Origin of the sequence: Arthrobacter sp. PAMC 25486, from assembly GCF_000785535.1 — a bacterium.
Classification (GTDB): Bacteria; Actinomycetota; Actinomycetes; order Actinomycetales; family Micrococcaceae; genus Specibacter.
The window spans coordinates 2989758-3105100 of sequence record NZ_CP007595.1 but is presented as its reverse complement, the minus strand read 5'-3'; the positions used below and the strand labels follow the sequence as shown (position 1 = coordinate 3105100).

Here is a 115343-nt window from a genome sequence, read left to right as displayed (position 1 = left end):
GTTCGGCTCCTCCGCCAAGGGCAACGAGTACTTCCTGCGGAACCTGCTGGGCACCCACAACAACGTCATGGGCCAGGACAGCCACGAATCGTTGAAACCGCAGGACGTGACATGGCATGAGGAAGGACCGGAGGGAAAGCTTGACTTCCTGATGTCGGCCGACTTCCGCATGACCAGCACCACCCTGCTCTCCGACGTCGTGTTCCCGGCCGCCACCTGGTATGAGAAGCACGACCTCTCCTCCACCGACATGCATCCCTTTGTGCACGCCTTCACCCCGGCCATCGACCCGCCGTGGGAGACCAAGACCGACTTTGAGCTATTCACCCTGCTGGCCGAGGAATTCTCCCGCCAGTCCGTGAAACACCTGGGCACCCGCAAGGACCTGGTCAGCGTCCCGCTCATCCACGACACCGTGGGCCAGATCGCCCAGCCCGGCGGCGTGGTCCGCGACTGGCGCAAGGAGGGAATCGAAGGCGTCCCCGGCCAAAACATGCCGAACTTCACCATTGTGGAGCGGGACTACACGGCCATCGCGAACAAGCTCACCGCCGTCGGACCTCTGGCGGACAAGCTGGGCTTCACCGTCAAGGACATCACCTACAAACTGGATGCTGCACTGGACCACCTGGCCAAGGCCAACGGCGTCATGATGGGCGGCGCGGCCCATGGCCGGCCGGCCATCGACACCGATGCGAAGATGGCGGAGGCCATCCTGACGTTCTCCGGCACCACCAACGGCCAGCTCGCCGTCGCCGGCTTCAAGGAACTTGAACGCAAGACCGGTGTGAAGCTCGTTGACCTGGCCGAGGGCAGCGAAGAGAAGCACATCTCCTTCGCCATGACCCAGGCCGGCCCGCAGCCGGTCATCACCTCCCCGGAATGGTCGGGATCGGAGACGGGCGGGCGGCGCTACTCACCGTTCACGCAGAACATTGAGCGGCTCAAGCCGTTCCACACGCTGACCGGGCGCATGCACTTCTTCCTTGACCACGACTGGATGATCGACATTGGCGAGGCCCTGCCGATCTACCGTCCCCCGTTGGACATGCACCGGCTGTTTGGCGAGCCGAAGCTTGGCCCCAATGGGGACAAGGAAATTGTGGTGCGCTACCTGACGCCGCACTCCAAGTGGTCCATCCATTCCGAATACCAGGACAACCTGCTGATGCTCTCCCTCTCCCGCGGCGGCCCCACCGTGTGGATGAGCCCGCAGGATGCCGGCTCGATCAATGTTAAGGACAACGAATGGGTTGAGTGTGTCAATGCCAACGGCGTGTTCGTGGGCAGGGCGGTGGTCAGCCACCGCATGCCCGAAGGAGTCGCCTACATTTACCACGCCCAGGAACGCACCATTGATGTGCCCAAGTCCGAGGCCACCGGCCGCCGCGGCGGCATCCACAACTCGGTCACCCGTCTGCTGGTGAAACCCTCGCACTTGATCGGCGGGTACGCGCAGCTGACGTACGCGTTCAACTACCTTGGCCCCACCGGAAACCAGCGAGACAACGTTTCCACCATCCGTCGCCGTTCCCAGGAGGTGCAGTACTAATGCGTGTTATGGCTCAAATGGGCATGGTCATGAACTTGGACAAATGCATTGGTTGCCACACGTGCTCCGTCACGTGCAAGCAGGCTTGGACCAACCGGGCAGGGGTTGAATACGTCTGGTTTAACAACGTGGAAACCCGCCCCGGGCAGGGTTATCCGCGCCGCTACGAGGACCAGGAGAAGTGGAAGGGCGGCTGGGAGCTGAACAAGCGCGGACGCCTGAAGCTCAAGGCCGGAGGGCGTGTGAAAAAGCTGTTCGGCCTCTTCGCCAGCCCCCTCCAGCCGGAGCTCAAGGACTACTACGAGCCTTGGACCTACGACTACAAAACCCTTGTTGATGCCCCGCTGGGCGACGACTTCCCGGTGGCTCGGCCCAAGTCCCTGATCACGGGCAAGGACACGAAGATCACGTGGAGCGCAAATTGGGACGATAACCTGGGCGGCACCTCCGAGCTGGGCCATCTTGACCCGATCGTGGAGAAGTTGCGCCGCGAGTCCGAGGACAAGATCAAGTTTGAGTTTGAGCAGACGTTCATGTTCTACCTGCCGCGCATTTGCGAGCACTGCCTGAACCCGTCCTGCATGGCCTCCTGCCCGTCCGGCGCCATTTACAAGCGCGTCGAGGACGGCATTGTGCTGGTTGACCAGGACCAGTGCCGCGGCTGGCGCCAGTGCATGACCGGCTGCCCGTACAAGAAGATCTACTTCAACCACAAGACCGGCAAGGCCGAGAAGTGCACGTTCTGCTACCCCCGCATCGAAGTGGGCCTGCCCACCGTATGCTCGGAAACCTGTGTGGGCCGCCTGCGGTACCTGGGGCTTTTCCTGTACGACGCCGATGCCGTCACCGCTGCTGCCTCGGTCACGGATCCGCAGGACCTGTACCAGTCGCAGATGGACGTGCTGCTGGACCCCAACGACCCAGCCGTCATCAAGGCCGCCCGCGAACAAGGCATCCAGGACGACTGGATCGAGGCTGCGCAGAAGTCACCCGTGTACGCGCTGACCAAGGTGTACAAGGTGGCCCTGCCGCTGCACCCGGAATACCGCACCATGCCCATGGTTTGGTACATCCCGCCACTGTCCCCCGTGGTTGACCTGCTGCGCGACCAGGGCCACGACGCCGAGGACAAGGACGTCTTGTTTGGCGCCATTGACGCGCTGCGCATCCCCGTTGAGTACCTGGCCGAGCTGTTCACCGCCGGGGACGCGGACCTGGTCACCGGTGTGCTGCAAAAGCTGGCCGCCATGCGCGCCTACATGCGCGGCATCTCGCTGGGCAATGAGCCCGACGAGTCCATCCCCGCCGCCGTGGGCATGGACGGGGCCACCATGTATGAGATGTACCGGCTCATGGCCATCGCCAAGTACGAGGAACGGTACGTGATTCCCAAGGCGCACGCCGAGCAGGCGCACGACCTGGAGGAAATGGGCTGTTCCCTGGATTTCGACGGCGGACCCGGCATGGGTGCCATGGGCGACTCCCCGTTCGGTGAGGCCAGCGGACGCCCCACCCCGGTGGCCGTCGAGACCTTCAACGCCCTCCGGGACAGGCAGACCTCCGACTCGGTCGCCGGAGCCGACACGCTGCGCGGCCGGGTGAACCTGCTGAACTGGGACGGCAACGGTGCACCGGCCGGAATGTTCCCGCAACGGCACCCGGCCGAGCCTCCCGCGGGGAACCGCGAGGAAGCGCTGGAAGGCGGTGGCGGCTCATGACCGGGCCCGGCAACCACCAGGACGTGAGCAAGAAGGACCAGATAACGTTTCTGGCTGCGGCCTGGTGCCTGTCCTACCCCGATGAGCTCCTCGTCAGCCGGGTGCCCATGATGCGTGCCGCCCTCGGTGAGTTTGCCGGCGCCAGCGAGCCATTCGCCGTCGTGCTTTCCAGGCTGGAGAACACGGATTTGATGGCGCTGCAGGGACAATATGTGCAGGAATTCGACCTCGGCAAGCGGCACGCGCTGCACCTTTCCTACTGGACCGACGGCGATACCCGCCGGCGCGGGGAGGTGCTGGGCGCGTTCAAGAAGGTGTACCGCGGCCAGGACACGCTCGTGGACACGCGCGGGGAACTGCCCGATTTCCTGCCCATGGTGCTCGAATATGCGGCCACCGTGGACATGGTGACGGGCAAGGAACTGCTGGCGCAATACCGGCCCAGCCTTGAACTGATCAAGTTTGGCCTGCAGCGCGACAACTTGCCGCACAGCGAGATCATGCAGGCCCTGTGCCACACGCTGCCGGGTGCCTCCCCGGCGGACGAACAAGCCGTCATGCGGATGGCAGGCTTCGGCCCGCCCACCGAATCCGTGGGACTTGACCCGTACGACCCGCGGCTGCTGCCCATGAGAGGGGCCTAACACAATGGACATCTTCCTCTGGGGCGTGCTGCCCTACGTCATGGTTGTCATCCTGGTGGGCGGCTCCATCTGGCGCTACAAATACGACCAATTCGGCTGGACCACGCGCTCCTCGCAGCTATATGAATCGAAGCTGCTGCGCATCGGCTCGCCCGTGTTCCACTTTGGCCTGCTCGCCGTCATTGCCGGGCACGTCTTTGGCCTGGTGATCCCAAAATCCTGGACCGAAGCCGTCGGCATGACGGAAAACATCTACCACTTCAACGCCTTGTTTGTCGGCACGATTGCCGGTGTCGGCACGCTCGGCGGCATTGTGCTGCTGATCTACCGCCGCCGCAAGACCGGGCCCGTGTTCATGGCGACCACCAAGAACGACAAACTCATGTACGTGGTCCTCGTGGCGGCCATCGTGTTTGGTTTGTGGATCACCCTGGCCAGCGTGTTCTGGCCCGACCACGACCTGACGTACCGGGACACCGTTTCGCCGTGGTTCCGCTCGCTGTTCATCTTCCAGCCGGACATTGCCGCCATGGCTGCGGCGCCGTTCGCCTTCCACCTCCACACACTGGTGGGCATGGCGCTGTTCATCGTGTGGCCGTTCACCCGTCTTGTCCACGCCTTCACGGCACCGCTGCACTACCTGTTCCGCCCGTACATTGTGTACCGCTCGCGGGACAAGGGCGCCAGCGTTGCGCCCCGTGACGGCTGGTCCGAGGTGGGCACGCACGACCGCGACACCAGCAAGCGATAACCGGCAACATCAAAGTTCTTTGTTCGACTGCTCGAGCCGACCCTCCCAGGAGCAACCATGGCAACTGCACCAACCAAGGCAAAGCCCCCCGCAATACCAGGGCAAGTCCGCAACCTGGTCTTGGCCACAGCGGCCTCGGTAGTCGGCTTCTGGGCTTGGAACATCATCGCCACCTTGAGCACCCACTACGCCAAAAACATGGAACTCTCGGCCGGGACCATGGGCATCCTGGTGGCCATGCCGATCTTTGTCGGCTCACTGGGCCGCATTGTTGTGGGCACCATGACAGACAGGTTTGGCGGCCGGGCCCTGTTCACATTCGTACTCGTCGCCACGATTCCCACAGTGCTGCTGGTTGCGTTGGGAGGGGCACTGAACTCATTCGTCCTAGTGCTTGCGGCCGGCTTCCTGTTGGGTGTTGCCGGCACGGTGTTTGCCGTCGGCATCCCGTTTGTCAGCGCCTGGTACCCGCCGGCACGGCGCGGTTTTGCCACGGGCGTGTTTGGCGCCGGCATGGGCGGCACCGCCCTGGCCGCGTTCCTGAACCCACGCCTGGTCGCATCGATCGGGTATGTGCCCACGCACCTGCTGATTGCCGGAATCCTGGCCGTCATGGCCGTCCTGGTGTGGGTGTTCATGAAGGACGCGCCCGATTGGAAGCCCAACAAGTCCCCGGTCATGCCGAAGCTGATCGACGCCTCAAAGCTGGCGGTGACGTGGAAAATGTGCTTCCTGTACGCCGTGGTCTTTGGCGGCTTTGTCTCCTTCGCCACGTACCTGCCCACATATCTGCGCGATGTGTACGCCTTTGACCCGAGCGCTGCGGGTGCCCGAACGGCAGGTTTTGCTCTGGCCGCCGTGATCGCCCGACCCATTGGCGGCGTGCTCGCTGACAAGATCGGGTCCAAGCCTGTTGTGCTGGCCTCCCTGGCAGGCGTGGCCATCCTTGGCTTCTTCGTGGCGCTGGAACCGGCCGCCGACGTTCAGGCCGGACCCATCTTCCTGGCCCTGGCCGCAGCACTTGGCCTGGGCACGGGCGGCGTCTTCGCCTGGGTTGGCACGTTGTCCCCGGACGGCAAGGTCGGCACCATCAGCGGCATTGTCAGTGCCGCCGGCGGCCTGGGCGGCTACTTCCCGCCGCTGATCATGGGTATGACCTACAACCCTTCGGCGGAGAATTATAAGTACGCCATCGGCCTCTCGCTGCTGGTGGTCACGGCCATCGTGGCCCTGATCTTCACCTTGTTCTTTGTGAAGACACCGGCGAAGAAACCGCTGGAGCCGGCACGGAAGTAGGTCTGTCTGAAGCACGACAGCGGTGGGCCGGGCGCGTTCCCCAACCCACCGCCGTCGTGCTTCCGCTTTTCAGACCACTTTTCAGACCCGGGGGGTAGTTATTGCCATTTGCGGCCGGTGCACCGGGGGCGGATGGTAATAACTACCCCGGCGACAGTCAGATCTGTCCGCACCGGGGGCGGATGGTAATAACTACCCCGGCACGCGGCCCAAGCATGACGGCGTGAGCCCACCGTTGCGAGGAAGGGGCCGACCTCCGGCGTCACGCTTTGGCGAAACCCCCTCAGCAACCCTTTTTCGCCGGAGGGATGCTTGGGGTAAACGTGGGCGCCAATACTGCGTAGGATTGATAGATGTGGTTCGCTCTCTTGAACCACCCCCAATTGACAGGTGGAAAAGTTCTGTGACGTCCTCCTCCGCTGGTCCTCGTCTGATGACGCGGATCGCCGAGTTCACCGCGAATTCCATTGCCGCGGGCCGAGCCTACGCCGATCAGGACCGGGTCAGTGACATTACGCTGGAGCCGGACACCGGGCTGCTGTCCGGCAGGGTGGCCGGCACCACGATGGAGTACCGGTCCACGGCGAAGCTGGTCCGCGAGCACGACGGTGTCATCGCCTGTCGCGTGGGCATCTGCAACTGCCCGGTGCGCCAAAATTGCAAGCACGTTGTTGCCTTGATCGCCGCGGCCGAGAGCGATATTTCCTTCACCGATTTCTTCCTGCCCGAGGATGCGCCCCAGGAGCCAACGTTTCTGGAGACCCTCCTGGCCAAGGCCAAGGACGGCAAGAAGGCCGCCGCCCCGTCCCAGGCAAGCAGTGAGCCAGCCGTTGAATCATGGGAAGCGGCCCTCTCGGCCCTGCTTCCCCCGGCAGCCGCGACCCCCAGCCAGGACACCCCGGCACTGGGCCTGCAATTTGAGTTGCACGTTCCGCCGCCACGCTTTTCCTACCGCGGCCGGGGCGCCAGCGTACCCTCCGAACCGGTCCTGAACGTCCGCCCCGTGGTCATGGGCACGCGCGGGAAGTGGGTCAAGTCCGGCGTCAGCTGGGCCACCCTTGGTTATCTGTCCTACGGTGGCGCGCACGACCGCACCCAGCTGGACTGGCTCAGCGAATTCCTGTCCTCGCACAGCCCACGGCAGTACAACAACGGTGCCGCCGGCGCCTGGCTGTCGTTGAACGACTTTGCCGGGCGCAATCTGTGGCAGATGCTTTACTCCGCCAACAAGAACGGCGTCGCACTCATCCAGTCCGGCAGCGGCGACCCCGTGCGCATCATGTCCCATGAGGCCGCCCTGGCGCTTGATGTCAGCCAGGGCACGGACGGCCTGGACGTGGGGCCGCTCATTGAGGTGGATGGCGCACCCATCGAGGCCGAGATCATCGGCCGCGTCGGAAACCCTGTCAGCGGACTTTTTTTCAGCGACCTGGCAGACCCCGCCGCAACGGCGGGCGGTGCCGCCCCAGGCCGCACCGCCGTCGTGCGTGGCAATGTCACGCTGGCACCGCTGCCCGCGGATGTCTCCCCCCAGATGCTTGATTTTGCGCTGCGCAAGGAGACGGTTCACGTACCGGAGCAGGCGCGGGAGAAGTTCCTGACCCAGTTTTATCCGCAGCTGAAGCAGGCCGCCCCCGTGGTGTCGGCGGACCATTCGGTGGAGCTGCCGGCGTATGTGGAGCCCACGCTGTCGCTCTTGGCGGCGTTTGGCGGCGACCACACCGTGCGGCTGCACTGGGAATGGCACTACCCTGTGGGCACCCGGATTACCTCGCTGCCGCTGTGGCCGGAGCTGGGCGAACATGCTGTGCGAGACAGCGGTGCCGAGGCCCGGTTGTTGGAGGCGGTGGGCCGGCCGTGGGAGGACATCACGGCCATGGGCGTCGCAGCCAACAACGCCTGGGGCGAGCCGACGCTGGCCGCTTCCGCGACTCTGACCGGGCTGGACACGCTCACCTTCACCGAAACCGTCCTGCCGCGGCTGCAGGAGTGCACGGGCGTTGAGGTTGAGACGTCGGGCGACATTGCCAGCTACCGGGAGGTCACCGAGGCGCCGATCGTCACAATTTCCACCAAGGCCACCGACGAGCGCGACTGGTTCGACCTGGGCATCGTCATCACCCTGGAGGGACAGTACGTGTCCTTCGCCGCCGTGTTCTCCGCACTGGCGGCTGGGCAGACGCGCATGCTGCTGCCCAGCGGCGCCTACTTCTCCCTTGACCGCCCCGAACTGCACCAGCTGCGGGCACTGATCGATGAAGCGCGCAGCCTCAACGACGTCAAGGACGGGCAGCTGCGGATCAGCCGTTTCCAGGCCGGGCTGTGGGATGAACTGGCCCAGCTGGGCATTGTGGACGAGCAGGCGCAGGCGTGGCGCAAGGCTATTTCTGGATTGCTCGACGGCGGCCCTGCCGTTCCGCTGCCGGCCCCTGCCGGGCTGAACGCAACCTTGCGCCCGTACCAGCTCGATGGCTTCAACTGGCTGCACTTCCTGTACAGCAATGGGCTGGGCGGGGTGCTTGCCGATGACATGGGTTTGGGCAAGACGGTGCAGACGCTGGCGCTGATGTGCCAGGTCAAGGCGGAAATGGCCGGGGCCATGCCCCCATTCTTGGTGGTTGCCCCGACGTCCGTGGTGGGCAACTGGGCCAGTGAAAGTGTGAAGTTTGCGCCCGGGCTCAAGGTTGTCACGGTCTCGGAAACGTTTGCCAAGAGCGGGATGGATTCCGCCGACTTCTTTGCCGGCGCCGACATTGTCATCACGTCCTACGCACTGTTCCGCATCGATTTTGCCGAATACGCAATGCAGGACTTTTCCGGGCTGATCCTGGACGAGGCCCAGTTTGTGAAGAACCACCAGTCCAAGGCGTACCAGTGCGCGCGGAAGCTCAAGGCCCCGTTCAAGCTGGCCGTCACGGGTACACCCATGGAAAACAACCTCATGGAGTTGTGGGCGCTGCTGTCCATTGTGGCTCCGGGCCTGTTCCCCAGCCCCAAGCGCTTTGCCGAGTTCTACCAGCGGCCCATTGAGAAGAACACCAACGCCACGCTGCTGGCCAAGCTCCGTTCACGGGTGAAGCCGCTCATGCTGCGGCGCACCAAGGAAGCTGTCATTGCCGACCTGCCGGCGAAGCAGGAACAGATCCTTGAGGTGGAGCTGAACCCGCGCCACCAAAAGATCTACCAGACGCACCTGCAGCGCGAACGGGCGAAGATTCTGGGCCTGCTGAAGGATGTGAACAAGAACCGTTTCACGATCTTCCAGTCGTTGACGCTGCTGCGCCAGCTCAGCCTGGATGTCACGTTGGTGGACGAGAGCCAGGCCGGGGTCCGTTCCTCCAAACTGGATGTGCTGTTTGAACAGCTGGAGGACGTGGTGAAGGAGGGGCACCGTGCCCTGATTTTCAGCCAGTTCACGGGCTTCCTGGGCAAGGTTCGGGAAAGGCTCATCGCCGAGGGCATCGACTTCACCTACCTGGACGGAGGCACCCGCAACAGGGCCGCCGTCGTCGATGAATTCAAAAATGGTGATGCGCCGCTGTTCCTGATCAGCCTCAAGGCCGGTGGATTTGGTTTGAACCTGACCGAGGCCGACTACGTCTTCATCCTGGACCCCTGGTGGAATCCGGCGTCCGAGGCGCAGGCCGTGGACCGCACGCACCGCATTGGGCAGAAGAAGAACGTGATGGTGTACCGGCTGGTTGCCAAGGACACCATCGAGGAAAAGGTCATGGCGCTGAAGGCGAAAAAGTCGCAGCTGTTCTCGGATGTCATGAGCGGTGACTCCCTGTCCGGCGGCGCATTGACAGGCACCGACCTGGCGGGTCTGTTCAGCGACTGACCCCTCCCTGATCTCCCCCGATCGATGCTGCACTTGTTGGACCGATTTCGCCATTTTTCCGTGATTTCGGTCTAACAAGTGCAGCATCGATTTTTTGTGGGGGACGGCCCCTACCGCTGGGGGCGCCAGATCACCACGGCCTGGCTGCGCGGGCGCGGGCGCTGGCCGCGGGCCAGGGCCACAATGTCGCCGCCGGTCAGGCCGGCAGCAAACACGCGGCTGTTCTGCCGGAGCGGGCGCGACTGGTTTTCAGCAGCCATCGCTGCCAGTTCGCCGCTCAGCTCAACAACCTTGGCGCGCAACGTCTCGACCTGGTTTTCCAACTCCATGATGCGCCGGATACCTTCAAGGGAAACCCCCGCCTGTGAAAGGCGCTGGACTTCCCGGAGCATCTCCACATCGTGTTGCGAGTAGCGCCTGGCCCGGCCGGGTGCCCGGCTGGGCTTGACGATGCCCAGCCGGTCATACTGGCGCAGCGTCTGCGGATGCATCTCTGCCAGTTCGGCCGCAACGGAAATCACAAAGATGGGCGCGTACGGGTCAACAATCATTGTGATCTCCTTCCTTACGGTTTTGCTGGGCAAGCCGGATCAGGGCCCCGGTGCGGGGCCCCTGCGGGTTTGCGAGTCCCCGGTGCGGGTGGCTGGGCCACCAGCCCCGAGGGCCCCGCTGCGAGCCTGCGAGCAGCGGGAGGGGCTGGGGATTAGAGCTTGGCTTTCGCCGCCAGTGCTGCGCGGGGATCGCCATCGGCAGTGGCTTCCGCAAAGGCGCGCACCGCGTCCTCGGCTTCCTTGCTGAGCTTTTGCGGAACTGCCACGTCGATCGTGACGAGGAGGTCGCCGTCGCCCTTCTTGGTCTTGACACCGGCACCCTTGACCCGCAAGCTGCGGCCCGACGGCGTACCGGCAGGCACGCGGACACGGACAGTGTCGCCGGCGAGGGTTGGGACGCTGATATCGGCTCCCAGCACGGCCTCCGGGAAGGTGACCGGGACATGGATGCGGATGTTGTTGCCGTCACGGACGAAGAAATCGTGCGGCTTGACGTTCACGGTGACCATCAAGTCTCCGGGACCTGCCGCCCCTGGCTGGCCCTTGCCCTTGACGCGGACCTTCTGGCCGTCCTTGATGCCCGCGGGGATGCGCACATCGATGACCTCGCCATTGGGTTCGCGCAGGCCGATCTTGGTTCCGTTGATGGAACCGGCAAAAGAAATCGTAGTGCTGGCCGTGCGGTCTGCGCCCTTGGTGGGTGGTGGCTGGAAACCGCCCCCGCCAAAGCCTCCGCCGCCGCCACCGAACAGGTCAGCGAATTCCGGTGGCAGGCCCGAGCCGCCAAAGCCCTGGTTGCCAAAGCCCTGGTTGCCACGGGGTGCGCCGCGGCCGCCGCCAAAGAGGTCTCCGAAGACGTCTTCAAAGCCGCCGCCGCCACCGTTGTGGCCGGTGCCGCCTGCACTGAAGCGGGCGCCGCCGCCCATGGCCCGGATGGCGTCATACTGTTCGCGGTCTTCCTTGCTGGAGAGCACTGAATACGCTTCGGAGACGTCCTTGAAAGTCTTTTCCGCCTGGGGATCACCGGAGTTTGTATCCGGGTGATACTTGCGGGCCAGCTTTCGGTAGGCCTTCTTGATGTCGGCATCCGATGCATCTTTGGACACACCTAGGATTTTGTAAAAGTCTTTCTCGACCCAATCCTGACTTGCCAAGACGCCTCCTTTCTAAAAGTTTGTGGGGTGTAGCTGCACCGTTGGTGGGGCCGCCCGGGACATTGAGTCTCGGGCAGCCCCACCATTGGTTTGAATCAGTTGTTACTCGGGTACTGCCACGATCACCTGTGCGGCGCGCAGAATACGCTCACCGGACTTGTAGCCGTTGCGCAGCACCTGGCTGACGGTGTCAACCTCAATGTCAGCGGCGGGCTGCTGGATGAGCGCCTCGTGCACGGTCGGGTCGAAGGGAACGCCGATGGCGTCGATTCGCTCCAGGCCGTACGTGGTCAGCGTGGTTTCCAGCTTCGTGGCGATGGCCGCAAACGGGCCATCTTCCAAGTCGCCGTGGGCACGGGCCGCGTCGATGTCATCCATGACGGGCAGGATGGCGTTCAGCACGCCGATGACCGCCATCTGCCCGGCAACTGCCCGGTCGCGCTCGACGCGCTTGCGGTAGTTGACGTACTCGGCCTGCAAGCGAAGAAGGTCGTTCTTCAGCTCTGCAGCCTCGTCAGCGGCTGCACCCTGTGCCACAGAATCCTCGGCAGGAACCTCAACACCGTTGAGGATCTCCTCGGCCTGTGACAGCGCGTCACCATCGGGGGTCTGCGCAGGCTCGCCGGCCGGATTGGCAGGCTCGTTCTCCGGGACCTCTTCGGGGTTTACAGATTCAGACATGCTTACTTCTTCTCGTCTGCGTCTTCGTCGATGATCTCGGCGTCAACGATGTCCTCGTCCGCGCCGGCCTCGGAAGAAGCGGCGCCGTCGGAAGAGGAAGCACCGGCGTCGGCCGTTGCACCCTCAGCCTGGGCTGCGGCGTAGATGGCCTCGCCCAGTGAGGACTGTGAAGCCTGCAGCTTCTCAAACGCGGTCTTCACGGCTGCGTCGTCATCGCCGGCAAGGGCGGTTTTGAGGGCGGTGACATCTTCCTTGACGGGGTTCTTGACCTCATCGGAAAGCTTGTCGTCGTTGTCGGCCAGAACCTTGTCCACCGAGTAGTGCAGCTGCTCTGCGGAGTTGCGCAGATCGGCTGCCTCGCGGCGTTCCTTGTCCTCAGCTGCGTGCTCTTCGGCTTCGCGAACCATGCGCTCAATGTCATCCTTGGACAGCGAGGAGCCGCCCGTGATGGTCATTGACTGCTCAACGCCGGTGCCCTTGTCCTTGGCGGACACGTGCACGATGCCGTTGGCGTCGATGTCGAAGGTGACCTCAACCTGCGGGACGCCGCGCGGAGCCGGCGCGATGCCGGTCAGCTCGAACGTGCCCAGCGGCTTGTTGTCGCGGGTGAACTGGCGCTCGCCCTGGAAGACCTGGATGGCCACTGACGGCTGGTTGTCATCAGCGGTGGTGAAGGTCTCGGAACGCTTGGTGGGGATGGCCGTATTGCGCTCGATCAGGTTGGTCATCACTCCACCCTTGGTTTCGATACCGAGGGACAGCGGGGTGACGTCGATGAGCAGAACGTCCTTGCGCTCGCCCTTCAGGACACCGGCCTGCAGTGCGGCACCAACGGCCACAACCTCATCCGGGTTGACGCCCTTGTTGGGCTCCTTGCCGCCGGCCAGTTCCTTGACCAGTTCGACGACGGCGGGCATGCGGGTGGAGCCGCCGACGAGCACGATGTGGTCGATGTCAGAAACCTTGATGCCGGCTTCCTTGATGACGTCGTTGAACGGCTTCTTGGTGCGCTCAAGCAGGTCCTTGGTCAGTTCCTGGAGCTTGGCGCGGGTCAGCTGCTCGTCCAGGTGGACCGGGCCGTCAGCGGTAACGGAGAGGTACTGCAGGGAAACGCTGGTGCTGGACGAGGAGGAGAGTTCCTTCTTGGCCTGCTCGGCTGCTTCCTTCAAACGCTGCAGGGCGATCTTGTCCTTGGACAGGTCGATGCCCTTGACCTTGAGCTGGTTCAGCAGGTAGTCAACGATGCGCTGGTCCCAGTCGTCGCCGCCGAGGCGGTTGTCGCCATAGGTCGCGCGAACCTGGATGGTGGAGAAGTCATCTTCGTCCTTGCCAACTTCCAGCAGGGACACGTCGAACGTTCCGCCACCGAGGTCGAATACGAGGATGAGCTCGTCTTCCTTGCCCTTTTCCAGGCCGTATGCCAAGGCTGCGGCGGTGGGCTCGTTGACAATGCGCAGCACGTTCAGACCAGCGATTTCGCCGGCTTCCTTCGTGGCCTGGCGCTCGGCGTCGTTGAAGTAGGCCGGGACGGTGACCACAGCGTCGGTGACCTTTTCGCCCAGGTACGCTTCGGCGTCGTTCTTGAGCTTCATCAGGATGCGCGCGGAGACTTCCTGCGCCGTGTACTTCTTGTCATCGATGTCCACGCTCCAGTCGGTGCCCATGTGGCGCTTGACTGAGGAGATGGTGCGGTCGATGTTGTTGACTGCCTGGCGCTTGGCGATTTCGCCGACCAGGACTTCGCCGGTCTTGGAGAAGGCCACGACGGACGGCGTGGTGCGGCCGCCTTCGGCGTTGGCGATGACGGTGGGCTCGCCACCTTCCAGGACGGATACAACAGAGTTGGTGGTTCCGAGGTCAATACCTACGGCACGTGACATAAGTGGTTCCTTTCATGAGCCGCTGCGAACAAGGCCGCCGAGGTGGCGGGGTCGCTCAACCAGCGGTATTGAGCGTTCTGCACTCAACTCTACTCACACTCACTTCCATGTCAAATGAAGTTGAGCGTAGTAGGCTCAACTTTCACTTTAGGCGAACAAGCACGACGCCGGATGGCCGGATTTTGTGCCCAGCGCCACCTTGTGCGGGGGTGCTTTGGGGACGGGCGGCCTGTGTCGCGGCCTGCACGGAAAAGGACACCGATCCCGCTTTCTGAGCCCGGGATGGCGAGTTCAAGGGATCGTTGAGCGGGATCGGGATCATTTTTGGACGGCGCTGGCCGCATCCGGGAGAACGGGCGTACTCTGCCACATATGAGTGAGCAATCCAGCCACGGCCAGCAGTCCGAGCCCAGCCCCAGCCAACAACACGACCCCATTCAAGCGAACAATGAGCAGCCGGACCGCGGCGACGTCTATACGCACGGCCACCACGAGAGTGTGTTGCGGTCCCACACCTCCAGGACGGCGGGAAACTCCGCGGCGTACCTGATCCCGCACCTCACCCACGGGCTCAGCGTGCTCGATGTGGGCTCGGGCCCCGGCACCATCACGGCCGACTTCGCCCGGCTCGTGGCTCCCGGCCAGGTGTTGGGACTGGATCGCGCACCGGAAGTCGTGGCAGCCGCAACGGCGCTGGCCACAGACCAGCACCTGGCCAATCTCAGCTTTGACACCGGCGACGTCTACCAACTGGACTTCCCCGATGAGAGCTTCGACGTGGTGCATGCCCACCAAGTCCTGCAGCACCTGACGGACCCCGTAGCGGCGCTGCAGGAAATGCGGCGCGTGGCAAAACTCGGCGGCATCGTGGCCGTGCGGGACGCCGACTTCCACGGCATGTCCTGGTATCCGCAACTGCCCGAACTGGATGAATGGATGGCGCTGTACCAACAGGTGGCGAGGCACAACCAGGCGGAACCCGACGCCGGGCGACGGTTGCTGCACTGGGCCCAAGCCGCAGGATTTACTGAGCTCACGCCGTCGTCCGCCAACTGGCTGTACGCAACACCGGAGCAGCGGGCCTGGCTCTCGGGAGTCTGGGCGGACAGGGTGACGGGCTCCGCATTTGCCGAACAGGCCGTCGGCTACGGCTTCGCCGACGCAGCGACTCTGGCGCGGATCTCGGCGGGCTGGCGGGCCTGGGGCGCCAGCGAAGACGGCTGGTTCATCATGCCCAACGGAGAAATTATCGCCCGGGCCTAACAGCCAAGCGAAAAGACAGCCACACAGGGGCGTCATGGAAAAGAACAGGCTCGAGGCACTCAGTGACGGTGTGCTGGCCATCATCATCACCATCATGGTGCTGGAATTCAGGACTCCGGAGACGGCGGACTGGGCAGGCCTGGCGAGCATCTACCCGTCGCTGCTGAGCTATCTGCTGAGCTTCATTTACGTCGGAATCTACTGGAACAACCACCATCACATGATCAAGCTGGCCAATGATGTCACCGGCGGAATCCTGTGGGCCAACCTGCATCTGCTGTTCTGGCTGTCGCTGGTGCCGTTCATGACTCGCTGGATGGACGAATCCGGCTTCGCCACCGTCCCGGTTTTCATTTACGGTGTGAACTTGCTGCTGGCTGCGATCGCTTATGCCATCCTGCAGTCCCTGTTTATCCGGCAGCAGGGTCCCGACGGGCCGCTGAACGCCGCGCTTGGCAGGAACATCAAGGCCCGCATCTCCCCTGTCATTTACGTGGCCGGCTGCGCACTGACCTTTGCATCCCCCGCATTTGGGCTGGCGGCCTATGCGATCGTCGCCGGCATTTGGCTGGTCCCGGACCGCGGGATGGAGCGGGCCCTGCGCAATGACGGTGCCGCAAAGAAGGCCCGCTGATCCGGACGGCCATACAAATCCTGTGATCCGTGCCGCTCAGGCGTCCACCACCAGGAACTGGCCCATCATGCCCATGTCCTCGTGCCACAGCAGATGGCAATGGTACATGTAGGGGACCACGGGGTCGGCGAGTTTCCCGAACTGCATGAGCAGCCGGACGGTCACGCCCGGTGGCACGTAGACGGTGTCCTTCCAACCGGCGAGTTCCGGCGGGGGCGGCTTGTTATCCACCGTGAGAATTTGAAACTGGACGTCATGGATGTGGAAGTTGTGCGGCTGGTTGTGGGCGTTGAACACGGCCCAGGCCTGCGTTGACCCGGCCTTGACCTCCAGGTCGATCCGGTCCATGTCCATGTGTTTGCTGTTGATGACGTTGTCGCCGAGCTGGAACATCTGCATGTCCCCGGCCAGGGCGGGATCCGGATATGCCGCTGATCCAAGCTTCGCAGGGATCGGGGCGGCAGGCATCAGCACGGATGCAGCCTGCAACTCAATGATGTCCAGGGTGTCGAGCGAGCCGGATTCGGCGGCCCGGGCGTTGGAAACGCCAAGGTCCTGCGAGTAAGAACGCAGCGTCACGGTTTCGCCGGGGACCGCCGTGACGATAATTTCGGCGCGTTCGCCCGGTGTGAGCATGATCCGGCTCAACGGCGCGGGCGCCGTGAGGAGGCCGCCGTCGCTGGCGATCATGGTGAAGGTGCGGTCGTCGGAGAAGCCAAAGTTGTAGCTGCGGGCGCTCGACGCATTCAGCAGGCGCAGCCGCGTGTGCTCGGCGACCACGTCCAGCACGGGGGCTGCCGTGCCGTTGACCAGCACCGTGCCGCCCAGCATGCCGACGCCAATCCGCCCAGTCTCAACGAGCTGTCCGTTCCCGGAGAACGTCTTGTCCTGGACAATGAGCGGAATGTCGTCCACACCGTAATCCCGGGGCAGGTTCAGGGCGGTCTCTTCATCGTCGTCGATGAGGAACATCCCGCCGAGCCCTTTGTAGACGTGCCGTTCCGTCTGTCCGTGCGGATGCGGGTGGTACCAGAGGGTCGCCGCGGGCTGGTCGATGGTCCATGAGGGGGACCAGGTCGCACCGGGTTCAACCATTTGGTGGGGACCACCGTCCGCCGCCGCGGGCAGCCGCATGCCGTGCCAGTGCAGGGTGGTGGGCTCGTCGAGTGCGTTGCTCACGTTGATGCGAATTTCCTCGCCCCGGCGCACCCGCAGCGTGGGCCCCAGGAACGCCCCGTTGACGCCCCAGGTGTCGGCTTTCCCGCCGGAGACAATCTCCGTTTGACCAGCCTCGGTTACGAGGTCAAAGACGCGCTGGCCGTCCTTTTCAACGGCGGGAGCCAGCGGCGGGACGTGCAGTGGGTTGCGGAAATCAACCTGCCCCACGGTGTCCAGGGGCTCCCTCCCGTCCGAGCCGGCGCACCCTGCCAGTGTGGCCATGGCACCGATGCCAAGGCCCAAAGTGGACAGCTGGAGAAAATGGCGGCGATTGAGGCCGAATCGTTGGGTTGGTGCGCTCATTTGCTTCATCTTAGTTGCCGCATCTGGGAGGAACCTCTACAGCTCAACACGTGCCCTGCCCCTGCCGCGCCCAACGCCGGCATCGCCTCCACCGGGGCGTAAACTTGCCGAGTGCAATTCTCCCTTTGGCTGGCCCTTGCCGGCGCCGGCGCCATGATCAGCCTGACGCCGGGCGCGGGCGCCATCAACACCATGTCCAACGCGCTAACCTCCGGCTTCCGCCGCTCACTCTGGGGCATCCTGGGGCAGCAGCTGGCGCTGGTCATCCATGTGATCATCGTTGCGGCCGGCGTGGGCATCCTCGTCTCCAGTTCCCCGTTCCTATTCCTGATGATCCGCTACGTGGGTGCCGCCTACCTCGTGTACCTGGGCATCATGAAGCTGTTGGCCAAGGCGGAGAAGGACGACGGCGGGGACTCGCCTGCCGCTGTCGAGTCCGGCTTCTCGATGTTCCGCCGCGGCCTGTGGGTGAACCTCTTGAATCCCAAGGCGATTGTGTTCTTTTTGGCGTTCATGCCCCAGTTCATCCGGCCTGCCGAACCGCTCCTGCCGCAGTACGTGATCCTGACGGCAACCGTGGTGGTTATCGACATCATCGTCATGTGGTTCATCTTTGCTGCCGGCGCCAAGCAGCTCAAACACCTGACCACCAGCGAACGCGGACAGCTGATCCTGAACCGGATCTTCGGTGCCCTGTTTATCGCCGTGGGTGTCCTGCTGGCGCTGGTTTAGCGCACCTCCCCGCCCGGAACCACCCCACGATCCCCCGCGCCGATAGACTGGTTCAATGACCAATCCCTACCGGATCGTTACCGTTTGCACCGGCAATATCTGCCGCTCCCCCATGGCCGAGTTCATGCTGGCCACCGCCGCTGCGGACGCGGCCCTGGATATCGTGGTGGACTCCGCCGGGACGAGCGCCTGGGAAATTGGCAACCCGATTGATCCCCGGGCCAAGGAGGAGCTGGCCCGCCACGGCGTCACCGCCACCGGCCACACGGCACGCACGTTCAACCCGTCCTGGTTTGCCGAACGTGACCTCATCTTGGCCCTCGACACCGACCACTACGAAGCCCTGCGCGCATTGGCCCCGTCCCCGGAGGCGGCCGCGAAGGTACGCATGCTGCGCTCCTTCGACCCCGCTGTGGCCGCAGAAAACCCCGAAAATCAGGGCATTTACGACCCCTGGTACGGCGACGCCAAGGACTTCCAGGCCAGCTGGGACATGATCGCCGGCGCCATTCCCGGCATCCTGGCGCACGCCACTGCAGCCGGCCGCGCCCGTGGCTGATCCCCAACCGCTCCCCCCGCAACGTCCGGTGATCATCGCTGTCGACGGCCGTTCCGGCGCCGGGAAAACCACCGTTGCCGTCGAGCTGGCCGCCCTGCTGCGCCGCCACCGCAGCGTTTCGCTGTTCCACCTCGAGGACATCTACCCCGGCTGGGATGGCCTGGCCGGCGGCGTGGAACGCTACATTGAGACGGTCCTGGCGCCCCTGAGCGCAGGCCTTCCTGCCACCTGGACGGCGTGGGATTGGGTGGCCAAGCACGACGGCGCCTCCCGGACCACCGAGCTGGCCCCGGTGGTCCTCGTGGAGGGGGTGGGGTCCTCCCACGGCCGGGCCGCGGACTTCCTTGATGCCGTGATTTGGGTTGATGCACCAAGCCAGGCACGCAAGAAGCGCGCGCTCGACCGCGACGGCGACACGTATGCGCCATTTTGGGACATCTGGGCTGAACAGGAAGACCGGCTCATCGCCGGCAACTCCGTCCCGGCCGGCGCCGACATTGTTGTGGACGGCACCCACGGCGTAGCCCACGCACCCGAGTTTGTCCTTGATGCCCTCACCCAACTGCCCGCCATGGAAAACGTGCTTGCCCCGGAGCTTGCCCGGCGCCGGGGACTGGAATTTTCTGCTGTCCGCATTGACGGGCTCCCAGCGGCCGAGATGTTGTTTCACGCCCTCTACGGCGGCAGCAACAACGCCGTCTGGCTGGACAGTTCCATCGCCGAAAATGCCGAACCGGCCGGAACAGCCAGCTCCGAATTGGCCGCAACCCCCACCGGAAACGTGCAGGCCTCCCGCTCAAGGTTCTCCATCATGGCCGACGATTCGGGCTGCTTTGGCCAGCTCGCCAGCCACGCGGGCGGCGTGACAACAGTGACGGCTGGACAGGTCACCACGCACATCCGTGGCCCCTTCTTCCGTTGGCTGGATTCGGTGTGGGGCCGCAAGGCCGTGCGCGCGCCCGAGCATTACCCGGGCGATTTCACACTCGGCTGGTTGGGCTACCTCGGGTACGAACTCAAAGGGGAAACCGGCGGCTTGAACAAAGTTGCAAGCGCAACGCCCCCGGCGGGCAGCCCTGCACCGATGCCAGACGCCGCACTGCTCTTTGCCGGCCGTGCCATCGTGCTGGACCACCGGGAGAACTGCCTCCATGTTCTGACCCTGGCGGGCGTCCACCTCCAGGGCTCGAGTCAGGAGGCGGAGAACTTTCTGGCGGCCGTTCGCGCAGCCCACGCCGCAGCATTGGCCGGCACGGCATTAGTGGGCGCAACCCCTGCCGCCGCAGCAGCGATACCCGGCCAATCGGCGTCGAACTTACCTACCGCAACCACCCAGACAGCGCCGATTTTCACGGCCCGGGACGGCGAGCGCCGGTACAAGGACATGATCGCGGCGGCGCAGGCCCAGATCCACGACGGCAACTCCTACGAGATCTGCCTGACCACCGCCCTCGAAGCACGGACCGCCACCCGGATGGACCCGTGGGCCACGTACCGCGCCCTGCGAAAGCGCAGTCCCGCCCCGTTTGCCGCGTTTCTTCGGCTCGGCACACTGAGCGTCGCCAGCACGTCCCCTGAACGTTTCCTGCGCATTGACTCGGATGGGCTGATGCGCGCCGAGCCCATCAAGGGCACCCGACGCCGTGCCGCCGACCCCGCCGTGGACACCGCCCTGAAACAGGATCTGGCGACCTCGCTGAAGGACCGGGCGGAGAACGTGATGATCGTGGACCTGCTGCGCAACGACCTCTCCCGCTTCGCCCTGCCCCACACGCTCACCGTGCCGCGGCTGTGCGCCATCGAAAGTTATGCCACGGTGCACCAGCTGGTCAGCACCATCGAGGCGCAGCTGGCCCCGGGCTCCTCGCGCGCGCAGGCCGTGGCCGCCGCGTTCCCCGCCGGGTCCATGACGGGTGCGCCGAAAATCAGCACCATGGCCATTCTCGACGGGCTCGAGGCTGGCCCGCGCGGCATTTATGCGGGGGCCATCGGCTACTTTTCGCTCAATGCGGCCACCGATTTGTCGGTCGTGATCCGTACATTGGTCCTGCAGGACGCGGACGACGGCGGCACGTACCTGTCGCTGGGAATCGGCGGCGCCATCACGGCCGACTCCGAGGACGAGGCGGAATGGCAGGAAATCCAGGCCAAGGCCTACGGCGTCCTCTCCACGCTGGGTGCAGATTTCCCCGTCTGAGCCCGAGCGGAAACGGCCGATTTTACGATTAGAGGGGGTGCTAATCGTAAAAGGTTTCGCAAAATCAGTGATCCTTTTACGATTAGAGGCGCCCTAATCGTAAAATCTGCCTGAATCCTGGGGGCGTAGCAGGAACCGGCGGGAGACGGTTGGGCCCACGCCGCCGAGGGCCCCGAACCGAGGAACGAGGTTTGGGAGGCGGTGGGGACTATTGCAGCGTGGCGGTCAGGCGGGCCACGTTGTCCACATAGCGGGCCAAGACAGGCCGGTTGAGCCACTCGTCCAGGAGAAGCTCCCGGGACATGGACCGGTAGTGGTCTTCGACGTCGTGCATCTGCCGCACGACGTCATCGTCAATCATCATGACCGTGACTTCCAGGTTCAGTGAGAAGCTGCGCATGTCCATGTTGGAGGAGCCAATCACGGCCACGTCGGTGTCCACCGTGAAGTGCTTGGCGTGCAGCACAAGGGGCTTGGGGTACAGGTAGATCCGCACACCTGCCCGCAGCAACGCCTCGTAGTAGGAACGCTGGGCGTGATGGACCAGGAACTGGTCGCCCACCTCGGAAACAAACAGCTCAACCGTGACCCCGCGCTGGGCTGCCGTGGTGATGGCGTAGAGCAGGGAATCGTCAGGGACAAAGTAGGGGCTGGAAATGGTGATGCATTCTTCGGCCGAGTACAGCAGCGTGTTGAACAGGCGCAGGTTATTTTCCGTGCGGTAGCCGGGGCCGCTGGGCACCACCTGGCACAGGGAACCTCCGGAGAAGGAATCCCAGTGATATGCGGCCAGCTGCGATTCCAGCGTCTCCTCGGTTTCGGAGGACCAGTCGGTGGCGAACATGACGTTCAGGGTACCCACAATGGGGCCCTCCAGGCGCGACATCAGCTCGACCCACTGGCGCCCCACCTTGTGGTTGCGCTTCTTGCGGTAGGACGGCTCAATGATGTTCTGCGAACCGGTGAAGCCCACGCGCCCGTCCACCACGAGGATCTTGCGGTGGTTGCGCAGGTCCGGCCTGCGCCACTGGCCCTTCACGGGCAGCAGCGGCAGCATCCGCCGCCACTGGATTTCACTGGCCTTCAGCCGGCGGATCATGCCTCTATAACCAGGCACCCTCAGGGATCCGATGTGGTCAAAGAGCACCCGCACCCGCACCCCACGCTTCGCAGCGGCTTCAAGTTCGCAAAACAGCCGGTCGGTGCTGGCATCCGAGCTCATGATATAAAACTCGGCGTTGACGTAGTCGGTGGCCCGGCTGATTTCATCGGCCATGGCGTCCAGGGACTCCTGGTAGCCCTCGATCAGCTGGACGGTATTGCCGCCCAGGGCAGGGAAGTAGCCCAGGGCTTGGTTCAGTTCCATGGCGGACTTCACCCACGCCGGGCCGTCATAGTCGGGCACCAGGGACGCAATGTCCTTGGTGCCTTCCACGATGCGGGCATTGACGGCATCCTGGGTTTCCCTGCGCCGCCGCGAGAGCCGGAAGTTGCCAAACATGAGAAACAAGATCAGGCCGAAGTAGGGAAGGAAGAAGATGCACAGCAGCCAGGCCATGGCTGTGGTGGGGCGCCGGTTGCCGGGAATGACACCCAAAACCACAATGCGGATGGCAAAATCCACCAGCACCAGCAGCGCCGACAACCAGCCATTCCCCGTGGGCAGGCTAAACGCCGTCCAAACCACGCGCGTCTCCTGCCTTCGCCACCAAAATCGGGCCGGCTGGGCCCTTCGCCGGTGACAATAGCCTAGCGGCACCGAATACTTCCAAGGCTTCGCCCGGGCCCGACACGCACGCGCTATGCTGGGCATAAATTCCAACGGCAGAAGGAAATACCATGAGCAGCCCCCAGACAACTTTCGACGTCTTCGCCCTCGACCCCCACAAGCTCACCGAAAAAGCCGTCAAGGGGCTGCGCCTCGCCTTTGCCGTCAGCGGCGCGGCCGCACTGATTCTTGGCATCATCCTGCTGCTGTGGCCCACCAAAACCCTCGCCGTGGTGGCGGTTTTTCTGGGCATCAATTTCCTGATCACCGGCGGCATCAAGGTAGCCGTGGGCATCTTCAGCCACAGCCTCTCCTCCGGCATGCGCATCCTTGACGTCCTGCTGGGCGTGATCATCATGGTCGCGGGCATCATCGCGCTGCGCAACTCGGCCGCCACCGGCGAGCTGCTCCTGCTTTTCACCGTCATCATGATCGGCATCGGCTGGATCATCGAAGGCATCGTCGCCATGGTCGAGGCCGGCAAGGGCCAGAGCCGCGTCTGGGCCATCGTGTTCGGCGCCATCAGCGTCCTGGCCGGAATCATGGTCCTGGCCGTGCCGACGTGGACCGCCGCCTGGCTGCTGCTCATGACCGCCATCATGCTGATCATCCTGGGCATCGTCGGGTTGGTCCGCGCGTTCACGTTCGGCAAGGAGCTTTTGCAGGCCGCTAAGCTCTAAACCATGACAATTCTGGTATTCCTGGACCCCGCCCACCCCGCAGGCCGCCTGGCCGATGCCGCCACACCCACCATTTTGGCCACGGATCAGGGCGTCACGCGGGGCGACGGGGTCTTTGAATCCCTGCTCGCCATCGACGGTGTCCCGCGCAAGATCCAGGCACACCTGGCCCGCCTCGCCGTCTCGGCCCGCACCATGGACCTGACGATCCCCTCCGCCGCAACCTGGCAGGCGGCAATCACGACGGCGCTCACGGCGTACGCTGCCACCGCGGCTTCGCCTGCCACCGATGTGCCTGCCACGGACGACGGCGGATCCGGTCCCGCAGGTGCCGCTGCCGCGGCAAGCTCCGCGGGAGGATCAGCCCCAGCCGAGGACCAGTGCGTGGTGAAGCTGATCGCCACCCGCGGTCCCGAGGGCGGCAACTCCCCCACAGCCTGGGTCACGGTGAGCGCGGTGTCCCCGTCGCTGGCAGTGCAGCGCGAAAAGGGCCTGGCTGTGATGCTGTTGGAGCGTGGTTATGACAGCGATCTTGCCGCCCGCGCACCGTGGCTGCTCATGGGCGCCAAAACACTGTCCTACGCCGTCAACATGGCGGCACTGCGCCATGCCCACAGCCAGGGCGCCGATGACGTAATCTTCACCAGCAGCGACGAACTCGTGTTGGAGGGGCCAACGTCATCCGTCCTTTTGGCGCACATCTCCGACGACTCCGGCGTGCCGGTCAAGCGGCTCATCACACCCCACCTGGACACCGGCATCCTGCCCGGCACCACCCAGGGTGCGCTGTTTGCCGCGGCCAAGGCTGCCGGATGGGAGCTGGGCTATGGGCCCGTTACGCCCGCCGACTTGCTGGATGCCGACGCCGTGTGGCTTATTTCCAGCCTGCGGCTGCTGGCCCCGGTCAACACGATCGACGGGCATGAAGTCGGCGCCGCAGCCATCCGCGCCGAGCTGACTAGCGAGCTCGCTGCACTGTTGGCACAGACGCTGTAGCGGCCCGGCGGCCCAGCTTGTTGCCCAGCACCATCATCAGCGCCGTCATCGCCACGAATCCCACGGCGATGATGAGACAGGTCAGCAACACCGCACCATATCCGCCGTCGGCCGGGTTCAGGAAGGGGTAGGCGTACCAGTTGATGGCCGCCCCGCGAATCAGGGAATAGGCCAGGTACGCGAGGGGGAAGGCCACGGCAACGCCCAGACGCTGCAACGCAATGGTGTGCCGGGGCGGGAAGATGAGCCAGTCGGCCACGGTGGCAACGGGCATCACGTAGTGCAGCCAGGTGTTGATCCACGGCAGCAACGAGCCCAGATCCACGTCGCGCAGCAGGGCACTGAACACGATGCCCACCAGGGCCATGCACACCACCGAGATGCAGCGCAGCAGCGCCCAGGCCGGGCCAAGGTCCTTCCCACGCCAGGAAAGCACCGACTCCACCACGAGCACGACGGCGGCGAAAATGTTGGAGAGGTTGGTGAAGTAGCTGAAGAAGTTCAGCACGCTGAAACCGTGGCCGATGTGAATGCCCAGCTGAATGCCGACGGCGATGAGCGTCACCGCCCCAAAAGCAAAACGGACGGCGGCAAAGCTGCGGCGAAGGGTCATGGATTCCATGGATTCATAGTGCCATGCCGCTGAAGTGAAATGTGGCAGTTGTCCATTAAATAGCACCGCGCCACACCGCAGGGAAAATATGGCTCTTGTGCTCTTTCGTGGGTGATTCAGCCTGGGACCCACCATCCCGGCTGTCAGCATTCAAGCCGTCTTGGCCCTGACTGTTTTCGCGTTGGCTGGTTTCGCGTTGGCTGGTTTCGGCAGGGGTGCAGAGCACTCCGTCCTGGTCTTGCCGGCGGTGTGTGACAGGCCGGATCATTCGATCCCCGAGGCTCCGCCGAGGTTTGGCTGGAGAGTACGCGCCGAGAAGGGGCCAAACTCGCAGCATTCTGACCGTGTTTCACCGAAAATGGTGCAGGCTCGCGAGAAGGGCGCAACCTTGGTGGCATATCGCGGCTCCGGGCCATTCTCGGCGAAACAAGAAGCCACACGCTACGGCCCAGGGTCATTCTCGACGAAGCACACACCCTCCCGTACGAGTTTCCCGCACCCCGCACAAGGAAACAGGGCCGGTGTCCGGTACCTGAGCGATGGATCGCCAAAAACAGCCCGCCATCTGAGCCAAAAGGTTTCAAGACGTGACGGTGCAACGATGAACCCACCCACGGAAAAGTCACAAGAGCCAAAAATATACCCGGTTGTCCCTGGGCCGGCTGGACCGCCTGTCGCCGCTCCCCACGGCCGTGTGTGCTTTCATGTCACCGGCTCAGGTCCAGTCGCGGATACAGGATTTCAAATCCTTTCTCCAAGCCGCCGGTCAGCGCCGCACCCAAGTGCCCGGCGTTAGGCACCTCGTAATAGGTCGTTGCCATGCCGGCGGCCTGGGCAGCGGCGGAGACCGTCTGGGCCGCCGGTACATAGATGGCATCCAGCGCACCAACAGTGAAAATCGCGGTCGTGTCACGAAAGTGCTTGCCGGCCATGATGTTGATCGGTTTTTGCGCGTCGTAGGCGGCTTGGTCACCATTGAACACCTGGGCCAGGTTGCCGCTGGAGTCTTCCGCACCGGGGAACTCCTCACCGGAGATGTCCAGGATGTTGCCAAAGACGTCGGGATATTTAGCACCCAGGGAAATGGCGCACTGGCCGCCGTTGGAGTACCCGGCAATGGTCCAGGACTTCGGGTCCTGCAGGACCCCCAAATTGTCCCTGGCAAACCCCACCACGTCCTTCATGATGTAGCTTTCCACCTTGCCGTACTTTTTGCTGTCCACGCACAGGGTGTCATTTTGGTCCGGACCGATCTGGTCTGCCACCACCACGATGGGTGCCAGCCCCTGGTTTGCGGCGGCGTACGTGTCCAGCACTCCGCCGATGAATTGCGGGGTTGGATCTCCGGGCTGTCCCATCAGCATGATGACCAGCGGTAGGATCGGCGGCTTTGCGGTCCTGGCCGCCGGCGGCAGGTAGATCCCTGCCGGGCGGGCTATGAACCCGGAGTGGCTGTTGGGAATGTCGTGGGTTCCCTGTTCGCCCGCAGCCGGCATACCGGCCGGTGGCTTCCAGCTTTGCCACAGCGGCACCGCCCCCTCCTGGCCACCGCCCTGGCCAGGGACGGGGAGCTTCACAGTTTCTCCCGTGTCGAGCCCCAACACCGCACCCAGTGTCCTGTCGATGCCCGCGTCGGCGTTGATGCCAATACCGGCCACCACCAGAAACACCGGGACGGAAAGTGCGGCGAACCATTTGCGCCATCGCGGGCTTTTCTAAAAACTCACCACGACAAGCCCCAGTGCGGCGCACAGCAGAATGACCCAAATCCTGACGGCGACCGTGATGGGAATCTGGAAAACATTCCACACATCGACCACCAGCCATGTGCTCGCCAAGCCAATGACTGCCCCGGCAACCGCGCCGGCAAGGGCCCGCAAGGTCCGCGCTCTTCCGGGCCGCAGGAATAGCACAAAGAACAACACGGCCCCGATAGCTGCACCAACATATACGACGCCGTCGGTGCTGATGTCGACCGACAAGATGTCATTCATGACATTCGCTCGCTTCCATTCCAGGTTCGCGTATCGGCGGGTTCCGGCCGCGAAGGGGCTACTTTGCAGCTTCCCTCGCAGTCATTTGCCGAACGATTGCCGCACTTTGCCGGGCCGACAACCCTGGCAGGTAGGCCGAGGTGATGGCCAGTCCAATGGCGGGCAGGGCCAGCGAGTCCTGATAGAACATGTACAGTGTCCGGTGCGCCGGCTGAAAGCGGGACTTAAAGGACGCCAGGGACTTGAATCCATACATGGGCTCCAGCGCATTGCCCAGCAAGTCCAACACCTTGTCCACCGCCGAAGATTCCGCATCTCCTTCGACCTCGGCCGTATTCGCCAGCGGTGAGCCCGAAAGCGAAATCATGGGCACGGTTGCTTGAAAGTGGGTTACCGCCGAAGCAATGAGGAATTCCATGACGCCCTTAAAACCGTCACTGCGGCGCCGCATGAAGTCCAAGGTCCACCCTGTGACCTGCCCGTCGGTGTACACCGGCAGCCAGCTGGTCACACCGTGGACCAGTCCGTCGTCGTCAACCGCCGCGCAGCACATGACGTGATCGTCCTTGACCTCATCGAGGCCGCCGAGCGTGAAGCCCATTTCCGGCAACGCCTTGTCGGACACCCACTCTTCAGAGATTTCGGCAAACTGTGCCCGGACCCCGGGAGGCATGGCCGAGTAGGGCGCCCACAGATCCTTGATCCCGAGTTTGCCCGCCCGGTTCAGTGCCGTGCGCACGTTCTGCCATTCCTTGCCCTTGAACGACATGGCTGCAATGTCCAGCAGCGTCTCCTCGGCCACCTCCAGCCGCTCAAAGTGCATTCCGGCCAGGGCTTCCCCCACATCCGCAGGGGCCGAATAAAAGCACGGGACCAGGCCCTGTTCCACCGCGTGGTGCACAAAATCCCGGGCGGCCGCCTCCTGTCCATCCACGGCACCAAAGGGGCCCGCCACGGTCAAGGCGACTCCGTTGTGCACCTGGTAGGCCACCGCGTTCCGGCCGTCATCACTGTGCCAATACGCGTTGTTGGGCCACAGCGCCATCCAGGACAGCGAACCTCCGCCGGATCGGAGGAGTTCGCGGATCCGGGCCGTGCCCTCCTCAGTGGTGTCCGTATTTGCAATGTAAGTGCGCAGGATCCTGAAGGCCTGCACGCCAAACACCATCCAAATGACGGCGCCGCCAAAACCATAGAGCAGCACCGTGACCAGGCCTTGCGGCAGCTCCACGACAAATGGCAGGGGGAATGGGATGAGGATGTGGGTCAATTGGGCCAGCAGGTCCATGAGACCGAGGCGCCCGAAGTTGCCTTCAATGAACCACATGAGCACATACAACACCACAACGGCCGCCGCCACCCACGCGGTGGCCCGCAGCACGCGCCTCGCGGCCTTGATGTTTCCTGTTACCTCAAATTTGCTGCGCTTCATAAACAACAGAACGGCAATGGCGGCCGGAACCACAACCGACGGCAGGATGTAGATAAACAGGTAGCCGGCCGCCACCTCGGAAGGATCATAGTCCGGGTCCACTATGAAAAGTACAAATGATGCCGCCACGACCAGCGCAATCAGGGCATTGATGGCCACCGCTGTCCACAGCGCTAGCCGCCGGCCACGGCGCAGCCCTTCTGAGCACAACAGCAGCAGCAGCAACGGAATCACCGACAGCACCACGGCGCCCAGACTGCTGACACCCACAATTTCCTGCAGGCTCATGCACGCTGGGTGACCGCCGCACATTTCGCTGAGCTCATCCGCATCGGGACGCGCCTGCATCGTCAAGGTCGCCATGGTTGACAGCGGACCCACCGCAAGATTGGCGGTGAGATGTGCCAGCAACGGCCCGGCAGCGAACGTTCCAACAATGGTGGCCAGCAGGAATCTGGACTCCCGCAATGATGGCCGGACAAACAGCCGTCGCGCTTGGGCGTTGCGGCCGGTGTTCCCCAGCCGTCCGACCACAACGCCGAACACGGCGCCGGCCAAAAGTTGCAGGGTTTCGGCAATGCCCAGGTAGAGGGCGAACATGACAGAAAGCGCCATCAGCCACGTCTGGGTGCGGTGGCGCCATAAATTGTTCATCGACGCCGTGGACGCACCCAGTGCCGCGGTGGCGCCGCCAAAAGCGCCCACCACATAGTTCCCGCCGATGTAGGCGAGCCATGCGTCGTTGTCCGCAGTGCCGACGGCGGACAACGCCACCAGAACCAGCGAGCTAACCACATGGCCCAGCAGAAACATGCCAAGGGCCCGCCACGGACCGATGAACCGCTCCGCAACGCCAACACCGACCGCAATCACCAGAAGCAACAACAACAGCCCGGGCCACGATGCTGCAAAGAAGGTGCTGGCAAGCAGCGTCCACCATTTCGACAACGCATCATCGAGATCAATGCCCACCATCGCGAGCACGTCCTCGGAAGGGCCGGCGCCCAACCCGCCGATAGCAGCCGTGGCAACAATGACCAGCAGCAGAAGTGACACAGTCGCAGGGGACTTTTTTAGGAGGGAAACTATTCGGGCCAGCCTTGGTGTGGCTTCGCTGACACTCGCTGGCACGCTGGTCATCTCATGTCCTTTGCCTGGGCGTTATGGCGGGTCAACTGCGAATTGACCGCGGCAACGAAAGAACCTGCGCACCCCAATCAATGTGAATTGATGTCCCACGACAATGTCTCAAAGCGGTGGAAACGCTGCACCGCGCATCAGAGTATTGGCCTGAAAAATCAATCCCTACGACCTGCCTGCTTGAATAGATTTTAGCGCGTACGGTGGGATGTTGAACGGGTTGATCGCAAAAAAGAATGCCGGGTTTACTCGGGACAAGGACCCCAAAGACTGCAACACAGCCGCTGACCACACAAGACATCCGCCACCTGTTCCTGGAATACCAAGGTGGACCGTGGGCACGCGGTGCTGCAGCGATCCCCGTTTGTTCCCCTGAATGACCCCACCACCTTGTTCACGGGCAGCGGCATGTAGCCCTGTTGCCGTTCCTTTTGGACGCAGATCACCCAAAAGGTGACCGTTTGACTGACAGCCAGAACTGCCTGCGATCCCAGGACTTTGAGGAAGTTGGGGACAACCGGCACATCACATTTTTTGAAATGCTGGGCAATTGGAGCCTTGGGTCCTATTTCACGGACGAAAAGATTCCGGCGCTGTGGGACTTCCTCACCCGCGTGGTGGGCCTGGACCCGGAACGCATCTACGTCAGCGTTTTCGGCGGAGACCCGGACAAAGGCATCCCCCGCGATGAAGAAAGCGCAGATATTCGGGCGCGCCTGTTCAGCGCCGCGGGCATCAGCGCCGACCGCGTTGACTTGGGCACCGAAGAACACGGCAACGAGGTGCGGAACCAACGTGCGCGCATAACGTTTTACGGTGGCAAAGACTGATGGTCGCGCGGAGGTTCACCCGCTGCAACACCAGTAGGCGACCCCTGCGGTCCGGACAGCGAAGTGTTTTACTACTTTCCGGAGGTCACACGCGACACGGCCTACGGCGCATTTCCACACCAGAATTAGGACGGCGGACAGTTCCTGGAAATCGGAAATTCGGTATTCCTGGAATACCGGCGGGCAGAGCATGGTTTTGTCCGGCTGACGCGCCACCAAGTTGATTTTAGTGGCGGGCTGGAAAGAATTTCCGCCGCGGCGATGGGTACCCCGACGGTTTCAAAACCAGCCTCTTGCAGCCACTGATTGTGGCCCTGGAAGAACTGACACAAACCACGTATGAGCAACACACAGCGGTCCTGCGCACCTTTGCCGACCACGTCCGCGGCGCCGTGTTCCTGGCTTTTGACGGCGTGTGCCCAGGCAACAAGGCGAACGGTTACGTCATGCGAAGGCTGTTGCGTCGCGCCATGCGCTTCGGGTTCGGGCTGGGCGTTCAAAAGAACTTCTTCAGCGGCTTGGTCCCCGTTGTTGTTTCCCTGTACCAGGATGCCTACCCCGAGCTGGCCCTGCAGCAGGAGAACATTGAAGCTGTCCTAACCAAGGAGGACCGTCCTTCCGCCGCACCCTGGCCAGGGGCCTGCGGGAACTGCAGCACTTCTCCGCCGGGGGACAGCTGGGTGGCCACGCATTCTTCACCTTGTCTGGCACCTACGGATTCCCCACCGAGCTCAGCCGTGAGGAGGCCGTGTCCCGAGGGATGAACGTGTCGCCAATTTCTCGCGATGAGTTTGACACGCTCCTGTCCGAACAACGCGCACGTTCTCAAAAGCAGACTACGCTGGGCGCGAAGTAAAGTTCTTGTGAAGTTCCACCACCGACACCATCTGGGGATTCCTTAACATGCATTTTCCTGCTGGGAAGCGGCTCCTGGCATTGACTGCAGCCGTGCTTTCCGTGAACGCCTGCAGCATCAGCCCGGCCCCGGTGATGCCCAGCCCCACACCGGCACCGCCGCCTGAATCCGTGGCGGGACAGGCCCTGCCCTCGCTCGATCCGTCCACGGTCCCCGGGGCACTGCCCATGACGATCCACGTGGACGGGGTGGACTCGGTCCGGGCCAAGTGGGTCTACCTAAACGGAGGAGCCGCCTACAACAGCCAGTTGGACGCCCAGCTGTTGGGCATTCTGGATCAACATGCCGGCGGGCGCTTCAATCCGGCCGTGGCCGCACCTGAAAAACCAGGCATGGCCAACGGGCTCAAACTGGCACAGGACATCATTCTGGCGGGCGGGAACACGCTTGGCACCCGGTTTACCCGTTCCGAAGCCGTTGCTGGCACCATGACGCTGCTCTCCGAGACCACGAGCTACACCGATCTGGCCACCGGGGATGTCCAGGGCGGCCCTGCCCTGCTGGCACCTGAGAGCGTGGAAACTGTGCGGGCACTGCTCAGCGGCGCCATCGTTGCGGACGGCGAATCTACCCCGGCCACGCATCAGGAAGCCGCCACACCTGCCGCCTCTGACGCATCTGCTGCATCTGCCACGTCTTCCGCAACCGCCACAGGCACGGAACCCGGCGAGGGCAGCAACGGCACCGCTGCCGCAAAGACGCCCGCCGCGGTACCTCCGGCTGCTGACGCGCTGCTGGGCGGGGCAGCCTTCAGCCGAAGTGGCGAGCTGGTGGTGCCTGTCCAGGCGGACCCGGTCACCGGAATTGCACTGCCAGAATCGGTCAACGTCCACATCACCGCAGAGGCCGCCTCCCCCTTGCTCTCGGACTTGGGCCGACAACTGCGGCAACTGGCCGAGGCCACGACTGCCTTCACCGCTCCCCCACCGGCGGCGTCCGGCCAGGAACACATCAACTGCGACCTGGTTCCGTGCGCCGCATTGACGTACGACGACGGACCCAACGATCAAACAACCCGCCTGTTGAAGATCCTGGCGGACCGATCCGTGTACGCCACGTTCTTTGAGCAGGGCAGCTACGCCGCCAGCTACCCGGAGATCGCCGCCGCCACCGCAGCAGCCGGCCACGTCATTGCCAACCACACAGTGAACCACCCCTATCTGAGCAAGCTGTCCCTCAACGCCGCACTGGGCGAGGTGCAGGGCGCCACGGACATGATCGCGGGGGCCTCCGGCGCAACACCTCGATACCTGCGGCCACCCTACGGCGACATGACTGCGCGCATCGCAGGGTCCATAGGGATGCCTGTGGTCAACTGGTCCGTGGATTCCCAGGATTGGCTGTCCCGCAACAAGGAAATTTTCATTCCCAAGGTCATGGAGCTTATCCACCCCGGATCGATCATCCTGCAGCACGACATCCACAGGACCACCGTGGACGGGCAGGCACAGCTGATAGATGACCTGCATGCCGCCGGCTACCAACTGGTCACGGTCCCCCAACTTTTCCAAGGCATTGAAATGCACAACGGCCAGTCCTACTTCTGCCGCGGGGACGCCTATCCCTGCACGCCGGGCCGATAGGCGCAAGGGGCGTTTCTCCCCCCGGTGCAGGACCCGGCCGGCTGACCGCACAGGACTGGCCGCGTCATGTTGCGCCATACTCGGCAGCCGTTGGCGCCCGCCAGCAGGGCATGTGTTATTTTTCAAGGTAAGTAATGAGTGCCAGCGCCAAGCCCTGACTTGCTGGCCGGCAACCCTCTTTCCGGCGGGGTGCCTCAGGTGAATACTTGGCAAACCCAGCTACCACGGCTGACGTTTGCAAGCGTGAACCCTCTGCGGTGCCAGGCCAGTTCCGGCTCGTATGCACCGCCACCAGCTCCCGCTTGCATTCTGGCGCCACTTGCAATGAGGAGAAGCATGTCCGCGGACGAATCCCCCCTGGCCTACCGGCTCATCACCGGCCCCGACGACCGCTCCTTTTGTGAGCGCATTTCAACCGCCCTTGCGGAAGGTTACGTACTGCACGGCGGACCGGCCGTGACATCCAACGGCGGCCAGGTCATTTGCGCCCAGGCAGTGATTCTCCCGAGGGCTGTGGCCACGAGCGACGCCGCCGTCGCCACCGCAGTCGACGACCTCGACGCCGACCTTGAGTTTGACGGCGAGGGTATCGCATGAGCTACGCAGGTGACTTGGCACCGGCTACGGCTTGGGAGCGCGTGGCGGCCGGGGCAGTCCTGGTGGACGTGCGCACCGAGGGTGAATGGCAGCACATCGGTGTCCCGGATGCCTCCGCACTGAACACCGAGCCTGTCTTAGTCCAGTGGAACCTCGGCAACGGCAGCAACAACCCCGAGTTCCTGGCCCAACTGCAGGCGGTGGTTCCCGCCGACAAGGAGTTGGTGGTGCTGTGCCGTTCCGGTGCCCGCTCCATCGCCGCCGCCGAGGCTGCAACGGCTGCCGGATATACGGCGTACAACATCCTCGAGGGCTTTGAGGGCGAACCCGACCGTTACGGCGACCGGGTGGTCAACGGTTGGAAGAACCGCAAGCTGCCCTGGCGCTAAAGCCGGGTTGCCCAATGTGTAAGTGCCGGGGCAGCCGCCAGCAGCGAAGCCGCCCAACGGCCCACAGCCCAACCGGCGCCAACAGCCCGGCACGGGTGCCGCCGTCGTACTTGATCAGCACCACCAGCGAAAGCCAGGGAACCACAATTGAGCAACTTTAACGAGCACGCAGCCACATGGGCGCAGGACACCCAGGCCGTGCGCGGCGGGCTTGACCGCAGCAATTTCCAGGAGACGTCCGAGGCACTTTTCCTGAACTCCGGGTTTGTGTACGAGTCCGCAGAGCATGCCGAGCAGGCATTCACCGGCGAGGTGGACCGGTTCGTATACTCGCGCTACGGCAATCCGTCCGTGGCCACGTTTCAGGAACGGCTGCGTCTTTTGGAGGGCAAGGAGGCCTGCTTTGCGACGGCGTCCGGCATGTCCGCCGTGTTCACCGCCTTGGGCGCATTGTTGGCGGCGGGCGACAGGGTGGTGGCTTCACGGTCACTGTTCGGCTCCTGCTTTGTCATCCTGAACGAACTGCTGCCGCGGTGGGGCGTGGAGACCGTGTTCGTGGACGGGTCGGATTTGGAGCAGTGGCGGACGGCCTTGTCCGTGCCGACCACGGCCGTGTTCTTTGAGTCGCCGTCGAACCCGATGCAGGAAATCATTGATGTCCAGGCCGTGTGCGACCTCGCCCATGCCGCGGGTGCCAAGGTGGTGGCCGACAACGTGTTCGCCACTCCCCTGCTGCAGCGTTGCGGCGACTTTGGCGCGGACATCGTGGTGTACTCGGGCACCAAGCACATTGACGGGCAGGGCCGCGTGTTGGGCGGTGCGATCCTGGGCACGAAGGAGTTCATCGACGGGCCTGTGAAGAACCTGATGCGCCATACCGGACCGGCTTTGTCCGCGTTCAACGCCTGGGTGCTGACGAAAGGCCTGGAGACCATGAACCTGCGCGTTTCCCACTCCTGCCGGAACGCCCTGGCGCTGGGCGAATTTCTAGAGGCGCAGCCGCAGGTGACGCGCGTGCTGTACCCGCATTTGCCGTCGCACCCGCAGTACGAGCTGGCGAAGAAGCAGATGAAGGCCGGCGGTACGGTGCTGACGTTTGAGCTGGCCGAGCCCGCCTCCGGAACCCGCAAGGAGGCAGCGTTTGCGCTGCTGAACGCCTTGGCCATCATCGACATCTCCAATAATTTAGGCGATGCGAAGTCGTTGATCACCCACCCTGCCACCACCACGCACCGCGCCATGGGGCCGGAGGGCCGCGCCGCGATCGGGCTGTCGGACGGTTTCCTGCGTCTGTCCGTGGGGCTCGAGGACGTGGATGACCTGAAGAAGGATCTGACGGCGGCGCTGGCGGCGATTTCATCCACCGGCCTGAACTTACGCGCATAACTGGCCTCCAGTCCTGCGCATAGTCGTTTATGCGCAGGACTGCTTCTGAGCCTTGCACGTAAGTTGATTGCTAGGCCAGGCCCCAGAAGATTCCCGCTGCCCAGGACACTGTCAGCACCGCAATGACGGCGAACATCTGCCGGTCCTTGAAGTGTTTACCCGGGGTACGTCCGGCCAGGGCGAGGCCTGGTGGAACCGCTGACAACAGCAGCAGCAGGACGTTGGCAACCAGCGCCGCAAATGAGGCCGCATTGCGCTCGTCCCAGCTGATCCACGCCCAAAGAACACTTATGAGCGTCATGAACACCGCCACGATCACAAGCTTTTCCCGGGCGTTGTAGCCTTTGGTGCCGCCGCCACGCAGGTAGACACGGCCCATGGCGAGGTTCAGCACAATTCCGGCAAGGGACAGGTAGCTGACCACAGGGATATAAAGCACCAGACTGGCGACCAGATCCCCCGCGGCAAGCCCAAACCAGCCGTCCAGCCACTGCATGGCTGCGACATTGTCGATGAGCCAGTCCACGGCGAACGTGCCTGACGCCAAGTACAGGACGGAAAGGGCAATTGACAGTGGGACCAGCAGGGCAAGGGCCATGCGCTGGCGAAAGTACCCTGAGTCAAGTAGCTCTGAACCTGCCGCGCGGCGGTCGGCGTTGCCCTTATTTCTCTTGGACACGGTTAGTCCTGAAAGTACTCGATCTCGGCGCCGACGGTGTTCAGGCGCTCGGCCAGGTCCTCGTAGCCGCGCTCGATCACGTAGATGTTGCGCAGTTCGGACGTGCCCTTGGCGGCGAGCATGGCCAGCAGGATGCAGGCGGCCGGGCGCAGTGCGGGAGGGCAGCCGATTTCGGCGGCACGCCACGCGGTGGGCCCGGTGATGTCGATGCGGTGCGGGTCCAGCAGGCGGACGCCGGCGCCGAGACGGTTCAGCTCGGTCAGATAGATGGCGCGGTTCTCGTACACCCAGTCGTGGATGAGCGTGGTGCCCTCGGCGCAAGAGGCGATGACGGCGAAAAACGGCAGGTTGTCGATGTTCAGGCCGGGGAACGGCATGGGGTGGATCTTATCCGGCGCAGCCTTCAAATCGGAGGGCAGCGTGGTGATGTCCACGAGGCGGGTCTTGCCGTTGCGGGCCATGTATTCGGCGGACTTGAGGTAGCGGAAGCCCATCTGTTCGAGCACCTTGAGCTCAATTTCCATGAACTCGATGGGCACGCGGCGGACGGTGACCTCGGACTTTGTCACGATGCCGGCAGTGATCAGGGACATCGCCTCGATGGGGTCCTCGGACGGTGCATACTCAATGTCCACATCGATCCGGGATTTGCCGGTGATGGTCAGCGTGGTGGAGCCGACGCCTTCCACGGTGACGCCCAGGCCCTGGAGGTAGAAGCACAGGTCCTGGACCATGTAGTTGGGGCTGGCGTTGCGAATGATGGTGGTGCCTGCGCGGTGGGCCGCGGCCATGATGGCGTTTTCGGTGACCGTGTCCCCGCGCTCGGTCAGCACAAAGGTCCTGTCCTCGGTGTCGCTGAGCGGGGCCTGGACCTGGTAGAAACCGTCGTGGGCGTTGACTGTGAGCCCGAATTCGCGCAGCGCCTGCATGTGCGGCTCCACTGTTCGGGTGCCGAGGTCGCAGCCGCCTGCGTAAGGGATGCGGTAGCTGTGTTCCTCGTCGAGGAGCGGGCCAAGGAGCATGATGACGCTGCGGGTGCGCTTGGCGGCGGCGATGTCCATCGAGGCGAGGTCCAGCACGGCGGGGCGGCGGATCAGCAGGTCGTTGTCCTCCAACCAGGTGCACTCGACGCCGATGGAGGTCAGCAGTTCAACAATGCGGTTGACTTCTTCGATGCGGGCCACGCGGCGCAGGGTGGTGGTGCCGCGGTTCAACAGGCTGGCGCAGAGCAGGGCCACGCCGGCATTCTTGCTGGTGTTGACGTCCACACTGCCGGACAGCTGGCGTCCGCCGTGGACGCGCAGGTGTGTGACGGCGTTCTTGGAAACGGCTCCCACGCTGAAAAGGTTGGCTTCAAGCAAGGCTTCCATGCGCTGAATCATCTTCAGGCTCAGGTTCTGCTTGCCTTGTTCCATCCGGGCCACAGCGCTTTGGCTGGTGCCCAATTGGGTTGCCAATTCGCCCTGGGTCCAGCCCTTTTCGTTCCGTGCATCCCGCACTAAAACGCCGACAGTTTCTGCAGCCACTTGAGTCATACATGCATTTATATCATAGGATGCATAAAATGCCGGACTAATGTGACCTTTTGGACAGTTTATGCAGAATATGTGGCGAAATAACCGTTACGTGCGATAAATTCGATGGGCTAACTAGCTGATGGGCTGGCCGCTCCCTCCACGGTACCCCGCCCCGGCGCCACACCCGAAACCATGGCACGAACCACGCCGATACTTTCGTCCCTCTGCCTAGGAAAACAGGGCGATGGAGGCGGCAAGGGTCTCCACGGAGTGCTGCAACTGTGCGGCCTCGCGATCATCCATGGGAGTGTCGAGGACGCGCTGCACTCCGCCCGCTCCGACGATTGAGGGCACGCTGAGGGCCACGCCGTGAATGCCACGGTAGCCGTGCAGCACGCTCGAGACCGGCAGGATGCTCCGCTCATCCTGCAGCACCGCCTCCACGATGCGCGCGCCCGAGAGCCCGATCGCGTAGTTCGTGGCCCCCTTCCCGGCGATGACCTTGTAGGCGGCATGGACGACGTCGTGAGTGAGTGCCTCAAGCCGCTCCCGGGGGAACAGCAGGGCCCCCGAGGAGTCGGTCCAGTCAGGGAGCGGGGTCTGCCCGATGGTCGCGGCGGACCACAGCGGGAACTCCGTGTCCCCGTGTTCGCCGACGATCAGCGCGTGCACGCTTTGCGGCGCAACCCCGGCAGCCTCTGCCACGAGCCAGCGCAGCCGGGAAGAGTCCAGCACGGTTCCGGAGCTGAAGATGCGCCCGGGCGGCAGGTCCGTGATGCGTTCGGCCACGGCCGTGAGGACGTCGCACGGATTTGTCACGAGAATGAACACCGCGTTGGGCGCCAGGGCCACGAGCTGCGGCAGCATTTTCTCCAGGATGCCCACGTTGACACCGGCCAGTTCAAGCCGGGTCTGGCCCGGCTCCTGCTTGGCCCCGGCCGTGATGACGACGACGTCGGAGCCCGCCACGAGCCCGATGTCGCTGCCACCCGTGATGCGCGAGGCCCCAACGAACGGGGTGCCGTGGGCCAGGTCGAGGACCTCCGCCTCCACTCTGGCCGTGGCGATGTCATACAGCACCACCTCACGGGCGGAACCACGAATGAGCGCGGCGTAGGCGAGGGAGGTGCCGACACTTCCGGCGCCGACAATGGTGAGCTTGGTGCTGCGCGGGATCGTCATGCTCCCAGTATCGTCTTCTCCATTCCGCAGCGCCGGTTGTGTCCCGCCGTGTCGCCGCAGCCCCGCCCCAGCGCCTCCCTAACCAAATACCGGGTTCCACGTACCAAGCACGACGGCGACACTCACCGCTGCGGCCGCGATGGCCAGTCCGCCGGCCGCCACCCAGACGTCAAGCGGGGAGAAGGCTGAAACGCGTGCCCACGTGCGCGGGCCCGCACCAAATCCCTTGGCCTCCATGGTGACGGCCAGCCGCGAAGCCCGCCGCACGGCCTGCACCAGCAGCGCCATGGCCTGGCCGAGCTGCGCCTTCAGCCCGCGGAACAAGCCGGGTTCACCGCCCACGCCCCGAGCCCGGCGTGCCATGCCCAGGGTTTGCCACTCCGTCACGAGCAGGCCCACCAGGCGCATGGCTGCCAGCGCCCCGAGCACAAAACGGTGCGGCAGTCGCAGCTTTTGCGCCAGCGCATCGGCTAGGTCCGTGGGGTCGGTGGAGGCCAGCACAATGATGCCCGGCAGCGCGACGGCCAACCCGCGCAGGGCAATCGCCACCCCTGCCTCGAGCGAGCCGGTGGTAAAGGTGACGGGTCCCAGCGACAGCAGCAGTTCGCCGGTCTTGGGCGCCAGCAGTGCTGTGCCGTAGCCGCCCACAATCGCAGCGAACAGGATGGGCCAGCCGCGTCTCAGCAGCATGCGCAGGCTCAGCCCGGCCAGCGGCAGCAACGCGCATTCAAGCACCAGCGCCACCGTTGCAGAGACCCAGTCAACGCTGATCAGCAGCACGATGGTCAGCACCATGCCTGCACCCAGTTTGGCTAGGGGATTGGCGCGGGCCAGCAGTGCTGTGGAGCGCGGGACGGCGATGATGTCGACGCTCATGAGTGCACCACCTTTCCGCGCCCGGCGGGGGCCACCGTTGGGCGGTCACCATCTAACATCTCGGCGGGAGCAGGAGGACCAAGGACCAGCTGTGCCCCGCCCAACACCTCACTGAATGCGGCGTCGTGCGTCACGGAGACCACGGCAGTGCCGGCATCGAGCAGCTCGGTCAGCAGTGAGGCCAGTTCGGCCCACGTGTTGGCATCCTGCCCAAAAGTGGGTTCGTCCAGCACGAGCACCTGTGGGCTGGCGGCCAGCACGGTGGCCACCGACAGCCGGCGTTTTTCACCGCCCGAAAGCGTGAAGGGATTCGCCTCCGCCAGGTGTTCGAGCCGCAGGCGTGCCAGGAGTTCATCCACCAGATCGCCGCCGCGCCCCAAAATATTGGGTGCAAACAGCAGCTCGTCCCTGACCGTGCCGGCCACAAATTGGTGCTCGGGCTCCTGAAACACCGTCCCGATCCGGCTGATCAGCTCGCGCCCGCGCCATTTCAGCGGGGCCGGTCCGGCTCCCCGGGCCAGCTCCGGCAGCGCAGTGAGCACCCCGCCGGCAGGCGGCAAAAGTCCGGCCAGGGTCAGCGCCAGGGTCGACTTCCCTGCACCGTTGGGCCCCGTCACGCTCAGCGCCTGCCCCGCGCTGACCTGCACGGAAGGCACGACGGCGGCCGGCACCACCGGGTGCCGCTTGCGTCGCTTAGTGCGGGAGACAGCAAGGGCCTCCGCCTCCAGCAGCAGGTGCGTGCCGGCGTCGTCCATGGCATTGCGGGGCCGCACCGCCGGGATATAACCGGGCAGCCAGATGCCGGCTCCGGCCAGCGTTTCCCGGCTCTGGGCCAGCACGGTGGCGGGCGGACCGTCAAACAGCACCCCGCCGGGCTCGCCCAGGGCGGCCGGGGCCAGAACCACGATCCTGTCCACGACCTCGAGCCAGACGGAGACGCGGTGCTCCACCACAACGAGGGTGGCGCCGGTGTCGTCGAGGCTGCGGCGCACGGCGTCGCGGACCTCGACGACACCGGCCGGGTCAAGGTTGGCGGTGGGCTCGTCAAGGAGCAGCAGGCCGGGGCGCATGGCGAGCATGCCGGCCAGGCCGAGGCGCTGCTTTTGCCCGCCGGACAATGTGGAGCTGGGGTGATCCAGGGGCAGGTTCAGTCCCACCGACTCCAGCGACTCGTGGACGCGGTGCCAGATTTCAGCGCGCGGCACGGCGAGGTTTTCAGCACCAAAGGCAACATCGTCGCCAATGCGCGAGAGCACCACTTGGGCGTCGGGGTCCTGCTGCATGAGCCCTGCCCGGCCGCGCGATTCCGCCACAGGGCGGCCGTCAATGAGCAGTTCACCCACCTCGTTGGCGTCCTCCTCATCACCCAACACGCCGGCCAGTGCGTGCAGCAGGGTGGACTTGCCGGCGCCGGACGGGCCAAGGAGCAGCACCCGCTCCCCCTCCGCGATCTCCAGATCAAGGCCGTGCACGGCACGTTTGCTGCGTCCGGAGTGTTGCCATCCCCAGCTCTTCGCGCTGATGCGCGCCGGGGCGCCGCCGTTGTGACCGGCAGAATTGTGGGTGGCCGGATAGCCTCGCGCACCCACGGCTACACCACTCGTTCGGTTGCGGCGTTGCGCGAGGGCAGGTTGGCCAGGGCCCCCGTACGTGCCAGTCCGCGAACAGCCAGCCAGGACACCAAGCCGGCAATGATGGTGCCTGAGATCATGGCGAGGATTACGTAGACGAGTTTCCACTCAAACGCCCACGCGATGTTCCACACCAGAGAATCGTTGAGGCCGAGGGCCAGTCCGGCCAGTGCACCGGCCACGAGGGCCACCGGCAGGTTGAACTTTTTGTAACGGAACAGGGCAAAGCCGAGTTCCGCGCCCAGGCCCTGAACGAGTCCGGAGAGCAGCACAGTGAAACCAAAGTGCGTGCCCAGAAGGCCCTCAACACTGGCGGCAATCAGCTCACAGTACAGTGCTGCACCGGGTTTGCGGATCACGAGTCCACCCAGCACGCCGGCGATCAGCCAGCCGCCGCCATAGAGGGCTCCGACGGGCGGGAATGCGACGGTGAAGGCGCTGATCAGGCCGTAACCGGCGGACCAGAGCCAAAAGATGACGCCGAGGGCCACACCGAGAACCGAGACAACAACTATGTCCACCACCCGCCACGTGCTTTTGCCGTTGCCTGAACGTTGCGTGTTTTTTGGGGCGTTTTGTTGGGCTGATGCGCCCGTGAATGACTTGCTCATGTTTCCTCCTTCGCAGGAGGGGCGGCTGCAACGGGATTTCCGCGCAGCCGAAGAGAACTCGACTCCCTTCGCCGGTACTAACCGGAGCAGGTTCGAGGGTCTGCGGCGAACCGCACTCTCAGCGCCGCTACCCAGGTCGGGTGGACGCTCCCCTGTCGTGTTTGAATTGCGGCTTCAGTTTACCCCTGGCTCCTGCCGGGGGCTAATGCATCCGTCATGATGCAAGGTGGCCCCCTTGCCGGCGGCGCCCTCATGAAACTGTCGCAAGGCGTTAGGCTGATCGTAGGCTTTTGCCCGCCATGTCTGGTCACAGAATTCAGGAGTCCATTATGAACATTGTCGTAAAATTGCTCGGTACCGGTGTGAGCCTGGGCGCAGGCTTCGTCGCCAGCAAACTGGTGGACACCGTCTGGGAGAAAAGCACAGGCAACAAGCCGCCCAAGGACGGGGCGGATCTGGAGAACAGCCTGCGTTCGGCGCTGGTCTTCGCGTTGGTGTCCTCTGCTGTGGCAGCCATCATCCAGACCCTCGCCGGTCGCACAACACAAAAGGCCATCGCACGCTTTAGTAAGCACCCCGACGAGGTCTGAGCACCCGCCCGCTTGCATGTGCACTGTCATTCACGTTGAAACAGCAGGTTCCGGCCAGTTTCGGCCGAATACGGCGCCGAACTGGCAGTTGTTGCCCTCCCAGCCCTGTGAGAGGGCTGGGAGAGGGCAACAACTGTCAGTTCGCGGAACGATATTCGGACGAATACCCAAAGGGGTCGCGGGCGGAGGGGTTGCTAGTCCTTGGCGTCGTCGACGGCGGCCGCCACTACCTGGTCCAGCTCGTCAACACTGAGCAGTTCCGGGCGGCGGTGTTTGGTGCGGTAACCCGCCCTGCCCACCATGTGCGCTGAGACTGGAACGGTCAGGAGCTGAAACAGCCAGGCCACCAGGAGGATGGGTAGCAGCGACCACGCCTGCATCTGCAGGCCCAGGGCTGCCAGCATCAGCAGCAGCCCCAGCACCTGGGGCTTGGTGGCTGCGTGCATGCGGCTCAACAAGTCCGGGAAGCGCAGCAGGCCAATAGCGGCCGCAAGGCTCATGGTGGCGCCAACCAAGAGGAAGATTGCCGTCAAGACATCGATGAAAGTGTTCATCCGTCCTCCTTCTTGTGCGCTACAAACCGGGCAACCGTCACCGAGCCGATAAAGCCAATCACCGTCAACACCACCAGCAGTGCCAGGTTGTCCAGGTGTTTGTTCATCGCCATCTCCGTGGCCAGTGCAGCCCCAAAGATGGCCAGTAAAACATCCGCGGCGATGACCCTGTCAAGCAGTGACGGGCCCTTGGCGATGCGGTAGATGGTGCCCGCCGAGGCAAGCGTCAGCAAGGCCGCCACAATCAAAATCACTATCTCCATGGCGCTCATGGTGTCTCCTCACGGCCGAGAGTCTGCGCATACGTCACCATGGGCGCGCCTGCCCGTTCAGCCTTCACGGCAGCCAGTTCTGCCTTCGTTCCCATGACTTCAATCAGCCTGGCTTCAAAGTCTTGGATGTCCGCGCGAATCCTGTCCACATCAGCGGGCGTGGGCGCGTTCATGGCATGCACATAGAGAGTTGCCGATCCCCTGTCCACCTCAACCACCAGTGAGCCGGGAATGAGGGAGAGCACGTGGCCAACCGCCGTCATCATAAAATCCGAGGGGCTGCGCAAGGGCACCGCCAGGATGGCATTGCGGATGTTCGGCCCTTTCACGATGGCCCAGTACAACACCTGGAAACTCGCAATGGAGACCTGCTTGATGAACCACAGCAGGAACGTCACGGCCCGCAGGACATTGAACCGTCCACTGAGTTCAATGGGCGGAAGGTAAAACGCATGCGAGACGCCAATGGCGATCAACGCACCAAAAAGCAGGTTGCCGGGGCTAAAATCCTGCCATAGCGAGCCCCACACAAGCACCAGCCAAACAAGCAGCGGCAACTTTTGCAGAAAGTCTATTCTTCGTTCGTTCCTTATCGGCTGGCTCATGGCGTTGCCGCCCCCACACCCAAAACGGCTTCGATGTACGGGACGCGGTCCAACATGCTGGTTGCTGCGTCCTGGCTCAGATCCATGAGCGGCCCGGCAAACACTGTCATAGCCACACCGAGCACCACCAGTCCCATGGTTGAATACACCATCATCTTGGGCAGGATCGGGATCTCATTGTCACCGGAAAAACGTCCCTCCACTGCGTCCACATGCTTGCTTGACCGCAGTGCGCGCATGCTCGGCTCACCCGCAGCGTCAGGGGCCGTGGCGAGCAGCACGGGTTCTGGAGCTTCGGCATCGGCCGTGCTGCGCCAGAACACCCGGTTCCACACCCTGGCCATCACCAACAGCGTGAGCAGGCTTGCCACCACACCGCCGACGACGAGAGTGTAGGCCAGCGGCGAACCGTCAGCCACGCCCGCCTGCAACAGTCCCAGCTTGCCCAGGAAACCGGAGAACGGCGGGATACCGGAGAGATTCATGGCAGGGATGAAATACAGCACGGCCAGGATGGGTGAAAGTTTCGCCAGCCCCCCGAGACGACTGATGGAAGAAGTCCCGCCGCGGCGCTCAATCAGCCCGGTCACCATGAACAGGCTTGTCTGGATGGTGATGTGGTGGATGACGTAATAAATTGTGGCGGCCAGGCCAAGCACCGATGAAAGCGCGACGCCGAAGATCATGTACCCGATGTGACTCACCAGGGTGAAGGAGAGCATGCGCTTGATGTCCGTCTGGGCCACAGCCCCAAGGATTCCCACGATCATGGTGAGCAGGGCCGCGATGAGCAGCACGGAGTTGAAGTCGTCCGATGGGAACAGCAGCGTCTCCGTGCGGATGATGGCGTAAACACCCACCTTGGTCAGCAACCCGGCAAAAACCGCCGTCACCGGTGCCGGAGCCGTGGGGTAGGAGTCGGGGAGCCAGAAGGACAGTGGGAACACGGCCGCCTTGATGCCAAAGGCCACAAGCAGGAGCACATGCAAAAGCTGTTGGGTACCGGAATCCAGCTCCCCGATCTTCACCGCCAGATCGGCCAGGGTGACCGTACCGGTGGCGCCGTAAACCATGGCAATGGCCACAAGGAACAGCATGGAAGAGACAACACTGACAACCACATAGGTGACGCCGGCGCGAACTCGCGAGCCCGTGCCGCCAAGGGTCATCAGCACATAACTGGCGGTGAGCAGGATTTCAAAGCCCACATACAAGTTAAACAGGTCCCCTGCCAGGAAAGCGTTGGAAACACCTGCCATCAGAATCAGATACGTGGGGTGGAAGACGGAAACCGGGCCGTCCTCCTCACCGTCTGCAGCGCCCTGTCCTGACGCATACGCAAGAACTGCCAGGCTCACGGCGGACGAGACCACCAGCAGCAGGGCAGCAAATTGGTCAGCCACCATGACAATGCCGAAGGGCGGTGCCCAGCCACCCAGCTGAACTGCGATCGGTCCGGTAGTCCAGACACTGGCCAGAAGCCACACTTCAAGCAGCAGCGTGATGCTGATGGTGCTCAGACTGACGCGGCGCTGGGCACGTGGGTGCCTGATCAAGACAAAAGCCAAGGCTGCCCCAAGGAAGGGCAGCACTACGGCGAGCGGCACCATGCTGGCAACGTTCATTCCTTGTCCTTCCCAGGCGTCACGGGGTGCACTTCGTCTTCGGTTCGTGTAGCACCATGGGCGGGAGGAATTTTTCTGGGTCCAATCCCCGGTATGGTTTCACGCTTCTCCAGTGGCTGGTCATTTTCGTGGAAGTCGGAGACCTCGATGGCAATCTCCGAGTCTTCCTCGTCGTCGTACAGCTCCTGTTTGGCAACGCGGATATCTTCCCTATCCACCTGAATATGATCTGCCCGGCTCAGCTGCCAGGAGCGGTAAATCAAACTGAGCATAAAGGCTGTCACCGCGAAGGAAATCACAATCGACGTCAGGATGAAGGCTTGCGGCAACGGATCATTAAATTCCGCCGGCGGAATATCTTTGTTGAAGATCGGCGCCAATCCGGCATAGCCGCCGGTTGTCAATAAGAGTAGGTTCGTGGCGTTGGTCAGCAGCATCAGGCCCAGCAGGACCCGGGTCAGGCTGCGCTCCAGCAGAAGGTAGATTCCAACCGCATACAGCACACCCATAACGAGCAGCAACGTGAGGTTCACGCTCATCGCACGACCTCCAATGGTTCATCGTCCTCGAACAGTTCAGTACCTTCCATCCCGACCTCTTCGTGTCTGTCAATCTCAGATCCCAGGCTGCGCAGCACATCAACCACCAGACCAACCACGACCAGGTAGACGCCAATGTCAAAGAGCGTGGACGTCACAAATTTCACGTGCCCGAAGATTGGCAGGTCGAAAGCGATGATGGCGCTTTGGAAGACTTCGCCACCCAAGAACAACGGCATGAGGCCAGTCATGGCGGCCAGCGCCAGTCCCAGGCCCAGCATGGTTCCTGCCGAGATGCGGGTGGCCTCGGCCAATTCGAAGCGGCCACCTGCCAGGTAGCGGATGGTGAGGGCCAAACCTGCCACCAACCCCCCGGCAAAACCACCACCTGTGCCGTTGTGGCCTGCGAGCAGGAGATAGATGGAAATGATGATGATGCTGTGGAAGACCAGCCTGGTCACCACTTCAATAATGATTGAGCGCCGCTCGGGTGCCAGTGTGCGGCCTGCCACCAGCCAGGGGTTGCTGGCCGACGTGGCAAACCGCTTGGCCATCTGAATGGTTGGCTGGGAGCCATCCGCGCTCATCTTGCCAATACTGCCGGTTGCCACCGTTTCAGCACGCGGCAGCTTCCGCCCGTGGCTGCGGATAAAGATCAAGCTGGCAACACCGGTGGCGGCCATCGCAAGAACCGATATTTCCCCAAAGGTGTCCCAGGCCCGGATGTCCACCAGTGTCACGTTGACAACGTTGAGTCCCCCGCCGCCAACATATGCCAGCTCTGGCATACTCAGGCTGACAGGGTCGTGGATGCGCGATCCCATCGTCACGATGGCAACCACCACCATGATGGCACCAAAGGCTACGGCAATGATCAACCGCACACCCCGGTGGCTGCCAGCTTTCCGTTCGAGCAGGCTTGGCGGCAGCGAGCGCATCGCCAGGACAAAGGCCACCAGGACGATGGTTTCAACCAGCATCTGGGTCAAGGCAAGATCCGGTGCTCCCTGCAGCGCAAAGATCAAGGCGATGCCGTAGCCGGTGACGGAGACCATGAGCACGGCCATGAAGCGTTTGCTGGCCCTAGCCGCAGCAATGGCGCCTATGACAATGACGGCTCCGGCGATCATTTGGAAGGGTGAGCCCGCGTCCACCAGGTAGATGTTTTCAGTCCAGTCCTGGTCCGTCAGTAACAAGACCGCCAGCATGGAGGCAATGGCGGTGGTTAAAATAACCGCAAGGTAAAAGAACAGGGAGCCGCGCTGTGTGCGGCCAGTGATCCAGATGGCCACCCTGTCCAGCACCACGATGGACTGCCTGTACGCGCGTTCAAAGTCGATGACGGCTGGAACTTTGGCTTGCAACGCCTCCAGCTTGCCACGCATCAGGAACAAGCCAAGGCCGGCAGCAATCACGATGGCGCTCAGCCCCAGCGCCGGAGTGAAGCCGTGCCACAACTGCAGATGCAGGCCGTGGGGGTCGTAGCCTGGGAACTGCTCACTGTAGGGCTTGATCCAGCCTTCAACGATGGCCGGGAACAGGCCGTACGCCACCGTCAGGACAGCCAGCAATGCCGGCGCCGCCAGGAACAGCCAGCCAACCGGCTTGAACACCGTGGCCATGCCCTTGGACTTCTTGGCAAAACCACCCCACATGAATCGCGCACTGTAGGCAAATGTCAGGACGGAGCCAAGGACGATGCCGGCCACAACAAGCCAGCCGATGACCGGGCCGGCGGGGCCGTAGGTGGCTGAGGCGATAAAGGCCTGGAAGATGCCTTCCTTGGCAACAAAACCGGCCAAGGGCGGCAGTCCGGCCATGGATGCGGCGCCAACTAGGGCAACGATCCCCAATTTCGGGGCGGACTTGAAGACGCCCGAAAGTACCCGGATGTCACGGGTGCCGCTTTGGTGGTCAATAATGCCCACCACGAGAAACAACGATGCCTTGAACAGCCCATGAGCAAGCACCATGGCCATGCCAGCCATGGCGGCTTCCTGGCTGCCCAAACCAACCACCAGGGTGATGAAACCGAGCTGGCTAACCGTGCCATAGGCCAGAATGAGCTTGAGGTCGAACTGCCGCAAGGCCCGCCAGCCGCCCAGCAACATCGTGCCCAGGCCCAGAACCACAATCATGACTTGCCAGTATTCGGTGTCCGAAAATCCTGGCGCGAGGCGGGCGATGAGATAGATACCAGCCTTCACCATGGCCGCAGCGTGCAGGTAGGCGCTGACAGGAGTGGGGGCAGCCATGGCACCGGGGAGCCAGAAGTGAAATGGCAGCAATGCCGACTTGGTGACGGCACCCACCAGCATCAGCGCAATGCCAATGTCCAGCACCACCCGCGGGCCGCCCACTGCAGCCATCAGCTCCGGCGCCTTCGCCAGAACCCCTGAAATGCTGTATGTGCCGGCACTTTCGCCGACCATAATCAGGCCCACCAACATGGCCAGCCCGCCAAAGGTGGTGACGATCAGCGCCTGCAGGGCCGCGCGCCTGGCGGCGATGCGCGTGCGCGCATACCCGATCAAGAGGTAGGAAAGGACTGTGGTCAATTCCCAAAAAACAAACAAAAGAATGAGGTTGTCGGCCGTGACCAGGCCAAACATGGCCCCCGCGAAGGCCAGCAGCTGCGCACCAAAGCCGCCCAGTCCGGCGTCGTCCGTTTTAAAGTACCTGGCGCAATAAGCCAGCACCAGCGCACCAACGCCAAGCACCAGCAGGCACAGCAACCACGAGAGCTGATCCATGCGGAAAGAAAGGTCCAGGTCAAGGACCGGCACCCAGGGGATCTCAAGCGAAGGGCTGGGAAGTGTGGCCGAGAACACATTGTTGTATTGCGAAATGAGCCAGATAAAGCTAATTCCGGGGACAGCGGCGAGGAAATAAAACGCCGAACGGCCCATGCGGGCAAACAAAATGGGCGCGAAAATGGCCACAATGAAGTGTGCACAAAGGACTAATAACACTAAAGTCTCCGCATGTTTCGGGCTGGAAATGAGCGAATCACGGGGGTGAAAGTTGGTTTCCCAACCCCTTTACCCTATCAAGCCGCGCCCCGTAAAAAGGCCGGGAACAGTGCTGTACCCGGATGACGGAGACGGACAATGGGGCTGGAAAGGGGCCTTAATGTTCGCGCGGCGCAGGTCAGGAGGTGCCCAGCCCGGATAGCATGTGCCGTATGACGAACTCAGGCCCGGCCGCAGCGCCCTCAGCCGCCACGGACAAGAAACCCGGGACAACATGGCAAATTGTGGCCTGGTCGCTATGGGACTGGGGCGGCGCCGCATTCAACGCGGTCATGACCACCTTCATTTTTACCGCCCTGTACCTGACCGGCGACGATTTTGGTGGCGCGGACAAGGCCACGGCCACCCTCGCCTTTGCCATGTCAATCTCCGGCTTCGCCATCGCGGCCCTGGCCCCGGTGGCCGGCCAGCGTACCGACCACAGCGGGCGTCGCAAGCTGTGGCTTGGCATCAATACGCTCATCGTGGTGGTGCTGACGGCTGCCTGCTTCTTTGTCCAGCCGCATGAGTCGTACCTGCTGTTTGGCGCCATGCTGATCGCCGCCGGCCATGTGTTCTTTGAAATTGCCGGCGTGAACTACAACGCCATGCTGCTACAAATCTCCACGAAGAAGACCATAGGGCGCATCAGCGGCTTCGGCTGGGCGGCCGGCTACCTGGGCGGCATTGTTGCCCTGTTGATTGTGTACTTCGCCTTAATCAAGCCCGAGGTGGGCGTCTTCGGCATCACGAGCGCTGACGGCATGACGTACCGCGCCGTGGCGGTGTTCTCCGCCTTGTGGATCCTGGTCTTCTCCATCCCGGTCATGTTTGCCATCCCGGAGTCCAAACCCGATCCGGACATGCCCAAGGTGGGATTCTTACAGTCGTACAAAGAGTTGTACTGGACCATCAGGCTGCTGTGGAAAGCCGATCGGCACACCGTTTACTTTTTGATCTCCAGCGCCATCTTCAGGGACGGGCTCGCCGCCATCTTCACCTTCGGCGCCGTCCTGGCTGTGGGCTCGTTCGGCTTTAAAACGGGCGACGTGCTCATCTTCGCCATTGCCGGCAACGTTGTGGCGGCTATCGGGGCGCTCTCGGCCGGTTTCTTCGATGACAAGTTCGGACCGAAGAACGTCATCGTCGTGTCATTGCTGGGGCTGCTCGTGTCCGGCGGCGCCCTGCTGTTCCTGGATGGCAAAAACGCCTTCTGGGTCTTCGGTCTGATCCTGTGCCTGTTCGTGGGCCCCGCCCAATCTTCGTCCAGAACATTCATGGGCCGCCTCGCGCCGGAAGGCCAGGAGGGGGAGCTGTTCGGCCTCTACGCCACAACCGGCCGGGCCGTGTCCTTCCTGGCCCCGCAGCTGTTTGGGTATTCCATCCTGATTTTTGGCGCCCAGCGCTGGGGCATTATCGGCATCCTGGCGGTCCTGCTTGTGGGCTTGGTGCTGCTGCTGCCGGTCAAGGCGCCGCCGCACGGCAAGGCTGCATAACCCGCACCACGGCTCCCACACCACGAGGTTCGACGGCGGATCGTGCCTTCCACCGGCAGGTCACCTCACCCCTCCGTCGAGATTTGAGATGACGCCCTGTGCGCCACGAAAAAGGACGGCGCTTGCGCAATCGGCGGGTGTTGGAACACCAGCTTTTTGCGCAAACGCCGTCCCTTTTGGGAAATCTAAATCATGGTGCGGTGGAAGTTCAGATGTGAACGTGACGCGGTGGGGCCACGCTGGCCCTGGTAGCGGTTCAGGTTCGCACCCGTGCCGTAGGCGTTCTCGGCGGGCGAGCTCAGCTGGAAGAAGCACAGCTGGCCAATTTTCATGCCGGGCCAGAGCTTGATGGGCAGGGTGGCCATGTTGGACAGCTCCAGGGTGATGTGGCCGGAGAACCCGGGGTCGATGAACCCGGCGGTGGAGTGCGTCAACAGGCCAAGGCGACCCAGTGAGGACTTGCCTTCCAGGCGGGCGGCAACATTGTCCGGCAGCGTCACGGTCTCGTAGGTGGAGGCCAGCGCAAATTCGCCGGGGTGCAGAATGAAGGCTTCATCCGGATCGACTTCAACCAGGCGGGTCAGCTCGGGCTGGTCCTCCGCCGGGTCGATGTAGGCGTAGCGGTGATTGTCGAACAGCCTGAAATACCTGTCGATGCGCACATCAACGCTGGATGGCTGCACCATGGAGGGGTCGTAGGGGTCCAAGACAATGCGCTTGGCGTCAATTTCGGCACGTATGTCGCGGTCAGAGATCAGCACCTACTAAAAATAGCGCACTTGCTCGCGCAAGCGGGAAACAAGCAGGAAACAGGGCGGATCCACACGGACGCCCGTTCGCCGTTGCAGGGACTATTTCACGCCCCTTTGTCGTTGTACACAGGTGTAGTTGGCCAGTTGCGCCTAAGGTGGAACCATGAATATTGAAGAGACCCCTCTTCCAGGGATTGGCGTGCGCAGGGAGCTGCGCCTCGCCACGGGACGCCGCATCGGTGTTGTGACCCACCGGGACGGCCATACCGAACTCATCCTCTCCCGCGTTGATGACCCGGACGCCTGTGCGGCGTCCATCCCGCTCAGCGCAGATGAAGCCTCAACGCTGGGCCAGCTGCTGGGTTCGGCCCAGCTTGTTGCACAGCTCAGTGCCGAGCAGGAAGATGTCTCCGGCATCAGCACGCACCAGATCATGATCCGCAAGGGCAGCGACTTTGCCGGGCGGACGCTCGGGGAAACGCAGATGCGCACCCTCACAGGCGCCTCGATCGTGGCTTTGCTGCGCGGCGACGACGTCATTGCCTCGCCGCGCCCCGACGAGATTCTGCACGTTGGTGACATGGTTGTCATCGTCGGCACCGATACCGGACTGGCCGAAGCGGCGCTCATTTTGCAGTCGCGACAGTAGCACCGCATGGACCCAACGACCCTTTCCCTGATCCAGCTCGGCATCGTCTTCTTCGGGCTCGGATTTTTGGGTCGTCTTGCCGGGCGCATTGGCATGTCCCCCGTCCCGTTGTACTTGTTGGGTGGGCTGGCCTTTGGTGAAGGCGGGTTGGTAAACCTTGGCGGGATCGACGGCTTTGCGCATATTGCCAGCGAGATCGGTGTCATCCTACTGCTGCTTATGCTTGGTTTGGAATATACGGCCAAGGAACTTGTTACAGGGCTGAAGCAGTCGTGGATGGCGGGCCTGGTGGATCTGGTCTTGAACATGCTTCCCGGCGTGGCCGTCGCCTTGATTCTGGGCTGGGGCCCCGTGGGCGCGCTGGTCATGGCCGGCATCACCTACAGCTCATCGTCGGGCATCATTGCCAAAGTGCTGGGCGATCTTGGCCGGCTCGGCAACCGTGAAACACCTGTCATTCTGGCAATCCTGGTCATCGAAGACCTCGCCATGGCCGCCTATCTGCCCATCCTGACCGCGGTGCTGGCGGGCGTCTCGCTCCTGGGCGGGCTGACCGCCGTCGGAATTTCACTGGCCGTCATCACCGTGGTCCTCCTGGGCGCGCTGCGGTACGGGCACATGGTCTCCAACGTCCTCGACAGCCCGGACCGGGAATCCTTCCTGCTGAAGCTGCTGGGTGCGGCGCTGCTGGTGGCCGGCGTGGCGTCGGCGCTGCAGGTCTCGGCCGCGGTGGGCGCATTCCTGCTCGGCATCGCTATTTCCGGCGGCACGGCCGAGAACGCCACGCGCGTACTGGAGCCCCTGCGTGACCTTTTCGCCGCCATGTTCTTTGTGCTTTTCGGTTTGAATACTGATCCGCGCACCATCCCGCCCGTCCTCGGGGTGGCACTGATTCTGGCCCTCGTCACCACGATCACGAAGGTGGCCACCGGCTGGTGGGCCGCGCAGCAACAAGGCATCGGCGTGCCCGGCCGCGCCCGAGCAGGGGCCGCCCTCATTGCCCGCGGCGAGTTCTCGATCGTGATCGCCGGCCTGGCGGTGGCCTCCGGCGCTGTACCCAAGGAACTAGCCGCCCTGGCCACGACGTACGTGCTGATCATGGCCGTAAGCGGGCCCATCGCCGCCCGCTATGTGGAGCCTGTGGTCCGCCTGCTCCAGGGTAAAAAGCCCGAACCTGCCCTATAGGGAAGCACGACGGCGGGACGAACCTTCCGTTTCCGGCCCACCATGCGCTGTGCGCCGTATGATGAGGGAATCGGCAGGCTGTTTGGCCCGCGCGGCACTTACTCAAGGAGATCACCATGGCTTTTGGCAGACGGAACCGACGCCCCACCTTGTTGGGAACCGCGGCGCGCACGGCAGTCATTGCAGGCACCGCAACAGCCGCCAGCAATGCTGTGAATGCCAAGGCTGCCGGCCAGCAGGCCACAGCGCAGCAGGCGCAGATGATGCCCGTGCCGGAGGCCGCGCCGGCTCCCCTGGCTGCACCCGCTGCCGCCCCGGTCGACGATCTGCTCAGCAAGTTGGAGCGCCTTGCCGCCCTGCACTCCTCCGGCGCCCTGACAGATGCCGAGTTCACAGCAGTGAAGGCTTCCATCATCGGCTGACACGCGTGCCAATGGTCAAAAGCACACCAATGCACGGGCTAGAATCAATAGCGGAACATCGCCGCGGCCTGCCGCACAGGGGTTCCAATGCGGGCGTAGCTCAATGGTAGAGCGCTAGCTTCCCAAGCTCGATACGCGGGTTCGATTCCCGTCGCCCGCTCTGTATGCACACTTTGCCTCCGGGATTTCCCGGGGGCAACAGTTGCTTAACATGCTGTGTGGGTTAACAGCCGGTGCGTGTAGGGTCAGGCTACGGGGCCATTTTGGCCCCACCTTTAGGGAGCTGACATGGGCGACAAATCACCACGGCAAACCGCATCGAAGAAGTCAAGCAAATCCATCAAGGAAAAGCGCGCCGACAAACGGGCCGGCGATACCGCAGCAACCATTGCGGATAAACCCACGCCCGCAAAGAAAAAATGAGTGCTGCAAGGACCGGGCTGCGGCTCGGCGTTTTAGGCAAATCCAGCAAACCCGATGAGCGGCGTGCGCCCATCCACCCGGAGCATTTTTCCCGGATAGAGCCCGACATTCTCGCCCGGATGGTGGTTGAGGAAGGGTATGGCAGCCGCTTTGGGATGTCCGACGGCGTGCTGGCCACTTTGGTGGGTTCCGTCGCCTCTCGCGAGGACGTCATTGCGGCGTCGGACGTGCTGCTTTTACCCAAGCCGCAGGCCTCGGACCTGGCTGACATGAAGGACGGGCAAATCCTGTGGGGTTGGCCGCACTGCGTCCAGGACCGTGCCATCACCCAGCTGGCCATCGACAAGAAGCTGACGTTGATCGCCTTTGAAGTCATGAACCACTGGGCTGCTGACGGTGGTTTTGGCCTGCACGTGTTTCACAAGAACAACGAGCTCGCCGGCTACTCTTCGGTAATGCACTCGCTGACCCTGACGGGGTCCACCGGCGACTACGGACGCCGCATGAGTGCCGTGGTCGTAGGTTTCGGCGCCACCGCCCGCGGTGCCGTAACGGCTTTGAAGGCACTGGGCATTTATGACGTGCAGGTGCTGACCAGCCGTAGCGTGGCAGCCGTTGCCGCTCCGATCCATTCGGTAGAGATGGTGCAATTTGATTTTGCACCCGACGCGCCCTACGCCGGTTTCGTGATGCTTGAGGACGGCGACGTGCCGTTGGGCGAGTTCCTGGCCGGAGCAGACATAGTCGTCAACTGCACCCTGCAGGATCCCAATGCGCCCATGACATACCTGACGGAATCGGATCTTGACGCGTTCCGCCCTGGCAGCCTGATTGTTGATGTTTCCTGTGACGAGGGCATGGGATTCAGCTGGGCGCGCAGCACAACATTCGCCGATCCCATGTTCACAGTTGGCGACCACATCAACTATTACGCGGTTGATCATAGCCCCAGCTACCTGTGGAATTCCGCCACCTGGGAAATTAGCGAGGCGCTGATGCCGTTCATCGAGACCGTCTTGGAGGGTCCGTCCGCCTGGGTTGAAAGCGACACCGTCCAGCGCGCCATTGAAATATCCGACGGCGTCATCGTCAACCCTGCGATCCTCGAGTTCCAGCGGCGACAGGAAGCGTACCCGCACCTCCCGCTGGCCGACGGATAGACGGATCGGTTAGAACGATTTGTGGGCTGCCTCCGGCAACAGTGGTTCAAACAATTCCACCACGTTGCCGGAGGGGTCCTCAAGCAACGCCTGCCTGCCACGGCTGAGCAGGGCAAAGCCCGGAGCCGGGTGCATCACCTCGGTGAACCCGAGCTGCTGAACGTAGAACTCCAAGGCGGAGTCGACGTCGTGCACTATGTACCGAACACTGACCTGCTCCATGGCCGTGCCTCTCTTGGTTTGTTAGCGGAACTGTCGCACCAGCGGGCACTCAAACGGGTCCACGGCGGACAGGCCCACACGGTTCAGGTAGCGCACCACAATGGCGTAGGACTGCATCAGTCCGGTCTCGGTGAACACGATCCCGTTGCTTTCGCAGGCCTGCCGGACAAGGGCGTTGGCACGGCGCAGTTCGGGCCGTGCCATGTCCGGGAACAAGTGGTGCTCCACCTGCCGGTTCAGCCCGCCCATAAGCGTGTCCATAAAGAGACCGCCACGGATGTTGCGGCTCGTCACCACCTGGCGGGTGAGGTAATCGGCCCTGCTGCCGGCTTCCAGGACGGGCATGCCCTTGTGGTTCGGCGCAAATGAGGCACCCATGTAGAAACCGAACACACCCATTTGCACGGCGAGGAAGGCCAGCGCCATCTCCCACGGCAGCATCAGCAGCAACACGGCCAGATAAACGCCAAACCGGAGCACCAATAACCCAATCTCCACGTACCTGTACCGCACCCCACGCCGGCCGAACAAGGTCTTGGCCGAGTCTACGACCAGGCTGAAACCCAAAAACAGGATCAGCGGAAACAGCAGCGTCCCCTGGTGGCGGGTGATGACAGCGGCAAATCCGCGCTTCGTGGCGGCACCCTCCTCATGGAACGCCACCACCCCGGTGTGGATGTCGGGGTCTTTGCCCTTCGTGTTGGGGTTTTGGTGGTGTGCCGTGTGCTTTTTGACCCACATGGCGTAGCTCATGCCCACCAACAGCGGTCCCAGGATCCTGGCCGTCCAGTCGTTGGCCTGGCCCGAGGCAAACACCTGGTGGTGGGCGGCTTCGTGCGCCAGAAACGCGAACTGGGTGAATAAGATCCCCAAGGCGGCGGCGATCAGCAACTGGAGCCAGGTCTGCCCCAGCAGCACAAAACCGGTGCCTGCGGCGGCCAGCAACAGCAGCAGCACGGCAAACACCACTGCATAAAACGTTCGACGGCGGCGCATGAGTCCTGCTGCCCGCGCACTTTTCAGCAGTGCGGCATAGGACTCGATGACGGGGTTGCCGCGTGCCGGGCGGACCACGGCATGCCGCGGGGCGTTTGCTGGATTGAAGGGTAGTTGCATGGTGTCACCAGCGGGTCAGGGTCGACCGTCTAAGCCGGCAAGGGAAACCAAAAAGATCTTTCGTACATTGATTTTAGTCCCCTACACGGTGGAAAGCTCCTGCCGAGCCGGGCAAAAGTGTGTTGTCCCGGGACCTGGGCCGGCGCCAGCCACCGGGCGTAGCATGGGCGCATGGTTGATTCACTGACCAGGGAACAGCGCCATCGGGTCATGTCCCGCATCCACAGCAAGGACACCAAGCCAGAAATTTTGGTGCGCCGGATGTTATTTGCCGAGGGCTACCGGTACAGACTGCATGCCAATAACCTGCCCGGCACACCGGACATGGTGTTCCGCAGCCGCCACGTCGCCATTTTCATCAACGGCTGTTTTTGGCACTCCCACAGCTGCCCCAACGGCACGCACAAGCCGGCAACAAACTCAGACTTCTGGGACGCGAAACGGTCGCGGACCGTTGAGCGTGACAAGCAGGCACTAGCCGCCCTTGCGGCGCAAGGATGGACCACTGTCACGGTGTGGGAGTGTGAGCTGCGAAACCCGGGCGCCGTGGCGGAATACCTCCACGGCGCCCTGGGGCCGCCCGGCCCGCTGTGCTGAAAAGCTGCGGCTCAGCTGGTCCTTGGCTCAATAAAGACCGGGTGCCGGACACTGCGCAGGTTCAGCCGCAGTGTCAACTGGCCGCGCTTGGCAAGAACCACGGCAAAGACGAGGGCGGCGAGGGCTGGCATGCCGCCGGCAACAAGCGTTGCCCATTGCACGCCCCAGTGCTCGGCGAGCGAACCCATGAGCGGGCCGCCCAAGGCCTGCCCACCGATCAGCACCATGATGTACAAGCTCATGACGCGGCCGCGGATCATCACATTCGTTGACATCTGCACCAACTGGTTGGAGCTCGTCAAAAACAGCAGTGAGGCAAATCCGGCCACCACCATGACAGCACCAAAGGTGACCATGTTCGGTGCCAGTGAGGCGATCATCAGGATCACCCCGTAGCTGCCGGCAGCCGCCATGACACCACGCAACCGCAGCGTGGCAAAGCGGGTGGAGGCCAGGGCCCCGCAGAGTGCACCGAGCGCAACCAAGGTGTTCAGCAGGCCGTAGCCTCCGGCACCGGCGTCGAACACGTTGTTGGCGTAGGCGGCCATCAGGACAGGCAGGCTTAGCCCAAACACGGCAAAGACGGCGGCCATGGCGGCCGGCCAGACGATGGTTGGTTTGCTCAGTGCGTAGCGGACGCCTTCCATCAGCTGGCCCTTGGCCCGCTTGACTGGCGGCATGAGCACCAGCTCGTTCTTGCGGATCAGCAGCAGCGAGAGCACCGTGATGATGCAGGCCAGCGCGTTGGCGGCGAAGGCCCAACCGCCGCCGATGGCCATGATCATGACACCGCTGACGGCGGGGCCGATCATGCCGCCCAGCTGGAAGATCGAGGAATTCAGGCTGATGGCGTTGCGCAGTTGTGCGGGCCCCACCAGCTCATTGACGAAGACCTGGCGGGCAGGCTGGTCGGCCACCACCACCAGTCCCAGGACGAAGGCGATGACGTAAATGTGCCACACCGCAAGGTTCCCGGTCAGTGCCAGAACCGCCATGATGGCCGCCAGCGCACCGGCCATACTTTGGCTGATCATGAGAATCAGGCGTTTGGAGTACCGATCGGCCAGGATGCCGCCCAGCGGCATCAGCACGAGTGAGGGGATGAACTGCATGAAGACGGTAATTCCGACGGCGGTCACCGAACCAGAGAGCTCAAGGACCATCCAGTCCTGGGCCACCCGCTGCATCCACAAGGCAATGACGGCCAACAGGTTGGCCGAGGCAAAGATGCGGTAGTTGCGGATCTTGAGCGAGGAGAACGTTTGATTCCACGGGGGGCGTGTTGTCACTAGGTTGATGGGTGCTGTCAGGGCGGCGTTCGACGATGTTGAGGGGGGAGTCAACGGTTTGGTCCTGGGACTCGAGGGTGGTGGGTCTTTACTTCTTCAACCATAGGTGGCATCGATTTATGTCGAAAGAGTATGATGCCTATAAATACTATTGAGTCTCGTAATAGTTCCAAGGAAGTGCGCCATGTCGGATGCCCCCATTTTTGACCCCGTCCAGCTCAAGACCTTCCTGGCGCTGGCCGATACCCGCAACTTCACCCGCGCCGCGGAACGGCTGGGAATCAGCCAACCAACCGTCAGCCAGCATGTGCGGAAACTGGAGCAGGCGGCCGGGCGCGTCCTGGTCACCCGCGACACCCGAGAACTGCGTTTGACGGATAACGGCGATGCCATGGCCGGCTTCGCCCGCACCATCCTGTCAGCCAACGACGCCGCAACCCGCTACTTTTCCGGTGTCGCCATGCGCGGCCGGCTGCGATTCGGCACCGCCGATGACCTGGCCATCACCGGTCTGCCCCGCATTTTGCGCGAGTTCCGCCAGCTCTACCCTCAGATCAACCTTGAACTGACCGTGAGCCAGAGCGACCAGCTGCACCGCCGGCTGAAGGCCGGTGCACTGGATTTGGTGTTTGTGAAGTGGGTGTCCGGCGCGCAAGAGGGTGAGGTCGTCAAGAAGGACACCTTTGACTGGGTCGGCCTGGAGCAGACGGTCCTTGAACCGGGCGATCCCGTGCCCGTCATCGTCTATCCCGCGCCGAGCCTGAGCCGCAAGCTCGCCCTCGATGCCTTGGAAGATGCGGGCCGCACCTGGCGCGTCACCTGCACCACGAAGCAAATCAGCGGAGTGCTCGCGGCACTGCGGGCAGGCATCGGCATTGCCGTCATGCCGACGTCACTCGTGCCGGAAGATCTGAAAATCATCACCAGGCGTTTTGACTTGCCGCCCGTGGGAGATGTGGACTTCACCTTGATGCGCAATCCACTGGCGAACACCGAAGTGGTGGACGCTCTGACCCGCGCCATCATGGGCCGCAAGCTCACGCCTGTTGGGCGGCGGTAGCTTCCGCCGGACCAACGCTAACGGGTACCTATATATAAGGAAGCCCACAGCATCCCCTTGACGTTCAGCGGTAGACTTGACCCCGTTATGATGCGAACCATGTTTAAGTCCAAGATTCACCGCGCAACAGTCACCCATGCCGACCTGCACTACGTGGGCTCCGTGACAGTCGATGCGGACCTGCTTGATGCCGCTGACATTCTTCCCGGCGAGATGGTGTCCATCGTTGACATCACCAACGGCGCACGCCTGGAGACGTACACGATCGCCGGCGTTCGCGGCTCCGGCGTCATTGGCATCAATGGCGCAGCCGCCCACCTCGTGGGCGTTGGCGACCTTGTCATCTTGATGACCTACGCCCAGATGACCACGGCCGAGGCGCGCGACTATGTCCCCTCAGTGGTGCATGTCGACGCGGACAACAGGATCGTCCACTTGGGAACCGACCCGGCGGAAGCCATCACCGAGGGCCTGTTGCGCCCGGCGCTCGCCCAGTCCCGCTAACGCCGTTCGCCGCAACGCGTTGTGACCTTTGGCCCCCGTTCCCCTCCGGGCACGTCAGGGCGTGAACTCACACCTCGACGGGTAGGTCAGGGCGTGAGCTCACACCTCGATAGTCGCGTTCACTATGCTGTAACCTGTGCTGGCTGTCATCGAGGGATTCTCCGTAGTTTGGCTCATCATCCTGGTGGGCTGGTTTGTCGGCCGCAAAAAGGTGCTGGGCGAGAACGCCCAGATGGTGCTCAGCAGGCTGTCCTTCTTCGTGGCAAGCCCCGCACTGCTCGTGGAAACCTTGGCCAGGGCAGATCTCCATGTGGTTTTCGCCCAGCCGCTGCTGGTCGCGGCGGTTAGCGCCGTCACAACGGCCGCCATTTTCCTGGTGATCGTAAGATTTTGGCTCAAACGCACAGTTGCCGAGTCGTTGCTCGCCGCCATGTCCTCATCAACGGCCAACGCGGCCAACCTGGGCATTCCCATTGCGGCATACGTCCTGGGTGATGCCGCACTGATCGCGCCCGTCCTGGTGTTTCAGCTGGCGTTCTACACACCCATTTACCTCATGCTGCTCGACAGCCTCACCAGCGGCCACCGCGCCACCCCCGTCCGGGTTCTGCTGCAGATCGTCAGCAACCCCATGATCCTGGGAACGGCCGTGGGACTGGTCTTGTCCGCCACCGGCCGGCAGCTCCCCTCCCTCGTGGCCGAGCCGCTGCACCTCATTGCCGGCGCCGCCATCCCCTCCATCCTGATCGCCTTTGGCATGTCCCTGGGCACGAGCAAGCCCCTGAACCCGGCTGATGGCAGGCGGCCCGACATCCTCCTGGCCTCAGGCTTCAAACTCATCCTGCACCCGCTCGTCGCCTTCCTGTTGGGGCACTTTGCCCTCGGCATGGACGGGGCTGGACTGTTCGCCGTCGTTATTGCCGCCGCACTGCCCACGGCGCAGAACGTCTACGTCACGGCGCAGCGTTACCAGGTGGGTGCTGCGGTTGCCAAGGACACGGTGCTGCTGACGACGGTGCTGGCCATTCCCGCGATGTTCGCGGTTGCCTTCCTCTTGGGGTAAGACTTGGATGAGTCACGGTACGCTTTCGTTATGGCTACCAAATCTGCAGCAGAACTGATCACGGCGATCCAGGCCGGTTACACCTTCGAAGGCCCCTCCATCGCCTTGGGCGCGGCCATGGTCGACGGCGTGATCCGTCCCGAAGCGCAGGTGGCCCTGCCGCTGGCCATGATGAACCGGCACGGCTTGGTCGCCGGCGCCACGGGCACCGGCAAGACTGTCACGCTGCACATGATTGCCGAACAGCTGTCCACGGCTGGGGTGCCCGTCTTCATGGCCGACATCAAGGGCGACCTCACTGGCCTTGCCACAGCCGCGGAAGGCAACGACAAGCTCACGGCCCGCACCCAGGCACTGGGCCAGCACTGGGAATCCAAGGCGTTCCCGGTGGAATTCCTGGCACTCGGCGGCAACGGTAACGGCGTGCCGGTCAGGGCCACCATCGATTCGTTCGGCCCCATCCTGCTCTCGCGTGTCCTGGACTTGAATGAAACCCAGGAATCCAGCCTGCAATTGGTGTTCCACTACGCCGACACGAAGGACTTTGAGCTCTATGATCTCAAGGACCTGCGCGCCGTCATCACATTCCTGACCTCCGATGAGGGCAAGGCCGACCTCAAGGAACTTGGCGGGCTGTCCAAGGCCACGGCCGGGGTCATCTTGCGCAACCTGATCACCCTTGATGCCCAGGGCATGGGCGAGTTCTTTGGCTCCCCCGAATTTGATACGGCCGAACTGCTGCGCATCGCCCCCGACGGCCGCGGCGTCATCAGTTGCCTGGAACTGCCCAGCGTCCAAGACAAGCCGCTGCTGTTCTCCACGTTCCTGATGTGGCTGCTGGCCGATTTGTACCGCGATTTGCCCGAGGTCGGCGACATTGAAAAGCCCAAGCTCGTGTTCTTCTTCGACGAGGCGCACCTGCTGTTCAACAATGCCAGCAAGGCGTTTTTGGCCGCCATCACCCAGACCGTGCGGCTCATCCGCTCCAAGGGTGTGGGCATCTTCTTCGTCACCCAAACCCCCAAGGACGTCCCCTCCGACGTCCTGGCCCAGCTGGCCAACCGTGTCCAGCACGCCCTGCGCGCCTTCACCCCCGAGGACGCCAAGGCGCTTAAGGCCACCGTTTCCACCTTCCCCATCAACGATTACGACCTCGAGGAAGTGCTGACCAACGCGGGCATTGGCGAGGCCGTTGTCACCGTCATGAATGAAAATGGCGCACCAACACCGGTTGCCCTGACCCGCCTGCGCGCCCCCGGCTCAGTCATGGGTCCCAGCGCCGAAACCACCGTCACGTCTGTTATCGCCGCCTCCGCACTGCTGCCCACCTATGGCACCGCCGTCGACCCCGTCTCGGCCTTCGAGAAGTTGGCTGCAGCGACCGTTCCTGCCGAGGCGCCGCAGCCGCCCCGCACCGGTCCGGCCGTTGGCACGCCCCTGCCGCCGCCCCCTCCCCCAGCCTCCCTGCCTTCTCCCAAGCACGACGGCGGCATCGCCTCCGACGTCATCGGCGCCTTGGGCGGGGCTTTTGGCAGCGGACTGACAGGCGGGTTGAAGAGTGCCGCCCGCTCCATGGGAAGGAACCTGATCCGGGATATGTTCGGCACCGCACCCCGTAAGCGCCGCCGCTGACCATGACCGGAATTCAAGCCCCCGAGTCCGAACCCGGTACAGTTGACGAGGTGAAGAACGGGACCCAACTCATTAAAATTGCCGCAGCGTGGCTTCTGGTCCTAATGCTGGCCCTGGCCGCCTGCATCGTGACGATCGCCGTCGTCAATGACAAAAACTTTGGGCCGGAACGCACTGTTTCCCATTACTTAAACGCGCTCAAGGCAGGCGATGGGGCGAAGGCCCTAGGTCTGCTGCAAGCCAAAGTACCCAGCGCCAATGCTGCAGCCCTGGACGGTTCGGCACTCGCCGCATCCATGACAGGCCTGAAGGACATCAGCATCGGCGCAGCTGTGGACGGCGACGACAAGCAGAAAGTTGTCACCGTCAGCTACACGGTTGACGGCGCCGCCCTGACCAGCGATTTCAAGCTGCTCCACGGCCCCAAGCAATGGCTGTTCTTTGACAGCTGGCAGATGGTCCCCAGTACCCTGCCCCACATTGATGTCTCAGTTGTCAACGCCAACCAGGCAAGCATCAACGGTGTGGACGTCAACATGCCTGACGGGCGCAACACCTTTGCCACGTTTTACCCCGGCCGCTACGAACTTGAATACCGCTCCCCGCTCTTTGCCGCTCCCCCGGTGGCGCGGGCAGTGACAGGACCGGAAGGCGTAGCCGCCGTCGGTTTGGCCACCGGCCCCACCAGTGAGCTCCTATCCAAAGTGGACGGGACCATCCATACCTACCTCGACGGCTGCACCGAACAGGCAGTCTTGATGCCCACCGGCTGCCCCATGAGCGCAGGCAGCGACAACCGCATCACCTCGGCCGTAAAATGGTCCATCCTGGAGTACCCGGCCATCACAATCTCCCCGTATGGCGGCCAGTGGGTCTTGGCACCGCTGACGGTCAAGGCCCAGGTTGAGTTTACGGAACAAAACCTGTTCACCGGGCTGATCTCCGACATGAAGCAAGCCGAGGACTTCAAGTTCTCAGCAACCCTCTCCATCAAGGGCAACAACGTGGGCGTCACCCCTGTGCTGGACTACTAACCTCCCCACCCCCGCGCAGTTCCCCGCGCCCAGCGCCCGCCGAGGTGTGAGTTCACGCCCCCTGTGCAGCGGCAAAGAGGGCGTCATCCCACACCTCGGCGAAGTGGAGAGGGCGTCATCCCACACCTCGGCGAAGTGGGGAGCCGCGTGCCTACAGTTACTAGAGCCCGCGGAGGTCCAGTGCCAGTTCGGAGACACCATCGGCGCTAATGACTACGGGGATGCCCCAGTCCTGCTGGTACAGGTGGCAGGCCGCATGGTCGGGAATCTCGCCGCTGGCGTCGTCCGGGCCGTCGCACGCCGCAGCACGGGCGGTAAAGTGCAGCACACCCTCAGGAACATCGGGTGAGAGCATCAGCGTGCGCTGCAGACCAATGGACGTTCCTTCGCCGCTGAGCAGCAGTTCCGGCGGGGTGGAGGAAACCTTCAACTGGGTGGGATCGCCCCAGCGGTCATCCAGCTTCTGCCCGGTGGGTGCGGAGAAATTGATGGTTAGCGCCAGCTCGCCGGCGGCAATGGGTGTCTTGGGGCGCTGCGTCTGGGCGGCACCCTCATCAACCTGCAAGGCGTTCTTGGGCAGGGGCAGGCGGACCAGCTGGTGCCGGTTTGCCTCCACCACAATGAGCAGCGGTACCTCGCCCGATTCGTCCAGCAGCACGTCGCTGGGCTCGGCCAGTCCGCGGGCCAGTGTACTGACGGTCTTCGTCGCGGGGTCGTAGCGGCGCACGGCACCGTTGTAGGTGTCGGCGACGGCCACGGAACCGTCGGGCAGGACCGCAACACCCAAGGGGTGCTGCAGCCGGGCCTGGCCGGCCTCGCCGTCGCGGAAGCCAAAGTCAAAGAGGCCCTCACCGATGGCCGTCTCAACGGTTGCGCCGCCGTCGGCCGCGAATTGCAGCACGCGCAGGGCGGAGGTTTCAGAGTCGGCGATCCAGATGTTGCCCTTGGCATCCTCGGTGACGCCGGAGGGCTGGGCGAACCAGGCCTGGTCCGCGGGCCCGTCGAGCAACCCCTCGAGCCCGTTGCCGGCCACCACGGTGACGGCGCCGGTGGCGGGTGCGAAGCCGAAGATCTGGTGGGTGCCGGCCATCGCGATGATGACCGTGTCCAAGACGCGCGAGTAGGCCACATCCCACGGCGAGGACAGGGCAACCTCGAGCGGCGCGGTGCCGAGGAACGTCTCCGACGCGGCTGCGCCGTCGTCATTCACGCGGGCGGGCCCGGCATCCAGCAGGCGCTGGACACCGTTGCCGGCCAGGGTGCGGACCTCGCCGGTCGCCAGCGTGATGCCGCGCAGGCGGTGGTTGACGGAGTCGGCGATGACGACGTCGTAGCCGACTTCCGCTGCCAGCTCGGCCGGGAGCAGCGCCAGGCCCTGCGGCTCGTTGAACTCCGCATCCTGGGCGCTGCCGTCGAGGAAACCTTTGGTGCCGGAGCCGATGGTGCGCACCACGGTGGTCAGGTCGGGGCCGGTTTCGACGAGGCGGTGGTGGCCGGTGTCGGAGACGAGGAAGTTGCCGTCGGTCAGCGGCAGCACCTTGCCCGGGAAGCGCAGATCGCGCGCCACGGGCTCGGGGGCCACGTAGGGGCCGTCGCCACGGTGCAGGGTGCCGTTGGCCTCGTGCTTGGCGATCAGTTCGGGGATCAGCGAGGCCAGGCCTGCCGCGTGGCCCTCGCCGGAGAGGTGCGCCACGATGTAACCCTCGGGATCAACTACAACAAGGGTTGGCCAGGCGCGCGCCGAGTAGGCCTGCCAGGTGACGAGTTCGGGGTCGTCGAGGACGGGGTGGGTGATGTCGTAGCGTTCCACGGCCGCGGCCAATGCCACGGGGTCCGCCTCATGCTCAAACTTGGGCGAGTGCACGCCAACTGTGACCAGGACATCCTTGTATTCGGCTTCGAGCGGGCGCAGCTCGTCCAGGACGTGCAGGCAGTTGATGCAGCAGAACGTCCAGAAATCCAGGATGACAATCTTGCCGCGCAACTTCTCAAGGCTCAGCTCGACCCCGCCGGTGTTCAACCAGCCGCGGCCTTCAAGTTCGGATGCCCTGACCCGTACGGGATTGGTTTTCGTTGCGGAATCCACTAGTTCGCTTCTCCTTGCTCGGCGCCGTGCTCGGCGGGTTGCTGTTCATGTTGCCCTGCGGGGGCGCCGTCTGCTGCGGGGCCGCCTGCGGCGGTGCCGAGGGAAGCTGGGGCGGGCTGGCCGCCGTCGTGCTTCTCATGGGGCTTGTGCAGATGCGGCAGGGCAGGGCCGCTCTGGGCGGAAACCATTGCCGCATCGCGGGCTGCCAATTGGGCGAACATGTCATTGTAAGCATTCAGGTCGGCGTCCTTATTCCTGTCAGCCGCCCGATCGTTGCGCTTGGTCTCGCGCGCATCGGATTTTGACCACATGTAGGCGACGCCCAGGGCGATCAGCAGTGTGGGGAATTCACCGACGCCCCACGCAATGCCGCCGGCGGTTTGCTGGTCAACCATGGCGCTGTCGCCCCAGGGCCGGCCCATGTTTCCAAAGTACTCGCCCGAGAGCAGCGACGTGGACATCATGAGTGAGACGCCAAAGAACGCGTGGAAGGCCATGGTGGCCAACAGTAGGAGCAACCTCAGCGGGTAGGGTGCGCGGGTGGGGAGGGGGTCTGCGCCGATCATGCTTTGGACGAAGATGTAGCCGGTCAGCGAGAAGTGCACGATCATCAGCTCGTGGCCCACATGGTATTTCATGGCCAGGTTGAATGCCGGCGAGTAGTAGAACAAGATCAGGCTGCCGGAGAAGTTGGCTGCGGCGAAGAGCGGGTGTGTGATGACCTTGGAGTACTTGGAGTGCACCAGCACAAGGATCCATTCACGGATGCCGCGGGAACCGTCCCGGCGGGGCGCCAACGCCTGCAGGGCCAGGGAGATGGGTGAGCCCAGGGCCAGGAACAGCGGAGCGATCGCCATCAGCGCCATGTGCTCCACCATGTGGGCGCTGAACGTGACGGCACCGTAGACCGCGGGGCCACCGGAGGTGATGTAGACAAGTGCCAGCAGGCCGACGAACCAGGAGATGCTGCGCAGCACCGACCAGGAATCCCCGCGGCGGCGCAGTTTCATAATGCCGACGAGGTAGGCGGCACCGGCCAGGACGGCAAACGCCACCCACAGCCAGTCCATGCGCCACTCGGTGAACCAGCGGGAGAACTCAAGTTCCGGCGGCAGCGGGTAACCGGTGAGGATTTGTGCGGGGGTGAGTGCTTCCTGGGACAGCTCGCGCGACTGCGGCGGCGCGGAGCGGCCCAGAGCCACGGCGATGCCGCTGACGGCGCCCATGACCAGCAGCTCCACAAAGATCAGCTGCCAGAGCAGGCGGCGGGTGCTCGCAGAGCCGCCCTTCTTTGCCCCGCCCTCCAGGCGGGGAATGATCCACTCGCGGTGCATGTAGCCGATGATGCCCAGCACCACCGTGGCAGCAAACTTTGCCAGCAGCAGCTGGCCGTAGGAGGAGTAGAACAGGTCATGCCAGTTGGTGATGCGGATGGCGCCGTTGATGACGCCCGAGCCTGCCACCCCGGCAAAGGCAAAGATGGCCAGGGCCGAGAAACGCTTGAGCGTTTGGGCGGTGATGCGCCCGAGGACTCCGGACACCACCACCAGGACGATGATGCCGCCAACCCACAGCGACGCACCCGTGACGTGCAGGAACAGCGAGTTCACGGCGCCTTTGTGATCGGCGCTGGAGGCGGAGTGGCCAATCAGGGCCTGTGGAATGAAGGACAGCATGGCCAGCACCAGGGGCACGGCCAGTCCGCTGATGTTCCGCACACCGATCACCAGGGTGGTCACGACGGCGGCAATGATGGTGATCATCAGCCAGGCCTGCCCCACGGGCAGTTCGGTCATGAAGAACACCAGCATGTTGGTGTAATCGGAGGTGCCGGCCAGCGGCAGCCCGGAAATGCTGGAGTACGTCAGCACCAGCACGCCGATGGCCGACACGGTCCAGACCCCGCCGCCCACCATGGCCAGCGTCATGGCACGGGTGAACGCGGGGTGCTCCGGCACCGGAGCGCGCTTAGCGGCGTCGTGCTTCTGGCTGGCGCTGCGCGGCCGGTGCGCCTTCAGGTCCTTGGGCAGAATCACCACGGCAAACACGAGCGCGCCGACCACTGTGGACAGGGCCAGGTTGTGGAGGGTGGTGACCAGGGGCAGGCCCCACCGGGTGAACGAGCCCGGGTCGGCCAGTTCAGAGACGGCCGTGGCGCCCGTCCACAGCAGTGAAATCACGACGGCGGCCATGGCCGCTGCCAGTCCCAACCACCACCAGCGGCTGCGAATGCCGTTGGCAAAGCTGTGCTCCGGCGAGGCCGGAGCAGTGCGGACGGTGGTGGCTGGGGAAGAATCTACAGGTGGCACACCATTATTCTCCCGCACCCGATGAACTTAGTGCGAATCAGGGAGCTCACAGGAACGGGCCGCCCCCGGTCCCCCCGGCTGCGCCGTTTAAAACGTGAAGGCGGCCACCCTTTCGGGGACCGCCTTCACGCATGCTTTTGTAAAGAAGATTACTTCTTGACAGCAGCCTTCAGCTTGGAGCCGGCGGACAGCTTGACGCTGTGGCCTGCCGCAATCTGGATGGTCTCGCCGGTCTGGGGGTTGCGGCCGGTGCGTGCTGCACGGTCGGTGCGCTCGATGGAGAGCCAGCCCGGGATGGTGATCTTTTCGCCAGCGGCAACGGAGCTCTCGAATACGGAGAAGAGTGCATCCAAAACGCCGTTTACTGCTGTCTGGCTGGTCTCAGCCTTTGCAGCAACTTCAGCAACCAGTTCGCTACGGTTCTTAGCCATGTTTGTCCTCCTGGACGTCAAGTGAATCTAATTCCACGCGGTTGCGTGTCAACCACTGCTAGCGAACTTACCAGCAATTCCGCGCGTTTCCGGTAAATTTCGGTGTTTTTCGGCGTTTTACGAGGAAAATTCCCCGGATTCTAGGGTTATTTCGCTCTCAGCCGAGCGTTTCGGGGGCCTCGGACAGCCATTCCACGGCCGGGCCTCCTCCGTTTGAACGCCGGGACTCAGGCTTAAAGCACGGCGGCGAGCGGTCACCTGTCGAACAGGGCGACCTCCCGCCGTCGTACTTCACCAGCAGGGAGTGCGGTGGCCACTGCAAACGTGGCCAAGGCGCAATCCGGCACGCGTAACTGCGTGAAGCGGACCCGCAAAAGGGCAGCAAAAAGGGCGGCAACCCGAAGGTCACCGCCCTTTTACAACCGGAAATCAGTGATTACCAGCTGGACTTCTTGATGCCGGGCAGTTCGCCAGCGTGCGCCATCTTGCGGAAGCGTACACGGGAGATGCCGAACTTCTGGAGCGTTCCACGCGGGCGGCCGTCGATGGCGTCGCGGTTGCGAACGCGTACCGGTGAGGCGTTGCGGGGAAGCTTCTGCAGGCCCAGGCGGGCCGCTTCGCGCTCTTCGTCGGTGGAGGCCGGGTTAACGAGGGCCTTCTTCAGGGCGAGACGCTTCTCGGCGTAACGCTCTACGATGACCTTGCGCTGCTCGTTCTTCGCGATCATGGACTTCTTAGCCATAGTCTTAGCGCTCCTCTCGGAATTCGACGTGCTGACGGATCTTGGGATCGTACTTCTTCAGGACCAAACGGTCCGGAGTGTTACGACGGTTCTTGCGGGTCACGTACGTGAAACCGGTACCCGCGGTGCTCTTCAGCTTGATGATCGGACGAACGTCCCTGTCTTTTGCCACTAGAGCTTCACCCCACGAGCCAGAATTTCGGCAACGACTGCGTCAATGCCGCGGACGTCGATGGTCTTGATGCCCTTGACGGACAGCTGCAACGTGACGTTGCGGCGCAAGGACGGTACCCAGTAGCGCTTCTTCTGGATGTTCGGATCGAACCGGCGCTTGTTGCGGCGGTGCGAGTGCGAAATGCTATGTCCAAAGCCCGGCTCGGCTCCGGTCACCTGGCAGTGTGCTGCCATGATCACTCCTAATAAATATGTGGATACGGTTCACTGGTGTAAACCGTGCGATTAGGCGACGTCCGCCCTTGGACAGCATCATTCCCAAACAACATTTTCATGAAGGAAGGAAAGTGCCCGTCCGGCGAATACCCGAATGCACGCAACTTGAGCCCCTAACTACCGGCCTGCGGGAGGATAATCACCGCAAACCGGAGCAATTGCACACGCTCCGCGCCACCTAGCGCCTACCCAGTCTAGTTGCAATCGGGGCGATTGTGCTAATTGGCTTACCACACGCGTCCCCAAAGCAGGCAACCGGCACGGAATCATCTTCCGTGCCGGTCACTTCATGCCGTTTTCGCCACCTTGGTTAGTGCTTTGCTGATGCACGACGGCGTTGCGCCAGTACCAGCGCCACACCCAGTCCCAGCAGGCTCAGTGCCCCGACCGCCAGTCCCCCACCATTGGCGCCGGTATTGGCCAGCACCTTGGTTGTGGTGGTGTTGGTGGCTGTGGGCTTGACCGACAGTGAGGGTGCCTGAGTGGTCGACTCAAGAGGCTTTGTTGCCTCTGTCGTCTGCACGGGCATCGCGCCATCCGTGGCCTGCGGCTCAGCAGTCGGTACAGGGTTCAGCGTCGGGTTTACGCCCTGCGTCGGTTTGGGATCCGGCGTCGGCTTTGCATCATCGGTCGGCGTCGGCTCCGGCTTTGCATCATCGGTCGGCGTCGGCTCCGGCTTTGCATCATCCGTCGGCTTGGGATCCGGCTCCGGCTTTGCATCATCCGTCGGTTTGGGATCCGGCTTCTCGGTCGGCACAGGCTTTGCAGAGATAACTATCGTCTGCCCTGGCGCCTCTGATCCCAAGTAGTTTGCATCGCCACTGTAAATAGCTGTGACAACGTTGTTGCCAACCGGAAGGCCCTTGAGTTCCAGGCTGGCTTGGCCCTTGACGATCTCAACTGGCGAACCTGCTTCCGTTCCGGAAACACTGAACTGCACTGAACCAGAGAGGAGCAGACCTTCTTCGGCGCCGTCAATGTTTGCAATGGCTGAAACGGTATCGCCAAGCATGCCCGTGCTCGGCGATACACTCACACCAACGGTGGTGGGCAGCTTGTTTACCAGTTGCTCGAGTTGAGTGCTTTCAGATGGGCCAAAATTCCCGGTGGCGGCGTAGAACGCCGTCACCGAATGGGTTCCGGCCAATAGTTCGCTGACAGGCAATGTCGCCACGCCATCGACGAGTGCCGCCGATCCAATAGCTTCGCCTTCCACGCTGAACTCGACGTCACCGTTAGGGATCATGGCGGGGTCAACATCCTGTTCCCGGGCTTCTTCGCCTGGGTCACCCTCGGCTGTCAATATGGGCTGATTGGTGGTTACCGTGGCGGTTAGGACCGTTTCCTGTCCCACGTTTGAAGGATTCAGCGACGATTCCAGATTCAGGCCGGTTCCCACAGCCGCCACCGTGTTGGAGGCCTCGCCCGAAGATTGGTTGAACGACGTATCGCCGGAGTAGCTGGCAGTCATGGTGTGTGTCCCGGCGTTCAACAGGGGAAGTGGAACACGTACGGTGCCGTCCGTGCCGAGAGTTGCCGTCTGGGAATCGCCGCCATCCACGGAGTATTGAACCACGCCGGCGGGCACCGTCCAGGTGTTCTCTGACGACGTCACGGAGATGTCTGCGAACGCAGGGTCACCATATGTCATGGCGCCGGGCAATTCTACGGATGTCGCCGTGGCTGCCAGTTGTGTGGCCACCGAGGCATTGCCTTCGGAGGCGTTGTATGCGCCTACTGCGCTGAAGCTGGCGCACACTTCATCGGTAGCAGGTCCGGAGATGGTGGCGGATCCGTTGGTCAGTGAACCGCTACCCAACACCGTGTCGCTGCCACAAGCCCCGGCGTACAAGGCGAAGGGTCCGTCTACAGGCGTCGCGGTGCCGGCAACCACCGTATTGACGGTGTAGTCAATCGTCTGCCCCACAAATGCAGGACTCGGGCTGGCAACCAGGGAAGTGGTGGTGTCGATCGTGTAGCTGACTTTGACATTGCCGTTGCCAAAATAGTTGCTGGTCATTTTATTGACATCTGTTGCCGAGGTCCCTGCAAAGCTGGAACCGGCTGCACCGCCGCCACCGCCTGCGCCTCCAGCCCTGCCCCCGCCACCGCCATTGCCGGAAACAGTGTAGCCAGCACCGCCGCCACCGCCACCCCCACCACTGGAGGAATTGGCGGCGTTGCCGCCCTCGCCGCCATGGCGTGCTCCGCCACTGCTGGCGCCGCCGGCACCCTCGCCAAGGCAGACTCCGGAGGCGCTGTAGCCCCGTTGGCCCACAGCGCCGGACTCGCCGCCGTGGCCACCGTAGCACCAGGCGAAGGCTGCTCCGCGCCCTCCTCCGCCGCCACCACCACCTGCGACCACCAATGGAGTGGTGCCGGCCACGATTGCACCGGCGCCGCCACCGCCGGCACCGGCCTTGCCGCCCAGCGAGCCAGTGTTGCCGGCGCCGCCAGTTCCCCAGCCAGCACCGCCCTCGGCAGGTTTGTGTCGACTGCCGACTGGACCTCCCATGGTTGCCCCAAACATCGTCAACACCTGTCCAGGGGTTACGGGCAGATTTGCCGTGACACTCGCCCCGCGTCCGCCACGGCCGTCTCCGGTCAGTTTGAAGTCTGGCAGTCCGATGGGACCTAAATCGAAACTGATGTCAGTTCCGCTGCCGCCAGCAGCACCGTTGACTTGGACTGCAAGTGAGGTGACACCATCCGGAACCGTGAACGCCGTGCCCCTCGTGCCGGAAAAAGTCTGCGTAATGCGTTCCGGTGCGCCGGTTGCTGCCTGCACCGGCGACAACGCCACTGCAGTTATTCCGAGACCTACAACTGCTGTTGCCAGCACCCCACCAGCCACTCGCATGAGTGCCGGTTGCCTTAATTTGGCCATTGCCAAATCCTTCCGTGTCATTAAGAATTCATGGTGGTAATCGCAGTTCAGCTGCCATCCCCCAGGAATGGCAGCTGAAAAGCATTTGGTCCCGAGTCAACGGAACCGATACATGTGCAGATCGGCTGTGCCGCGGATCCGCACACGTTTTAGGGTGTCCGCATGGGCCAGATACCCCTCATGTCGCGATCGGCTGCCTCCTGTGGGCGGACCGGCCCGGCATCCTCCAAAAATGCAATTTCAGCCTCCAAAACCTGCCTCAAGCGGCGTAAGGCTTCAAAAAGCGTCTCCGGCGCTGCATGCAACGCCACTCCCCCAGAAGCGGTCATCGTGATGCCTTCTTTCCTGTACCCGTATTTCCGTTGTGTCGGTGCTTCCGACACTACGGACGGGGACCGATGCGCACATCGGTAATTACTACGTATCTTTTGCTTGAGACCCCACAGGCCGTCGGTGAAACTAAAAGAACCTCCCGCTGCGGCACGTGGCCACAGCGGGAGGTTCCTGATGCGCGGGAGGCAAGCTCCGGCGTCGTAGGTATTAAGTTGTTAGATCAAGGTAAATCAGGCAAGCGGGCTGCGCAGGACGGGCCAGCGGGCGCTGAGGTTGTCGCCCGAGGACACTCCGCGCAGGCGGCGACTCACCCAAGGGCCCACATATTCCTTGGTCCAGGCGGCGTTGTCCTTGAGCGTTTCCGTGGTGGTGCGCACCGGGATGGGCGGCAGTTCCGACATGGGGATGCGTACGGTTTCACCGAGTTGTTCGAGCACGCGGTTGGCCATGTTGATGTGACCGGGAGTGGACATGTGCATGCGGTCGATCCCCCAGAGGCGCCAGTCGTTGTATTCACGGAAGCGCCAGTAGTCGACGAGCTCGGCGCCGTGGGTTTCTGCGACCTCGCGGACCAGTTCGTTGTAGACGGCGGTGCGGCCGCGGATGCTGGCGAAGACCTTGGAGGAGCTGGCGTCGTAGCCGGTGAAGATCAGCAGGCGTGCGCCGGTGGCGGCCAGCTTGGCCAGGCCGTCGGAGTACTTGGCGACCATGGCGTCAATGTCCACCTTGGGACGCAGGATGTCATTGATGCCGGAGTAAATGGTGACGAGCGTTGGCTTCAGGGCCACGGCTACATCGATCTGCTCGGCCAGGATCTGGTTCATCTTCTTGCCGCGGATGGCCAGGTTGACGTAACCCCAGGACGCTTCGGGATGGGCGAGCGCGAGCTGTTCGGCCGCCCGGTCCGCCCAGCCGCGGACCTGGTTGGGCAGTTTAGGGTCTGTGTCGCCGAGGCCTTCCGTGAATGAGTCGCCCAATGCCACATATCGTTGCGAAAATTCCACGCCTGCTCCTTGTTGCCGCAATCCGGCCGCAGCCAAAGTCGATTGCGGTCGTTTGTTGCCCGACCATTAACTACGCTAATCCTATGACTTCGTTCCACTCATTCCCCCTGTGAGCGCGCCCGCCACCATTTGGGGCAGCCAATACCGGGGTGCCACGCTGGGATTCTTTGGCCTGGCGTTCATGGTTGCCTACTCGACGGCTGCCATCACCACGGCCATGCCGGCGGCCGCCGCCGAGCTCAACGGTCTGCCGCTCTACGGCCTGGCCTTTGGCATCACCATGGCGACCTCCGTCGTCTCGATGACGCTCGCGGCTCTCTGGATTGACAGATCCGGGCCGCAGATCCCGCTGCTCACGGGTGTGTGCATCTACGTTGCCGGCATGTTCCTCTCCGCTTTTGCCCCCACCATGGAACTGCTGGTTGCCGCGCGGGCATTGACAGGTTTGGGCTCCGGGCTCGACGGCGTAGCCCTCTATGTGGGCATCGCCCGGGTCTTCCCCGCCCATCTGCGCCCCAAAATGTTTGGTGCCCTGGCCGCGGCCTGGCTGCTGCCCTCCATTGTTGGGCCTGCGCTCAGTGGCCTCGTCACCGACCACTTTGGCTGGCGCTGGGTCTTCGCCACCGTCCCCGTCCTGGCCATCGTCGCCGTTGCCTTGTTGCTGCACGGCAGCCGCGGTTCGGGAATGACTGGTCCCCACCCGCCCGCTAAAAGTCCGACGGCGGGGCCCGGACTGGCGCTTTCCGCCCGCCTTTGGTGGAAGCCGGCGTGGGCGGTTGTGGCGTCCGCGTCGGTGCTCTTGCTGGGCGATGCCAGCACCCGCTCCCAGCCATGGTGGCCCGCCCAACTGGTTGCCGCCGTCATACTTCTTGCCGTGGCCGTGAACATTCTGCTGCCCAAGGGAACCTGGCGGGTGGCGCGCGGGCTGCCCTCGCTGATTTTGATGCGCGGGCTCATGGGCACGGGATTTACGATTGCCGATGTCTACCTGCCGCTGTTCATGATCGACCAGCGGGGGCTCCCGGCGTGGTTGGCCGGGCTGTCGTTGACGGTGGGCGGGGTGACATGGGCCGTGGGTGCGTGGCTGGCCGGGCGCGGGACGTCGCGACCGTCGCAGTTGCTGAGGTGGGGTGCCGCGTTCATGTTGTTAGGGATGTTGGTGGCCACGCTCGTACTGCTTCCCGGCTGGCCGGTATGGATTGCCTGGGTGGGCTGGGCGGCGGCCGGATTCGGCATTGGCATGGCCTACCCCACACAGTCGGTGGTGGTGCTGGGGGAATCTGCCCCGAGCGAGCAGGGCACGAACGCCTCGGCCCTGCAGTTGAGCGAGACCCTGCTGACCGCGACGATGCTGGCCGTGGTGGGTGCCGTGTTCGCCGCCCTGCTTGGGCTGGGCGAGGCCGGGTACGTCATGGCGTTCGGTACGGCTTGCGCCTTGGGACTGGTGACGCTGGTGGTCTCACGCCGCGCGGGAGCCTCTTAGTTCCGGACGCAGGAAGGGTTTTCGACTGGTGACATGCCAGCCGCCAAAAACCATTTCACGCTCACTTTGCGACGCTCCCGGCTATGACGCCAGTTCCAGTGCCTCACTGGCCCGTTCGGCTTCGCCCGCCGCGATGAGTGCGGCGTAGGCTCCCCCGGCTGCCCTGAGATCCGACGGCGTCCCCACCTCAGCAAGTTCACCCGCCGAGAGCACGGCCAGTTGATCTGCATCCTCCACGGTGGTGAGCCGGTGGGCGATGGTCAGCGTGGTGCGGCCTACGGCAAGGTGGTCCAGGGCCAGCTGGACCGCGGCTTCGGTGGTGTTGTCCAGGGCCGAGGTGGCTTCATCCAGCACCAGGACGCGCGGGTTGCGCAGGATGGTCCGGGCAATGGCCAACCGCTGCTGCTCCCCACCGGAGAAGCGGTGCCCGCGGGCACCCACCAGGGTGTCCAGGCCCTCAGGGAGTCCGGCCACAAGGTCTGCGATTTGTGCAGAAGCCAGGGCCTTCCAGAGAGTTGCATCGTCGGCGTCCGGGGCGGCCAGCTGCAAGTTTTCGCGGATGGAGGCGTGGACCAGGTAGCTTTCCTGCGACACCACGCCCACAATGCGGGCGAGCACATCAGGGGCAATGTCGCGCACGTCGACGCCGTCAATCGTGACCCGGCCGGAGGTGACATCGTGCAGCCGGGGCAGCAGCGCGCCGAGCGTGGACTTGCCGGAACCGGTGGGGCCAACCACGGCGGTGGTGGTGCCTGCCAACAGCGCAAGGTCGATGCCGCGCAAAACATCAGTGCCGCCGTCGTACGCGAACCGGACGTTTTCAAAGCGAACCTCGCCGCGCACCGTGGACGGGTCCAGGGGAACCGGGTTTTCCGGGGCGGTGATGTCGGGGACCATGTCCAGGTATTCAAAGATGCGGCTGAACAGCGCCATGGCCGTGACCCACTGGACGCCGAGGTTCAGCAGGCCCATGATGGGGCGGAAGACCGTGGCCTGCAGCGCGGTGAATGCCACGATGGTGCCGATGGACATGGTGGCCCCGGGCAGGCCGCCGGCGAAGTAGATCAGCGCGGGGATGGCCGAGAAGATGATGCTCATGGTCGCCATGCGCCAGCGGCCGGCCAGCTGCGAGCGCAGTTCCAGGCCGATGAGCCGTTCGGAGCTTTCGGTGTAGCGGGCGGCGTCGCGGCCGGTGGTGCCGAGGGTTTTGGCCAGGCGCACACCGGAGACGCTCAGGCCCTCCTCCACATAGGTGTTCATGGTGGCGAGTTCGGCCTGCATGGTGGAGGTGATGTCGCGCCGCAGCAGCGCCACGCGGCGGGAGAACCAGACGGCCGGCGGGATCACAATCAGCGAGAGCAGCGACAGTTGGGGTGAGAGCACAATCATGGCGGCGGCGGTGGCAACCACGGTGGTCACGTTGGAGGCAATGCCCGTGGCTGTGGAGGTGATGACCGACTGCATGCCGGAGATGTCGTTGTTCAGGCGGGACTGCACCTCGCCGCTGCGGGTCCTGGTGAAGAATGCGAGCGACTGCTTTTGCAGGTGTGTGAACAGCCGGGTGCGCAGCGTGTGCATGATCTTCTGGCCCATGCCCGTGGTCATCCACGTCTGGATCACGCCGATGAAGGCGGTGGCGGCGGCCACGGCGATCATGGCACCGGCCAGCCACGCAAGCATTGTCAGGTCCTTTTTCGGCAGGGCCGTGTCGATGATGCTGCGGACCAGGAACGGTTGCGCCAGGCCAACAATGCTGGAGACGCTAATCAGAAGCACGACGATGGCAATGGTCGCCTTGTGCGGTGCGAACAGGGCCGCGATCCGCTTCAGGCTGACGGGGTGCAGCTTGACCTGCTTCTTGTCGGCCGGGTTGATGCGGCCGGGGCCGCGGGTGTTTAGGTTTGCTGGGCCGGATTCGTCACGGCTGGGTTTTTGCTTTTGTCTGAGGATGTTCTCCGTCATATGCGCCACCTCCAAATGGTGTGCGGGGTGCGGGACTCGCACCAACTAATAGAGAGGTTACCTCACTATGTGGTTGGCAGTCAAATTTAGTATGCTGTTTGTATGGCTTCCCCCGACACCACACCCGACCTTGGCGAGCTGTTTCACGGCGCCTTCAGGGGCTTGCGCCGCACCTGGTCCGAGCAGCTGGCACCCTGGGACTTGACCCCGCACCAGTGGCGGGCGCTGCTGACACTCATGCGGGGACGGCGAGGTGACCCGGCTTCCAGCGGTCCAGCCGGCGGTCCGGCTGCCGGCGCCGACGACTGCGCCGTCCCTGGCGATGTCCGGCTGAAGGACCTGGCCGAGCGGCTGCGCATTGCACCGCGGTCGGCCACCGAGGTGGTCGACCAGCTCGAGGCCAAGGGATTGGTCCGGCGCAAGCCCGACCCCACGGACCGGCGGGCCACGTTGATCGTGGCCACGCCTGCCGGGCAAAAGCTCTTTGCCGATGTCCAGGAGGAGCGCCGCGGCAAGTCCAGCGAATACTTTGCCCGGCTCAACGACCACGACCGGGCCGAGCTGGCCCGCATCTTGGCCCAGCTCCACAACTAAAGACAAACCCTCGCTCATATACGGGGCACTTTCGGCAAACGATCGCTCACCAAAGGTGATATCGCGTCTAGTTTGGCCTTCTGGTCAGGCTGACGGGCGCAGGCGGCTACCCGGGTGTTCCGGCAATGTTCACCATCCACGGCACGCCGAACTTGTCGGTCAGCATACCGAAGGTGTCGCCCCATGGCGCCTGGGTGAGTGGCTCGCCCACGGTTGCGCCGTCCGACAGCTTGTCCCACCAGCCGCGCAGCAGGACGTCGTCGTCCCCTGAGAGGGAGATGTTGGAAGGCGCGGTGTATTCCATGGAGTTGGGGACGTCGGCACCCATGAGGATGATGCCGTTGTCGCCCGTGAGCATGCCGTGCATGATCTTCTCCGACTCGGCGGGGTCATTGAAGACGCCCGACTCGCCATACGTGCTCAGGTCCAGCGTGCCGCCAAAGACGGAGTGGTAGAACTCCATGGCACCGCGGGCGGTGTCGCGGAAGTTTAGGTAGGGGTTGAGTCGTGCGGTCATGGTGCATCTCCTGACGGGTGGATTGGATGGGACAAGTGAAATTATGCTCCCATTTGCACCCTGTGTCAGCAGAGGGCTCGGTGTTTATGAAAGTGCCTGGCCCTTGCGCCAATACCCCATGAAGGCAACCGAGTTCCGGTCCATGCCGACGTCGCGCACCAGGTAGCGGCGCAGCGCCTTGATGGTTGCAGCTTCTCCGGCAATCCAGGCGTACAGGCCGTGCCCGGCGGTGGCGGCCGGCGTTTCCCACAGGATGGTGGCGTCGACGTCCACATCTTCGGGCTCTTCGCCCACCTCGCATGCGGCCGGCACCACCAGGGCGCGCACATGCCGCGACAGTTCCTCGCCATGGTCCTTGGCCCCGCGTGCGAGCCAGCGGACCTCAACGTTGGCCGGCGTGGAGATATCCAGGAAATCCTCAGCAGAAGGAACTTCGAGCACGGCATGGCCGCTGATGTGGGGCGGCAGAGTTTCAAGAATGGCGGCGATGGCAGGAACGGCCGTCTCGTCCCCCACAAGCAGCACCCGTTCAGCCTCGCCGGGCGCATATTCGATGCCCAGGCAGTCGCCCCACCGTGCGCACGGGCCCACCAGCATAAGGGTGTCGCCGGGCCGGGCTGCGGCGGCCCATTCGGCGGCCGGGCCGGATCCACCGTCCAGGTGCAGCACAAAATCAATGTCCAGTTCCGCGGGATCGCCCGGCCCGTCGGCGGATGCCGGCACGGACGGGCGCAATGCCCGCACCGTGTACGTGCGCATTACGCCGCGCCGCGATTCATCCACGGCGAGCCAGCCTTGGTACCAGTCCTCCTGCAGCGAGCCGCGGATGTTGCTCAGCTCCGGCAATGCATGCCCGGGCGAGGGAATCATGACCTTGACGCGCAAATCCAGTGTCTGCCCGTCCACATTGGAGCCGAACAGTTCCAGATCCGTTCCCTGGAAGGTGAGGCGGCGAAAGTGCGGCGTCAGTTGCGCCACGGCGCTGACCCGCAGCTCGAAAGCCCGCATGGGCATGACCGGATCCGCCGCCAGATCAGCCTTCGCGCCGCCATCCACTGTCGTGCCGTTTTCCATTACTGCGTTGTTCATGCCCGCGCCCCTTCCGACGTTGCTACAACTTCCGCACTGCCAATTTCCGCACTGCCAACAATTTCCGATTCCGAGAGCCGCTGGGCCGCGGCGTCGGCCAGCAGTGCCGCCCGCCGCCCTATCGGCACCACCATGGGCGTGCCCACCACGGGGTCCGCCACCACCACCGACTCCAGCCCAAACACGCGCCGAACCAATTCGGCCGTCAGCACCTGGCCGGGCATGCCCTGCGCCACGATCGCCCCGGATTTCATGGCGATCAGGTGGTCGGCATAGCGCGCGGCCAGATTCAGGTCGTGCAGCACAATCGCCACCGTGATCCCGCGCCGGGCATTGAGTTCCGACACGACGTCGAGCACCTCCACCTGGTGAGCCAGATCGAGGTACGTGGTGGGTTCATCCAGCAGCAGCACCCCGGTTTCCTGGGCCAGCGCCATGGCAATCCACACGCGCTGCCGCTGCCCGCCGGAGAGCTCGTCGATGCTGCGCCCGGCAAGGTCAGCCGTCCCGGTGACGCTGAGGGCGGCGGCCACGGCGTCGTCGTCGGCGGCCGTCCACTGCCTGAACCAGCCCTGATGCGGACTGCGGCCCCGCCCCACCAGGTCCGCAACGCTGATGCCGTCGGGCGCCGTTGGCGTTTGTGGCAGGATGCCCAGCTGGCGGGCCAGCTGACGGGTGGGCACCTTGTGGATGTCCTCCCCGTTGAGATGCACGACGCCGGCACCCGGCTTGAGCAGCCTGGCCAACCCGCGCAGCAGGGTGGATTTTCCGCAGGCGTTGGCTCCCACAATGATGGTCACCTTTCCTGCGGGAAGTTCCACGTCCAGACCCTCAACAATGGTCCGCTCGCCATAGCCCAGGGACAGGCCACGGGCGGCAAGGGTTGCGGCACGGTTCGCTGCGGCCGGGTTCTTCTCGGCACGGTTCGCTGCGGCAAATGCCATGTCAGCCTCCTTGGTTGGCACGGTTGGATGAGATGAGCAGCCACAGCAGGAATGGCGCACCCAGGATTCCGGTGACAACCCCCACCGGCAGCGATGTTCCCGGGATGACGTTGACGGCGGCAAAATGGGCGGCCAGCACAATGGCGGCGCCGACCAGCCCGGAAAGCGGAAGGCTGGCCGCTCCCCCGTTGAGCCGCTTGGCGATGGGCCCGGACAGGAACGCCACGAAGGCGATGGGTCCGGCGGCAGCTGTGGGGAAGGCGGCAAGCAGCACGCCGAGAATGGTCAGTAGCAGACGAGCCCGGGGGACGTTGAAACCGAGTCCGGCGGCCGTGTCATCGCCAAGCGACAGCCCGCGCAAGTCCCGCCCGCCAACAGCCACCAGGGGCGCCAGCACCAGCAGCGCCACGGCCAGGATCCCCACACGCTCCCAATTCGCCGAGTTCAACGATCCCGTCAGCCACACCATGAGCTCCTGCGCATTGCTAATGTTGGCGCGGGACATCAGGAACGTGACCACGGCCTGCATGAACGCCGCCGCACCAATGCCAATCAAGATCAACCCGGTCCCGCCTCGGCCCCGGGCCAGCACCGTGATCAGCAGGGCAACCAGCAGCGCACCAATGATCGCGGCCGCCGAAACGCCCGCCCCGCGCACACCGAACAGCACCACGGCGGCAACGGCGGTGGCGCTGGCGCCGTAGCTGATGCCAATGATGTCGGGGCTTGCGAGGGGGTTGCGCAGCATTGACTGGAACACGGCACCGGCCATGCCGAACGACACCCCGGCGAGCAGGCCCAGCAGCGCCTGCGGCAGCTTGTTTTCCATAACGATGAAGCTCGCACCGGGAATGTTTTTCCCGCCCAGCATGGCGAAGAAGTCCGGAATCGTCACGGTGTAGCTGCCCAGCAGGACGTTCACGGCCAGCAGGGTGAACACCAGCAGCCCCATCCCGCCCATGAGGAAGGCGCGACGGCGGCGCGGCGCCTTGCGCTGATCCCGCAGCCAGCCGGGACTCACCGTGGGCGGCGCGGGGTTGGGCGTGGCTGCCTGGTCCAGGACGCTCACAGCTCGGCCTGCTTTCCGCGGCGCACCACGGCGATGAAGACCGGAGCGCCAATGATCGCGGCAAGGATGCCGGCGGGCACCTCGCCGGGGAGGAGAATGACCCGCCCCACGACGTCGGCCGCCAGCAGCACGGCCGGGGCGGCCAGCAGCGAGAGCGGCAGCAGCCAGCGATAGTCCGGACCCACCAGCCCGCGCAGCAGGTGCGGGACAACCAGCCCGATAAAGCCAATGGGACCGGCGAGCGCCGTGGCGGAACCGCACAGCAGCACAATGCCCACGGCGGAGATGGCCCGTCCCAGTCCGGGGCGCTGGCCCAGGCCGCGGGCCATGTCATCGCCCAGAGCGAGCGTGTTGAGCAGCCGGCCCGTGCACAGCAAAATCACCACACCCACGGCAACAAACGGCAGCACGGCCATGATGGAGTCCCAGGACTTCCCGGCCAGCGCCCCGAGCTGCCAGCGCCGGAACAGCTCCAGCGAGTCCTGGCTCGTGACCAGCATGGCGCTCATGAGCGAACCCATGCCCGCCGCCATGGCGGCCCCGGCCAGGGCGAGCTTGACGGGTGTTGCACCGCTGCGCCCCAGGCTGGCCACCAAATAAACCACGACGGCGGCAACCGCACTCCCTGCGAAGGCGAACCACAAATAGTTGGAGACGCTGACGGCGCCAAAAAAGAAAATCCCCACAACCACGGCAAGGGAGGCTCCCGCGTTGACACCGAGGATGCCGGGATCGGCCAGCGGATTGCGGGCCACGCCCTGCATGGATGTCCCAGCCAAACCCAGCGACAGGCCCACGACGAGCCCGGCGACGGTACGCACAATCCGGGAGTGAACCACGGCATGGTTGCCGTTGGCGGGGTCAAAATGGAACAGCGCATCCAGCACGGTTGAGGGTGCGATGCTGCGGGCACCGATGGCCAGTGAGGCCAGGACAACCAGCATCAAAACTGCACCCAGCACCAGCATCCAGCCCAGGCGGCGGCCGGTGCTGAAGCCCATCACCGCCGGAGACTGGGCGTGTCCGCGATTCTGCCGCGCAGCCGCCGCGGCGACCAGGGCGGCAGCGGGGGAAGGCTGGGAGGCGGAGGCCGGCGTCGTGCCTTCCCCCACGGATAGTCCCTGCCCTACGGATGCTGGTGCGCTTGTCACTGCAACTGTCCTTAGACCTTGTCGGCGGCCGCGGCGAGCTGGGGCAGGAACGCATCCAGGGCCCAGGGCAGGCTCAGCGGGGACGAGGCGGAGATGGCCAGGGTGAGTGTGTTGTCGGAGTCAGCCACGAAGGCACCGGACTTGACCGCGGGGATCTGGCCCAGCAGCGGGTCCTTGGTGATGGCTTCCTTGGTCTTGTTGTCGGGAACCCAGCTGATGAACACCTGGGAATCGAGCTCGTTGGCCTTCTCGGCGGACCAGGGGATGAAGAATCCGTCGGTGCCCTTCTCAGCCTCAACCACTACGGGGGCCAGCTTCATGCCAATGCCGGTGAGGAACTTGGGGCGGTTGTCGCCGGAGAGGTACACGTTGACGCCGTCGCTCTTGGCCGGTTCGAGGTTGCCGTAGATGAAGGTCTTGCCCTTGATGGATGGGTACTTGGCGGCCTGCTCGGCTACGGTCTTTTCCGTGGCGGCGATGAGGTCTTTGGCGGCCTGCGAGCGGCCCAGCGCGGCGCCGATCATGGTGGTGGAATCCTGCCAGGAGGTGCCGTAGGGGGCTTCCGGGAAGGCGATGACGGGGGCGATCTTGCTGAGCTTGTCGTAGTCCTCCTGAGTCAGGCCCGAGTAGGCGGCCAGGATGAGGTCCGGGGTGGTCTTGGCGATCTCGGTGAAGTTAACGCCGTCGGCTTCGGAATACTGGACCGGAGCCTTGTCGGTGCCGATGGCTGCGCCGGCCTTTTCCAGGGCCGCGTCCTTCCACGGCACGGAGCCTTGGTCGTTGCCGCCCCATTCGTTCTTGGGCATGCCCACCGGGATGACACCGAGGGCAATGGCGATGTCGTCGTTGACCCAGGAGACCGTGGCCACGCGCTGCGGCGCTTCCTTGATGACTGTTTCGCCGTAAATGTGTTTGACCGTGACGGGGAATTTGTCCGACGCTGCTTGGGTGTTTTGTGAATCTGTCCCGCCCACTTCACCTGTTGAGCAGCCGGCCAAAGCCACTCCCAACGCTCCAAGTGATGCGGTGAGTCCCAGCTTGAGACCTTGGCGGCGAGAAAATTCCATAACACTTCCTAACGGTGACCCCAATGGCGATGCCTGCCTAAGTTATGCAAGCCTTACCTACCTTACGGGATCAACTTTCCAATAGGGAACGTTTTGTTGCCCTATTTGACGCTTCGAGCGTTAGTGTCGGCAAAAACCCGGGGTCTTTCGGGGTGAAATGTGTCCAGCGTCACGCCAAGGCCGACGCGTGGATAGCCTTGGGCCCGAATCAGTGCTGCACCGCCGGGCGCAGCGTCCAGTGCGTTTCATCCAGGCCCTGTACGAGCTTGCGGCCAATGCGCGCCAGGTCAGCGACATCTGTTCCGTCCAGCCGGTCAAAGACGAACTCACGAACGGTCTCAACATGCGCCGGCGCCAACGATTGGATCAGCGCCATGCCGTCGGCGGTTATGGCAGCCTGGGTGACTCGGGCATCTGCGACGTGGACCGAACGCTGCACGAGACCGCGCGCCTGGAGCTTCTTCGCCACATGCGACAGCCGGGACAATGAGGCGCTGGTCCGTGCGGCCAGCTCGCTCATGGGCAGGGCCTCGCCCTCAGCTTCGGACAGCATGGCTAGCACGTTGTACTCAAAAAGGGACAGCTTGGCAGCCTCTTGCAGTGGCGTCTCGAGTGCTCCGGGCAGCATGGTGGTGATGGAGAGCAGTGCCAGCCATGCGGCACGTTCTTGCTCATTGAGCCAGCGTGGTTCCATGTCAGTCATGGCGCCATCTTTTCACGGTTCACTGGTGCGGGGCGCGGTTTGACCAACCCACGGCATTTGGCATGCGCCCCTCGAACAACTGCCGCGGTGCATATACCCACGTGGCTTTGTTGATGCTCCGCACCAGGAGCAAGCGTGGCGCATTACCCACGGCCGCTTTGCCCATGCTCCACGGAAGGTGCCAGCGTGGCGCCAGTGCAAGAGCTGCGCCACGCCAGGCCGGGCCACTGCGCAGGCCCAAAGCGCCCTTTGTCCATGCGCCACGTCCGCACCCACCTCGGCGCATACGTGATGTCTTGCGCAGCGAGAGCACTCAGCGGCAGTGGGTTGCGGCGCGTTTCGCGACCTCTTCACGGCCAAGGCCGGCCCATGTTGTCGACACGACAAGGTCCCGCGCATCAGCCAAATAGCGGTCAATTTCACCCCGTGGACGTCGGCAAATCCACGGGGTGCGCCCTTGAAAATGTTGACTGCGCGGTACTCCCGGACCAGTCATAAAGGTCTTGGAACAAGTGCAGGTGGGTGGCCCGCGCCTGCTCAGCGTCGTATGTGCGCGTCAAGTTGGCCTCACCGCGCAAAAGTTCACGACTGCGATCGGCTGTTTCACCGTATTCCACCAGACTCGGAACGGTGGCGTCGCGTTCTCCAAACAAATTGCGGAGCGTCCCCGCGTCGTGGCAGGGTCGTACATCTCCGGATAGCAGTACGACGCCCACAAATCGTCCTCGGAAGACATCAGCGCGGGACTGCCACCACATTGCGGTGACGCTCGGACGCACTCCGTTGCACGGCGTCGAGCTGCTCAAACAACTCCGGCCAACGGCCCTCGATATCAAACTCAGCGGCCATGACGGCCCCTTCTATATCTAAAGCCATTCTACCAAGCGGCGTTATGCGTCCACCGGGCGCGTGGGCGCAGTCCCGGCCCCGAACGGGCTCCCACCCAGCTCCTCGCGGCCGTGCGCCGTCGTCCATCCGGACGTGTCGGGGCCGAGCGGGACGATCTGGGTGGGGTTCAGGTCGGTGTGGACGATGTAGTAGTGGTCCTTGATTTGTTGGAAGTTCACGGTGTCGCCGAAGCCGGGGGTCTGGAAGAGGTCGCGCGCGTAGGCCCAGAGCACGGGCATTTCGATGAGTTTGTTGCGGTTGCATTTGAAGTGTCCGTGGTAGACAGCGTCAAAGCGGACCAGGGTGGTGAACAGGCGGACGTCGGCCTCGGTGATGGAGCCGCCCATGAGGTAGCGCTGCCCGGCGAGGCGTTCCTCCAGCCAGTCAAGGGCGGTGAACAGGCGCTCATAAGCCGCGTTGTAGGCCTCCTGGGATCCGGCGAATCCGCAGCGGTAGACGCCGTTGTTGACTTCGGTGAAAATGCGCTTCATCACCGACTCCATCTCCTCGCGCAGCGCTTCCGGGTACAAATCCGGGGCGCCTTCGCGGTGGAACTCGGTCCACTCGGTGGAAAAGTCGAGCGTGATTTGCGGGAAATTGTTCGTCACCACGGCGCCGCTGGGCACGTCCACGATGGCCGGGACGGTGATGCCGCGCGGGTAGTTCGGGGTGCGCTTGAAGTACGCGTCCTGCAGGCGCTCGATGCCCAGGACCGGGTCCACGCCGCCTTCGTCGAGGTCGAAGGTCCAGGAGCGGACGTCGTGCGTGGGGCCGCAGACACCGATCGAAATGGCGTCCTCCAGACCCAGCAGGCGGCGGACAATCGTGGAGCGGTGCGCCCACGGACACGCCCGCGCGACGACGAGGCGGTAGCGGCCGGCCTCTACGGGGTAACCGTCGGCACCGTCGCGCGTGATCCGGGTTTCAATGTAGTTGGTGTCCCGCGTGTATTCGGCGCCCGTGACGTAGGCGCCCTTGGTGCTGAATTCCTGGTCCGTTGACTGCGTTCCCTGAGTGTCCATATCGCCAGCCTAGCGCCGCAGCCTGAACGCTGCCCGGATTATTTGCCCAAGCCGGCCACATTCAAGGCCAGGCACGACGGCGGCACGCGGGTGCCGCCGTCGTCCGCGGTTGGGTGCGGCTCACGCGGGCGGCGCTAAACCTTGGCGTTTTGCCGCGGCACCCACACCTGCCTGATGATCAGCAGGATTGATGCCGTGACCGGAATGGCAATGAAGGCGCCCAGCAGGCCCATCAGGGTGCCGCCCGCAACGGCGCTGATGATGACCAGCGGCCCCGGAACGGACACGGCGCGGTTCATGATGCGCGGCGTCATGACATATGCCTCAATCTGCATGTAGATGAGGTAGGCGATGGCGAAGATGATGGCCGGCGTGAGGCCCGTGAAGAGCGCCATGCCTGTGCCGATCACCCAGAACAGGACGGTGCCGATCATGGGGATCAGGGTGATGCAAAGTGCCGCAACGCCCATCAGCAGGGCAAAGGGCAGGCCGAGCGTGAAATAGAGGATGCCCACCAGCGAGCCGTTGATGAACGCCAGAATGATCATGCCGCCGACGTAGGATCCCACGGATCCGGTGATTTGTTCAGTCAGTTCCGCCAGCTTGCCTCGGTCGCGGGCCGGGGCCAGCGTGTACATGGCGGCGGTCATCTGCGGCAGCGAGGCCAGGAAGTACAGGGCCAGCACCAGAATCACAATGAGGCCGCTGCCCGCGTTGAGCAAGGAGGCGCCCACCTGCAGCGCTCCGCCGCCTATGGCGGCGATATTGCCGGGGTTGGTCAGGAAGGCCTGGATGTCGGCAAGGATCCCGGCCAGGGAATCGCTGAAGGACTCCTCAAGCCAGGCGTACGTTCCGCTGCCTTGGAAATCCCGGACCATGGCCGGAACGGACTGTACGAATTGCGCGATTTGATCCACCACGGTGGGGATCACCAGGCTCAAGAGCAGGGCAATGGCGGCAATGACCAGGCCAAAGGCGGTGGCCACGGCGGCCGGCCGTCCCATCCCGCGCTTCTGCAGCGCCACCACCACGGGATTCAAGCCAAGGGAGATGAAGAGGGCCACCACAATGTAAATGATGACGCTCACCAGATCCTGCACGGCAAGGCCCAGGACGAGGGCCGTCAGGCCGCCCAGCGTCAGGAGGAAGCCGGTGCGGAACGGGGAGTCCATGCGGCTGAATACGCGGCGGCGACGTCCTGCGTTGCGGCCGTGCGGCGAAGCGTCCACATCGGTTGCGGCAGCAGCTTCGCTTGCCTTGGCCGGAGCCGCGGGTCCAGTCGCTGCGGGCGTCGCGGCCCCCGTGGCCGGGGGGTTTTCTTCGGGGGTTATTTCAGCCATGACTGCACCTGCCCGTCATGAACATCGGCGGCAGCCCCAACTGATCCAACGCCAGGCGCGGGGCGCAGGGAATGACGCCGGTGAATATCGGCGCAATCGGTCACGAACAGTTGATCCACGGATTTCCCCAAACTCAAGGCGGTGCATGCCACGTGCGGCACGCTCGTTCATGATTATGGCATGCGGCCGCGGCTCCGGGAGGCGCATTTCGCGGGCGCACCCTCACCTGAACACGGCCCAACCCGGGTGAGGGCGCTTTACCCGGCGATTTGGTCCTGTCCATGATCGACATACCCCCGGTGAGCGATCCACAAGATCACCGCCCATGCGGAGGACCGTCGACGGAGGCTCAAGATTCCGCCGCCGTTCACCGCGCCCGCCCCGGTTAGTCTGGGGGTGTGGATATTCGAGCCGTCTTGTTTGACTTGGACAACACCTTGTTCGACCATGAGGCGTCCACCCGGGAAGGGCTGGGTGCTTTCGTTCGGAGCCTGGGGCTGGAGTTGACGCCCGGGCTGCAGCAGCGCTGGATTGAGATCGAGCAGGCCTGCTACGACCGCTTCCTGTCCGGCGAACTCAGCTTTCAGGAACAGCGCCGGAAGCGGCTGCGCCAATTCCTTCTCGAAGCCGGCCAACCGCATGGCGGCGGAGAGACTGGGCACGACAAACTGTTTGCGGTGTACCTGCGGAGTTACGAGAACGCCTGGACTGCATTTCCAGACGCGGCGCCAACACTGCAACGCCTGCGGGACCTCGGCATGCGCGTCGGAATCATCACCAACGGCAACCATGAACAGCAGTCGATGAAAATCACCAGTATCGGGTTGGAACCGCTGGTTGATGTGCTCTTCAGTTCGGAGCAAATGGGCCATGCCAAGCCGGACAAGTCAGCATTCCTCCAGCCCTGCCACAGTCTCGAGCTGCCACCGAGCCAGGTGCTGTACGTGGGCGACAACTTCCGCGTGGACATTGAGGGCGCCCGCGCCGCCACGCGCTGCTCCCACTCCAGCTCCGGCAAATACCGTTCCAAAACCTCACGCACAATATCGCCCTGGCTCCGGCGGGTTGCCATTGCAAGGGCCCCGACACGTTCGCGCAACTCTTCGGGCAGGCGAACGGAGAGGGGACGACCAAGCGGCACAGTTGCACTCATATATTCACTGTAATCAATGTAAACATCAGGGCAACAGTGCAGTGGGCCCGTTCCCTTTCGGCCATGAAGCGGTTGCCAGGCACGGCGGCTGAACGCACCTTCCGCTGTCGGCCGCGGCTGGGCGGGCACCCACCTCGCGCTGCAATAACCTTGAGGGAACGCAACCGCATGCCCCTGGGAGAACGAGAACATGACGCATAATGCCACGAGCACACCCTCCACCGCCGGCACGCCAGGGCAGCTGCGCCGCGTAGCCGTTTTTACAGGTTCCGCCATGGGCGCCCGGGCATCCTTCCGTGAGGGAGCATCAAAACTGGCGCAACACCTGGCCGAAACCGGGATTTGCGTCGTCTACGGCGGCGGAAACGTGGGGCTGATGGGCGTCGTGGCCGATTCCGCCTTGGCCGCGGGCGGCGACGTTCTTGGTGTCATTCCGCAGTCGCTCGTCAGTGGAGAAATTGCCCATCCTGGGCTGACCGAGCTTGAGGTCGTGGGCGACATGCACGCACGCAAGATGCGCATGGCTGAACTCAGCGACGCCTTCATTGCCCTCCCTGGCGGTGCGGGAACGCTTGAAGAACTCTTCGAGGTCTGGACGTGGCAGCAGTTGGGCATCCACCGCAAACCGGTGGCGCTCTACGACATCGACGGGTACTGGCAGCCCCTGCTGGCGGCATTGGATGCCATGACCGCAAACGGGTTCATCTCCGAAGCCACCCGATCCAACCTGATTGTCAGCGACAATCCGGCGGACTTATTGGAAGCCTTGAATAACTGGACGCCTCCGGCGCCCAAGTGGCAGAAGGACCCTGCCCCGCTCGAGCGCTAGCGGCGCTGCAGGCGGCTGCCGGTTGGCGCTGCCAACGTGAATCGGGTTCCGTAGCCGCCCTCATGCCCGTAGTCGATGCTCTGAACCGTCACCGAAGCAGGGCTGGCCTCAACGATTTGGACAGTCATGGGTTCAGAATGTGCGTCACTCAGCAATTCCCACCGGTCCGCCAGATAGCTCAACCCCGTCGATTCAAGGACCTCGACGGCATCGTCGACGTGGCATGGTTCGGCAAGCTCATGGCCGAATACCGTCGTTGGAATGACATGGTCCCCACCAACAGTAGGTGCGAGGTAGCCGAGGAGCTCGTTGTCGTCATCTCTGTGGACGGCGGTCCACTGTGCAGGGATCATGGTTTTCTCTTTCGGTGGCGGCGTGATGCCGGAAGTTGCCTATGTCCACCACCGTAAAAGTTGACATAGTGTCAAGGTCAAGTCGGTAGGCTGGCGGGATGTCGCTCTCGATCAGTCAGGTTGCCGATCTCGCCGGAATTAGTGCGCGGATGCTTCGCCACTATGACAAGCTGGGCCTGTTGCACCCAAGCCGGGTCAGTAACAACGGCTACCGCTGGTATGAACGTGAGCAGCTGTTGCGGCTGCAACGCATTCTCTTGCTGCGCGATTATGGGCTGTCGTTGGCGTCGATCAAGGACATCTTGTCTCGCAACGATGCTGCCGGCGAGCGCGCAGCGCTTATTGCTCACAGGGAGCTCGTTGCAGAAGAGCGCGACCGGCTCACCAGACTACTCTCCACCCTGGATCTCACCTTGGACGAGATGGCTGGGGGGCGCCCCTTTGCTGAGCGGGACTTCTTTGCCGGCCTCCGCACCAGCCGAGCCGAGCTGCGGAGCGAGCTGCTCGAACGGTTCGGCCCTCCAGTTGATGCTGCATTTGCCGCAGAGGAAAAGCGCACGGCTGATTGGAACGAGCAGGACTTTGAAGCCGCTGCCACACGAGGCAATGTGCTCTATGGCCGGCTTGCCACTGCGATGCAGCAGGGCCACCTGCCACAATCAACCGAGGCAGCCACACTGGTGCGGGCCCACCATGACTTGATCAGTGAAGGTTGGGTTCCGGGCAGGGAAGCTTATGAAGGTCTGGCCAGCTTGTATCTGGAATCGGGTTTTCAGCGTGATCTCGTGGCTGGGATACATCCGGACCTTCCGGAATGGCTGGCTGCCGCGATGCAGGACTTTGCGCTGAAGCAGCTATAGTTGCGGCTTCGTCACAGGTGGCGCGACAGCTTCTTTACCCAACCGCCCCCAAAGCCAAGCACGACGGCGGCACCCGGGTTCCGCCGTCGTCCGCGGTTTGCGTGCGGCTTGGCAGACGATGGCAGGCTGTGACGTAGGGGAATCAATTGAGGGCCGCTGCTAGCCTTTCATGATGCGGAAACTGCTCACACTCCTCGGAATCGTTGCGATCATTGTCTACTCCATTCTCGGGGCAACATTGATGAATGACTGGGCGGTGGTTGCCGCAAGCGGGATGCCGCTTGAAACCACGATTGCCGACATGGATGCTGCCGGCCAGGCGTACACCACCACCCCGGGTTTCGTCTTCGCCGGGCTGGGCATCTTGCTCGCACTTGCGTGGGCCGCGATGACACTTGTCCGCCACACCTCACTTCCAAACTGGGCAGCCACCTCACTATGGGCTGGAATCATTGTCCTGGGTGCGCCGGCATATTTCTTCACGTCGTTCGCCAACCTGAACTCAGTAGGAGACACCTATTACGAATGGAACGCCGAGGCGGCATCCGCGCTGGAAGCACCCCTGTACATGGCCAGCGGGATCGCGCTCCTTATCGTCATAGCCTTGAGCGTGACGGCGGTGTTCAAGGCAACGGCGCGGAAGAAACCGTCACCGGTTACGTAGCAGGACAATATCAAATGCGCGCAGCTTACTTGCCGCATCCTGCCCAACCACCCCCAAACCCAAGCACGACGGCGGCACCCGGGTTCCGCCGTCGTCCACGGCGGGCAACCACCAACAACTCACCAGACCGGAAGACGAACCGAAAATGAGCCGGTGGGGATTCCGCTATTTGGCATTGTTTTCCGCAGGCTGCGAACCAAACTGGTTTTCAAAAATGGTGAGGGTCTTTTCGTTCGCATCACGAATTCGATGCCGCGCCTCAATGATGCTGACGCAGCCGGAAGGCGGCCGTGACGTGGGGAAACCTGACAAGGCTCGTGTCGCGTGACGCCGCGTCTTCACCCAGATGGCGAATCTGCGCCAAAACGTCGCGATGGTCCGGCCTCTGCGCAACGAAAGCCCATGAGCTGGCGAGTTGAACAAGCTGGTCGACCGAAAGTTCGTAGTTAAAGGGGAAGCCCTTGCGTTCAAAAGTGCCGCGGCCATCAAATTCTTTGGGCACGCATCGGGTTTGGTCTGCAGGCGCTCCGTCCGGCTCGACGATTGCTGCGAGCGCCTTCACCCACTCGCTGCTGCGGTCCCAGGTATGCCAGGCCAGTCCCATCATGCCGTCTTGTTTGAGCACACGATCGCACTCACGCACCGCCAGTTCGGGATCCACCCAGTGCCAAGCCTGGAGGCAAACTATGGCGTCGACACTGTCATCTTTCAAAGGGATGTGCTCCGCCGAGCCCTTTGCAGCGGCGATTCGGGCGGCAATTTCGGGCGAAAGATCTTTTTTGGCTTTTCGGAGCACGGACAGCATGTCAGCGGACGTATCGACCGCGGTGACAGTGTGGCCGAGAGAAGCGATGGTCCGGGTGCCTAGACCCGTACCGGCTCCCAAATCCAGCGCCGCCAGCCGCTGGCCTGGTTCCGGTGACCCCAGCAGCCACGTAAGGACCTCCTCCGACCATGCGGGGCGGACGGCATCATGCAGGACAGCACTGTCGCTGAAAGCTGTGGGCGTGCCGTTGACCTGATCCATGCCTGCAAGCCTAGCGAGTGCCAGGGCGTGCCTTCTTGAAGTTCCCGGCATGAATCCCAAGTTGCGTCAAACTGATCAATGTGGTCGGTTTGTACATCTGAAAGTCGAATGTGCCTATGACTGAAAGAACCAGTTCCATGAGTGTTGCAGAGCTGCATGCCGGCCTCTTCAACGCCGTTAGCCGGGCCGCTTTTGACCACGAACGCATCAACATCACCCGCCGCGGCAAAATTGCAGCCGTTCGTACCGGCCCTGAGGACCTGGAATTGCTGGAACGGCTTGATGACCAGGAAGACCTGGTCGCCCTTCGCCGTGCCCGACAGGAAGATGACGGCGCAAGGATCAGTCGGGATGAGGTGCTGGCTGCGACTGCATCACCCGTTGAGCCGGTATGAAGTTAGCTTCACCCGCGCTGCGCTCAAGGAGTTGAACAAGCTCGACAAACCCCTGCGGCACCGGATTCTGGCCACGATCACACTGCTGGAGGAGAATCCGCGGCCGGACGGTGTGAAGGAGCTCGCCGGAGATGACAATGCTTGGCGGATCCGAGTCGGAGACTACCGGGTGTTGTATGAGATTCATGATGGCCAATTACTCGTCGTGATCTTCGGCGCGGCGCATAGACGCGATGTTTACAGGCGGAATTGACCCAACGAAGCGCCTGCGCTCCGGCACCTACTCCTCGGACACTTTTTCAGCCTTGGCCTGCCGCGGGACGGGCGACCCAACGGTCATATGCTGATTGTTGCCGGGGAGAGCATCTTGCAATTCTTCCAGTTCCCCGATTTTTACGCCCGCGAACGCGAAGGGGACACCCTGCCCCGTCCAGGCCGAAGCCCTGTCCATCAGCTGGGCGTGAACGTGCGGCTCGCTGGTGTTGCCGGAGTTTCCACAGGCGGCAATCACCTGACCTGCACTGACCCGGTCCCCCTCGGCAACAAGCACGGAGCCCTTCTCTATGTGCGCGACCAGCGCATAGATCCCGTCGTCACCCCGAATAGTGACATGGTTGCCGATGATGAACCTTGGTCCGCCAAGCTCTCGCACAGCCCCCTCAACCATCATGTAGATAACACCCAGCCAGGCTGAGCGGGCCCGGTGGTCACGCAAGACATCCGAGGCGCGGACAACAACACCGTCAACCATGGCCCGTACGGGCTGCCCGAACGCCGGGTATTCTCCGGCCCCGCGCATTGCCGGACCCGTTCCAAAGACCGGCCTTTCCTGATCCAACGGCTCATAGACAAGATCAATGGCGTGGGCCTGGCCATAGGCACGGACTCCGTGGCTCGGCACTTTGTCGACCGGGCTGTTCATGCCCAGCCACCGGCCCGTCACAGGGGACGTCACAGTGATGCTTTCCTGCTCTGTCAGGCGCTTGACCGCGAGTGGCGTCGCGGCGAGCACCGCCAAGATTCCGACGATTCCCAGCAGCGGGAAAAACGCAAAAATGGAGTATAAGATCCCGTCCGGAAGAAAACGGCGCACGGCGCCGGCCAGGCACGCCGGGACAGCTATGAAGAGAATCGGCCCGCGAACACGGTAGATCAGCGTGACTGCACCCATCAGCCGTCCACCGCCACAAGGCAGGCCAGCAAAGGCACCACGCGGCCCACAGGAACCTCATAACTGCCGCGGCCGCTCTGCTTGAGCCACCCAGCCGACAACAACTGGCGCAGATGATGATGCAATTGGCCGGTGGTTCCCAGCGTCTCGATCGCCGCAAGCTCAGCTGTGGCATGGACACCGGAAAGGATGTGCCTCAGCAGTTCGAGCCTCATCGGGTGGCCCAGCGCCGCGAACGCTGGCGCGCGATCGTCCCATTCCACTTCGAACAGGCCAGACGTGCCCGCCGTCTGCTGCCATTCAACGGGCGCACCACTCGGGAGCGTCACCGCACCCACCAGCATGACGGCACCGTCCGCCGTCGAAGGATGCTCCGGCAAACGGGCCCGCAGCCCGGACAACGCCCAGAACGTATCCTCCGACTCTGGCGCAGCCCCTGGCACGTCCAACAGATTCGAGCCGACGTCCGGGAGCGCATCTTCCAACGAAGCAACCCTAAGCGTGACGGCTCGAAGCTCCTGCCTCAGCTCCTGCAATTCTGTGTTCTCAACCATGCGTCGAGACTACGTTAAAACGTATTAGCAACCAAGTTTGGTGGATTATCCCGCCTAATCAGTGGACGGGGCGACCTGGCAGGAGGCAGCCTCTCCGGGCTTTACACCAAACCCAAGCACGACGGCGGCACGCGCGTTCCGCCGTCGTCAGCGGTGAGTGCCATTTTCGTCAGCAGGGACACTGACGGACAACAGTGCCGATGACTTCTGCAGCAGTGCCTGCGGTGACCGTGGACGAAGGTTCCCGCTCGGGCCATTTCATGCCGCGGGACACCCACCCCGTTTCAAGTCCGACGGCTCGGCCATCTGCAATGCCGGCAACGGGGTGGTCACCGAGCAGCCAACCGCCGTTCACCTCCAGGCCCAAGCGCCGGGCAGCAAGGCGAAAAATCTCGGGATCCGGCTTCTTCACCCCCTCTGCCTCCGAGATGACGACGGCGTCCACGCAGGGCTCAAGCCCCAGTTTCTGGATCTTGAGAGACTGCTGGGTTGTCGTTCCGTTGGGGACAATGGCCATCTTCCAGCCCTGCTCCCTAGCGCCCGCCAGCGCCTGCCGGGTGCCGGGCTCCCTGGCCATCGAGTCCACGAGCTCGTAGAGCAGCTTGTCCACGAGCTCCTCCAGGTCAAGATGCGGGTTGAAGCGTTCCTTGATGGCCCGGGCCAGGCGGTCACGTGGTTCCTATCCATCCCGGTCAGCCTCGATACACCAGTGCGCGTCCGAATCGCACCTTACCGAGCAGGCGGACGAAGCCAGTGGCCCAGAGGTCACATGCACCGGCCCTGGCGGCAGACCGCTCCATGCGTCCCCACACCTCTAGGGTTCGCTGTGCTGGGCGATGTTAATGACAGTCCCGCCGGGTGCGCGGACAAAGAATCGGCGGATGCCCCACGGTTCCGTGGCCAGCGGATACACAATCTCGTAACCGCGCCGCCGGGCCTCCGCATAGGCGTCCTCGACGTCGTCGACCTTGACGGTGATGAGCGGATTCTCAGGCGCCGTCGCGTCCCGGGACAAGAGTTGGATGTGCTCTCCGGAGCCAGGCACGACAAATCGGGTGACCCAGTCAAGGCCCATGTCCTCGCCGTCGAGGCCAAGGTAGTCCGCATAGAACGTCCCCGCCTCCTCGATGTCGGGCACCGTGAGGTCTGTTGTTACGCGGATGACATGCATGACTTCTCCCGTCCTCTTCCCGTTCTGTTCCCATCATGCAACTGGCCCCAGCGGGTGTCCACCAACAAGAATCCCGCCTGGTTCCAACGGACGGTTCATAATCACGCTCTTCGTCCAATTCAAGGAACTGGGTCACCATGAACGCCGCAGAACCAGCGCCCTCGGAACCGCATCTAGCTGTGCTCGCGGGCGTACGCTTCCACCTCGGCGAAAAACTGTTCGTCCAAGAAGCCGATCATGAGCGAACTGTGGCTGTCATTGCCAAAGTGGACATCAATGTCCATGCCGTTCACGTTCCACATTCTCCGCAAACCCCTCTGTCCATGCCAGGGAATGGTGGGCTCGCCATAAATCTCGGCCAATCGGGTAATGATCGCCTGAAAACAGTCCGTTGCTTCGGGGTCCGGCAGCGCCTCCCCTAGGCGGAGCTGCAAATAGATTGAGTCGAGAACCCCATCCGTTTCGGTTGACGTGGCGAATACAGGCGGGCTGCCAACCCCTGTATCCAGGACGAATTCATCCGCCGGACCATTTTCCCTGCTTGCAGGAAATTGCCTTTCGCGGCGCCATCCCATGCGCGCGAACAAGGCGCCACTTTCGGCGCCACTCTTGGGCCAGGCCTGTTGGGCCAGCCCCTGAACCAGCGCAACAATGGCTTCCGGCTCCGGGATTTCATTCATGAACCGTTCGGGTGACGTCATCCTGACACGCTATGCGTGAAGCCACCGGAATGCCAGAGGTTGAGCAAGTTCCGCCGCCGTCGTCCAGGGTTCTGCGGGCCCACCAGCGGCTGCGTCAGGGCGGACCACGTGCGCAAGATGGATGTGCGTGGGCATGGCTAGACTGGCTCGAAACAACGAGGTGAGGGGACCCCGATGACCGCCCATGCAACGCCCGCGACTACAAAAACTGTGCCAGTGAATAAGCTGGCAGTTGTTGCCATCATCATGGCTGTAGTTGCCGCCGCGGGGATCTCGTTTTTAGGCATTGGGGGCCTGGCTGTTTTTGCTGTCGGCGCCGGCCACGTATCCCGCAACCAGATCAGGCTCCGGGGAGACCGCGGCCGCTGGCTGGCGACTGCCGCGTTGGCTATCGGTTATGCCATTGCCACTTTGGCGCTGTACTCATCTCTTCGATATGCCTTTGCACTGGTTCTTGAATAAACCTCGCTGCGACGATCCCCCTATAGAGCGGACGACTCCGACTGCCGGCCTGCCAAAACCTGCCGCGCCGCGTTGGTTCCGAGAGATGTTCCGTAGAGAACTCCAGCCATCAGCACTCCGCAGCCAATAAGTATGGCCGCAGCCTGCAGGGGCTCACTTGGCAGGAACAACGCCACGGCTGTCAGGGCCACGGCAGCGTAGGCACCGAGCAGCGACGGCTTCTTGGCGGCTTGATGCCCGGCCAGCCACGTCTCCTCGCTGGTCATGATGGTTGGCGTCCTGATTCCGGCGAGTCCGTTGATGCCAATACGGCCATCGGCACATCGCACCACAACAATGATGAGCAGGGCATAGCTGACAACGAGCAGCAGAACAGCGAAGATCATTCCCCGAGTCTACGACGGCCCTGCCACTGCTAAATCTGCCGGGGTGTCCACCCGGATGGCAGCGCTCCGGTGATTCTCCCCCGCTCTGAATCTGCCGCTGCTGACCATCCTTGAGCCGCTTGTGCGTCATTGAAGGTGCCGCGGGCCAACCGAAGGCCAACATCCGGGTGGCTCATCCCGGGCGCGCCGCCTCTGCGAGTGGAGGCACGAACACTCCACGGTTCATCAGCAAAACCTCCGCCTCGAAACACCCGATAGTCACCGTAACGGGCCGGATCCAGCAAGTCCCAGCACCATTCCCACACATTCCCCAAAGTGTCATACAAGCCGAATCCATTGGCTTGCTTCAGCCCCACGTCCTGCGGGTGCTCCACCTGGTCCCCGGCCGTCCACGCGACAGCGTCGAGCGGTCCATAGTGTGGCCCGGCGGTCCCGGCCCGACATGCGTATTCCCATTCCGCTTCCGTGGGCAGCCGGTAGCCGGAGGCGCCGGTGCACCAAGTCACGGCGTCATCATTGATGGAGTAGGCGGGTTCAAGGCCCTCGCGTAGTGACGTCGCGTTGCAGAACGTCACTGCATCCAGCCAGCTGACATCAGCGATCGGCGATTGCGCTTCCAGAGCCTCCCCACCCATCACGGAAGAATACAGGGCAGCCGTGACGGGAAATATGCCGATCTCAAACGCCTCCAATGGCACGGTCCATCGGCGCTTGCGGCGCGCATCATGCAAGTCCACGTTTCCTGCGGGCAACGCCCGGAGCTCAAATTGCGGCATTCCTTGATTCTCGCATCCGAGCACAAATGCGCCACGAACCGGCCGCACCCACGGGAGCGGAAACCTGCACCTTGGCGGAAATCCTGCCGATGGCAATCCGCTCACCACTCAGCTCTCGGACCAGACTCCGAGCTCGTTACCGCTGGGGTCACGGAAGTGGAAGCGCCGCCCGCCGGGGAAGTCATAGGGCCCCTCGGTGACGTCACAGCCAGCATCGCGGACAGCCTGCGCGCTTGCCTCAAGGTCGGCCGAATACAGCAACACGAATGGCCCGCCCGGCTTAACCTCGGTGTCTAGGCGAAAGCCGCCAACCTCTCCTCCGTCGGCCGCACCGTTGCGGCGGATTCCCACATATGCGGGACCGGGGCCGTAGTCATTGAAGGTCCAGCCGAAGGCGCTGCCGTAGAAGGCTTTGGCAGCAAGCAGGTCGGTGACGCCAAACTCGATGTAGTCGAGTGAATGGTGGGCGTGCGCGGCATTTTCAGTCATGCACCGAATTCTATAAGCCGACGGGGACACGATTGCCGGCGGCCCGGTTCGGTTCAGCGCTCAGCCTTTCTGCAATTCCTCGGCAAGCATGACAAGAATTCCGCTGGGGCCGCGCAGATAGGTGAGTTTGTAGACGTCCAAGTACGTCGCCACGCCGCGCAGTGGGTAGCAGCCGTGCTTCGCAGCCGCTTCAAGGGCCGCCTCGATGTCATCCACAGAGAAGGCCACACGGTGCATGCCAATCTCATTGGGCAGGGTCGGGTCCGTCTCGATGGCATCGGGGTGGATGTATTCAAAGAGCTCAATCCGGCCATGCCCGTCCGGGGTCGCCAGCATGGCGATCTTGGCATGGTTTCCATCGAGCCCCACGGCAGTGTCCGTCCACTCGCCGCTGACGGTGTCGCGGTCAACAACGGTAAGGCCGAGGTCAGTGAAAAAGGCGATGGTCGCTTCGAGGTCGCGTACGGCGATGCCGACATTCTCAAGTTTGATGGCCATGCGTTGAAAAATACCAAGTCAGCCGGCCCAGCGCTAGGGGATGAGAAAAAACTAGCCAGAAACACCCAAAAAGTATCGCAGGAAAGCTCAAAAGCGTGTCCGTCCGCATCCGTCCGCGATATTCGCCGCTTGGGATGTCACGCCCCGCAAGCCAAGCACGACGGCGGAACGCGCCTGCCGCCGTCGTCCGCGCTAAGCGAAACCCGGCCAATACGGCGCGGGGTGCTTTACTGCGCAAATTGAGCCTGCCTATGATCGAGGGGCACCAGGTGAACGATCCACAAGAACGCCACCCACAGTGAAGGACTTTTACATGGCGGCTCAAGAAACCACCGCCGCAGCACAGGGCACCAGCAGCACGGCGCAGGAAACCATTGGCCGGGCGGGGACTGCGATGGTCGAATTCCACAACGTCAGCAAGATATATCCGGGCCAGGCAGCCGTGGAAAACCTCAGCCTGAGCGTGGACACCGGCAAAATCACGGTGTTCGTTGGGCCGTCGGGCTGCGGGAAAACCACGTCGCTGCGCATGATCAACCGTATGGTGGAACCCACCTCCGGCACCATCACGGTGGGCGGGCGCGATATCAGCACCATCCCCGCGCACGAACTCCGCCGCTCCATGGGCTACGTCATGCAGCAGGCCGGGCTGCTCCCGCACCGCACCGTGCTGGACAACGTCTCCACCGTGCTGCGGCTGAACAAGGTGCCGCGCGCGCAGGCCCGAAATCGCTCACTCGAACTCCTCGAGACGGTTGGCCTGCCTGCCGCCATGGCCCGGCGCTACCCCAACCAGCTCTCTGGCGGGCAGCAACAGCGCGTCGGCGTGGCCCGGGCATTGGCCGCGGATCCGCCCGTGCTGCTCATGGATGAACCCTTCTCCGCAGTGGACCCCGTGGTCCGCGCCGAGCTCCAACAGGAACTGCTGCGGCTGCAGCGCGAGCTGGCCAAGACCATCATTTTCGTCACGCACGACATTGACGAGGCCACCCTCCTCGGCGACCGCGTCGCCGTCTTTGCCACGGGCGGCCGTGTGGCCCAGTACGCCCCGCCGGAGGAAATCCTGCGAGCGCCCGTGGATGACTTCGTGGCCAACTTCGTGGGCCGCGACCGGGGTTTCCGGCACCTCTCCTTCAGCCCCGGCGGCGACGTGCCGCTGCATCCGGCCCCCATTTCATTCGGGCCCGGCCCGCAATCCGGCTGGACGCTTGCCGTCGACACGGACAACCGGCCGCTCGGTTGGCACACACCGGCCGGAGCCAGGGCAGCGGGAGCTCTCAACTCCGCCGCGGAACTGATCCCCGGCGGCTCCCTCTTCCATGCCGGGGATCCCTTGCGCAACGCCCTCGACGCGGCGTTGTCCTCCCCGTCCGGGCTGGGCGTCGCCGTTGACGGCGCAGGGCGCGTGGCCGGCGTCGTCCGTGCGGAGGAAGTCCTGGCGGCCATCGAGGCCGCCCGGGAAGGCCGCTCCTGATGCGCGGCACAATCTTGTTGGGCGGGGGAAACTGATGGACTGGTTCCTGGCCAACTTGCCACAGGTGCTGAATTTGACCGGCTACCACCTGATCCAGGCCGTGGTGCCGCTGGTGCTCAGCGTGGTCATCGCGATCCCGTTGGCGCAGCTGGCCCGGCTCAACAGGGTGGTGAGCGCGGCCATTTTGTCGGTGGGTTCGCTGCTGTACACGATCCCGTCGCTGGCCCTGTTTGTGATCCTGCCCAGCATCCTCGGCACGAGAATCCTCGACTTCGCCAACATCGTCGTGGCGCTGACCATCTACGCTGTGGCCCTCCTGGTGCGCTCCACCCTCGACGCGCTCAACTCCGTGGACGACACCATCCGCCAATCCGCCACCGCCATGGGCTATAGACCGCTCCAACGCTTCCTGCAGGTCGATTTGCCGCTGTCCATCCCTGTCCTGTTCGCCGGGTTGCGCGTAATTTCGGTCAGCAACATCTCGCTCGTGACGGTCGGCTCGCTCCTGGGCATCCCCAGCCTGGGCTTCTTCTTCACCGACGGCCTGCAACGGAATTTCCCCACTGAAATTGTTGTGGGCATCCTGGGCACGCTCGTGCTCGCGCTGCTCATGGACGTGGTGCTGGTGGTGCTGCAGCGGCTGCTGACCCCGTGGCTGCGCGGCGGCAAGACGGTCTCCATTTCCGCTGATTCACTTAGGCCCGGTTCCCCCGTTTCCCCAAGCACTAATTCCCCAAGCACGACGGCGGTGCCCCAGTGAGCTTCCCCGCCGCCATCGCGCCACTCGGGACATACCCCGCCACCACATACACGGCCTCCGATCCGTTCAGCCAGGGCTGGCAGTGGCTGACCGATCCCGCCAACTGGCTGGGCTCCTCCGGCATCCCTACCCGCGTGGTGGAGCATCTTGGCTATACGGGCCTGACCCTGGCCATTTCGCTCGCGATCGCCGTCCCGATCGGGCTGTACGTGGGGCACACGGGCCGGGGACGCGTCGTCGTGGTTTCCATGGCGGGCATGCTGCGGGCCCTGCCAACACTGGGCATCATGACGCTGTTTGCACTGATCGCCACGTCCACGCTGTCGCTCATGCCGGCCATCTGGTCGCTGGTGTTGCTGGCCGTTCCACCCATCCTGACAGGCACGTACGCCGGCATTTCCGCTGTGGACCGCGACCTGGTCGATTCGGCGCGCGCCATGGGCATGCGGGAGCCGCAGATCCTGTTCGGTGTGGAGGTGCCCAACGGGCTGCCGGTCATGCTCGGCGGGCTGCGCTCGGCCGTGCTGCAGGTGGTCTCGACCGTGGCCGTGGTGGCGTTCATCAGTTTGGGCGGCCTGGGCAGGTTCATCATTGATGGATTGGCTGTGCAGGACTACGGTCAAGTATTGGGCGGTGCGGTGGTGATTGCCGTGGTGGCGATCGTGTTGGACGGGCTGTTGGCCCTGCTCCAGCGGGCCGTGGTGTCCCCCGGACTGCGCCAGGGCAAGGGCGCGCAAGAGCATCCCGTCGCGGACACCGAAGTAGCTGTGACGAATTCAATCCGGCAACAACAGGAGATAAAATCATGAGCCAGAATTCCGTACCCACCCGCCGTATCGTCCTCGGCGCCGCTGCAGGACTGTCCCTGGCGCTGGCCCTGAGCGCGTGCGGCGGCTCGCCACTGGCGCCCGAGTCCTCTGCCGGGGGCGGCGCGTCCGGCAGCGGCGGCCCCGTGGTGGTTGGCTCCGCCAACTTTCCCGAGAACGCCATCATCGCCGAGATTTATGCCGGCGCCCTGAACGCGGCCGGCGTCGAGGCCAGCACCAAGCTGAACATCGGCGCCCGCGAGGTGTACATTAAGGCCATCCAGGACGGCTCCGTGGACGTGGTCCCCGACTACAGCGGCAACCTTTTGGGCTTCGTGGACGCCGCCAACACCGTCACCGATCCGGCCGGCATCCTGGCCGCGCTCCCGGCGAAGCTGCCCGACGGCCTGTCTGTTTTGGACGCCGCCAAGGCGGAGGACAAGGACGCGCTGGTGGTCACGGCTGAGACCGCTGCGAAGCACGGGAACCTGAAAACCATTGAGGACCTGGCCAAGGTCTGCGACCAGTTGACCCTTGGCGCCCCGCCGGAATTCCAGACCCGCCCGTACGGCCTGCCCGGCCTGGAAAAGATCTACAACTGCGTGCCCAAGGCATTCACGCCCATCAGCGACGGCGGCGGCCCACTGACCGTCAAGGCCTTGTTGAACGATGAAATCCAGGTGGCCGACATCTTCACAACTTCCCCTGCAATCCCGGCGAACAAGCTCGTCGTACTGGAGGATCCCCTGCACAACTGGCTGGCCCAGCAGGTGCTGCCGCTGGTCAAAACCGACCGCATCAACGATGCCGCCAAGACCGCGCTGAACAACGTCTCCGCACAATTGACCACCGAGGACCTGATCTCCCTGCGGGACAAGGTTGAGGGCGAGCAGAAGATGGATCCCAAGGCCGCAGCAACGACCTGGCTCAAGGACCAGGGCATTGCAAAGTAGCACGTAACTAAGTAAGGAGCTTTCCATGGCCGCCGCGAACAAGCCGGAATCAGTTGATGTTGTGGTGCTCGGCATGGGGCCGGGCGGAGAGTCGGTGGCCGGTGAATTGGCGGCTGCGGGCCTGTCCGTTGTGGGTGTTGAGGCCCGGCTCGTGGGCGGCGAGTGCCCGTATTACGGCTGCATTCCCTCGAAAATGATGATCCGCGCCGGCAATGTGGTGGCCGAGGCGCTGCGCATTCCGGAACTATCCGGCTCCGTGGACGTCACGCCCGACTTCACCACGGTGGCCAGCCGCATCCGCACGGAGGCCACCGACAATTGGGACGACACCGTTGCCGCAGACCGTTTCACCGGCAAGGGCGGGCGGCTGGTCCGTGGCACGGGCAGGCTCACCGGTCCCCGCGAGGTCGCCGTTTCCATGCCCGACGGCGGGGAACTCACCTTCCGTGCACGTCTCGCCGTGGTGCTCAATCCGGGCACCAACCCTGCGGTACCGGAGGTGCCGGGGCTTGCGGGCACGCCGTTTTGGACCAACCGGGACGCCATGCAGGCTGAGACGGCGCCGAAATCCCTGGTCGTGTGGGGCGGCGGCCCCATCGCGGTGGAGCTGGCCCAGGCGTTCACCCGCTTCGGCACCAAGGTGACCATGGTGCTGCGCGGTTCCCGGCTGCTCTCGAGGGAGGAGCCGGAGGCCGCTGAGCTGCTGGAAAAGGTGTTCCGTGATGAGGGGATCAAGATCCTGCGCAACAGGGACGTCACCTCCGTGGTGCATTCACGCGGACGGTTCCGGGTGAAACTGGCGGGTTCCGGGGCCGGTGCAGGGGCAGCCGCCTCGCAGCTCTCGGCCGAACAGTTCCTCGTGGCCACGGGCCGCACACCGCAGTTGGCTCCCCTGAACCTGGCGGCCACGGGCATCGCCTTGGACGGGAAGGCCGCCCCTGCGGTGGACGGGCACATGCAGCTGGCCGACGGCCTGTACCTGGTTGGCGACGCCGCGGGTGCCGGCGCGTTCACCCACATGTCCATGCACCAGGGAAACATTGTGGCCGGGCACATTCTGGCCCGGCATTCCGGGCAGCCGGACCGGGGCAGCGCGGAGAACCATGCGGTGCCGCGGGTGACGTTCACGGATCCGGAGATCGGCGTCGTCGGCCTCACCGAAAAGCAGGCCCGTGAGGCTGGATTGTCCATCAAGGTGGGCTACACGGATTTGGGCGATTCCACTCGCGGCTGGATCCACAAGTCCGGCAACCAGGGCTTCATCAAGGTCATTGAAGACACCAAATCGGGCGTCTTGGTGGGCGCCACGTCCGTGGGCCCGATGGGCGGCGAGGTGCTGTCCATGCTGGCACTGGCCGTGCATGCGCGCATTCCCATCGCCACGCTGAAAACCATGATTTATGCGTACCCCACGTTCCACCGGGCCGTGCCGGAAGCCCTCAACGACCTGAAGTGACGTGCCTGCAATGACAGGAAGCAGTAATCATGGCATCTGGCAGCCACGGCAAAAATGCCGCCGATATTGCTTATAGCCACTGATATCTCGGCGGCATCACGGGCGCATTTTTCAACTCAGACGCGTGTCAGGGTGCGAGCAGTACCTTCCGCACGGCGGCGCTGAGCTGGAGGGCGCGGCCGGCGGTGCTGCCCTCCTCGTTCTTGGCCGGGACGTAGCCAAAGCCAATCCCGTACAGCGGATCGGCGTAGCCCATGGCGGCATTGGCGCCTTCGTGCCCGAACGCCTGTGCGCTGCCGAAGTCCATGCGCGGATGGGACTTCATGAACGTGATGGCGAAGGCACTGGTGTCGGCGAAGACCCGGTCCACGCCCCACACCTGCTCCTCGGTCATGAGCGCGATGGTCTCTTGGGTCAGGTAGGCGGGCAGCCCGTCGATGCCGGTGATGGCGCCGGCATATACGCGGGCCAGGCCGTCGGCCGACCCCACACCGGCCCCGCTGGTGCTGCCTTCGCCCCGGACGCTGCGGAGGTTGGGCATGCCGAGGAGTTCTCCGGCCTGGACATTGCCGGACACGCCCGCGATGGAATGCGGGTCAAAAAAGGCCGGTGCCGGCGCCTCGTCGAAGAGCACGGGGCGGTAGCGGTGGTCCTCGGATTCGGGCAGGCCCAGATACATGCTGGCAGCAAAGGGCACACGAATGCGGCGGTTGTACACGTCCTGCAGACGTTCGCCCGTGACCCGGCGGCACAATTCCTCCAGGAAGACGCCCATGGTCAGTGCGTGGTAGCCGAAGGTGCCGCTGCCGGGGCGCCACATCGGCGCCAACCCGGCCAGCCGGTCTGCAACGGCGGGCAGGTCGTTGTATTCCTCCATGGCAAAGCCGCCCTGCACACCCACCAGTCCGGCTTGGTGGGAAAGCAGCTGGCAAACCGTCACGCCACCCTTGCCGTTCTGCGCGAATTCGGGCCAGTACGTTACAACAGTGGCATCCAGGTCCACCAGCCCGTCCTGCACCAGCAGGCTGAACGCCAGCGCGGCAACGCCCTTGGAGCAGGAGAACACGCCCGTCACCGAATCTGCAGAGGAGTTCGGACCACCCACCAGGTCGATCACCTTCTCTCCACCCGCATACACGGCGAGCTGCGCGCTGTAGGAGGGGTCGGCGTCGAGCATGGAGTCAAAGAGGTCCCTGACGGGGGCGAACTTTTCGGCGGCAAGGCCCTGGGATGCGCCGGCGCCCGGCAACTGTGCAGATGAAGTCATGGCTCCACTCTAGGAGCAAAAGGGGGCAACTGTGCGTTGATTAAGTGGCGACAGCCGGTTCAAGGGCCCGGTACATTTCACGGCGATGCCCTGCCTGGACCACGACGATGACCAGCCGGCCGTCATCGATTCGATTCAGCACCCGGTAATCGCCAGTTCGAACGGCGCCCGCAGCAACAGCGCCAGCAATTTTCGCCCTTCATGGCTCGGAACCTCCCCGCTTATGACCCCCGCGTAAGCTGCCCCACTAGACTGAATGTTCAATGCATTCCACCGTCCGCCACGGGAAGGTCATCGCACATGCACGACAAACACGGGCTCATCCAAAACCGGCTCAAACGGGTGCTTGTGGAGCGGATCATCCCCGCCATCCACACCCCACTTGCCCCGCTGGAGCTGACGGCCTGGCATGTGGAGGGAGGGCAGGGCGAGCCCGTGGACCCGTCGGTCGCCCTGCCTTCACTGGGGACGGACGACGCCGGCCTGCCGCCTTCCGCCGGCACCGTTCCTGCCGCTTCGGCCGGGTCCGCTGCGGCTGCCGCCCGCGTCCGCTACGAGCCGTTCTCCGTGGGCCAGCAGTGGGGACCTGCGTGGGGCACCAGCTGGATCCATCTCACCGGCACCGTTCCGCCGGAAGCGCGCGGGCACAAGGTGGAGCTCGTGGTGGATCTGGGATTCAGCCAGTCCTGGCCGGGATTCCAAGCCGAGGGCCTCGTCTACCGCCCGGACGGCACCACTGTGAAGGCGTTGAACCCGCTGAACACCTGGGTGCCGATGGCTGGCACTGACTCCGGCAGCACCGCCCAGGGCGGGGAGTCCATCGACCTCTATGTTGAGGCGGCCGCCAACCCCTTCGTATTCACCGACAACCCCTTTGTTCCCACCCAACTGGGCGAAAAGTTCACGGCCGGGGATGCCCCGCGCTATACGATGGCCCGGGCTGACATCAACATCTTCAACACCGAGGTCTGGGAGCTGGTGCAAGACTTCGAGGTTCTGGACCAGCTGCAAAATGAGCTGGACCTGGGCAATCCGCGCCGCTGGGACATCCTGTATGCGCTGGAACGTGCGCTCGACGCCGTGTCCCTCACCGACATACCGGGCACGGCGTCTGTAGCGCGTGCGCAGCTGGCCGACGTCCTGGCGCAGCCAGCCAATGCCAGCGCCCACCAAATCACGGCCATTGGGCACGCACACATCGACTCGGCCTGGCTGTGGCCTGTGCGCGAGACCGTGCGCAAGGTGGCCCGGACGACGTCGAGCGTGGTCAATTTACTAAAGGAGAACCCGGAGTTTCAGTTCGCCATGTCCTCCGCCCAGCAGTATGAATGGTTGAAGGAGCAGCGGCCGGAGGTGTTCGCGAAGGTCAAGGAGGCCGTGGCGGAGGGCCGGCTCATCCCGGTGGGCGGCATGTGGGTCGAGTCCGACACCAACATGGTGGGCTCGGAGGCCATGGCCCGCCAATTCACGTACGGCCAGCGGTTTTTCAGGGAGAACTTCGGCATCGAATGCCAGGAGGTGTGGCTGCCGGACTCCTTCGGCTATTCCGCCGCGCTGCCCCAGATCGTGAAGCAGGCCGGCGCCAAGTGGTTCCTGACGCAGAAGATCTCCTGGAACACCGTCAACAAGTTCCCACACCACACCTTTAATTGGGAGGGGATCGACGGCACCCGCGTGTTCACGCACTTCCCACCCGTCGACACGTACAACTCCCAACTCTCCGGGCAGGAGCTGGCGCACGCCGTGAGCAACTTCCGGGACAAGGGCGCGGCGAAGAATTCGCTGGTGCCCTTTGGCTGGGGCGACGGCGGCGGCGGACCCACGCGCGAAATGCTCGCCCGGGCAAAGCGCACCAGCGATTTGGAAGGCTCCCCGCAGGTCACCATCGCCTCCCCTTCAGAGTTCTTCACCGCGGCCGAGGCCGAGTATCCCAACGCTCCGGTATGGAAGGGGGAGTTGTACCTTGAGCTGCACCGCGGCACGTACACCTCGCAGGCGCTGACGAAGCAGGGCAACCGCCGCAGCGAACACCTGCTCCGCGAAGCGGAACTATGGAGCGCCACTGCTGCCGCGCGTGGGCTCATCGATTACCCCTATGACGAGCTCGACCGAATCTGGAAGCTCGTGCTGCTCAACCAGTTCCACGACATCCTGCCCGGCTCCTCCATCGCCTGGGTGCACCGCGAGGCCGCGGAACAGTACGCCCAAATTGCGCAGGACCTTGCTGAGCTCATCAGCACGGCGCTGCTCGCGCTGGCACCACCGCTGCCGGATGCCCCAGCCACCGACATAGCCCATTTCAACGCTTCCCCCTATCCGCGCCTCGGCATTGCACCGCTGAGTGCGGGTGTCCCGGAACCGGCCACCACGGAAGTGACGGTGCAGCGGGACGGGGCAGACGTCGTCGTGCATAACGGGCTCATCAGCGTCCGCTTCGGCGCGGACGGGGTCATCAGTTCCATCCTGGATGTGGGAGCGAACCGCGAGCTGGTGCCGGCCGGGCAGGGCGCCAACCTGCTCCAGCTGCACGCGGATTTCCCGAACATGTGGGACGCATGGGACATTGACGAGTTCTACAAGAACACCGTGACGGACATCCGCGAGCTGGATTCGCTCGAGGTTGCCATCTTTGACGGTGCGGCGCACGTGTCCATTGAGCGTTCATTCCGGAAGTCGCACATCACCCAGCGCGTGCGCATCGCCCCGGATTCCAAGGTCATCACCGTCCTCAATGAGGTCGATTGGCACGAGCAGGAGACGCTGCTCAAAGCCGCGTTCCCGCTCGACGTGCACGCGGACCACGCCCGTTTCGAGACGCAGTACGGGCACATCCAGCGCGCCACGCACGAGAACACCTCCTGGGACAACGCCCGTTTTGAGGTGTGCGCGCACCGCTGGGTGCATGTGGGCGAGCCCGGCTTTGGCGCGGCCGTCATCAACGATTCCACCTACGGCCATGATGTGTCTCGACACCCCGGTACCAACGGTTCCAGCTTCACCACTGTGCGGTTGTCGCTGCTGCGCGGGCCGCGCTTCCCCGACCCGGAGACGGACCAGGGCTGGCACACGTTTAGTTATGGGCTCGTGGTGGGTGCGGACGTGGCAGATGCCGTGGCCGCTGGCTACGAGATCAATCTGCTGTGGCGTGGCGTGCCTGGTGCGGCGGCCGACGTCGAGCCCCTCGTCAGCACGGATTCTTCCGGTGCGTTGATCGAGGCCGTGAAATTGGCCGACGACCGCAGCGGCGACGTCATCGTACGTCTGTACGAGCCTCTTGGCGCGCGGGCGAAGGTGAGGCTGTCGGCGTCGTTCCTCGTGGCCTCGGTCGTGGAGAACAATCTTCTCGAGCAGCCGTACGACGCCGCTTCCCTCACCGTGGGTGCCGCGGACACAACCGGCGTTGGCGGCAACCCCACCATGGTGCTCACCCTGCGCCCCTTCCAAATTCTCACCCTGCGCCTACAGAAAGCCATTAAATGAACCTCCGCTTCCCCGCGGCATCCGTCCCGTCCCGCCGGAGGAATCCGCTGCGCTGGGGCGTGAACTACACCCCGAGCGAGGGCTGGTTCCATTCGTGGCAGGACTTCGATGTGGACGCGGTGCGTGCTGACTTTGAGTCCATCGCAAGGCTGGGCCTGGACCATGTGCGCATTTTCCCGCTGTGGCCGCTGCTGCAGCCGAACCGTGCTTTGATCCGCCCGGCCGGCATTGCCGATGTGGGACGTGTGGTGGACGCCGCCGCGGAGTTCGGCCTGGACGTTTCGGTTGACGGCCTGCAGGGGCACCTGTCCAGCTTCGACTTCCTGCCCGCATGGGTGACCAGCTGGCACCGCCGCAACATCTACACCGACCCGGAAGTGGTTGAGGCCGAGGCGCGGCTCATCACGGCGCTGGCCACCGAGGTCGGGTCGCGCGAAAATGTGCTTGGCATGACGGTGGGCAACGAGACGAACCAGTTCGCCGTGGAACGCCACCCCGAGCAGCAGCTCACCACGCCCGTGGAAATGGGCGAGTGGTTCAAAACGCTCCTCGCCGCTGCCCGCAAGGCCTGGCCCACCGGCATGCACCAGCACAGCTTTGACGACAACGCCTGGTTTGTGGACAGCTGCCCAGTCACTCCAAGGCACGCGGCCACGCTTGGGAATGCCACCACGGTGCACTCGTGGGTGTTTGTGGCCGTGGCGCACCTGTTTCCGCAGGGGCACCCGGCACGCACGCTGTTTGCCGACTATCTGGTCCAACTGGCCGACGCCTACGCCGACGATCCCGCCCGGCCCATCTGGCTGCAGGAGATTGGCGCGCCGTACCCGGCTGTTCCCTTCGACGGTGCGGCGGACTTCCTGGAGCAGAGTCTGCGCCCCGTGCTGGATACGCCGAACCTGTGGGGTGTCACCTGGTGGTGTTCTCACGATGTCAGCCGCAAGTTGGCCGATTTCCCCGAGCTGGAATACACGCTGGGCCTGCTGGATTCGAACCGCCGCCCCAAGCCCGCAGGCCTGCGCCTGGCCGAGCTGATTGCCGCCGAGAAGGCCAACCCCACGGCCCCGGTCCAGCGCAGTACGGCACTGTCCTTCGAACCGGGGGACGAGGCCACAGGAATTGGCCGCTCGGTGGCCGATCCTTCCGGCGAGCTGTTCACGTCTTGGCTGGCGCGTGCCGCCTCGGGCACTAAGCCTGCCCTGGTCCGCGCCTCCACCACGTCCGACGCCGGCTACCTCGCCGCCCGCGGCATCACCGACGTGGTCGTGTAGCACTGGTTGTAGCCGTGGGTACGCAATGAAGCACTGGGACGAGGCCGCTTTCAAGGAAGCAGGTGAGGGCTGGGAGCTGCTGGACGAGAATGGCTGGTTTGCCATGATGGTGCGGCCGGCCCGCACGTACCCGGCAGAACTCTCACCACTTCTCGAGCGGATTGTCACCGCGTTTTTCACCTTCCCCTAGCACAAATGGCCTTGGCTCTGCTTGCCATAAAATTATCCAAAAAGCCTAGGCTGCCCAAAAGGTCAGCCCACCTCACGAGCGCACACTTGAGGGGATTAGATTTCCCCTTCGATTGGACAAACGGGAACACAAAACGCCAATTACCCGAATGGCCAAGCGGCGATGCAGCATTTCACGGCAGTGCCGCCCGAAGATACCCGGAGAAATTAACCAACCGGTGAGTCTATTAGCCGAACAGCTTGCCACCAATGGAAGCTCACGGCTATCTTTTCAGGCGCAAAAGGGAGCCCGGATAAACTATCCAAAAGGCCACCATTAATAATCTTGCAATAATCATTTCAATTGATTAATCCGCCATCAAGGGCAAGCTTGATGGCCGCCCAAACAAGTGGAACTTCCCGCATCTACGCCTGGTTTCAGGCGCGTGCGCTCGATGCTTGCGGTTGGCGGGCCCACGTTCCCACGACTGCGGAAGATGCGAAAAAGTCCAATCAGTCGTTGTTACGGAACCTTGTAACATTGCCGAAGCAACGGATTCTGAACAATTTGCAGTCAATAAAATTTCGAGTATTCTACTGCTGGAGGCAAAACAATTGACCATTGACAAGTGTTTTGCAGCTAATTCGACTATCATTCGAAAATGACCACACACTGATTTCCACATGAAAGGACCGCAAAAATGTTGACCAACCTTCTTGATCTCCTCATTGCCCTGCTTCGTTCGCTGGGCCTGTAAGTCGGAATCCGGCTTGCAAAGCTGCCGGCGCGATTTGAAAGTGGGACTTTCGAATCGCGCCGGCAGCTTTTTTTGTTTGCCCCGTTCACTGGAGGGGCATTGGCGATGGAACCCTGCAGTCGATCTGCGCGCTCAATCTTGAGGTCGGGAGATGCTTCCAGAAACTGGCATTCACAGTTGACTGGGCCTCGCCGGGAGGGTTGCTCATTAAACCCTCCGAGTCCACCGGTGGACAGGGTTGCAGCCGTGGGTCGCGGAGGTTGGCAGCCATGCCGTGGCGCGCCAGTACTTCCAGGGCACCGTCGGCTTCCTCAAGGCGCAGCGTAAATGCCCGGATCACTCGCGCTACTGGAGATGCCACAGGCCTAGTTTCGGACGATTCCGCGCCGTCACACATTTCTACCGTGATGCTAATCACCGGTAGTGTCGAATTGGTATCAATAATGAATGGCCGATGGGGGACATGTCCATGCTGCACCGCCGCTCTACCCGCACTTCCGCCGCCTTCGCAGGCGTGGCAGTGCTGGCGCTCTTGGTCATGACCGGCTGCAGCCCGGCCGAGTCTGAATCCGCCAAGGACTACAAGGCGTTGAATCCTGATTTCCGGATGGAGCAGGCACACCTGCAGGTTTCATGCATGAAAGACAAGGGATTTACTGTTCTCCCCGACTCTCAGGGCGGCGTCAAATTCGGCAACGAGCAGGTGCCGGAAGATCAGTTGGATCTGGCTTACCAGGGCATTCGGGATTGTTATGACGAACTGGGCTTCAATGACGAGCCCGAAATTACTGAGGCCCAGCGCCACAAGCTTTATGTACTGAATATTGAAGCCGCCAAGTGCTTGGAAGCGCTGGACATCTTCGGCGACATCAAGGTCCAGGTTGCGGATGCCCCCAGTGAGCAGTCGTTCGTTGAGTCATTCGACGCTCCCGGTGAGAATCAGCCGTGGTCGCCCTGGGGACTGGACACCATGAAGCAGCTATCCAGTGCGGGCGAGACGATCGTCGACGAGGCGCGCCTGGCCTGTCCTGATCCTTTGAACTACGCGAACACCCTGTGACCGGCAAGGATTCCGCCAGGACAGTTGATTCCGCGCAGGCGGACGCATCCGCGCCCAGCAGAAGCGAGCCGCCCCGGCCGCTCAGGCCCACGAGGCGAAAACGCGGCGTCGGCAAGATTGTTGCTCTGGTGATTGGGGTGGCCATCGTGTCTGCGCTGGCGGGCTGGTCGCTGGGGAAGATCTTCACTCCGCCGCCGGCCACCACTGCGCAGAGCGTGGTGAATACGTTCACGGTGAGGCAAGGCAGCCTTGGCAAGGCCATCACGTTGAACGCGGCGGCAGCATGGGGCTCTGAAGCCTCCGGCATCAACCGCGCCGCGGGCGTCGTCACGTCCATGGAACCCGTAGCCGACCCCAAAGTCTCCGGCGATCCGATCTACGCCGCCGACCTTGCCCCGGTCGCTTTGGTCGCAGGGAGCACCCCGGCGTTCCGTGAGATCACCACGGGAACGGAAGGCCCGGACGTCGTACAACTCGCCGCGATGCTCGCCGAGCGCGGCTACGGCGTGGACCCGGAGACCAGCAAGGTGGACTGGGTGTTTGCCCAGGCCATCAAGGCGTGGCAGAGGGACATTGGCGCCAAGGACACCGGGACTGTAGCAAACGGGGCCGTGATCTTCGCTCCCGGGCTGCCGGCGAGGATTCAGTTCGATCCCGACATCATCAGCGTCGGCGCCACCCTGGCAGGCGGGGAGAAGGTGTTGACCGTGGCCTCGGCCGTGCCGGAATTCACCATCGAGGTTCCGAACGAGCAGGCGCAGACCATTCCTGTGGGAACTCCGGTCAGCATCAAGAACGGGGAAGCGAGGTGGCCGGGCCAGGTTTCCGGGATCAGGGAATTGGCCAACGGAAGCAACAAACTGCTGGTGCTCGGATCCGCCACAGATACGCCCATCTGCGGGGCGGACTGCGGGGCACTCACGGCGGTGAAGGACGCATTGTTCCCCACGGAAATCACCCTGGTCCCGCACCAGGAAGGGCTGGTGGTGCCATCCTCGGCGATCCGCACCAACGCCTCCGGCGGCACTTCGGTGATGCTGGCATCCGGCACCGACCAGCCCGTCGAAGTTGTCGGGACCTCCTCGGGCATGAGCATCGTGACAGGTGTGGACGCCGGCACCGTCATCCAGTTGTGGGCGCCGGCAGCCCCAAAACCATGACCGACACAAGCGCCGGGACCGACACGGGCACTTCCGTTTTCACCCCCGGCACGGGGCTGTCCATCCGGGACCTCAGCTTCGCATTCCCGCGCACCGAGGAACTCTTCAACGGCCTGTCCCTGGACTTCCACCCGGGCGAGCTGACCATCCTGACCGGTCCCAGCGGCCGCGGCAAATCCACCCTGCTCTACTTACTGGGCCTCATGCTCAAACCCAGTGCGGGCCACGTTTCCGTGTCCGGCACCAATGCTTCTGCCATGAACGACGCCGGACGGGCCGCCTTGCGTGCCTCGGCCTACGGTTTCGTGTTCCAGGACTCCGCACTGGACCCCACCCGCACCGTGCTCGACAACGTGTTGGAGACCTGCCTGTACCGGGGCGAGACGAAGAAGTCCCGCACACCGCGGGCCATGGAACTGTTGGAACAGTTTGGGGTGACCGAACGTGCCACCCATAAGCCCGGGCAGATCTCCGGCGGGCAGGCCCAGCGGATCGCCCTGTGCCGGGCGCTGCTGCACAACCCCTCGATTGTGCTGGCGGACGAGCCCACGGGAAACCTCGACGCCGAATCCTCCGGGATCGTCACCACCGCCCTGCACGCCCACGCCCAAGCGGGAGGGGTGGTCATCGTCGCAACGCACGATCCCGCCGTCGTCAGTCTTGCGGACCGGGTGGTGAAACTATGACCGCCACCCAAGGCTCTGCGCTGCGGGGGTTCCGGGCGCTGGCGCGGGAGAGCTTCGCCTCCATGGTCGCGTACAAGGCCGCCTCAATCTTGTCCGTGATCATCGTGGCGGGCATGTGCGTGATCGTGCTGCTCACCGCAGGGAAGTCCGAGGGAATGCGGACCGCGCTGACGGAGTCGCTGGACTCGGCCGGGGCCCGCACCCTGGTGTTTTCCTCCGCCAGCGGCACCCCCTTTGACGCGCAGGCAATCGACGCCCTGGCCGGATTGGGCAACGTTGCCGAGCTCACCGCCGTCGGACCCGCCAACGACGTCCAGGCCATCACCTACGGCACCAAGCTTCCCGTCCGCTCCCTTTACACCGACACCCCGGCAGAACTCGGACTCGGCACGCTGCCGCAGGAACCCACCGAGCTGAGCGGCTCCGTGCTGTACTTGTCGGAACAAGCCGGGAAAACCATCGGCGCCGTGGACGGGACCATCGCCGTGGAAACCGCCGCCGGCACGTCCTACTCCGCCGCCGTGGGCCTGCGGGTCCCCGACGCCCTCGCCTTCCTGGAACCCCTCGCCGTGGTCCCCCGGCCCCTCGCCGAGGCCGGCAACGCCACTGCCGTGGTGGTCACGGCCTCCGACGCCGCGTCCGTGGCCGCGCTGACGAAAATCGTCACCGGCATCCTCGTCGGCGACAACCCCAACGACCTCCGCGTGAGCACCAGCCAACAGCTCGCCGACCTCGCGGGACTGCTCTCGAGCCAATTCGGCAGCTTCCAAAAATCCATGGTTGCCGGCGCCATGGCCCTCAGCGCCGTTTTGGTCGCCGCGATTCAAGCCGGGCTTATGATGATCAAGCGCAAGGACTACGGACGCCGCCGCGCGCTCGGCGCCTCACGC

Annotated in this window: 109 protein-coding genes, 1 tRNA gene, 2 pseudogenes and 2 riboswitches (2 of these 114 cut by a window edge); of the genes and pseudogenes, 55 read left to right on the top strand and 57 right to left on the bottom strand. The window is 63.6% G+C overall.

What is annotated here, in order from left to right; all coding sequences use genetic code 11:
- The 6 genes from art_RS14190 to art_RS14165 form a co-directional block, all read left to right on the top strand.
- Positions 1–1552, top strand: the 3' portion of a protein-coding gene (locus art_RS14190) for a nitrate reductase subunit alpha (protein WP_038465771.1). Its footprint begins 2162 nt before the window's first position; 1552 of the gene's 3714 nt are visible here — the last part of the coding sequence; the start codon falls outside the window, past its left edge; it ends in the stop codon at positions 1550–1552.
- Entirely contained in the window at positions 1552–3270 is a 1719-nt protein-coding gene (gene narH, locus art_RS14185; RefSeq protein ID WP_038465768.1) for a nitrate reductase subunit beta, read from the top strand. Before art_RS14190 ends, narH begins: the two co-directional genes overlap by 1 nt.
- The gene (gene narJ, locus art_RS14180) at positions 3267–3914 is read left to right on the top strand and encodes a nitrate reductase molybdenum cofactor assembly chaperone (protein ID WP_253901364.1); all 648 of its coding nucleotides are present in this window, start codon (positions 3267–3269) and stop codon (positions 3912–3914) included. The genes narH and narJ overlap by 4 nt, the downstream gene beginning before the upstream one ends.
- A 4-nt stretch (positions 3915–3918) precedes the next feature.
- Positions 3919–4665, top strand: a complete 747-nt coding sequence (narI, locus tag art_RS14175; RefSeq protein ID WP_038465766.1) for a respiratory nitrate reductase subunit gamma — start codon at positions 3919–3921, stop codon at positions 4663–4665.
- 57 nt (positions 4666–4722) lie between these two features.
- A complete protein-coding gene (locus art_RS14170) occupies positions 4723–5961 on the top strand; it encodes an MFS transporter (RefSeq protein ID WP_038465764.1) in 1239 nt (412 codons plus the stop codon).
- Positions 5962–6394: 433 nt separating this feature from the next.
- The gene (locus art_RS14165; protein WP_038465762.1) at positions 6395–9802 is read left to right on the top strand and encodes a DEAD/DEAH box helicase; all 3408 of its coding nucleotides are present in this window, start codon (positions 6395–6397) and stop codon (positions 9800–9802) included.
- 110 nt (positions 9803–9912) lie between these two features.
- On the opposite strand, the gene art_RS14160 is transcribed toward art_RS14165, so the two are convergent.
- The 4 genes from art_RS14160 to dnaK all read right to left on the bottom strand — a co-directional run bounded on the left by art_RS14160 (position 9913) and on the right by dnaK (position 14068).
- Positions 9913–10353 (bottom strand): helix-turn-helix transcriptional regulator, encoded by a 441-nt coding sequence (locus art_RS14160; protein WP_038465760.1) that lies wholly within the window; start codon positions 10351–10353, stop codon positions 9913–9915.
- A gap of 152 nt (positions 10354–10505) precedes the next feature.
- Positions 10506–11507, bottom strand: coding sequence for a DnaJ C-terminal domain-containing protein (locus art_RS14155; RefSeq protein WP_038465757.1), 1002 nt, complete (start codon positions 11505–11507; stop codon positions 10506–10508).
- Between the two features lie 102 nt (positions 11508–11609).
- The gene (locus art_RS14150) at positions 11610–12188 is read right to left on the bottom strand and encodes a nucleotide exchange factor GrpE (protein ID WP_038465755.1); all 579 of its coding nucleotides are present in this window, start codon (positions 12186–12188) and stop codon (positions 11610–11612) included.
- Between the two features lie 2 nt (positions 12189–12190).
- Positions 12191–14068 (bottom strand): molecular chaperone DnaK, encoded by a 1878-nt coding sequence (gene dnaK / locus art_RS14145; protein WP_038465753.1) that lies wholly within the window; start codon positions 14066–14068, stop codon positions 12191–12193.
- A gap of 372 nt (positions 14069–14440) precedes the next feature.
- Here dnaK and art_RS14140 point away from each other — a divergent pair, with 372 nt between their 5' ends.
- Positions 14441–15331 (top strand): methyltransferase domain-containing protein, encoded by an 891-nt coding sequence (locus art_RS14140; protein ID WP_082000312.1) that lies wholly within the window; start codon positions 14441–14443, stop codon positions 15329–15331.
- Between the two features lie 34 nt (positions 15332–15365).
- Complete coding sequence (locus art_RS14135; protein WP_038465750.1) at positions 15366–15965, top strand: TMEM175 family protein; 600 nt, start codon at positions 15366–15368, stop codon at positions 15963–15965.
- 36 nt (positions 15966–16001) lie between these two features.
- Here the strand turns inward: art_RS14135 and art_RS14130 are convergent, their stop codons facing one another.
- On the bottom strand, positions 16002–17486 hold the full coding sequence (locus art_RS14130; RefSeq protein WP_038465747.1) for a multicopper oxidase family protein: 1485 nt from the start codon (positions 17484–17486) through the stop codon (positions 16002–16004).
- 111 nt (positions 17487–17597) lie between these two features.
- On the opposite strand from art_RS14130, the gene art_RS14125 reads away from it, so the two are divergent.
- The 3 genes from art_RS14125 to art_RS14115 are packed head-to-tail and all read left to right on the top strand — an operon-like array spanning position 17598 to position 20974.
- Positions 17598–18218 (top strand): LysE family transporter, encoded by a 621-nt coding sequence (locus art_RS14125; RefSeq protein ID WP_038465745.1) that lies wholly within the window; start codon positions 17598–17600, stop codon positions 18216–18218.
- A gap of 55 nt (positions 18219–18273) precedes the next feature.
- Positions 18274–18777 (top strand): low molecular weight protein-tyrosine-phosphatase, encoded by a 504-nt coding sequence (locus art_RS14120; protein ID WP_038465743.1) that lies wholly within the window; start codon positions 18274–18276, stop codon positions 18775–18777.
- Positions 18770–20974 carry a chorismate-binding protein gene (locus tag art_RS14115; protein WP_038465741.1) on the top strand — a complete coding sequence of 735 codons (2205 nt, stop codon included), beginning with the start codon at positions 18770–18772 and terminating at the stop codon, positions 20972–20974. Before art_RS14120 ends, art_RS14115 begins: the two co-directional genes overlap by 8 nt.
- A gap of 208 nt (positions 20975–21182) precedes the next feature.
- Here art_RS14115 and cls read toward each other — a convergent pair whose 3' ends face one another.
- On the bottom strand, positions 21183–22607 hold the full coding sequence (cls, locus tag art_RS14110) for a cardiolipin synthase (RefSeq protein WP_253901604.1): 1425 nt from the start codon (positions 22605–22607) through the stop codon (positions 21183–21185).
- A 206-nt stretch (positions 22608–22813) separates the two neighbouring features.
- On the opposite strand from cls, the gene art_RS14105 reads away from it, so the two are divergent.
- Both art_RS14105 and art_RS14100 read left to right on the top strand, forming a co-directional pair.
- Complete coding sequence (locus tag art_RS14105; protein ID WP_038465739.1) at positions 22814–23422, top strand: HdeD family acid-resistance protein; 609 nt, start codon at positions 22814–22816, stop codon at positions 23420–23422.
- A 3-nt stretch (positions 23423–23425) separates the two neighbouring features.
- Complete coding sequence (locus art_RS14100) at positions 23426–24418, top strand: aminodeoxychorismate lyase (RefSeq protein WP_038465738.1); 993 nt, start codon at positions 23426–23428, stop codon at positions 24416–24418.
- On the opposite strand, the gene art_RS14095 is transcribed toward art_RS14100, so the two are convergent.
- The 4 genes from art_RS14095 to art_RS14085 form a co-directional block, all read right to left on the bottom strand.
- Positions 24381–25040 carry a Pr6Pr family membrane protein gene (locus art_RS14095; RefSeq protein WP_052136577.1) on the bottom strand — a complete coding sequence of 220 codons (660 nt, stop codon included), beginning with the start codon at positions 25038–25040 and terminating at the stop codon, positions 24381–24383. The genes art_RS14100 and art_RS14095 overlap by 38 nt on opposite strands.
- Positions 25041–25738: 698 nt before the next feature.
- Positions 25739–26692, bottom strand: coding sequence for an esterase family protein (locus tag art_RS14090; protein ID WP_253901363.1), 954 nt, complete (start codon positions 26690–26692; stop codon positions 25739–25741).
- A gap of 54 nt (positions 26693–26746) precedes the next feature.
- Positions 26747–27025, bottom strand: coding sequence for a hypothetical protein (locus art_RS22990; RefSeq protein ID WP_253901362.1), 279 nt, complete (start codon positions 27023–27025; stop codon positions 26747–26749).
- 58 nt (positions 27026–27083) lie between these two features.
- Positions 27084–29597 carry a bifunctional lysylphosphatidylglycerol flippase/synthetase MprF gene (locus tag art_RS14085; protein WP_052136576.1) on the bottom strand — a complete coding sequence of 838 codons (2514 nt, stop codon included), beginning with the start codon at positions 29595–29597 and terminating at the stop codon, positions 27084–27086.
- Positions 29598–30016: 419 nt separating this feature from the next.
- Here art_RS14085 and art_RS22690 point away from each other — a divergent pair, with 419 nt between their 5' ends.
- The 7 genes and pseudogenes from art_RS22690 (at position 30017) to art_RS14060 (ending at position 35298) form a co-directional block, all read left to right on the top strand.
- Positions 30017–30427 carry an alanine--tRNA ligase-related protein gene (locus tag art_RS22690; protein ID WP_367643736.1) on the top strand — a complete coding sequence of 137 codons (411 nt, stop codon included), beginning with the start codon at positions 30017–30019 and terminating at the stop codon, positions 30425–30427.
- Between the two features lie 287 nt (positions 30428–30714).
- Positions 30715–31026: pseudogene (locus art_RS22685) on the top strand (alanine--tRNA ligase-related protein); the annotation flags it as partial.
- A 29-nt stretch (positions 31027–31055) separates the two neighbouring features.
- Positions 31056–31283: a hypothetical protein gene (locus art_RS23340; protein ID WP_367643785.1), complete on the top strand. Its 228-nt coding sequence runs from the start codon at positions 31056–31058 to the stop codon at positions 31281–31283.
- Positions 31284–31375: 92 nt separating this feature from the next.
- Positions 31376–32926: a polysaccharide deacetylase family protein gene (locus tag art_RS14075; RefSeq protein WP_162182062.1), complete on the top strand. Its 1551-nt coding sequence runs from the start codon at positions 31376–31378 to the stop codon at positions 32924–32926.
- A gap of 130 nt (positions 32927–33056) precedes the next feature.
- Positions 33057–33176: riboswitch (SAM riboswitch) on the top strand.
- 86 nt (positions 33177–33262) lie between these two features.
- Positions 33263–33523, top strand: coding sequence for a DUF1737 domain-containing protein (locus art_RS14070; protein WP_038465736.1), 261 nt, complete (start codon positions 33263–33265; stop codon positions 33521–33523).
- Entirely contained in the window at positions 33520–33912 is a 393-nt protein-coding gene (locus tag art_RS14065) for a rhodanese-like domain-containing protein (RefSeq protein WP_038465734.1), read from the top strand. The genes art_RS14070 and art_RS14065 overlap by 4 nt, the downstream gene beginning before the upstream one ends.
- A gap of 147 nt (positions 33913–34059) precedes the next feature.
- Positions 34060–35298 carry an O-succinylhomoserine sulfhydrylase gene (locus art_RS14060; RefSeq protein ID WP_052136574.1) on the top strand — a complete coding sequence of 413 codons (1239 nt, stop codon included), beginning with the start codon at positions 34060–34062 and terminating at the stop codon, positions 35296–35298.
- A 70-nt stretch (positions 35299–35368) separates the two neighbouring features.
- On the opposite strand, the gene art_RS14055 is transcribed toward art_RS14060, so the two are convergent.
- From art_RS14055 to art_RS14030, 6 genes are all read right to left on the bottom strand, one after another.
- Entirely contained in the window at positions 35369–35977 is a 609-nt protein-coding gene (locus art_RS14055) for a hypothetical protein (RefSeq protein WP_038465732.1), read from the bottom strand.
- A gap of 2 nt (positions 35978–35979) precedes the next feature.
- Entirely contained in the window at positions 35980–37512 is a 1533-nt protein-coding gene (locus art_RS14050) for a UDP-N-acetylglucosamine 1-carboxyvinyltransferase (protein WP_038465730.1), read from the bottom strand.
- A gap of 210 nt (positions 37513–37722) precedes the next feature.
- Positions 37723–38676 carry an L-lactate dehydrogenase gene (locus art_RS14045; protein WP_038465728.1) on the bottom strand — a complete coding sequence of 318 codons (954 nt, stop codon included), beginning with the start codon at positions 38674–38676 and terminating at the stop codon, positions 37723–37725.
- Between the two features lie 78 nt (positions 38677–38754).
- Positions 38755–39552 carry an energy-coupling factor transporter transmembrane protein EcfT gene (locus art_RS14040; RefSeq protein WP_038465726.1) on the bottom strand — a complete coding sequence of 266 codons (798 nt, stop codon included), beginning with the start codon at positions 39550–39552 and terminating at the stop codon, positions 38755–38757.
- Positions 39549–41141 carry an ABC transporter ATP-binding protein gene (locus tag art_RS14035; protein ID WP_082000309.1) on the bottom strand — a complete coding sequence of 531 codons (1593 nt, stop codon included), beginning with the start codon at positions 41139–41141 and terminating at the stop codon, positions 39549–39551. Before art_RS14035 ends, art_RS14040 begins: the two co-directional genes overlap by 4 nt.
- A gap of 2 nt (positions 41142–41143) precedes the next feature.
- Positions 41144–41794 carry an ECF transporter S component gene (locus art_RS14030; RefSeq protein ID WP_052136573.1) on the bottom strand — a complete coding sequence of 217 codons (651 nt, stop codon included), beginning with the start codon at positions 41792–41794 and terminating at the stop codon, positions 41144–41146.
- Between the two features lie 46 nt (positions 41795–41840).
- A riboswitch (TPP riboswitch) is annotated at positions 41841–41958 on the bottom strand.
- Between the two features lie 165 nt (positions 41959–42123).
- On the opposite strand from art_RS14030, the gene art_RS14025 reads away from it, so the two are divergent.
- A complete protein-coding gene (locus art_RS14025) occupies positions 42124–42384 on the top strand; it encodes a DUF4235 domain-containing protein (protein ID WP_038465724.1) in 261 nt (86 codons plus the stop codon).
- Positions 42385–42578: 194 nt separating this feature from the next.
- Here art_RS14025 and mnhG read toward each other — a convergent pair whose 3' ends face one another.
- From mnhG to art_RS13995, 6 genes are read right to left on the bottom strand one after another with little or no spacing between them, the layout of a single operon-like run.
- Complete coding sequence (mnhG, locus tag art_RS14020; protein WP_038465722.1) at positions 42579–42938, bottom strand: monovalent cation/H(+) antiporter subunit G; 360 nt, start codon at positions 42936–42938, stop codon at positions 42579–42581.
- The gene (locus art_RS14015; RefSeq protein ID WP_082000308.1) at positions 42935–43210 is read right to left on the bottom strand and encodes a monovalent cation/H+ antiporter complex subunit F; all 276 of its coding nucleotides are present in this window, start codon (positions 43208–43210) and stop codon (positions 42935–42937) included. The genes mnhG and art_RS14015 overlap by 4 nt, the downstream gene beginning before the upstream one ends.
- Positions 43207–43815: a Na+/H+ antiporter subunit E gene (locus art_RS14010; protein WP_052136572.1), complete on the bottom strand. Its 609-nt coding sequence runs from the start codon at positions 43813–43815 to the stop codon at positions 43207–43209. The genes art_RS14015 and art_RS14010 overlap by 4 nt, the downstream gene beginning before the upstream one ends.
- A complete protein-coding gene (locus tag art_RS14005; RefSeq protein WP_038465720.1) occupies positions 43812–45440 on the bottom strand; it encodes a Na+/H+ antiporter subunit D in 1629 nt (542 codons plus the stop codon). Before art_RS14005 ends, art_RS14010 begins: the two co-directional genes overlap by 4 nt.
- Positions 45437–45979: a Na(+)/H(+) antiporter subunit C gene (locus tag art_RS14000; protein WP_082000307.1), complete on the bottom strand. Its 543-nt coding sequence runs from the start codon at positions 45977–45979 to the stop codon at positions 45437–45439. Before art_RS14000 ends, art_RS14005 begins: the two co-directional genes overlap by 4 nt.
- Positions 45976–48951: a Na+/H+ antiporter subunit A gene (locus art_RS13995; protein ID WP_038465718.1), complete on the bottom strand. Its 2976-nt coding sequence runs from the start codon at positions 48949–48951 to the stop codon at positions 45976–45978. Before art_RS13995 ends, art_RS14000 begins: the two co-directional genes overlap by 4 nt.
- 212 nt (positions 48952–49163) lie before the next feature.
- Here art_RS13995 and art_RS13990 point away from each other — a divergent pair, with 212 nt between their 5' ends.
- Entirely contained in the window at positions 49164–50486 is a 1323-nt protein-coding gene (locus tag art_RS13990) for an MFS transporter (protein ID WP_038465715.1), read from the top strand.
- A 185-nt stretch (positions 50487–50671) separates the two neighbouring features.
- Here the strand turns inward: art_RS13990 and dcd are convergent, their stop codons facing one another.
- Positions 50672–51247 (bottom strand): dCTP deaminase, encoded by a 576-nt coding sequence (gene dcd / locus art_RS13985; protein ID WP_038465713.1) that lies wholly within the window; start codon positions 51245–51247, stop codon positions 50672–50674.
- Between the two features lie 154 nt (positions 51248–51401).
- On the opposite strand from dcd, the gene art_RS13980 reads away from it, so the two are divergent.
- From art_RS13980 to art_RS13960, 6 genes are all read left to right on the top strand, one after another.
- Positions 51402–51887, top strand: a complete 486-nt coding sequence (locus art_RS13980; protein ID WP_038465711.1) for a cation:proton antiporter regulatory subunit — start codon at positions 51402–51404, stop codon at positions 51885–51887.
- A 6-nt stretch (positions 51888–51893) separates the two neighbouring features.
- Entirely contained in the window at positions 51894–53072 is a 1179-nt protein-coding gene (locus tag art_RS13975) for a cation:proton antiporter (protein WP_038465709.1), read from the top strand.
- A gap of 116 nt (positions 53073–53188) precedes the next feature.
- Positions 53189–53494: an SHOCT domain-containing protein gene (locus art_RS13970; protein ID WP_038465707.1), complete on the top strand. Its 306-nt coding sequence runs from the start codon at positions 53189–53191 to the stop codon at positions 53492–53494.
- 89 nt (positions 53495–53583) lie between these two features.
- Positions 53584–53654 (top strand) — tRNA-Gly (locus tag art_RS13965).
- A gap of 128 nt (positions 53655–53782) precedes the next feature.
- Positions 53783–53917 carry a hypothetical protein gene (locus art_RS23165; RefSeq protein WP_301537938.1) on the top strand — a complete coding sequence of 45 codons (135 nt, stop codon included), beginning with the start codon at positions 53783–53785 and terminating at the stop codon, positions 53915–53917.
- Positions 53914–55077, top strand: coding sequence for a N(5)-(carboxyethyl)ornithine synthase (locus art_RS13960; RefSeq protein WP_038465705.1), 1164 nt, complete (start codon positions 53914–53916; stop codon positions 55075–55077). Before art_RS23165 ends, art_RS13960 begins: the two co-directional genes overlap by 4 nt.
- A gap of 9 nt (positions 55078–55086) precedes the next feature.
- On the opposite strand, the gene art_RS13955 is transcribed toward art_RS13960, so the two are convergent.
- Positions 55087–55299, bottom strand: a complete 213-nt coding sequence (locus art_RS13955) for a hypothetical protein (protein ID WP_052136571.1) — start codon at positions 55297–55299, stop codon at positions 55087–55089.
- Positions 55300–55320: 21 nt separating this feature from the next.
- On the bottom strand, positions 55321–56415 hold the full coding sequence (locus tag art_RS13950) for an acyl-CoA desaturase (protein ID WP_038465703.1): 1095 nt from the start codon (positions 56413–56415) through the stop codon (positions 55321–55323).
- Between the two features lie 171 nt (positions 56416–56586).
- Here art_RS13950 and art_RS13945 point away from each other — a divergent pair, with 171 nt between their 5' ends.
- Positions 56587–57012 (top strand): very short patch repair endonuclease, encoded by a 426-nt coding sequence (locus art_RS13945; RefSeq protein WP_038465701.1) that lies wholly within the window; start codon positions 56587–56589, stop codon positions 57010–57012.
- 11 nt (positions 57013–57023) lie between these two features.
- On the opposite strand, the gene art_RS13940 is transcribed toward art_RS13945, so the two are convergent.
- A complete protein-coding gene (locus art_RS13940; RefSeq protein ID WP_052136570.1) occupies positions 57024–58355 on the bottom strand; it encodes an MFS transporter in 1332 nt (443 codons plus the stop codon).
- A gap of 145 nt (positions 58356–58500) precedes the next feature.
- Between art_RS13940 and art_RS13935 the strand changes: the two genes are divergently transcribed.
- From art_RS13935 to art_RS13915, 5 genes are all read left to right on the top strand, one after another.
- Entirely contained in the window at positions 58501–59361 is an 861-nt protein-coding gene (locus tag art_RS13935) for a LysR substrate-binding domain-containing protein (protein ID WP_038470268.1), read from the top strand.
- An 87-nt stretch (positions 59362–59448) separates the two neighbouring features.
- On the top strand, positions 59449–59865 hold the full coding sequence (panD, locus tag art_RS13930) for an aspartate 1-decarboxylase (protein ID WP_038465699.1): 417 nt from the start codon (positions 59449–59451) through the stop codon (positions 59863–59865).
- A gap of 136 nt (positions 59866–60001) precedes the next feature.
- A complete protein-coding gene (locus tag art_RS13925; RefSeq protein ID WP_038465697.1) occupies positions 60002–60928 on the top strand; it encodes an AEC family transporter in 927 nt (308 codons plus the stop codon).
- 30 nt (positions 60929–60958) lie between these two features.
- Positions 60959–62560: a helicase HerA-like domain-containing protein gene (locus tag art_RS13920; RefSeq protein ID WP_038465695.1), complete on the top strand. Its 1602-nt coding sequence runs from the start codon at positions 60959–60961 to the stop codon at positions 62558–62560.
- A gap of 2 nt (positions 62561–62562) precedes the next feature.
- A complete protein-coding gene (locus art_RS13915) occupies positions 62563–63594 on the top strand; it encodes a hypothetical protein (RefSeq protein ID WP_052136569.1) in 1032 nt (343 codons plus the stop codon).
- A 160-nt stretch (positions 63595–63754) separates the two neighbouring features.
- On the opposite strand, the gene art_RS13910 is transcribed toward art_RS13915, so the two are convergent.
- The 8 genes from art_RS13910 to art_RS13870 form a co-directional block, all read right to left on the bottom strand.
- Complete coding sequence (locus art_RS13910; protein WP_038465693.1) at positions 63755–65680, bottom strand: NHL domain-containing thioredoxin family protein; 1926 nt, start codon at positions 65678–65680, stop codon at positions 63755–63757.
- Positions 65680–67872, bottom strand: a complete 2193-nt coding sequence (locus tag art_RS13905) for a cytochrome c oxidase assembly protein (RefSeq protein ID WP_082000571.1) — start codon at positions 67870–67872, stop codon at positions 65680–65682. The genes art_RS13910 and art_RS13905 overlap by 1 nt, the downstream gene beginning before the upstream one ends.
- A gap of 266 nt (positions 67873–68138) precedes the next feature.
- The gene (locus art_RS13900) at positions 68139–68420 is read right to left on the bottom strand and encodes an HU family DNA-binding protein (RefSeq protein ID WP_038465691.1); all 282 of its coding nucleotides are present in this window, start codon (positions 68418–68420) and stop codon (positions 68139–68141) included.
- 436 nt (positions 68421–68856) lie between these two features.
- Entirely contained in the window at positions 68857–69162 is a 306-nt protein-coding gene (gene rpsN, locus art_RS13895) for a 30S ribosomal protein S14 (protein ID WP_038465689.1), read from the bottom strand.
- 4 nt (positions 69163–69166) lie between these two features.
- Positions 69167–69334, bottom strand: a complete 168-nt coding sequence (gene rpmG, locus art_RS13890) for a 50S ribosomal protein L33 (RefSeq protein ID WP_038465687.1) — start codon at positions 69332–69334, stop codon at positions 69167–69169.
- Complete coding sequence (gene rpmB / locus art_RS13885; RefSeq protein ID WP_038465685.1) at positions 69334–69570, bottom strand: 50S ribosomal protein L28; 237 nt, start codon at positions 69568–69570, stop codon at positions 69334–69336. The genes rpmG and rpmB overlap by 1 nt, the downstream gene beginning before the upstream one ends.
- 352 nt (positions 69571–69922) lie before the next feature.
- A complete protein-coding gene (locus art_RS21120; RefSeq protein ID WP_157875274.1) occupies positions 69923–72499 on the bottom strand; it encodes an Ig-like domain repeat protein in 2577 nt (858 codons plus the stop codon).
- A gap of 563 nt (positions 72500–73062) precedes the next feature.
- A complete protein-coding gene (locus art_RS13870) occupies positions 73063–73836 on the bottom strand; it encodes an SGNH/GDSL hydrolase family protein (protein WP_038465682.1) in 774 nt (257 codons plus the stop codon).
- A gap of 109 nt (positions 73837–73945) precedes the next feature.
- Here art_RS13870 and art_RS13865 point away from each other — a divergent pair, with 109 nt between their 5' ends.
- Positions 73946–75319 carry an MFS transporter gene (locus art_RS13865; RefSeq protein WP_052136567.1) on the top strand — a complete coding sequence of 458 codons (1374 nt, stop codon included), beginning with the start codon at positions 73946–73948 and terminating at the stop codon, positions 75317–75319.
- 81 nt (positions 75320–75400) lie between these two features.
- Here the strand turns inward: art_RS13865 and art_RS13860 are convergent, their stop codons facing one another.
- Positions 75401–77281 carry an ABC transporter ATP-binding protein gene (locus tag art_RS13860; protein ID WP_082000304.1) on the bottom strand — a complete coding sequence of 627 codons (1881 nt, stop codon included), beginning with the start codon at positions 77279–77281 and terminating at the stop codon, positions 75401–75403.
- Between the two features lie 102 nt (positions 77282–77383).
- On the opposite strand from art_RS13860, the gene art_RS13855 reads away from it, so the two are divergent.
- A complete protein-coding gene (locus tag art_RS13855) occupies positions 77384–77875 on the top strand; it encodes a MarR family winged helix-turn-helix transcriptional regulator (RefSeq protein ID WP_038465678.1) in 492 nt (163 codons plus the stop codon).
- A gap of 106 nt (positions 77876–77981) precedes the next feature.
- On the opposite strand, the gene art_RS13850 is transcribed toward art_RS13855, so the two are convergent.
- The 9 genes from art_RS13850 to art_RS13810 form a co-directional block, all read right to left on the bottom strand.
- Positions 77982–78392, bottom strand: a complete 411-nt coding sequence (locus art_RS13850) for a VOC family protein (RefSeq protein ID WP_038465676.1) — start codon at positions 78390–78392, stop codon at positions 77982–77984.
- 84 nt (positions 78393–78476) lie between these two features.
- Complete coding sequence (locus art_RS13845) at positions 78477–79481, bottom strand: siderophore-interacting protein (protein WP_253901361.1); 1005 nt, start codon at positions 79479–79481, stop codon at positions 78477–78479.
- Positions 79478–80425 (bottom strand): ABC transporter ATP-binding protein, encoded by a 948-nt coding sequence (locus art_RS13840; protein ID WP_082000303.1) that lies wholly within the window; start codon positions 80423–80425, stop codon positions 79478–79480. The genes art_RS13845 and art_RS13840 overlap by 4 nt, the downstream gene beginning before the upstream one ends.
- Before the next feature lies 1 nt (position 80426).
- On the bottom strand, positions 80427–81386 hold the full coding sequence (locus art_RS13835; RefSeq protein WP_052136978.1) for an iron chelate uptake ABC transporter family permease subunit: 960 nt from the start codon (positions 81384–81386) through the stop codon (positions 80427–80429).
- A 104-nt stretch (positions 81387–81490) separates the two neighbouring features.
- Complete coding sequence (locus art_RS13830; protein ID WP_082000570.1) at positions 81491–82495, bottom strand: iron ABC transporter permease; 1005 nt, start codon at positions 82493–82495, stop codon at positions 81491–81493.
- Between the two features lie 161 nt (positions 82496–82656).
- A complete protein-coding gene (locus art_RS13825; protein WP_082000302.1) occupies positions 82657–83712 on the bottom strand; it encodes an iron-siderophore ABC transporter substrate-binding protein in 1056 nt (351 codons plus the stop codon).
- Between the two features lie 208 nt (positions 83713–83920).
- Complete coding sequence (locus art_RS13820; protein WP_038465671.1) at positions 83921–84415, bottom strand: MarR family winged helix-turn-helix transcriptional regulator; 495 nt, start codon at positions 84413–84415, stop codon at positions 83921–83923.
- A gap of 890 nt (positions 84416–85305) precedes the next feature.
- Complete coding sequence (locus art_RS13815; RefSeq protein ID WP_038465669.1) at positions 85306–86325, bottom strand: glutathione S-transferase family protein; 1020 nt, start codon at positions 86323–86325, stop codon at positions 85306–85308.
- Between the two features lie 134 nt (positions 86326–86459).
- Complete coding sequence (locus art_RS13810) at positions 86460–87665, bottom strand: AI-2E family transporter (RefSeq protein WP_253901360.1); 1206 nt, start codon at positions 87663–87665, stop codon at positions 86460–86462.
- Positions 87666–88063: 398 nt separating this feature from the next.
- Between art_RS13810 and art_RS13805 the strand changes: the two genes are divergently transcribed.
- Positions 88064–88831 (top strand): HAD family hydrolase, encoded by a 768-nt coding sequence (locus tag art_RS13805; protein ID WP_082000301.1) that lies wholly within the window; start codon positions 88064–88066, stop codon positions 88829–88831.
- Here art_RS13805 and art_RS23335 read toward each other — a convergent pair.
- Positions 88732–89010 (bottom strand): annotated as a pseudogene (locus art_RS23335) (hypothetical protein); the annotation flags it as partial. The gene art_RS13805 and the pseudogene art_RS23335 sit on opposite strands and share 100 nt — an antisense overlap.
- On the opposite strand from art_RS23335, the gene art_RS13800 reads away from it, so the two are divergent.
- On the top strand, positions 89009–89647 hold the full coding sequence (locus art_RS13800; RefSeq protein ID WP_162182061.1) for a TIGR00730 family Rossman fold protein: 639 nt from the start codon (positions 89009–89011) through the stop codon (positions 89645–89647). The pseudogene art_RS23335 and the gene art_RS13800 overlap by 2 nt on opposite strands.
- On the opposite strand, the gene art_RS13795 is transcribed toward art_RS13800, so the two are convergent.
- Positions 89644–90000 (bottom strand): hypothetical protein, encoded by a 357-nt coding sequence (locus tag art_RS13795; RefSeq protein WP_038465667.1) that lies wholly within the window; start codon positions 89998–90000, stop codon positions 89644–89646. The genes art_RS13800 and art_RS13795 overlap by 4 nt on opposite strands.
- Positions 90001–90098: 98 nt before the next feature.
- Between art_RS13795 and art_RS13790 the strand changes: the two genes are divergently transcribed.
- Together art_RS13790 and art_RS13785 are read left to right on the top strand one after the other, a co-directional pair.
- A complete protein-coding gene (locus art_RS13790) occupies positions 90099–90860 on the top strand; it encodes a MerR family transcriptional regulator (RefSeq protein ID WP_038465665.1) in 762 nt (253 codons plus the stop codon).
- Positions 90861–91032: 172 nt separating this feature from the next.
- Positions 91033–91524: a hypothetical protein gene (locus tag art_RS13785; protein ID WP_038470234.1), complete on the top strand. Its 492-nt coding sequence runs from the start codon at positions 91033–91035 to the stop codon at positions 91522–91524.
- Between the two features lie 259 nt (positions 91525–91783).
- Here art_RS13785 and art_RS21115 read toward each other — a convergent pair whose 3' ends face one another.
- Entirely contained in the window at positions 91784–92551 is a 768-nt protein-coding gene (locus art_RS21115) for a class I SAM-dependent methyltransferase (RefSeq protein WP_052136564.1), read from the bottom strand.
- 116 nt (positions 92552–92667) lie between these two features.
- On the opposite strand from art_RS21115, the gene art_RS13775 reads away from it, so the two are divergent.
- Entirely contained in the window at positions 92668–92946 is a 279-nt protein-coding gene (locus art_RS13775) for a hypothetical protein (RefSeq protein WP_038465663.1), read from the top strand.
- Entirely contained in the window at positions 92933–93199 is a 267-nt protein-coding gene (locus tag art_RS13770) for a type II toxin-antitoxin system RelE/ParE family toxin (protein WP_038465661.1), read from the top strand. Before art_RS13775 ends, art_RS13770 begins: the two co-directional genes overlap by 14 nt.
- A 27-nt stretch (positions 93200–93226) precedes the next feature.
- Here art_RS13770 and art_RS13765 read toward each other — a convergent pair whose 3' ends face one another.
- The 5 genes from art_RS13765 to art_RS13745 all read right to left on the bottom strand — a co-directional run bounded on the left by art_RS13765 (position 93227) and on the right by art_RS13745 (position 96543).
- Entirely contained in the window at positions 93227–94117 is an 891-nt protein-coding gene (locus tag art_RS13765; RefSeq protein ID WP_052136561.1) for a M23 family metallopeptidase, read from the bottom strand.
- Positions 94117–94671 carry a helix-turn-helix transcriptional regulator gene (locus art_RS13760; RefSeq protein ID WP_038465659.1) on the bottom strand — a complete coding sequence of 185 codons (555 nt, stop codon included), beginning with the start codon at positions 94669–94671 and terminating at the stop codon, positions 94117–94119. The genes art_RS13765 and art_RS13760 overlap by 1 nt, the downstream gene beginning before the upstream one ends.
- 169 nt (positions 94672–94840) lie before the next feature.
- Positions 94841–95323: an HAD family hydrolase gene (locus tag art_RS21110; protein ID WP_301537966.1), complete on the bottom strand. Its 483-nt coding sequence runs from the start codon at positions 95321–95323 to the stop codon at positions 94841–94843.
- A gap of 162 nt (positions 95324–95485) precedes the next feature.
- Positions 95486–95842, bottom strand: coding sequence for a VOC family protein (locus tag art_RS13750; protein WP_038465657.1), 357 nt, complete (start codon positions 95840–95842; stop codon positions 95486–95488).
- 173 nt (positions 95843–96015) lie between these two features.
- Positions 96016–96543, bottom strand: a complete 528-nt coding sequence (locus art_RS13745; RefSeq protein WP_157875273.1) for a hypothetical protein — start codon at positions 96541–96543, stop codon at positions 96016–96018.
- 216 nt (positions 96544–96759) lie between these two features.
- On the opposite strand from art_RS13745, the gene art_RS13740 reads away from it, so the two are divergent.
- The gene (locus tag art_RS13740) at positions 96760–97005 is read left to right on the top strand and encodes a hypothetical protein (protein WP_038465653.1); all 246 of its coding nucleotides are present in this window, start codon (positions 96760–96762) and stop codon (positions 97003–97005) included.
- A 20-nt stretch (positions 97006–97025) separates the two neighbouring features.
- Here the strand turns inward: art_RS13740 and art_RS13735 are convergent, their stop codons facing one another.
- The 4 genes from art_RS13735 to art_RS13720 form a co-directional block, all read right to left on the bottom strand.
- On the bottom strand, positions 97026–97391 hold the full coding sequence (locus art_RS13735; protein ID WP_052136559.1) for an SdpI family protein: 366 nt from the start codon (positions 97389–97391) through the stop codon (positions 97026–97028).
- 29 nt (positions 97392–97420) lie between these two features.
- Positions 97421–98167: an SUMF1/EgtB/PvdO family nonheme iron enzyme gene (locus tag art_RS13730; protein ID WP_038465652.1), complete on the bottom strand. Its 747-nt coding sequence runs from the start codon at positions 98165–98167 to the stop codon at positions 97421–97423.
- 108 nt (positions 98168–98275) lie between these two features.
- Complete coding sequence (locus art_RS13725; RefSeq protein WP_038465650.1) at positions 98276–98656, bottom strand: VOC family protein; 381 nt, start codon at positions 98654–98656, stop codon at positions 98276–98278.
- 60 nt (positions 98657–98716) lie between these two features.
- Positions 98717–99154, bottom strand: a complete 438-nt coding sequence (locus art_RS13720; RefSeq protein WP_038465648.1) for a VOC family protein — start codon at positions 99152–99154, stop codon at positions 98717–98719.
- 394 nt (positions 99155–99548) lie between these two features.
- On the opposite strand from art_RS13720, the gene art_RS13715 reads away from it, so the two are divergent.
- The 5 genes from art_RS13715 (at position 99549) to art_RS13695 (ending at position 104603) form a co-directional block, all read left to right on the top strand.
- Positions 99549–100628 carry an ABC transporter ATP-binding protein gene (locus art_RS13715; protein WP_038470220.1) on the top strand — a complete coding sequence of 360 codons (1080 nt, stop codon included), beginning with the start codon at positions 99549–99551 and terminating at the stop codon, positions 100626–100628.
- 34 nt (positions 100629–100662) lie between these two features.
- Positions 100663–101388: an ABC transporter permease gene (locus art_RS13710; protein WP_082000298.1), complete on the top strand. Its 726-nt coding sequence runs from the start codon at positions 100663–100665 to the stop codon at positions 101386–101388.
- An 86-nt stretch (positions 101389–101474) separates the two neighbouring features.
- A complete protein-coding gene (locus art_RS13705) occupies positions 101475–102197 on the top strand; it encodes an ABC transporter permease (RefSeq protein ID WP_038470215.1) in 723 nt (240 codons plus the stop codon).
- A complete protein-coding gene (locus tag art_RS13700) occupies positions 102194–103147 on the top strand; it encodes an ABC transporter substrate-binding protein (RefSeq protein WP_038465646.1) in 954 nt (317 codons plus the stop codon). The genes art_RS13705 and art_RS13700 overlap by 4 nt, the downstream gene beginning before the upstream one ends.
- A gap of 25 nt (positions 103148–103172) precedes the next feature.
- Positions 103173–104603: an NAD(P)/FAD-dependent oxidoreductase gene (locus art_RS13695; protein ID WP_038465644.1), complete on the top strand. Its 1431-nt coding sequence runs from the start codon at positions 103173–103175 to the stop codon at positions 104601–104603.
- 127 nt (positions 104604–104730) lie between these two features.
- Here the strand turns inward: art_RS13695 and art_RS13690 are convergent, their stop codons facing one another.
- The gene (locus art_RS13690) at positions 104731–105870 is read right to left on the bottom strand and encodes a serine hydrolase domain-containing protein (protein WP_052136558.1); all 1140 of its coding nucleotides are present in this window, start codon (positions 105868–105870) and stop codon (positions 104731–104733) included.
- A gap of 300 nt (positions 105871–106170) precedes the next feature.
- Between art_RS13690 and art_RS13685 the strand changes: the two genes are divergently transcribed.
- The 7 genes from art_RS13685 to art_RS22290 form a co-directional block, all read left to right on the top strand.
- Entirely contained in the window at positions 106171–109350 is a 3180-nt protein-coding gene (locus art_RS13685; protein ID WP_038465642.1) for a glycoside hydrolase family 38 C-terminal domain-containing protein, read from the top strand.
- Complete coding sequence (locus art_RS13680; RefSeq protein ID WP_052136557.1) at positions 109347–110621, top strand: hypothetical protein; 1275 nt, start codon at positions 109347–109349, stop codon at positions 110619–110621. Before art_RS13685 ends, art_RS13680 begins: the two co-directional genes overlap by 4 nt.
- A gap of 25 nt (positions 110622–110646) precedes the next feature.
- Positions 110647–110811: a hypothetical protein gene (locus tag art_RS22295; protein WP_157875272.1), complete on the top strand. Its 165-nt coding sequence runs from the start codon at positions 110647–110649 to the stop codon at positions 110809–110811.
- A gap of 1199 nt (positions 110812–112010) precedes the next feature.
- Positions 112011–112607, top strand: coding sequence for a hypothetical protein (locus art_RS13675; protein WP_162182060.1), 597 nt, complete (start codon positions 112011–112013; stop codon positions 112605–112607).
- Between the two features lie 146 nt (positions 112608–112753).
- Positions 112754–113767 (top strand): peptidoglycan-binding protein, encoded by a 1014-nt coding sequence (locus art_RS13670; protein ID WP_157875271.1) that lies wholly within the window; start codon positions 112754–112756, stop codon positions 113765–113767.
- Entirely contained in the window at positions 113764–114453 is a 690-nt protein-coding gene (locus art_RS13665; RefSeq protein WP_052136975.1) for an ABC transporter ATP-binding protein, read from the top strand. The genes art_RS13670 and art_RS13665 overlap by 4 nt, the downstream gene beginning before the upstream one ends.
- A protein-coding gene (locus art_RS22290) for an ABC transporter permease (RefSeq protein ID WP_038465638.1) crosses the window boundary here: on the top strand, positions 114450–115343 show its 5' portion. Its footprint extends 234 nt past the window's final position; the window shows 894 of its 1128 coding nt (coding positions 1–894); the start codon lies at positions 114450–114452; its stop codon lies off the right edge, out of view. Before art_RS13665 ends, art_RS22290 begins: the two co-directional genes overlap by 4 nt.

What these genes read in the sequence shown, in the direction of transcription:
- art_RS13950 (WP_038465703.1), bottom strand. Translation starts at nt 56,415, where the DNA reads ATGCAACTACCCTTCAATCCAGCAAACGCCCCGCGGCATGCCGTGGTC.
- art_RS13730 (WP_038465652.1), bottom strand. Translation starts at nt 98,167, where the DNA reads ATGCCGCAATTTGAGCTCCGGGCGTTGCCCGCAGGAAACGTGGACTTG.
- art_RS13990 (WP_038465715.1), top strand. Translation starts at nt 49,164, where the DNA reads ATGACGAACTCAGGCCCGGCCGCAGCGCCCTCAGCCGCCACGGACAAG.
- art_RS14140 (WP_082000312.1), top strand. Translation starts at nt 14,441, where the DNA reads ATGAGTGAGCAATCCAGCCACGGCCAGCAGTCCGAGCCCAGCCCCAGC.
- art_RS13980 (WP_038465711.1), top strand. Translation starts at nt 51,402, where the DNA reads ATGAATATTGAAGAGACCCCTCTTCCAGGGATTGGCGTGCGCAGGGAG.
- art_RS13860 (WP_082000304.1), bottom strand. Translation starts at nt 77,281, where the DNA reads ATGACGGAGAACATCCTCAGACAAAAGCAAAAACCCAGCCGTGACGAA.
- art_RS14100 (WP_038465738.1), top strand. Translation starts at nt 23,426, where the DNA reads ATGACAATTCTGGTATTCCTGGACCCCGCCCACCCCGCAGGCCGCCTG.
- art_RS14130 (WP_038465747.1), bottom strand. Translation starts at nt 17,486, where the DNA reads ATGAGCGCACCAACCCAACGATTCGGCCTCAATCGCCGCCATTTTCTC.
- art_RS13815 (WP_038465669.1), bottom strand. Translation starts at nt 86,325, where the DNA reads ATGGACACTCAGGGAACGCAGTCAACGGACCAGGAATTCAGCACCAAG.
- art_RS13785 (WP_038470234.1), top strand. Translation starts at nt 91,033, where the DNA reads ATGCGGAAACTGCTCACACTCCTCGGAATCGTTGCGATCATTGTCTAC.
- art_RS13790 (WP_038465665.1), top strand. Translation starts at nt 90,099, where the DNA reads ATGTCGCTCTCGATCAGTCAGGTTGCCGATCTCGCCGGAATTAGTGCG.
- art_RS14135 (WP_038465750.1), top strand. Translation starts at nt 15,366, where the DNA reads ATGGAAAAGAACAGGCTCGAGGCACTCAGTGACGGTGTGCTGGCCATC.
- art_RS13960 (WP_038465705.1), top strand. Translation starts at nt 53,914, where the DNA reads ATGAGTGCTGCAAGGACCGGGCTGCGGCTCGGCGTTTTAGGCAAATCC.
- art_RS13800 (WP_162182061.1), top strand. Translation starts at nt 89,009, where the DNA reads ATGACGCATAATGCCACGAGCACACCCTCCACCGCCGGCACGCCAGGG.
- art_RS13820 (WP_038465671.1), bottom strand. Translation starts at nt 84,415, where the DNA reads ATGACTGACATGGAACCACGCTGGCTCAATGAGCAAGAACGTGCCGCA.
- art_RS13830 (WP_082000570.1), bottom strand. Translation starts at nt 82,495, where the DNA reads ATGGGCTTCAGCACCGGCCGCCGCCTGGGCTGGATGCTGGTGCTGGGT.
- art_RS13920 (WP_038465695.1), top strand. Translation starts at nt 60,959, where the DNA reads ATGGCTACCAAATCTGCAGCAGAACTGATCACGGCGATCCAGGCCGGT.
- art_RS14105 (WP_038465739.1), top strand. Translation starts at nt 22,814, where the DNA reads ATGAGCAGCCCCCAGACAACTTTCGACGTCTTCGCCCTCGACCCCCAC.
- art_RS14030 (WP_052136573.1), bottom strand. Translation starts at nt 41,794, where the DNA reads ATGAGCAAGTCATTCACGGGCGCATCAGCCCAACAAAACGCCCCAAAA.
- narI (WP_038465766.1), top strand. Translation starts at nt 3,919, where the DNA reads ATGGACATCTTCCTCTGGGGCGTGCTGCCCTACGTCATGGTTGTCATC.
- art_RS13855 (WP_038465678.1), top strand. Translation starts at nt 77,384, where the DNA reads ATGGCTTCCCCCGACACCACACCCGACCTTGGCGAGCTGTTTCACGGC.
- art_RS14070 (WP_038465736.1), top strand. Translation starts at nt 33,263, where the DNA reads ATGTCCGCGGACGAATCCCCCCTGGCCTACCGGCTCATCACCGGCCCC.
- art_RS22295 (WP_157875272.1), top strand. Translation starts at nt 110,647, where the DNA reads ATGAAGCACTGGGACGAGGCCGCTTTCAAGGAAGCAGGTGAGGGCTGG.
- art_RS13945 (WP_038465701.1), top strand. Translation starts at nt 56,587, where the DNA reads ATGGTTGATTCACTGACCAGGGAACAGCGCCATCGGGTCATGTCCCGC.
- art_RS14050 (WP_038465730.1), bottom strand. Translation starts at nt 37,512, where the DNA reads ATGACTCAAGTGGCTGCAGAAACTGTCGGCGTTTTAGTGCGGGATGCA.
- art_RS14095 (WP_052136577.1), bottom strand. Translation starts at nt 25,040, where the DNA reads ATGGAATCCATGACCCTTCGCCGCAGCTTTGCCGCCGTCCGTTTTGCT.
- art_RS23165 (WP_301537938.1), top strand. Translation starts at nt 53,783, where the DNA reads ATGGGCGACAAATCACCACGGCAAACCGCATCGAAGAAGTCAAGCAAA.
- art_RS13795 (WP_038465667.1), bottom strand. Translation starts at nt 90,000, where the DNA reads ATGATCCCTGCACAGTGGACCGCCGTCCACAGAGATGACGACAACGAG.
- art_RS13715 (WP_038470220.1), top strand. Translation starts at nt 99,549, where the DNA reads ATGGTCGAATTCCACAACGTCAGCAAGATATATCCGGGCCAGGCAGCC.
- art_RS14000 (WP_082000307.1), bottom strand. Translation starts at nt 45,979, where the DNA reads ATGAGCGTGAACCTCACGTTGCTGCTCGTTATGGGTGTGCTGTATGCG.
- art_RS13955 (WP_052136571.1), bottom strand. Translation starts at nt 55,299, where the DNA reads ATGGAGCAGGTCAGTGTTCGGTACATAGTGCACGACGTCGACTCCGCC.
- art_RS13900 (WP_038465691.1), bottom strand. Translation starts at nt 68,420, where the DNA reads ATGGCTAAGAACCGTAGCGAACTGGTTGCTGAAGTTGCTGCAAAGGCT.
- narJ (WP_253901364.1), top strand. Translation starts at nt 3,267, where the DNA reads ATGACCGGGCCCGGCAACCACCAGGACGTGAGCAAGAAGGACCAGATA.
- art_RS13735 (WP_052136559.1), bottom strand. Translation starts at nt 97,391, where the DNA reads ATGATCTTCGCTGTTCTGCTGCTCGTTGTCAGCTATGCCCTGCTCATC.
- art_RS14010 (WP_052136572.1), bottom strand. Translation starts at nt 43,815, where the DNA reads ATGAGCCAGCCGATAAGGAACGAACGAAGAATAGACTTTCTGCAAAAG.
- art_RS22990 (WP_253901362.1), bottom strand. Translation starts at nt 27,025, where the DNA reads ATGAATGACATCTTGTCGGTCGACATCAGCACCGACGGCGTCGTATAT.
- art_RS14085 (WP_052136576.1), bottom strand. Translation starts at nt 29,597, where the DNA reads ATGACCAGCGTGCCAGCGAGTGTCAGCGAAGCCACACCAAGGCTGGCC.
- art_RS13745 (WP_157875273.1), bottom strand. Translation starts at nt 96,543, where the DNA reads ATGACGTCACCCGAACGGTTCATGAATGAAATCCCGGAGCCGGAAGCC.
- art_RS13810 (WP_253901360.1), bottom strand. Translation starts at nt 87,665, where the DNA reads ATGGCTGAAATAACCCCCGAAGAAAACCCCCCGGCCACGGGGGCCGCG.
- art_RS14160 (WP_038465760.1), bottom strand. Translation starts at nt 10,353, where the DNA reads ATGATTGTTGACCCGTACGCGCCCATCTTTGTGATTTCCGTTGCGGCC.
- narH (WP_038465768.1), top strand. Translation starts at nt 1,552, where the DNA reads ATGCGTGTTATGGCTCAAATGGGCATGGTCATGAACTTGGACAAATGC.
- art_RS14065 (WP_038465734.1), top strand. Translation starts at nt 33,520, where the DNA reads ATGAGCTACGCAGGTGACTTGGCACCGGCTACGGCTTGGGAGCGCGTG.
- art_RS13835 (WP_052136978.1), bottom strand. Translation starts at nt 81,386, where the DNA reads ATGGGCGGGATGGGGCTGCTGGTGTTCACCCTGCTGGCCGTGAACGTC.
- art_RS13970 (WP_038465707.1), top strand. Translation starts at nt 53,189, where the DNA reads ATGGCTTTTGGCAGACGGAACCGACGCCCCACCTTGTTGGGAACCGCG.
- art_RS13850 (WP_038465676.1), bottom strand. Translation starts at nt 78,392, where the DNA reads ATGACCGCACGACTCAACCCCTACCTAAACTTCCGCGACACCGCCCGC.
- rpmB (WP_038465685.1), bottom strand. Translation starts at nt 69,570, where the DNA reads ATGGCAGCACACTGCCAGGTGACCGGAGCCGAGCCGGGCTTTGGACAT.
- art_RS13695 (WP_038465644.1), top strand. Translation starts at nt 103,173, where the DNA reads ATGGCCGCCGCGAACAAGCCGGAATCAGTTGATGTTGTGGTGCTCGGC.
- art_RS14015 (WP_082000308.1), bottom strand. Translation starts at nt 43,210, where the DNA reads ATGAGCGCCATGGAGATAGTGATTTTGATTGTGGCGGCCTTGCTGACG.
- art_RS14165 (WP_038465762.1), top strand. Translation starts at nt 6,395, where the DNA reads ATGACGCGGATCGCCGAGTTCACCGCGAATTCCATTGCCGCGGGCCGA.
- art_RS13750 (WP_038465657.1), bottom strand. Translation starts at nt 95,842, where the DNA reads ATGCATGTCATCCGCGTAACAACAGACCTCACGGTGCCCGACATCGAG.
- art_RS14040 (WP_038465726.1), bottom strand. Translation starts at nt 39,552, where the DNA reads ATGAGCGTCGACATCATCGCCGTCCCGCGCTCCACAGCACTGCTGGCC.
- art_RS13845 (WP_253901361.1), bottom strand. Translation starts at nt 79,481, where the DNA reads ATGAACAACGCAGTAATGGAAAACGGCACGACAGTGGATGGCGGCGCG.
- mnhG (WP_038465722.1), bottom strand. Translation starts at nt 42,938, where the DNA reads ATGAACACTTTCATCGATGTCTTGACGGCAATCTTCCTCTTGGTTGGC.
- art_RS21120 (WP_157875274.1), bottom strand. Translation starts at nt 72,499, where the DNA reads ATGGCCAAATTAAGGCAACCGGCACTCATGCGAGTGGCTGGTGGGGTG.
- art_RS13665 (WP_052136975.1), top strand. Translation starts at nt 113,764, where the DNA reads ATGACCGACACAAGCGCCGGGACCGACACGGGCACTTCCGTTTTCACC.
- art_RS13725 (WP_038465650.1), bottom strand. Translation starts at nt 98,656, where the DNA reads ATGACTGAAAATGCCGCGCACGCCCACCATTCACTCGACTACATCGAG.
- art_RS13975 (WP_038465709.1), top strand. Translation starts at nt 51,894, where the DNA reads ATGGACCCAACGACCCTTTCCCTGATCCAGCTCGGCATCGTCTTCTTC.
- art_RS13825 (WP_082000302.1), bottom strand. Translation starts at nt 83,712, where the DNA reads ATGGAATTTTCTCGCCGCCAAGGTCTCAAGCTGGGACTCACCGCATCA.
- art_RS13690 (WP_052136558.1), bottom strand. Translation starts at nt 105,870, where the DNA reads ATGACTTCATCTGCACAGTTGCCGGGCGCCGGCGCATCCCAGGGCCTT.
- art_RS13710 (WP_082000298.1), top strand. Translation starts at nt 100,663, where the DNA reads ATGGACTGGTTCCTGGCCAACTTGCCACAGGTGCTGAATTTGACCGGC.
- panD (WP_038465699.1), top strand. Translation starts at nt 59,449, where the DNA reads ATGATGCGAACCATGTTTAAGTCCAAGATTCACCGCGCAACAGTCACC.
- art_RS13915 (WP_052136569.1), top strand. Translation starts at nt 62,563, where the DNA reads ATGACCGGAATTCAAGCCCCCGAGTCCGAACCCGGTACAGTTGACGAG.
- art_RS14025 (WP_038465724.1), top strand. Translation starts at nt 42,124, where the DNA reads ATGAACATTGTCGTAAAATTGCTCGGTACCGGTGTGAGCCTGGGCGCA.
- art_RS13760 (WP_038465659.1), bottom strand. Translation starts at nt 94,671, where the DNA reads ATGGTTGAGAACACAGAATTGCAGGAGCTGAGGCAGGAGCTTCGAGCC.
- art_RS13765 (WP_052136561.1), bottom strand. Translation starts at nt 94,117, where the DNA reads ATGGGTGCAGTCACGCTGATCTACCGTGTTCGCGGGCCGATTCTCTTC.
- rpsN (WP_038465689.1), bottom strand. Translation starts at nt 69,162, where the DNA reads ATGGCTAAGAAGTCCATGATCGCGAAGAACGAGCAGCGCAAGGTCATC.
- art_RS21115 (WP_052136564.1), bottom strand. Translation starts at nt 92,551, where the DNA reads ATGGATCAGGTCAACGGCACGCCCACAGCTTTCAGCGACAGTGCTGTC.
- art_RS13685 (WP_038465642.1), top strand. Translation starts at nt 106,171, where the DNA reads ATGCACGACAAACACGGGCTCATCCAAAACCGGCTCAAACGGGTGCTT.
- art_RS13905 (WP_082000571.1), bottom strand. Translation starts at nt 67,872, where the DNA reads ATGGCCGCCGTCGTGATTTCACTGCTGTGGACGGGCGCCACGGCCGTC.
- art_RS13675 (WP_162182060.1), top strand. Translation starts at nt 112,011, where the DNA reads ATGTCCATGCTGCACCGCCGCTCTACCCGCACTTCCGCCGCCTTCGCA.
- art_RS14045 (WP_038465728.1), bottom strand. Translation starts at nt 38,676, where the DNA reads ATGACGATCCCGCGCAGCACCAAGCTCACCATTGTCGGCGCCGGAAGT.
- art_RS14120 (WP_038465743.1), top strand. Translation starts at nt 18,274, where the DNA reads ATGACCAATCCCTACCGGATCGTTACCGTTTGCACCGGCAATATCTGC.
- art_RS13720 (WP_038465648.1), bottom strand. Translation starts at nt 99,154, where the DNA reads ATGGCCATCAAACTTGAGAATGTCGGCATCGCCGTACGCGACCTCGAA.
- art_RS13775 (WP_038465663.1), top strand. Translation starts at nt 92,668, where the DNA reads ATGACTGAAAGAACCAGTTCCATGAGTGTTGCAGAGCTGCATGCCGGC.
- art_RS14005 (WP_038465720.1), bottom strand. Translation starts at nt 45,440, where the DNA reads ATGAACGTTGCCAGCATGGTGCCGCTCGCCGTAGTGCTGCCCTTCCTT.
- art_RS13680 (WP_052136557.1), top strand. Translation starts at nt 109,347, where the DNA reads ATGAACCTCCGCTTCCCCGCGGCATCCGTCCCGTCCCGCCGGAGGAAT.
- dnaK (WP_038465753.1), bottom strand. Translation starts at nt 14,068, where the DNA reads ATGTCACGTGCCGTAGGTATTGACCTCGGAACCACCAACTCTGTTGTA.
- art_RS14150 (WP_038465755.1), bottom strand. Translation starts at nt 12,188, where the DNA reads ATGTCTGAATCTGTAAACCCCGAAGAGGTCCCGGAGAACGAGCCTGCC.
- art_RS13840 (WP_082000303.1), bottom strand. Translation starts at nt 80,425, where the DNA reads ATGGCATTTGCCGCAGCGAACCGTGCCGAGAAGAACCCGGCCGCAGCG.
- art_RS14170 (WP_038465764.1), top strand. Translation starts at nt 4,723, where the DNA reads ATGGCAACTGCACCAACCAAGGCAAAGCCCCCCGCAATACCAGGGCAA.
- art_RS13700 (WP_038465646.1), top strand. Translation starts at nt 102,194, where the DNA reads ATGAGCCAGAATTCCGTACCCACCCGCCGTATCGTCCTCGGCGCCGCT.